The sequence below is a fragment of the Bizionia gelidisalsuginis genome, assembly GCF_008086185.1.
In the GTDB taxonomy this organism is placed as follows: domain Bacteria; phylum Bacteroidota; class Bacteroidia; order Flavobacteriales; family Flavobacteriaceae; genus Bizionia; species Bizionia saleffrena.
This window is the reverse complement of the sequence record NZ_VSKN01000003.1, coordinates 115,343-218,629: the sequence shown is the minus strand read 5'-3', so window position 1 is coordinate 218,629 and position 103,287 is coordinate 115,343. Positions and strand designations below refer to the sequence as shown.

Here is a 103,287-nt window from a genome sequence, read left to right as displayed (position 1 = left end):
GTTACTTCAATAATCTGATCGGCTGTAGCTGTATCTGTACCATCGGTAATGACATATGGGAAGATAACTGTTCCGTTAAAATCGGTATCTCCTGTAAAGGTTATAACACCGGTATCACTAACACTTACAGTACCGTTTAATACATTTATTGTTTGTGCTGTTCCTGGTGTTAATGGTATACCATTAATACTTACTATCGTTAAGATATCGCCATCTAAATCACTATCTAAATCTAATGGTGTTAAGGTTACTGTACCTTCTTCTGCAACACTGTAACTGTCGTCTACTGCTACTGGTGCATCATTTACTGCGGTTACTTCGATAATCTGGTTGGCTGTAGCTGTAGCTGTACCATCAGTAATGACATATCCAAAGGTCTCCGTACCATTGTAATTATCACTCGGTGTGAACGTAATAACACCTGCTGCATCTATATTCACTGTTCCATTTGGAGTCGTGATAACTTGCACTGTTCCTGGTGTTAATAATGTTCCATTTATAGAAACAATGCTTAAAATATCACCATCAATATCACTATCTAAATCTAATGGTGTTAATATTACTGTACTTTCTTCTGAAACGGTATAATTATCGTCTACTGCTACTGGTGCATCATTTACTGGCGTTACCATAATGGTTACTGTTGCTGTTTCTGTGGTTGTACTTCCATCAGAATTTGTTACAGTTACAGTGTAATCAAACGTATCCGTTCCGTTAAAGTCTGCATCTGGTGTGTAGGTTATTGTTCCGTCAGGGTTAATAACTACAGTTCCATTTGCTGGAGCTGTTGCATCTGTTACTTCATAGTCCGTTCCGTAAACTCCTTGGAAGCCATCATTATCTAAGACATCTATAGTTACTGCTGTATCCTCATCCGTTGTTGCTATGTCGTCATTTGCATCATCGATTGGGTTAACCGTTACAGTTACTGTTGCTGTTTCCGTTGTTGTACTTCCATTAGAATTTGTTACAGTTACTGTGTAATCAAACGTATCCGTTCCGTTAAAGTCTGCATCTGGTGTGTACGTAATGGTTCCATCTGCCTCAATAGTAGTGGTTCCATTCGCTGAAATCGTTGTACTGGTAACTGTATAATCTGTACCATAGATTCCTGTGAACGTATCATTATCCAACACAACCGTAGTCACTGCTGTGTCTTCTGGTGTGGTATCGGTATCGGCTACAATATCTGCAACTGGAGCAACATCAATAATTTGATTTGCCGTTGCTGTTACGCCATTCACATCACTAATTACATAAGGAAATGTAACTTGTCCATTATAATCCGCGGCGGGAGTAAAAATTATTACACCTAAATTATCTATATCTACTAAACCATTAGGAACTGCTATTTGTTGCGCTATACCTGGAGTTAAAGCCACACCATTGATAGAATCTATGTTTATATCATCTCCATCTGGGTCACTGTCCCCGGCTAACGGCAATAATTGAACAGTTGTATCTTCATCTATTGAATAATTATCTGTGATAGCTACTGGAGCCTGATTAGTTCCTACAATAGTTATATTGACGGTCGCGGTAGCACAAACATCTGGATTAGGGTCTGTATTACAAACGTTATAAATTACCGTTACTATGTCACCTATTGTTTCGAGTGCTCCCGAAGTATAAATTAAATTTCCCGTATTTTCATCAAACTGAATAATTCCAGTAGCGGTACCAGTGCCAGTATCTAAAATTGCTGTAGTTCCTATATTATTAGCTTCTAAATTTGTTAAGAAATCATCGTTGTCTAAAATATTTATGGCAGTGGCAACCCCTAGAGTTGCTGTTCCATAATCATCTTGAGCTGTTGGAGAATTAGGAAATGGATCTGTTCCGTTTGGATTACCATCATCGTCATTATCGCATAAATCACTATATACAGCATCATTTGTAGCACTTCCATCTGAGTCTATTTGTGGAGAAGTTCCTGTTCCTGTACTTGTTGGCACACCAACTGCATCAACTGAACTATTTATTTGTCCGCTAGAATTAATATCAGTCAACGAAAAACCACCATCACCTTCTAACGCATCTGGACAACCATCATTATCACTATCCGTATCAAACTGATTTAAAACACCATCAAGGTCCGTATCATATCTATCATCAATTCCGTCGTTATTTGCATCAATAAAACTAGGAGTTGAAGGATCGAAGTAGTTTGGAGTTCCGTTTCCAGTGCTATCTCCAAATGGATCAGACAAACTAGCATCATATTCATCTGTATCTAAAATGCCATCATTATCATCATCTAAGTCACAATCTTCTGATACGCCATCATTATCTGGGTCTCCGTTATAATTAGGGTTTTCAATAGGTATAAATAGAGAAATTTCACCTCCAGCTTGTCCATTTTGAGATCCATTTCTAGCACCATCATTATGAACACCCCCATCACCTCCAGTACTATTTACGATAACATTTGCAGGAAGCGCAGCTTTTGAAAAAAGTAATACGCCACCTCCACCTCCTCCACCTGGTCCGTGTTGAACGTTAGTTATCAGATCTTCTCCATCTCCTCCATTTATATTTACCGTGAGATTGGATGTAAAGTTTTCCGCTTTCAAAATAACGGTTCCTCCTCCTCCCCCGCCAGAACCTCCATCGGCAGGACCGTTAGGCATAACAGCAGTAGGAGATAGTCCATCAGCTTCAATACCGTAGCCATTACCAATAATAGTTTCTGCAAAAAGTATTACAATCCCTCCTCCATTGGCAGCTGAAGAAAAATTACTTGTCGTTATAAAACCGGGACCACCAGCACCCCCTAAAAAGGCTTTATCCTGACTTAAATAAGGTGTCATAGACAAACCTCCAATCCCACCGGCATTATCTCCATTTACATTACACCACCTTTTTCCTCCTTCTCCACCTGCTCCAAAATTGGAACCTCCTCCTCCTCCAGAATCTCCTGAAACACCAGATCCACCTCCATTAGCTCTAGGCGCTCTTCCTCTGTTAGTAGTAGATACTGAAACCGCAATCCCTTCCCCTCTAATATATGAGGAGTTATTAGTGCTTGGCAATATAAATTGAGTAAGAGGATTGAGAGTACAGTTATCTGGAGTACCATTAACCGTCATTCTTAAACCCTTAAAACCTTTACCTCTAACATCGATATTCGCATTAAAGGTTATTTCATCTGCAGAAAGAACAACAACCCCACCAGTTCCTGTTGTTGTATCCCAATTTGGAGCAGTAAGCGTACCTGTTATATTTACTTCGTTGTAATTTGGTATTTTAACTATTTGAACTTTTCCAGAAAAATTATAAGATCTAACAAGAGGATATTTTAAAGTTATAGTAGTTCCTGAAACACTTTCTATTTCAAAAAATTCATAATTTCCTGCTTGGTTAATAGCTGTAATAGAACCTCCAGAACTTGAGTTAGTTATATCTAAATCTGCCCCCTTCATTTGTATTATTAACGCTTTATCATCAGCAAAAAAACTAGCACTATCACTTACAGTAATTGTATCGGTACAGTTAGCATCACAAGGATCGCAATTACCAGCGCTCATACTGGTTACCGATGCATAGGAATTAACGACACCAGAAATAGATGTCTGGCCGAAACCAGAGAAACTAAATGATATAAAAAATAATGCCAATAATGAATTACGGAATAAACAAATTATTGATCTTTGAGTAAAAAATTTCATAATAATTAGGGTATAAATATCTTATGTCTTAATTATTCAATAAAGAATAGAAATAAAATTAAAATGGAAATGGTAAAGTTACCTGGATAACTAAAAGTTTATAACGTGCGTTAATAGTGCTTATTAAAAACACATTTAAATGTAGGAATTAACCTTAAAGAAGGAAGAAACAAAGGATCTATTATTTGAAATAATATTCTCATATTATTACCTTCAATTTTCGATGTAAAATAATCGCTTAAGTAAATCAGGGATAAACCTAATTTAAACTCACGGATTACTTCGCTTCTCTGGAGTATGAAAACGGCGTCGTATGAAGTTTGAAATATATTGAAAAACAGGGCTTTTAGGGAGGTATTCAAAATAATGTTTTGCTATTAATAGTTTTTGTTGCTATAAAATTCTTGATCTTTAACAAAAAAAGTTAAAATTAAGTTAAAAAGAAAATATTATTCGATGAAATACTTATTTACACGTCAAAACGAGTGAATCGTGAATTAATTGACTCCGACTCAGAGAAATTTTCTATTCAGTTTTCATTATTATTTTTCTATAAACAGTATAAAATAATTTTAATCCCTATCCATTCAAAGAAATACAATGCAGTTTAGAGAATTCAGAATTACTGCATTATATTTGTGCAAATTTATGATTATGAAATTTCAAGACGAAATCAACAGACGACGAACCTTTGGTATTATTGCTCACCCCGATGCTGGTAAAACAACACTAACCGAAAAACTACTTTTATTTGGAGGGGCTATTAAAGAAGCTGGTGCAGTAAAAAGCAATAAAATAAAAAAAGGAGCGACGAGTGATTTTATGGAAATAGAACGTCAACGTGGAATTAGTGTGGCTACCTCTGTTTTAGCGTTTGAATATGACGGTATAAAAATAAATATTTTAGATACGCCAGGACACAAAGATTTCGCTGAGGATACCTTTAGAACACTAACCGCTGTAGACAGTGTTATCGTGGTGATTGATGTAGCCAAAGGTGTCGAGGAGCAAACTGAAAAATTAGTTGAAGTTTGCAGAATGCGAAACATACCAATGATTGTATTCGTTAATAAAATGGATCGTGAAGGTAAAGATGCGTTTGAATTACTTGATGAAATTGAACAAAAATTAAATTTAAAAGTCTCTCCTTTAAGTTTTCCTATCGGGATGGGATACGACTTTAAAGGCATCTATAATATTTGGGAGAATAATATTAATTTATTTAGTGGCGATAGCCGGAAAAATATTGAAGAAACGATTGAAATTTCTGATATAGATTCTTTAGAAATAAATAAATTGATCGGAGATTCGGCTGCGGAAACTCTTCGGGAAGAATTAGAATTAGTTCGCGGAATTTATCCAAAATTTGATAAGCAAGAGTACTTAGACGGCAATTTGCAACCCGTGTTTTTTGGATCGGCTTTAAATAGTTTTGGAATTCGTGAACTTTTAGATTGCTTCGTAGATATCGCCCCGAAACCAAGACCAAAGAAAAGTGAAGAGCGCTGGGTAGAACCTAACGAAGATAAATTTACTGGGTTTGTTTTTAAAATTCACGCCAATATGGATCCTAACCACAGAAACCGTTTGGCTTTTATTAAAATTGTTTCGGGTGAGTTTAAAAGAAACACCCCTTATTTGCATGTTAGACATAATAAAAAAGTAAAATTTTCTAGTCCAAATGCCTTTTTTGCCGAAAAGAAAGAAATTGTAGACATCTCATACCCCGGCGATATTGTGGGGTTACAAGACTCTGGGACGTTTAAAATTGGTGACACCTTAACGGAAGGGGAATACCTTAATTATAAAGGGGTACCAAGTTTTTCACCAGAACATTTTAGATATATTAATAATGCCGATCCTTTAAAATCTAAACAATTATATAAAGGAATCGACCAATTGATGGATGAAGGGGTTGCTCAATTATTTACTTTAGAATTAAACGGTAGAAAAGTAATTGGAACCGTTGGAGCGCTTCAATATGAGGTTATTCAATACCGATTAGAACACGAATATGGAGCGAAATGCACCTACGAAAATTTAAATGTATTTAAAGCGTGCTGGGTAGAACCTACAGATCCTAAAAATGAAGAATATAAAGAGTTTTTAAGAGTTAAACATCGCTATTTAGCAAAAGACAAAGACGATCAGTTAGTTTTCTTAGCCGATTCCTCATTTTCTTTACAAATGACCCAACAAAAATATCCAAGTATAAAATTCCATTATACGTCAGAATTTCAGTAAATTTTGATTTTAAGTGGTTTTAAGAAAGAATATATTACTTAACCACATAAGATTTTAAGACAGAACAGATACGCTGTTAAACGTGTTTTAAAATCGCTCTATTTTTCGTGATTATAACTCAAATTGAAATATTCAGTTTCAGAATAAAAAAAATAGTAAAAAAAAAGTCCTTTTGAATTTTCAAAAAGGACTTTTTTTCTTTTAAGCTTGACCCGTTGGTCCAAAATTTAGAGGAATTGGAGGCTGATCGTAATCTTTGATCTCACCGTGCGCTTTCTCGAAGCGTTGTACATTTTCACTTAACGCTTTAAGTAAACGTTTTGCATGCTGAGGAGTTAAAATAATTCTTGATTTCACCTTACTCTTTGGAGTTCCTGGCATTATACTTACAAAATCGACTACAAACTCTGAAACCGAATGATTGATGATTGCGAGGTTAGAATAAGTGCCTTCTGCAACTTTCTCATCTAACTCAATATTAATTTGCCCTTGTTTTGGTTTAGTGTCTTTATTATCTGCCATCGTAAACTTGTTTACGCTTCCACTTTAGAGGAAGTCTTATCATTAATAAAATTATTAAAATAAAAAAGTCCTGCATACTCTGCAGGACTTTTTTAATTATTTGAAGAACTATCCCAACCTGCGTTGGTATAAATTATACGCGTGCCATTCAAAACATATTTACCTCTTAAATGGTACGTTTTATCTAGTTATAATTAACTTCTTTTTTAGCTTGCATCATTTGGTCAAACTCTTCTTTAGATCCTACAATAATGTTTTCATACGTACGCATTCCTGTACCTGCTGGAATTCTATGTCCTACAATTACATTTTCTTTAAGACCTTCTAAGTGATCCACTTTACCTGCTACCGCCGCTTCGTTAAGAACTTTTGTAGTTTCTTGGAAAGAAGCTGCAGAGATAAATGATTTCGTTTGTAACGAAGCTCTTGTAATACCTTGTAATATAGGCGTTGCTGTTGCCGGCTGTGCATCTCTAGCTTCAACTAAAGCTTTGTCTTCGCGACGTAATAATGAATTCTCGTCTCTTAATTCGAAAGGCGTAATAATTTGCCCTTCTTTTAAGGTCGTAGAATCACCTGCATTTTCAACAACTTTTTTACCAAATATTTCGTCGTTTTCTTCAATAAAATCAGCTTTATGAACCAATTGATCTTCTAAGAAGATGGTATCTCCAGAGTCAATAATTCGAACTTTACGCATCATTTGTCTTACAACAACCTCAAAGTGCTTATCGTTAATTTTTACACCTTGTAATCTATACACTTCTTGCACCTCATTAACTAAGTACTGTTGTACCGCCGCTGGGCCTTTAATGTTTAAGATATCGTTTGGTGTAATAGAACCATCAGATAAAGGCATACCCGCTTTTACGAAATCATTTTCTTGTACAAGAATCTGACTTGATAACTTTACTAAGTATTTCTTAATATCCCCTAATTTAGATTCTATAATAATCTCACGATTACCTCTCTTAATTTTACCAAAAGATACAACACCATCTATTGCACTAACAACTGCTGGATTTGAAGGGTTACGTGCTTCGAATAATTCTGTTACACGTGGAAGACCTCCTGTAATATCTCCTGATTTTGCCGATCTACGTGGGATTTTAACTAAGATTTTACCAATCTTAACTTTTTCTCCATCGTCAATCATAATATGGGCACCCACTGGTAAATTGTATGAACGGAATGGATTTCCTTTACCGTCTTCAACAATTAGAGTTGGTATTAATTTTTTATTTCTAGATTCTGAAATTACTTTCTCTTGGAAACCAGTTTGTTCATCAATTTCCACTTGGTAAGTAATACCCTGTTCGATATTTTCATATCTCACTTTACCAGCAAATTCAGAAATAATTACACCGTTATATGGATCCCAAGAACAAACAACATCACCTGCTTTTAAAGCGTCTCCATTCTTAACTAAAATAGTAGAACCATAAGGAATGTTATTAGTACTTAATGTAATTCCTGTTTTCTTATCTACTAATTTAAGTTCTGATGTTCTAGAAATAACGATATCTATGTCATTACCGTCAGAATCTTGACCTTTTACAGTTTTTAATTCTTCGATTTCTGCTTTACCATCGTATTTAACAGCCAATTTATTTTCTTCCGAAATGTTACCTGCAATACCACCAACGTGGAATGTACGAAGTGTTAACTGTGTTCCTGGCTCTCCAATAGATTGTGCAGCCACAACACCTACGGCTTCACCTCGTTGCACCATCTTATTGGTTGCAAGGTTACGACCGTAACATTTAGCACAGATTCCTTTTTTGGCTTCACAACTTAACGGCGAACGTACTTCTACGCTATCCACTGGAGATTTTTCAATCTTACCAGCAATAATATCATCAATAAGTTCTCCTGCAGACACTAATAACTCATCTGTTAAAGGATTAAAAACATCATTAAGCGCTACACGACCAACAATACGTTCTTGTAATTTCTCAACAACTTCATCATTTTTCTTTAACGGCGTTACTTCTACACCTCTTAATGTACCACAGTCTACACTGTTTACAATTACATCTTGAGAGACATCTACTAAACGACGTGTTAAATATCCTGCATCGGCAGTTTTTAATGCGGTATCGGCAAGACCTTTACGCGCACCGTGCGTAGAAATAAAGTATTCTAAAATTGAAAGTCCTTCCTTAAAGTTAGATAAAATCGGATTTTCAATAATCTCTCCACCACCGGCGTTAGATTTTTTAGGTTTCGCCATTAATCCACGCATCCCTGTTAACTGACGAATCTGTTCTTTCGATCCACGGGCTCCAGAATCAAGCATCATATATACCGAGTTAAACCCTTGTTGGTCTTCTCGAATACGTTTCATAGATAGCTCTGTAAGTTCTGCATTTGTAGACGTCCAGATATCAATAACTTGGTTGTAACGTTCGTTATTGGTAATAAGTCCCATGTTGTAATTCACCATAATACCATCGACTTTCTCGTTGGCACCATCAATCATAGATTGTTTTTCTGGTGGAATAATAATATCTCCTAAACTAAATGAAAGGCCACCTTGGAATGCAAATTTGTATCCTAAAGTTTTAATTTCATCTAAGAAATCAGCCGTAGCTGGTACACCTGTTACTTTAAGTATTTCACCAATAATATCTCTTAATGATTTTTTGGTTAATACTTCGTTTATATATCCTGCTGCAGCTGGTACTGTTTCGTTAAAGAGTACACGTCCTACAGTGGTTTCAATAATTTGAAGTACTAATTCTCCTGCTTCGTTAAAGTCCTTTGTTCTTACTTTAATTTGCGCATTTAAATCTACACGTTGCTCGTTGTAAGCAATGTTTACTTCTTCAGCAGAGTAGAAAGTTAACCCCTCTCCTATTACTTTAACTTCAGGTGTAGACGTACGTAACTTGGTCATATAATATAAACCAAGTACCATATCCTGAGAAGGTACAGTTACTGGAGAACCATTTGCTGGATTTAAGATATTATGAGACGCCAACATTAATAGTTGACATTCTAAAATAGCTTCTGGTCCTAATGGTAAATGCACCGCCATTTGATCCCCATCGAAATCGGCATTAAAAGCTGTACACACTAATGGGTGTAATTGTATCGCTTTACCTTCAATAAGTTTTGGCTGGAAAGCCTGAATACCTAAACGGTGAAGCGTAGGAGCACGATTTAGTAATACTGGATGTCCTTTAAGAACGTTCTCCAAGATATCCCAAACTACAGGCTCTTTTTTGTCTATTATTTTCTTAGCTGATTTTACAGTTTTTACAATTCCTCTTTCGATTAATTTACGAATAATGAATGGTTTGTAAAGTTCGGCAGCCATATTTTTAGGAAGACCACATTCGAATAATCTTAATTCTGGTCCTACAACAATTACAGAACGTGCAGAATAATCAACACGCTTACCAAGTAAATTTTGACGGAAACGCCCTTGCTTACCTTTAAGTGAATCTGAAAGTGATTTTAATGGTCTGTTAGAATCTGTTTTTACAGCAGATGATTTACGCGTGTTATCTAACAATGAATCAACAGATTCTTGTAACATACGTTTTTCATTACGTAAAATAACCTCTGGTGCTTTTATTTCAACTAATCTTTTAAGTCGATTGTTTCTAATAATTACACGACGGTATAAATCATTTAAATCTGAAGTCGCAAAACGGCCACCATCTAAAGGCACTAAAGGTCTTAATTCTGGTGGAATAATTGGCACTACTTTCAAGATCATCCATTCCGGACGATTCTCTCTGTTTAAATTAGACTCACGTAATGCTTCAACTACTTGAAGACGTTTTAAAGCTTCAGTTTTACGCTGTTTAGACGTTTCTGTATTGGCTTTATGACGTAATTCGTAAGATAAAGTGTCTAAATCAATTCTTGATAATAATTCAATTAAACATTCAGCTCCCATTTTAGCGATAAACTTATTAGGGTCTGAATCTTCAAGGTAATTATTATCTTGAGGAAGAGTTTCCATAATATTTAGATACTCTTCTTCAGTTAAGAAATCCATTTTTTGTAATGGTTCTCCTTCGGCATTTTTAGCATTACCTGGTTGTATAACTACATAACGTTCGTAGTATATAATCATATCTAATTTCTTAGATGGTAACCCTAATAAATAACCTATTTTGTTAGGTAAAGAACGGAAATACCAGATATGAGCCACAGGCACAACTAAGTTGATGTGTCCTACTCTATCACGACGTACTTTCTTTTCTGTTACTTCTACACCACAACGGTCACAAACAATACCTTTGTAGCGAATTCTTTTATATTTACCACAAGCACATTCGTAGTCTTTTACAGGACCAAAAATACGCTCACAGAATAAACCATCTCTTTCTGGTTTATGTGTACGATAATTAATAGTTTCAGGTTTTAGAACTTCACCTCTAGACTCTGCTAAAATAGACTCTGGTGACGCTAAACCAATTGAGATTTTATTAAACCTCTGTACTGTATTCTTATCTTGTTTTCTTGCCATAATGCTGAATACTTTTGTTGTTTTATAGTTGAAGGTTGCACTTCAATCTAAAAGATTCCCGCTTCCGCGGGAATATCTATTATTCTTCTAATCTAATGTCTAATCCTAATCCTTTCAATTCGTGCATAAGTACGTTGAAAGATTCTGGTAATCCTGGATCTGGCATTGGCTCACCTTTTACGATTGCCTCGTAAGTTTTAGCTCTACCAACAACATCATCAGATTTTACTGTTAAGATTTCTCTTAGAGTACTCGATGCACCGTATGCCTCTAGTGCCCATACTTCCATCTCTCCAAAACGCTGACCACCAAATTGTGCTTTACCACCAAGAGGTTGTTGTGTAATTAATGAGTATGGTCCTATAGAACGTGCGTGCATTTTATCGTCCACCATATGCCCTAATTTCAGCATATAAATAACTCCAACAGTTGCAGGTTGGTCAAAACGTTGTCCTGTTCCTCCATCATATAAGTAGGTATGTCCGTATCTTGGAATTCCAGCTTTGTCTGTAAATTCGTTAATTTGATCGATTGTTGCACCATCAAAAATTGGTGTTGCAAACGTACGTCCTAAATCTTGACCGGCCCATCCTAATACAGTTTCATAAATTTGCCCAATGTTCATACGAGATGGTACACCAAGTGGATTTAATACGATGTCTACAGGAGTTCCATCTTCTAAGAAAGGCATATCTTCTTGACGAACGATACGCGCAACAATACCTTTGTTACCGTGACGTCCTGCCATTTTATCACCGACTTTAAGTTTACGTTTCTTAGCAACATATACTTTTGCAAGTTTAATGATACCTGCTGGTAATTCATCTCCTACCGAAATAGTAAACTTCTCACGACGTAGTGAACCTTGTAAGTCGTTCTCTTTTATTTTATAGTTGTGAATTAAATCAGCTATTAGTTTATTTGTGTGCTCATCTGTAGTCCAAGTACCACCTGTTAAGTGTGTATAATCGTCGACAGCATTTAACATTTTAAGGGTGAATTTCTTACCTTTTGGTAATACTTCTTCTCCTAAATCGTTAAAGATACCTTGAGAAGTTTTACCTCCTACAATAGTGAATAACTTATCGACTAATAAAGCCTGAAGTTCATCAAATTTTGTATTGTAAAGTTTCTCTAATTGAGAGATATCTTCTTTATCCTGAGCTCTCTTACGTTTATCTTTAACCGCACGAGCAAATAATTTTTTATTAATAACAACCCCATGTAATGAAGGAGATGCTTTTAATGAAGCATCTTTCACATCACCAGCTTTGTCACCAAAAATAGCACGTAATAGTTTTTCTTCTGGAGTTGGATCACTTTCACCTTTTGGCGTAATTTTTCCAATTAAGATATCTCCAGGTTTCACCTCTGCTCCAATACGAATCATTCCGTTTTCATCAAGGTCTTTAGTAGCCTCTTCAGAAACGTTAGGAATATCGTTTGTTAACTCTTCATTACCTAGTTTTGTATCTCTTACATCAAGAGAATACTCATCAATATGTATAGACGTAAAGATATCTTCACGCACCACTTTTTCTGAAATTACAATGGCATCCTCAAAATTATACCCTTTCCAAGGCATAAAGGCCACTTTCATATTTCGTCCTAAGGCAAGTTCTCCTTTTTCAGTCGCATACCCTTGAGATAATACTTGTCCTTTAGAAACTTTATCTCCTTTCTTAACAATTGCTTGTAAGTTAATAGAGGTTCCTTGGTTTGTTTTTCTAAACTTTACTAAGGGATAAGACTTCGTATCGCTCTCAAAACTAACTTTAGCTTCATCCTCGCTTCTTTCGTATTTGATAACGATTTCGTTAGCATCTACATATTGTACAACACCTGGTCCTTGTGCATTAATTAAAACACGAGAATCTGATGCTACTTTTCTTTCTAATCCGGTTCCAACAATTGGTGCCTGCGGACGTAATAATGGTACGGCCTGACGCATCATATTAGATCCCATCAATGCACGATTGGCATCATCATGTTCTAAGAAAGGAATTAAAGAAGCCGAAATTGACGAAATTTGGTTTGGTGCAACATCTGTATAATCAACCTTTGAAGGATCAATTACCGGAAAATCACCTTCCATTCGTGCAATAACTTTATCGTGAAGAATTTTACCGTTCTCATCAACTTTTACCGTTGCTTGAGCGATTAATTTCTCTTCCTCTTCTTCGGCACTTAAATATATAGGTTCGCTATTAATATCTACAACTCCATTTGTTACCTTACGGTATGGTGTTTCGATGAAACCCATCGAGTTTACCTTAGCAAATACAGATAGTGACGATATTAATCCAATGTTTGGTCCCTCAGGAGTTTCAATTGGACATAAACGACCATAGTGCGTATAGTGAACATCACGTACTTCGAATCCTGCTCTTTCTCTCGACAAACCTCCTGGTCCTAATGCTGATAAACGACGCTTGTGCGTAATTTCGGCTAAAGGATTCGTTTGATCCATAAATTGAGATAACTGGTTCGTACCAAAGAAGGAATTAATTACTGAAGATAAGGTCTTTGCATTAATTAAATCTATAGGTGTAAACACTTCGTTATCACGAACGTTCATACGCTCACGAATAGTACGCGCCATACGCGCTAAACCAACTCCAAATTGTTGAGATAATTGTTCTCCTACTGTACGTACACGACGGTTAGATAAATGATCAATATCATCAATCTCTGCTTTAGAGTTAATTAATTCGATTAAATATTTTATAATAGTAATGATATCAATTTTGGTAAGCACTTGCTTATCCATTCCAATATCCAACTGTAATTTTTTATTCATTCTATAACGTCCTACCTCTCCTAAAGAGTAACGTTGGTCACTAAAGAATAATTTATCTATAATACCACGTGCAGTCTCTTCATCTGGCGGCTCTGCATTACGTAGTTGACGGTAAATATGTTCAACAGCCTCTTTTTCTGAGTTTGTTGGATCTTTTTGAAGCGTGTTATGAATAATAGCGTAATCGCCTTGTTCTGCACTTTCTTTATGTAAAAGAATAGTTTTAACCCCTACTTCTAAAATTTCTTCGACGTTATCTTTATCTAAAACAGTATCACGGTCCAATACTATTTCATTTCTTTCGATAGATACAACTTCACCTGTATCCTCGTCTACGAAATCCTCATGCCATGTATTTAATACACGTGCAGCTAATTTGCGTCCTAAATATTTTTTAAGACCAGATTTTGAAACTTTAACTTCTTCAGCTAAATCAAAGATCTCTAAAATATCTTTATCACGTTCAAAGCCAATAGCTCTAAACAATGTTGTTACTGGTAATTTTTTCTTTCTATCAATGTACGCATACATCACTTGATTAATATCAGTAGCGAACTCAATCCAAGACCCTTTAAAAGGAATAACTCTTGCTGAATATAATTTTGTACCATTAGCATGGAAAGACTGACCAAAGAAAACACCTGGTGATCTGTGTAATTGAGATACAACCACACGCTCTGCACCGTTAATACAGAATGTACCTGAAGGTGTCATATAGGGTATAGTACCTAAGTATACATCTTGAACGATCGTTTCAAAATCTTCATGTTCAGGATCTGTACAATACAGTTTTAACCTTGCTTTAAGTGGAACGCTATAAGTAAGCCCACGCTCGATACATTCTTCTATGCTGTATCTTGGTGGATCTATGAAGTAATCTAAGAATTCTAATACGAATTGATTACGAGTGTCTGTTATTGGAAAGTTTTCTAGAAAGGTATTATAAAGCCCTTCATCACCTCTTTCTTCAGATTTTGTTTCTAACTGGAAAAAATCCTGGAAGGACTTTATTTGAATATCCATAAAATCTGGATACTCAGTTCTATTGATAATAGACGAGAAATTTAATCTTTCAGCTTGTGTTACTAACATCAATGGACGAAATTTTGATTAAAAAAAAATGTTTGTTTATAGCTCGCGGCTATATACGACAAATGGTCTAGGTCTGAGAGCACTGCCCTAGACCTAAACCTTTGTTAATTGTCTGTGTAAAGCTTACTTAAGCTCAACCTCTGCTCCTGCTTCTTCTAACTGAGCTTTTAATGCTTCAGCTTCGTCTTTAGAAACAGCTTCTTTAACTGGGCTTGGTGCATCGTCCACTAAACCTTTTGCTTCTTTTAAACCTAAACCAGTTAATTCTTTAACTAATTTTACAACAGCCAACTTAGCGCTACCTGCCGCTTTTAAAATAACATCAAATTCAGTCTGAGCTTCAGCAGCGTCTTCGCCACCTGCAGCTGGACCTGCCATTGTTACTGCAGCAGCAGCTGGTTCGATACCGTATTCATCTTTTAATATAGTTGCTAATTCGTTAACTTCTTTTACTGTAAGGTTAACTAATTGTTCTGCGAAATCTTTTAAATCTGCCATTTTTCTACCGTTTTAATAATTTTAATTTAATATATATTTGTATAAGTGCGTACTTATTTGACTATCCCTCTTTCTGAGATAATGTTTTAAGAATTCCAGAAAGTTTCTCTCCACTTGATTTAAGTGCAGAAACAACGTTCTGAGCTGGTGCTTGTAATGATCCTATGATATCACCAATTAATTCTTCTCTAGATTTAATATCGACTAAAGCGTCTAATTGGTCATCCCCAATATAAACTGTTTCTTCAATAAAAGCTCCTTTTAATAGAGGCTTATCTGATTTTTTTCTAAAAGCTTTAATAACCTTCGCTGGAGCGTTTCCAGTTTCAGAGTACATTACTGATGTATTTCCTTTTAAAGTTGCTGGTAAGTCTCCAAACTCTCTATCTGAAGCTTCCATTGCTTTTGAAAGTAGCGTATTTTTTACTACTGCTAATTTTATGTCTGCTTTAAAGCATGCACGACGTAAATTTGAAGTGCTTACTGCGTTTAACCCTGAGATATCCGCTAAATAAATGTTAGCGTTCTCTGCTAATTGTGCAGTTAATTCTTCAATTACTAGTGCTTTTTCTTCTCTTGTCATAATATAAAGTTTTAACTACTAACCAATTTTAGTGTCAACAGCGATACTTGGACTCATTGTGCTAGACATATAAATGCTCTTCACGTAGATTCCTTTTGCCGCAGTTGGTTTAAGTTTCATTAATGTTGTTAATAATTCGTTTGCATTTTCTTGAATCTTATCAGCACTAAAAGAAGCTTTACCGATTGCTGCGTGAACGATTCCTGTTTTATCAACTCTAAAATCAATCTTACCTGCTTTCACTTCAGTAACCGCTTTAGCTATATCCATAGTTACAGTACCCGTTTTAGGATTCGGCATTAAACCACGAGGTCCTAATACACGTCCTAAAGGTCCTAATTTACCCATAACACTTGGCATAGTAATAATTACATCTACATCTGTCCAACCATTTTTTATTTTATCAAGGTACTCGTCTAAACCAACGAAATCTGCTCCAGCTTCTTTAGCTTCTGCTTCTTTGTCTGGAGTAACTAATGCTAATACTTTCACATCTTTACCTGTTCCATGAGGAAGAGATACAACACCTCTTACCATTTGGTTAGCTTTTCTAGGATCTACTCCTAAACGTACAGCTAAGTCTACAGACGCATCAAATTTAGTGTTAGTAATTTCTTTTATTAAAACTGAAGCTTCAGTTAAAGAATATACTTTATCCTTTTCGATTTTAGCTACTGCTTCTTTTTGTTTCTTTGTTATTCTTGCCATTTTTTTAAAATCTTTTTAGGTTAATTAGGTGCTTGACCACCTTTAACAGTTATACCCATAGATCTCGCAGTTCCAGCAATCATTTTCATAGCCGATTCTATGTTAAATGCATTTAAATCGGGCATTTTATCTTCTGCTATAGTTTTTACTTGATCCCAAGATACCTTTGCAATTTTACGTGCATGTGGTTCACCTGATCCTTTTTTTTGTTTGGCCGCTTCTAATAATTGTACTGCAGCTGGAGGTGTTTTGATAACAAATTCAAACGATTTGTCTTTGTACACAGAAATAACAACCGGTAATATTTTACCAGATTTATCCTGGGTTCTAGCGTTAAATTGCTTACAGAACTCCATGATGTTAACTCCAGCAGCACCTAAAGCGGGTCCAACCGGTGGCGACGGATTCGCTGCACCTCCCCTTACTTGTAACTTAACTACTTTACTTAATTCTTTTGCCATTTTTAATAATTTAGTTCGGCATTAATCTATTTTTGGAAGCTTAGATTAATCCCATCTTTATTGTAACAATTATTATATTTTTTCAACTTGCATATAGCTTAATTCTAATGGTGTCTTTCTTCCAAAAATCTTCACCATCACTTCAAGCTTGCGTTTCTCTTCGTTTATGTTTTCAATAACACCATCAAATCCATTGAATGGCCCATCTATTACTTTTACAGTCTCTCCCTTTGTAAAAGGAATTGCAACGTGTGCATCTGTATCTACTGTCAATTCATCTACTTTACCTAACATTCTGTTTACTTCAGATTGTCGTAACGGTAATGGATCTCCTCCTTTTGTTGCCCCTAGGAAACCAATAACATTAGTTATAGACCTTATAATATGTGGAATTTCTCCTGATAAGTTGGCTTTTATCATAATGTAACCGCTAAAATACACCTTTTCTTTGGTTATTTTCTTACCGTTACGAATTTGAACAACATTCTCTGTAGGAACTAATACTTGCTCTACATAGTCTTGCTTTCCTAAACGAGCAATTTCATTCTCGATGTAGGTTTTTATTTTATGTTCTTGACCACTTACCGCTCTTACAACGTACCATTTTTTCTCTCCTACTTCAGCCATAAATACTTATCTTATCCGTTTATTACACTAAAATAAAAACTTACCACTTTGCTGAAAACAGAATCTACTCCCCATATTGCTAAAGAGAATATAATTGAAAATACAGCAACCAAAATAGTTAAGCTTTGAGCCTCAGACCAAGGAGTCCAAGTCACATTGTTTTTCAATTCGCCAAATGATTCTTTTACGTAATTTACTATTCCAGCCATTTTTAATCTATTTTTTAAAAGATAAATTTAAACGTTATCATTTTTAATTTGCACGGGTTGAGAGACTCGAACTCCCGACACCTGGTTTTGGAGACCAGTGCTCTACCAACTGAGCTAAACCCGTAGATAAAAGCTAAGGTGTCTTGATTACTTTAGACACCTTAACCTTATATTTTTGAGACTATTTTAGTCTAAAATTTCAGTTACCTGACCAGCTCCAACTGTTCTTCCTCCTTCACGTATAGCGAAACGAAGACCAACATTCATCGCAATTGCTTGAATTAACTCAACGTGAATAGTTAAGTTATCTCCAGGCATCACCATCTCAACTCCTTCTGGAAGTGAAATGTTTCCTGTTACATCCGTTGTACGAACATAAAATTGAGGACGGTAGTTAGTATGGAATGGAGTATGACGTCCACCTTCTTCTTTTTTAAGGATATAAACCTCAGCTTTAAATTTAGCGTGTGGTGTTACAGAACCTGGCTTACAGATTACCATTCCTCTAGAAATTTGAGATTTCTCAATCCCTCTTAATAAGATACCTGCATTATCTCCAGCCTCACCTCTATCTAATATTTGACGGAACATTTCGATACCTGTAATTGTAGAGGTTAACTTTGCAGCTCCCATACCAATTATTTCTACTGGATCTCCTGTTTTACCAATACCTGTTTCGATACGTCCTGTTGCTACAGTTCCACGACCTGTAATAGAGAATACATCCTCGATAGGCATTAAGAAAGGTTTATCAATCTCTCTTTCTGGCTCTTCAATCCAGTTATCAACCGCTTCCATTAATTCTAAAACAGTATCAACCCATTTTTGCTCACCGTTAAGTGCGCCTAGTGCAGATCCTGAAACAACAGGTCCGTTATCACCATCGTAATCATAGAAAGAAAGTAATTCTCTAACTTCCATGTCTACTAATTCTAAAAGTTCTTCATCATCAACCATATCCACCTTGTTTAAGAATACAACGATTCTTGGGATACCTACTTGACGACCTAATAAGATATGCTCACGAGTTTGTGGCATTGGACCATCTGTAGCCGCAACGACTAAGATAGCACCATCCATCTGTGCAGCACCTGTTACCATGTTCTTTACGTAATCCGCGTGACCTGGACAGTCAACGTGCGCATAGTGACGGTTTAGTGTTGCATATTCTACGTGAGATGTATTAATTGTAATACCTCTTTCTTTTTCTTCTGGTGCGTTATCAATTTGATCAAAAGATCTCGCTTCTGAATACCCTGCATCAGCTAATACTTTAGTAATAGCAGCAGTTAAAGTTGTTTTACCGTGATCTACGTGTCCAATTGTACCAATATTTAAGTGTGGTTTTGAACGATCGAAAGTTGCCTTTGCCATGTTTTAATAATTTAATCTTAGTTATATAATAATATTAGTGTTCTAATTTTTAATGCCTTTAAAATTTGAGCCAATGACGGGAATTGAACCCGTGGCCTCTTCCTTACCAAGGAAACGCTCTACCCCTGAGCTACACCGGCTAAATATTAGAGCGAGAGACCGGGTTCGAACCGGCGACATTCAGCTTGGAAGGCTGACGCTCTACCAACTGAGCTACTCTCGCAATTATTTAATTCCTTTTTAAACTTTAAAATTGTGGGGAGAGCAGGATTCGAACCTGCGAAGACGTAGTCAGCAGATTTACAGTCTGCCCTCGTTGGCCGCTTGAGTATCTCCCCAATTTTAAAACTTATCACTCTTTTAAAGAACGTTACAAATTGTAGTTTCCTACCTTTTGTTTTATTGAGCCGATGGAGGGACTCGAACCCACGACCTGCTGATTACAAATCAGCTGCTCTAGCCAGCTGAGCTACATCGGCTTTTTTACTCTTTTTCTACGTATAAAAAAAGTCCGCTATTTCTAACGGACTGCAAATGTATATATTTATTTATTTAATCAAAACATTTTTAGCAAATTTTTTATCATAATTATGCTCTTAATTTATCTTTTCGCTTTTTTAACTGTCTTTCTAACGATGCAACGCCAATATCTACACCTTCCTCAAAGGTTTTACATTGTTTTTTCACTATTAAACTATCTCCAGGTACACTTACTCTTGCTTCAAATATTTTATTTTCCTTATCACTCGTGTTTTCCACCTTTAAATAAACATCTGATTGGATGACCTTATCATAAAACAAATCTAACTTATTCATTTTTGTCTGAACGAAATCAAGTAACTTTTGATCTGCGTTAAAATTTACGGATTGTGTGTTCACCTTCATACTTTTAATTTTTTTTTAAATTAAACAATTAATGCGTGTTTACTTTTTACTCCTCGGGTGGGCGTTTGAATATACCTTTTTTAATTCAGAAATATTATTATTAAGATACACCTGTGTCGCAGCCAAACTTGCGTGTCCCAAAAGCTCTTTAACAGCATTTAAATTCGCTCCTTGAGTTAATAAGTGTGTCGCAAAGGAATGTCTTAAAATATGCGGACTCTTTTTTGCTTTCAAGGAGGCTTCACTAAAGTACTCATTAATTACTCTGTAAACAAGAGTTTCGTAGATTTTAACGCCCTTCTTTGTTAAAAATAAAGAGGACGAATCCTTAATGTTTTCAAGTACTTGACGTTGTTCAAGATACAAATGAAGGGTTAGTATTACACTTTCCAATAACGGAATATAGCGCTCCTTATTTTGCTTCCCTAATACCTTTACTGTTTTGTTAGAAAAATCGATACTAGACAAACGTAATTCTATCAACTCTATACGTCGCATTCCAGTGGAATAAAATAATTCTATAATTAACTTATTCCGAATACCCTCAAACGATTTACTATGACTAATACCATCTAAAACGGAATTTACTTCAGCTTCCGAAAAAGGGACTTGAATCTTTTTACTGGTTTTTAAGGCGTTGTGCTTTGCGAGAGGATTAACTTGGATATCTTCCACTTTTAAAAGAAATTTATAATACGATTGCAATGACGATATTTTTCGGTTTATACTCCGGTTGGAAATTTTAGTTTCTACCAACGCCACAATCCAAGATCTTATTTGCGAATAATTAACACCTGTTATACTCGTGTCATCATAATGCTTTTCAACAAACACTTGAAACGATTCGATATCTTTAGAATACGCAGTTACGGTGTGCTTGGAGTAGTGTTTCTCTAAAGTTAAATAATCTATAAAGGCTGGTAATGACATTTTTTTAACATTCGAATTATACTGACTTTTAAAGATACTACTTTTTTAAAAGAACCAGTCGCACTACAACAAAGCATTTTACTCAATTGGGGGTGAGGAAATAAAGTGTTACGGTTTATGTTTTTAGTGTGTTTTTTATACTTACTGTGACTTTATCAGGAATTATGGGCATAAAAGCTTAATACTTTAAATTTTCGTTTTTTTGTCCCTAAACATAAAAACGAAAAAATAGTACCAAAAATAAAAGTTATTTTTAAAACCTTCTTTGCACGTTTTTTCACTTTGTAAATCATAGCACGAAGCCACAAACTACTCTTTGAAAAGTGTTGAACGCTTCGTTAAATCTTTAATTAACTTCTCGTCTTCTTCGCTCTCTAACAACGTATTGTAGCTTTCCCAAAACGTTTTATTGTAGGGTTTAGCTGCAAAAATATCGGCGTCCCAAGGCTTGCTAAGTGCTTCGGTTATTTTTTCTTCATCTAAAATAATTTCAGAAAACAATAATTCTTGAACCGCATAATAAAAGCGCTCGTCGTTATTAGGCACTACTTCTGGTTCGTTTTTGTTATTCGCTTTTGCAATAGCACTTGTTGTTACTTTGGTCCCTACATTAACCAATTTTGGCGTTTCGTAAGAGACAAAATTGGGGTACATTCTATTTTCGTACTCGATATAGTTAATCACTAATTTATGATTTACTGTTGTGCCAAATAATGTCTTACTTCTGCTTCTTTGAGCCGCAGATTTCGCCACCAGATTATATTCTATACGCTTAATTGCGTAAGTATCGTAGTACACATACAATAATCCTTCTGCACTATAACCACCGTTATAAATCCCTTTTGTTTTTAAGTCGATAAGCTCTCGACCTTCAGAAATTTTGATTTTATAAATTTTTCTCCCCTCATCTACAAGAATCGTATCTAAATCGAAATGATGCGTTTCTAATATTTCTTTATTGAATAGACCTGCGGAAGTATTAGAGTTTCTAATAATGTTCAATTTGCCCTTAAATAACGTTTCTAAGCCATTTATTCTAGTGTCGTTCCACTTAATAGCTTTTATTAAATTTGAGGTCTTAATCGTATCGCGACGTAAATTTTTGTTTCTTAAGTTTAAGGATGGATTTTTATATTTTAAATACGCTGTATACGTTAATGTACTATCGATATCGCGGAGGTCATAACTTTTTCGAACTTGATCTACATTAATTTTTAAGTTTTTAGAAGTGGGCGATTGAAAGCTAGAATCGTAAAGTGTAATCGCGCTTTCTATGAGCCATTTAAACTCTTTTTTATTACGCTCTTTATGTCTTAAGAAGCCCTTTTGCATATAGGGCTTTTCGGGTAAGTTTTCTGGCAATTCTTCCAAGGATCGCAATACAATTTCGTTGCCTGTTTTTGGTCGTGGCGTCGTTACTAACTGTACTTCTTCTAGAGAAGCGATATCTTCTTCTAAATACACTTCTTTGGTATTATCGAAAAGAGAGACCGCCATTTTATAACTCTTATACCCAATAGAAGACACAACCAAAGTATCGTTAACGTGAGCTTTGGGCACTAACAAAACAAACTTCCCATCCGGGTTACTTACGGTCCCGATAGTCGTATTTTGTATATAAACGCTAGCGCTTTCCAAAGGCGCTAAAGTCATAAAATCGACAATCTTGTTTTTTAATTCTTTTTGTGAAAAGGCAGACAAACTAACAGCAAAAAAGAAGAGACTTAATAGGTACTTAGTGGTATTCGCTTTCATATAAAAAGATATAATTATAACTGATTTATTTATAAATACTAATTCCGATTTAAACCAAAAAATAGGATGACTGCCAAAATACGAACCTTTTGGCAAACACCCTATTTTATTTGTATTCCAACGTACTTTCATTAGCGAAATATGCGCTAACTAAAATCACTAATCTTCTTAGTGCTTAACTGTTGGCCTATACTCTTTCTTGTCAATTACCCTTTTTGCGAATGCAAAATCATTCTCGCAACGCGATAATTGCAATTAATGCTTAACTGCTGGCTTGTACTCTTTCTTGTCAATCACCATTTTTGCGATAATCTCTCTCAAGATTTCAGAGGTACCACCACCTATTGGTCCTAGACGGCTATCTCTTAATAAACGCGCCATTGGATAATCTTCCATATAACCGTAGCCACCTAACATCTGTAAACATTGGTAAATTACGTCATCAGACATTTTCGTAGAGCGCAATTTAGAAATCGTTGCTTCTTTAACCACATACTCGCCTTTATCTAAACGAGCGGCTACCGAATAATTAAATTCCTTACACACTTCCATATCTGCAAAACAATCTGCCATTGTATGGCGCAGCGCTTGAAACTTATTTATTGTTTGTCCGAATGCTTCACGTTCACTCATATACTGTACAGCGTATTCTAAAGCAAATTCTGCTCTTGAATGCGCATTTACTCCCATAATTAAACGCTCGAAAGCGAAATGTTGCATTATGTAAGGAAATCCCTTTCCCTCTTCACCCATTAAATGGCTTGCAGGAATCTCTACGTTATCGAAAGCAATTTCTCCAGTATCTGAAGCTCTCCAACCTAGTTTATCTAATTTTGTTGCCGAAACACCCTTTGTGTCTCTGTCTACAACAAACATACTAATCCCTTTATTCCCTAATTCTGGACTTGTTTTCGCAGCAACTACTATATAATCGCTGTACACACCATTAGTAATAAAAGTCTTAGAACCGTTTAATATGTAAGTATCTCCTTTTTTAACGGCTGTTGTACGCATTCCTGCCACATCACTACCTCCATAAGGTTCTGTAACAGCCATAGCACCAATCATTTCTCCGGTGATACTTTTAGCAAGATATTTTTCTTTTATCCCTTGTCCGCCTTCTGCATTTAAATGCGTCATTGCAAGGTAAGCGTGTGCCCACATTGCTGCTGCAAAACCACCAGAATTTATTTTCTGAAGTTCTTCTAAAAATATAACAGTATAAAAAAGATCTAAATCTAATCCGCCAAATTCTTCAGGATATGCGATTCCAAAAAACCCCATTTCACCAAACTTCTCCCAGATAAAACGTTCAATATGTCCTGTCTCCTCCCATTTGTTTATATGTGGCACCACTTCTTTCTTTAAGAATTCTTGTAAACTTTCTCTAAAAAGTTGATGCTCTTCGGTAAAGTACCTTTTATCCATAATATTCGATAGTTTGTTATAATCTAATTTATCGCCAAATATAACTTAATTATCTCAATTTTTTTAAGAGGAAAGTCCTTTACTTTTGTTAATTCTTCATAATTTTTAAACCCATTTCTTAGTATTCTCTGTTCTATAATATGAAAAGCTATTTCATAATCGATATACTTTATAGTCACTAATTCTTCACTAGTGGCGGTATTAAGGTTAACTCTATTTATTGTTTTAGGCGTTTTAACACTAAAGTTGTTTTTAATATTTTCGATAACCTCAGGAGACAAACCATAAATCTCTTGAAGCTCTATTAATGAGACAAAACCGACCTGCTTTGTTCTGTATTTAATAATACGTTCGGACAGCTTTTCGCCGACTCCATATACGTTTTGAAGCTGAAGTGCCGATGCGGTGTTTAGATCTTCTTTCTGCGCGTCTGTTTTAGGTGCATTACTGTAACGCGTTTTAAAATTAGTTTTAGACTTTGGTCGCGTCACCCATTCTGGGAATTTAAAATACGGTGCTATTTCAGCTAAAAGTGAATCGGAGACTTGAGTCACCTTCTGAAATTCTTTGTCGCTATTCACCCATTTATTTTGAGCTCTAAACGCTAATAACCGATCAATTTCTTCGAGTGTCATCCCTAAAGTATAGCCTTTATAATCTTGGATGTAATTAGGGTTAAAAGGGTATCTTTTGGGTTGTTTGTTCTGTATAGCTATTGCCTTTAAAGAATCCATTTCTTTATAAAATTGTTGTAATTCGATATCATTAACAAGGGATTCCGGAGTGGCGAAAAATTTAGGAATCACGAACCAATAGAAGCATTGCAAACCAAAGATGAGACATAGAAACAAAAAAATCCCATTTCGTTGTTTTTTGGAATAAACGAAATGGGATTTAAAAAAATTCATAGTGATGTTTTAATTTTTACCTACCTTTTTATACAATTGATTTGCTTTTAATTTCTTTAAATAGATAGCTAGATCTTCTTTTACCTCACCAGACATCATATACAGTCCAATAATGTTAGGGAAAGACATCGCAAGTATCATCATATCTGAAAAATCAAGAACAGCTCCTAAACTTACCGACGATCCAATAACTACAAACACTAAAAATAGCATTTTATAAATAAACTCAATTTTTTTGCTTTTTCCAAATAAATATGTCCACGCTCTCATTCCATAGTAAGACCAAGAGATCATTGTTGAGAAAGCGAATAAAAATACCGCTAAAGCTAAGACATAAGGAAACCAAGATATTTGGCTTCCGAAAGCATCAGATGTTAACTGCGCTCCTGCTAAACCTTCAACTTCGTGCATACCTGTAAAGATTAATACTAAGGCCGTTAATGTACACACGACTACTGTATCTATAAACGGTTCTAGTAACGCCACAAAACCTTCAGATGGTGGGTTATGTGTTTTTGCTGTACTGTGCGCAATTGCTGCGGAACCTACACCGGCTTCATTTGAAAACGCTGCACGCTGAAAACCTACCACTAAAACACCAACAACACCACCTTTTAAAGCAGACGGACTAAATGCACCATCGACGATAGCAGAAAATGCGGGTCCGATATTTTGAATATTCATTATAATAACCGCAAGCGCAGCTACAATATATAGAGAAGCCATTATTGGCACTACTTTACCCGTTACCTTGGCAATACTATTAATTCCACCAATAATTACAACACCGACTAGTAGTGCTGTTGCAATACCAAAGTAAAATCCGTGACCGGCAAGAACTGGAAATTGTCCTGACATTTGCTCGAAAGATTGATTGGCTTGAAACATATTACCACCACCAAAGGAAGCACCAACTGCTAAAACGGCAAACATTCCTGCTAGAACTTTACCAAGACCTTTCATATTTCGTTTTTCAAAACCGTGACGTAAATAGTTCATTGGTCCACCAAAGACTCTGCCGTCGGGAAGTATATCGCGATACTTGACACCTAAAGTACATTCTACAAATTTAGTAGACATACCTAATAATCCACAAACAATCATCCAAAATGTTGCTCCAGCGCCTCCTAAAGACACCGCCACTGCAACACCAGCAATATTAGCTAAACCAACAGTTCCAGAAACAGCAGTTGCCAAGGCCTGAAAATGCGTTACTTGCCCTGGTGCATCGGGGTCGTCATATTTACCACGAGCTAAATCGATAGCGTGCTTAAATCCACGAACATTGATGAAACCCATTCTAAGTGTAAAAAATAAAGCCCCGAATACTAACCAAATAACGATAAAAGATATTGGTTTTGTAAGCGGGTCTCCGTTGGGGTGTGTTAGTACAACAGGCTCATCGTATTTGACGATGGCGAAATAATGTGCACCTTGCTGAATAACGTGTTGTGCATTGTCGGAGTTATAAATAACTTCTCCTTCGCCTGTTTTATGTTGTAATTCTCCTTTACCTGAAGATTTAACTATTAGCTCTATCCCCGCTTGATCTGTAATAACAGCTATGGGCTCGCCTTTAATTACTTTCGCACCATCAGCTTTAAGCCATGTCTTAAGGGTATACTTGTTTTCTACATCGTTTGTCCAATCAGGTATTCCTATTTGTCTTTCATCGGCGTAGACCACAGGGTCATAAACTCCTACGGCGGCAAAGGGATCCCAAAAGAGCACAGAGCCCAAGGTACTAACGGCCGGCGTCATTAAACCATTAAAAACTTCTGTTATGGCTTCTGAATCTACTGTAAAAACAGCCGTTTGACTCTCGCCTTCGGCATCGGTTACAATAACAGTATAAGGAACACCTTCCGTAAGCCCGACTGCCGTATTAGACTTTAAAGAGGTGCTTTGTTGATTCCAACGGTATGTAAAAGGCGCGACTCCGCCTTCAACCGCTATATTAATAACACCATCGTTTATAGCCTTTGAAGGATTTAGAGTTTCGCCGACAATCTCAAAATCCTGTGCAACTATTATAAAGGGTATTATAATTAAAAAAAATGACAGAAGAAATTTCTTCATAATAAGATATATGTTAATTATTTGTTAGTAAAAGGTTAGCAATATGCAAAAAATTGGTGAGTATTTAAAGCATGCTAGTTAAAATAGTGTGATCTAATCTAAATTATATATTATATTTAATTTTTTAATTTGTTCAGGACGCCCTAAAACAATGACTTTAGAATTGGGCACTAATTTAGTTTCTGCCTCTGGGTTTACAACGTAATCCCCATTACTACCTTTAAAGCCAATAACAGAGCACCCCGTTTTATTTCTTAAATCTAAATCTTTAATAGTCTTTACGTTAGCCCTAACATTATACAGTTTGTTAACGTGAATTTCTTCGATATTAATATTAGATTCTCCTACAATTGAAAGGTTGTCTATAAACTCTATTAAATCTGGAACAACCACTAAAGATGCCATATGATCGCCTCCAATACGGTCGGGCAAAATAACATTATTGGCACCTGCTAATTTTAATTTTTTATAAGATGTTTCTTCAGAAGCGCGACTAATAATCGTCAGATTTTTATTTATTTGTCTAGCAGAAAGCACTACAAACAAATTATCTGCATCGCTGGGTAATGCCGAAATTAATGTGCTCGCTCTATCTACTCCTGCTTCTAAAAGTAACTCATCTTCATTAGCGTTACCTAAAACAAACAAAATATCTTCAGTTTGATGTTTATCGATAATTGCCTTGTCTTGTTCAATAATAACAAAAGATTTTTTATAATTTAATAACTTTTTAGCGGCTTGCTTTCCGTTTCGGCCATAACCACAAATAATAATGTGGTCGTTTAAACTATCAATTTTTTTCTGCATCTTCTTTTGTTTTAATTCTTCGAGATTTTTGCCACTTAAGATGTATTCGGTAATCACCGTTAAGGCATAACCGACTATAATAACACTAGATAATATAAGAAAAACTGTAAATATTTTTGAGGCATCGTCCAAAGGCTGTACCTCTCCAAATCCTACGGTAGTAATTGTAATTACCGTCATATATAAAGAGTCAATCCATGAAAACCCAGATATCATTCTAAAACCTAAAATACCACATAATAGCACTAAAGCAAGTAGTGTTAGCGCCGTATATATTTTGGTTCTAAAAAATAAAATAATGGAGTTTTGCATAAATTACAAATCGAAAACCGATGTTCGTTTAGAATAAATAAAATCTTTTATGCGTATCCAAAAGGCAAGAAAAAGATATAACGCAAAACCAAAACCTAAGGTTACAAAAGTAAGATACATAAAAGAAGTCCTTACCACCTTGGCCCGTATTCCAAATCTATCGGCAATACGCTGACAGACGTAATAGCCATGTTTTTGGAAAAACAATACTGGTTTATAAAAAATAGTCATAGCGCAATTTACTAAAAATTGTTACAGTCCACACATCAAATTATAAATACACTGTTAAATACTTGCGTTTAGCAGCGTATTTCCTACGGCACATTGTAAACATCTGTTCTTATCGCAATATTCTGTTTTTAGTTGTAAGACTGCTTGAGATTCTAAAGCAGATTTAGCGTCTAAATTTAAACTTCTAAACGTTTTAACAATAGTGTTTTTTTCTGCGGAAATACATCCAATTAGCGACAACAATTCTTCTTCAATAGGCTGTCCCGTATATTTTGAATAGCTAAATTTTAAAGGAATTATGGTATTGATTAACAACAAATCGATAAACGCTTTCGTGACTTTCTTTTTTACTTTTTTTGATGCTTTATTAAACGTGTAGTGGCTTTCCCAATAGTTTGAAGTCTCCACAGAAAATAAGTCGTAAAATTCTTTCAGCGTCTTGGCTTCAATTACTTTCGAAAACACGTTCTGATTTTTAAAATACACCTGCGCTAATTGCGATAACCGAATGGTTGGAAAGTTTGGTGGACGGAGTCTAAAAAACTGCAGCGCCACTACCGATTGTGTTTTCAATGCAAATTTTTGTTTTAAAAAAGCATATTCCTTAGTGAGCTCTAAAAAATAAGGATCTTGACAATCACCATCTAACAGTTGAGCTTGACCAAACAATAAAGCTTCTAAGCTAAGTACTTTGGATTGTTGTTTGCGTAACACCGAAAAATCGATAGAGTTGGCGAGACTATTAAACGCATCTCCGTTTACTTTAAGTCCGAAATTCTTACAAAGTAATTTAAATAATACCGCTTCCCAGTTATTCTTATTGTGTTTTAAAACCTCGGTAACAGCATTTGCTTTGCGCTCTAAACGTTCAATATACAAGCGCTCTAACCAATTATCGACAACGAAAGAAGACACCGATCCTAACTCTTTTTCGCAATTAATCCACTGTTGCGTTGTGTTAAAAATAGCTTTATAAGCAGCAACCGCATCTGTAGACACGTAATGTTTTAGCTCTAAAGTAGGTATTGCCGTGTTGTTTTTTCTAAAAATTTCGGCATCGTGCTCCCAAACCACATGAAGAATAACATTGTCGTAATTAGAATCGGTTTCGTGATGGTGCACATACCAATCGCTAGATTTTATATGAATTTCTACGTTTCCAGCCCATAACTGTCCCCCAATTTGAAGTTTAGCATTAAAAAAATCGGGTCCAGAATTAAGATTGTGCTCACCAACCGCACTAAGTAATACGGGTTGCTTATTACTGGTTAAAAGCGCATCGGTTTGAAACTTTTTATGTTTCCATATATAATGTAAGAAATCTTCTTGCATCTTACTAATTTAAGTAATTAGTTTTAAAAACTATAGAAAAAATTCTCATTGCGTATAAGCATAAAAAAAAGTATAGCTGTTAGGCCATACTTTTTTTTATATTAATACTGTCTAATTAAAAACAAAGTAACTTCTTTACAATAAGAAATTTCACTACTATTTGATAAGAAAATTACTGTTTAGTAAATCATAGTTAAGAATAAAGTTAGAATTAAGTCTTGGTTCTAGGTTCTACTCACAAAACGGTCTACTATCTTTTATCGATCAGTAAGGATTTATGATTTTCTAAGTAAACCGACTATTCGATATATCCCATTTCTCGCATCCAATCGTCATTAAACATTTTCCCTACATAACGGCTACCGTGATCGTGAAATAAAACCACTACCACATCGTCCTTTGTAAAATGCTCTTTAAGTTGCAACACCCCTTTTATAGCTGCACCTGCACTGTTACCTAGAAACATCCCTTCTTCTTTGGCTAAGCGTTGTGTGTAAACAGCCGCATCCTTATCGGTTACTTTAGTAAAACCGTCGATAATTGAAAAGTCAACATTTTTTGGCAAAATATCTTCGCCTATACCCTCGGTTACGTAAGGATAGATTTCGTTTTCATCGAAAACACCAGTTTCGTGATATTTTTTAAAGACAGAACCATATGTATCTACGCCCCAAATTTTAATATTTGGGTTTTGTTCTTTTAAATATTTACCAACGCCCGAAATTGTTCCTCCAGTTCCAACACCAACCACGAAGTGTGTGATTTTACCATCGGTTTGTTTCCAAATTTCTGGCCCTGTACTTTCGTAATGTGCCTTTGTATTACTTGGGTTGTCGTATTGATTAACATACCAAGAATTTGGTGTTTCTTCTCCTAATCGTTTAGATACTGAATAGTACGAACGCGGATCGTCTGGGTCTACAGCCGTGGGGCAAACCACAACTTCTGCACCTACCGCTTTAAGCATATCTACTTTTTCTTTAGATTGCTTATCGGCCATTACAAAAATACATTTGTAGCCTTTTACAATAGCTGCTAAGGCTAGTCCCATTCCGGTATTTCCAGACGTGCCTTCTATAATTGTTCCACCGGGTTTTAAACGGCCGTCGACTTCTGCGTCGGCTATCATCTGTACCGCCATACGGTCTTTTACCGAGTTTCCAGGGTTAAAGGTTTCGTATTTTGAAAGTACCAAACACGGTAAATCTTTGGTTAGTGTATTGATCTTTACTAATGGGGTATTACCAATAGTTTCTAGTATATTTTTTGCGTATTCCATAGTCTTTTTTTACTGCGGCAAAAGTAAAGAATTCTTAGCTATTTTGCTAAATATAGGCTGATAAATGCGTTAGGGATGGAGCTATTGTTGGAGCTCTCCCGGTTTTTTATTGGGAAGCGACTAGCGAGAGCCCGACCTTTAGGTAACGCCCAAAACCTGCTATGCGAACCGAATGGCTTTTACGGGTGAAATTTTTGTGATAATATAAGACGGAATTAAAAGCATTGCCATACACAGAATGAAGGTGCCTAAATTAAGCGTTATTATATAACCCAAATTGAGATACACCGGCACAGAACTTACGTAATACGTTTCGGGATCTAAAGGAAATAAATTGAAGTGTTTTTGAGCAAACAACAACGATAAGCCTATAAGATTTCCCCAAAATAAACCGACAACGATAAGGTAAGTAGCGTTGTAAAGAAATATTTTGCGAACGCTAAGATTACTACTTCCTAAGGCCTTTAAAATACCGATAATTTGGGTACGCTCTAAAATAAGAACCAACAAAGCAGTGATCATATTGATGCCGGCTACAAGAATCATAATACCTATAATACCATAAATATTCTTTTCGAAAATACTAATCCATTCGAAAATAGTATAAAATCTATCGGATACTTTCTCGGTTTTTAATGTCGACGGAATCGCTTGGTAAATGGCTTCGTCCTTTTTATCTAATTGATCGAAATCGTCTATAAAGACTTCAAAATTACCCACCTGGTTGTTTTCCCATTGGTTTAGGCGCTGTAGGTGCTTAATATCGCCGATAACATATAACTCATCGAAATCTTTAAAGCCCGAATTATAAATACCAACAATGTTATAACTAATTATGCTTGGCGGCTTGTTTTGGTCGTCTTTTAAAAAGTAAGTACTAATTTTATCGCCCACACTTAAGTGTAAGCGTTTGGCTAAATAACGCGATACTAAAAGCTCTTCGTTACGTTTTCCAGTAAAGTCGGGCAACTGGCCTTCTACTAAATAGTCTTTAAAATAGGTCCAATCATAATCGGCGCCCACACCTTTTACCATTACGTATTCGTACGCTTCTTCTTTTCGAATAACGCCCGATTTTGTTGCCACGCCCTGCACGTGCTTAATGCCGCTTACCGAAGTAAACTCTGGATAAAACGCTTGATCATTACTAATTGGTCTTATGCTTTCTTGCGAATTATTAGTATCGTAATTAGAGATAATGGTATGCCCATTAAAAGCAATTACTTTTTCTCTAATTTTCTGCTCTAAACCCATACCGGTGGCGATCGCGATAAGCATAACAATAATACCTAATGCAATTGCAACGATACCAATTTTTATTATTGGTGCCGATATACTACTTTTATACGTTTTAGAGTCTATGAAACGTTTAGCTATAAAATATTCGAAATTCAAATTATAATTATGGAATTAACTTTGTTCAAAAATACTGTTTTATTATTTCTTTTTTTAGGGTTTTCTTGCGGAAGTGAGTCGAACGCAAATACGCGTCCCAAAAAAGAGAGAATTACTACATCTCCAACGACTAAAACTGATAAAACACCAAAGTGTAGTGTGGGTGCCAACCAAACCGAACGCTATTTACCACTTCTTAACGGTAAACGTGTGGCTATTGTGGCCAACCAAACCTCGGTTATTTTTAAAAATGAAGCGGAAACAAATTACACGCATTTAGTAGATTCGTTACTCCATTTAAACATAGAGGTTACAAAAGTATTTGCTCCCGAGCACGGTTTTCGTGGTACAGCTGATGCTGGAGAGGTAGTAAAAGATGGTATCGATACTAAAACAGGTTTACCTATTGTCTCGCTTTACGGAAAAAATAAAAAACCTAGTCCCGGACAATTGCAGGGTATTGACATCGTAATTTTTGATATTCAGGATGTAGGCGCCCGTTTTTACACGTATATTTCTTCATTACATTATGTTATGGAGGCGTGTGCGGAGCAAGATATTCCTGTACTTATTTTAGATAGACCGAATCCTAATGGTCATTATATCGACGGCCCTATTTTAGAACCTCAGCACCAAAGCTTTGTGGGAATGCACCCCATTCCGGTGGTTCACGGATTGACGATTGGCGAATATGCTAAAATGATTAATGGAGAGCAGTGGTTACACAATAACGCGCACTGCGAGTTATCAGTTATTCCTGTTAAAAACTATAATCGCAAAGTGCCGTATAGCTTACCTATTAAACCGTCGCCCAATTTACCTAACGATAAATCTATAAATCTTTACCCTAGTTTATGTTTCTTTGAAGGTACTAATGTAAGTGCTGGTCGTGGTACGGATTTACAATTCCAAATTTATGGGTCGCCGTATTTATCGAACACTACTTTTGAATTTAAACCAAAACCCAATGCCGGTGCGAAATACCCTAAATATGAAAACAAAGTTTGCTACGGTTATAATTTAACGACGGAAAAACCGCTAGATCATTTAAATTTAAGCTATCTCATAAACGCTTATAAGACTACCAAAAACAAATCTGAATTTTTTATTAGCAATGGTTTTTTTACAAAATTAGCGGGCACAAAAAAGCTACAACAACAAATTGAAGCCGGTTTAACTGAAGCAGAAATAAAAGCGTCCTGGAAAAGTGGCTTAGAAGATTTTGAAACGTTAAGGAAGCATTATTTTATATATAACTAATCATATTTTTTACCGTTAGGTCTCACGCTGCGCTCGCGGAACTCCTCGCGGGTTTCCATTTCGCGATCAAGGTTCCTTTTTACGGTAATACTATATTCAATCTTCTCCTCTGGCTTATTTTTGTGAGCGTTCTGATTAGGCAATTCTATGGGAGATTTATCCTTAGATGGCTTCCGGGTGCCAGCAGCTCGCGTTGTCGGTTTTTCTAAGTTATTTAATTGATTTGCTTTTGAGGGTTTGAAAGGCTCTATTCCTTTAGATTTTAATTCGGACGCAGATAAACTGGCTCTTAAGATGCTTTTCTCTAAATCTAAATCGAAATCTTCGGGTTTAGCTAGTGGGAGTAGGCGATTAAAACCAAGCACAATAATTTTTGGTCCATTATAAACTGCAATGGTATAACGGCCTTCTTCGAAATGATATAAGGGGATGCGCACTACTTTTGAAACAACATCAATAGTTCTCGTTTCTTTAAGATTATGACTTAAAAAGCGCACACGTAAAATTTGCTGGTCACTTTTTAATAAGAGCGTATCTAAATGCGGACTAAGCTCTTGTTTAAGGTCTAAATTATTGTCATTTTTATTTTTATCTATAACCGTATACACCCCATCTTGAGAATACCCAAAGACACTTATCAAGAATGATAAGAAAAGTACAGATATCGTTTTGCCCTTTTTCATTATTTAAAAAATAATATCAATTAAATTTGTTGCTGAAGATTCAACACATTTTAGGGCCGCAAAAGTATAGTATCTAAAGGATATTATGCGTTTACAAAATCTTAAATTAAGTTAAAGTTGTCGAGAACCTTAGTAAAAGCGAGAAAACACCCATTTAATTGGCCACTATGCGCTGCTAAGAAAGCACTTTCAATTAATCACTGTAGTTTCAACGTACATTACGCGATTTTATTTTTAAGAGCATCACTCTACGACTTGCTTCTAACGGGAACTTTATAGTCGGCCACAGGAAGCCTGTATTTTTGAAAGGGCTGTTTTAATAAGTACTTTAAACTGGCATTACCAGCGGCATTTGGAAACGTATCGATACCGTAAACAATCTGCTCGCGGTCTCGTTCCATATAGGTACCAAAAAGCCTATCCCAAATGGAAAAAATATTACCGTAGTTAGAATCGGTATAAGGCAGTTTATAATGATGGTGTACTTTATGCATATCTGGAGAGATAAACACGTAACTTAATATTTTATCTACTGTTTTAGGCATTTTTATATTGGCGTGCGTAAACTGAGTCGCTACAAGCGATAGAGACTGATATAAAAACACAATAGCAATGGGGGTACCGATTATAAATACTCCAGAAAGCGTAAAAGCAAACCGTATCACACTTTCTAAAGGATGATGCCTATTAGCCGTTGTTGTATCGACATTATGATCGGAATGATGCACCAAATGAATCCTCCATAACGGTTCTACTTTATGCTCGACATAATGCGCCACGTAAGCACCCATAAAATCTAATAATAAAACGCCTAGCATAGCGTATAGCCACAGTGGCATTTCCGGCAACCAATTTATTAGTCCGAAGTTATTCAGCGTCACCCAATCGGCTGTTTTTAGCAATAAAAAAGCCAATGTAAAATTAACAATTACTGTGGTAAGCGTAAAAAACAAATTAGGCCACGCGTGTTTCCACTTTTTGTACTTGAATTTAAAAAGCGGCAAAGCGCCTTCTAATAGCCAAAATAAAGTAATACCTCCAACCAAGAGAACACTTCTATGAAGCGTAGGTATACTTTCGAAATAATTAATTAAAGACTCCATTCTGCGTGCTACGTTTTAAAAAAATGTGCTGCTTTTTTTAAATTGTTTTCTGATATTTGCGCCCTTAACTTTGTTGCTTCCTTGATGTTGTCAGTATCTTTATAGGCTATGTAATATAGAAAATTATAAAAATTAATATTTTTCGTATTAAGATTCTTCTTATTTATCCTCTCAAGTTGTTTTAAGGCTTTTTTAGATTTATCAAGAATTAGATTTTTTTGAATGTTGTATAATTCCATTTTCTGTGTAAAGAAATGTTTATCACTAATTTCACTCTCCTTTAAAGACTTCTCTGCTTCTTTAAAATAAGCCGCTGAAACTTCTAGAAAATCAGATCTTAAATCCGCATCTAAATACATAGAATAATCCTGATATTTGTAAGCTAATCTAAAGGTATTGGCAAAATTTTCTTTTGTGTAATAATTAATGAGATCTTGGGTTAAAAACGCTGTGCTTAAAGCATATTTAGTCAATAATTTTATGACGTCACTTTTACTCTTGTAACTCATTTGCTGATAAATTACTTTCCCATTTCCATCCATTATAAAAATATAAGGAATACCCTTAACGCTATATTTAGCAGCTAAAGCTCTATTAGTATCTAAATCTATTTTAACAGAAACATAGTTTTGCATTAATATTTTAACGTCATCCTTACGCCAAGATTCTGCATCCATTCGTTTGCATGGTCCGCACCAAGACGCCCAGAAATCAACTAAAACTAACTTATTTGTTCCTAAAGCTATTTTCTTAGCGTCTTCTAAAGAGCTTAACCAATTATCAGCCTTTACAATAGTTGTGGATAATACAGTAATAAGTAAAATTATGACAGCTTTTTTCATCAGTCGGTTTTTTAATAGTTACTAAATATAATGAATTTTATATTTATAATTAAAAGCCGCCTTATTTTAAAACTTTATTCGCGCTTTCATAGCCTCTACAATATTATAGGCAGCAGGGCATATCGCTACATTTTTAAGCGTAATGTTTGAAATTTGTTGAAATTTTTTACGATCGGTATGTGGGAACTCCCGACACGCTTTTGGTCGCACCTCGTAAATAGAACAATAATTATCTGCCCCCAAGAATGTACAAGGTACAGACTGCAACACATAATCATTATCTTCATCAACCCGCAGAAACTGATCAACAAACTGCTGTGTTTTCATTTTAAAATGCTTCGCTATACGGTCTACATCTTTGTCGGTAAATAGTGGCCCAGTTGTTTTACAACAGTTTGCACACTCTAAACAGTCGGTACGCTGAAACTCTTTGTCGTGGAGTTCCTGCATAATATAATCTAATTGTTTGGGCGGCTTTTTTTTTAGCTTTGTAAAAAACGCGGTGTCCTCCTTATGCTTATCTTTGGCCAACTTTGGCAGATTATTAATTTCGTCTTGCATTGTACAAAAGTATAAAAGAGATTTCCGTTTTAGAGGGAAATGAAACACATTTTTTAAATGAAAGACCTTTTCGGTACCGCATTATTAGATTATCAGAATAATAATTATACAGAAGATATTATTACCTCAACCAGTATCTCTGAAGAAGACACACTTCCTATCCCCTATTTATTTAGAAGTTTTGACGCTATGCCATTTATAGAACAGGAGGCGCTATCATTGGTAAAAGGCGCTATTTTGGATGTAGGCGCTGGCGCTGGAAACCATAGTTTATACTTACAAAATAATGGTTTTACAGTTAAAGCTATAGACAGCTCTAAAGGCGCAATTCGTGTCTGTGAATTACGAGGCGTTAACCACTTCGCGCATATTGCCTTATTAGAAGAAACCGAAACTTTCGATACTATTTTACTGTTAATGAATGGTACCGGAATTTTTCAAACGTTTCAAAATATCCCAAAATATCTGAAGCATTTAAAAAGCTTACTAAATCCAGGAGGCCAGATTTTAATAGATTCTAGCGACATCACCTATATGTTTGAAGACGAAGACGGGGGTTTTTGGCAAGATTTACACCAAGGCTACCACGGAGAAGTCGATTATTTTTTAAGCTATAAAGACGAAGAAGAAGTCCCTATGAAATGGCTCTATCTCGATTTCTCGTCGCTACACATCGCCGCTGCATCTGCAGGTTTATATTGCGAAATGGTACACGAAGGTGAGCATTTTGATTATTTAGCGCGGTTGTGGGGGTAAATTCTAACCTTAAAACGAATATCCCTTTTCAGAAAGCACTTCTGCTACTTGATTTGATGTATTGTTAATCCATATTTTTGCCAATCGTCTTAACGAAGCGCTCATTTCTCTTTGAGTATTTTGAATTTTTTTACCAGTAGCACTATTATAAAAGCGATCTAAATACGCCTTATCTTTCTTTGAAAGCGATCTATTTTGCAACATATTACGTCCTGCTTTTGAAGTATACAACTCATTCATCAACTCTAAATCCTGCAGCGTAAAATGTTCTTTATAGGCGCGCGATAACATCGTTGCTAGTCCGTTCTTAGCATACTCTTTTTCTTTTTCTACTATTTTCCACACAGAATCGGGGATGTTATTCGCTTGAAATTCGGTTTTAAAATCTAAAAACATAGCGTCTAAAACAGTATCGTAATACGCTAGTGTGCCATTATTTTCTATACATACTTTTACCGCAACGACATAGCCGTCTTCTTGGGCAACGGCCGACGTTAGCAACGAAAAACTCAATAACAAAGCATACAATAGTTTCATAGTTTTATATTTAATTCATCAAATTTAGCTGTATTTCATTTACTGTTTCACACCATTAATAAAGGTTTGTAGTACTGTTATTTCTGGTATGTTTTCCTCAGCAATGGTCATTATATCTGCATCTAATATAATAAAATCGGCATACTTACCGACTTCAATACTTCCCTTTTCTTCATCTTCAAAATTAGAATAGGCCGCCCAAAGTGTCATTCCTTTTAAAGTTTCTTCTCGGGTTAGTGCATTTTCTTTCTGAAAACCATTGTCTGGATAGTTATCGGTATCTTTTCTCGCTACCGCAGCGTAAAAAGTTAATAACGGACTCACCTGCTCTATCGGAAAATCGGTTCCTAAGGCTATTTTACCGCTAGCCTCTAAGAGTTCTTGATACGCATAAGCACCACGAACACGCTCTGAACCTAATCGGTCTTCAGCCCAATACATATCGCTTGTAGCGTGTGTAGGTTGCACCGATGGAATAATATTTTCATTTTTAAAATACTCAAAATCATTATCCGTAATAATTTGCGCATGTTCTACTCTCCAACGTCTATTTGTTTTATTTTGAAGTGTTTTCTCATACGTTTGTAGCACAAACCGATTTGCAGAATCGCCAATAGCATGCGTATTCATTTGGTAACCTGCTTTTTCTATTTTAACCGCTAAAGCTTCAAATTCAGAAGTTCCAATAACCATATTTCCAAAATGATTGTGTTGATCGCTATACGGTGCTTTTAGCGTTGCTCCACGCGAACCCAATGCTCCGTCGGCATAGACTTTCACCGATTGTACATTTAAACGCGGTGTCTTGATTTTGCCTTGGGTGAGGTAATAATCTAAATTCTCTTTGGTATTACTCACCATCGCATACACGCGCATTTGTAAATCGCCCGTTTGTTGTAAACTATCTATTAATTCTATAACGGATTGGTCCAAACCAGCATCGGAAACGCTTGTTAAACCTAATGCGGTGCAATATTTTTGAGCATCTAACACCCCTTCTATTTGCTGTTTCCTGGTCGCTTTTGGAAACGTAGCATATACTATTTCCATAGGGTTATCAATTAAAACTCCCGTGAGTTCTCCGTTCTCTTTTAATATTTCTCCGCCAGTTGCTTTTGTTTCTAAGGTTATATTCGATATATCTAAAGCCGCTTGATTGCACAGCAGCGCGTGACCATCGATACGTGTTAATGCTACGGGAGTATTAGGAAACAAACTATCTAATTCTTTTTTGGTTGGGTATTCTTTTATTTCCCAATCGTTTTGATCCCAACCACGACCAGAAATATAAGGTGAGTTGTTTTCTTTTTGAAAAGTTTTAACACGCTCAATAACGGCGTCGAAACTAGTGGTCCCCACTAAATTGACTTTTTGTAAATTCATTCCTAAGCCATAAAAATGACAATGTGCATCGATAAACCCCGGGACTATGGTTTGGTTCTCCGCATTTATTACTTCTTTGGCCGTGTATCTATTTTTTATAGATGCCTCAGTGCCAACAGCGATAAATTTACCATCGGTAATAGCAAAGGCTTCTTGCGTGTCGAAAGCCTCGTTTACAGTATACACTTTAGCGTTTAAGACAATGGTGTCAACTTCTGTTTTGTTATTTCGACACGCAGATAATGTCAGCAGTACTATAAGGAAAAAGTAGTTTTTCATAATTAAGTTGCAGATGTAATAGTGTAATTTAATGATTATGGTAAATGTACGCATAAAAAAAGCCTCAAATTGAGGCTTTTTCTATTTATGTATATTGATTTGAATAGATTACAAATCGAATTTGTAAGTTGCTCCTGCTAAAACTTGAATACCTTGAACCGGCGTGTTTTGCCATTTTTGGTACGTCTCGCCTACTAAATTATTTCCTTTAGCAAACACCGATAAGCGATCGTTAATATGGTACCCAACGTTCGCATTAATATCGAAGTAACTATCTAAATCGACAACAGTCGTCAATGGAGTGATTAAATTTGGTGCAGTATATAAATCTTTACGCTCCCCGACAAAAAATAAATTTGCGCCTGCAAACCATTGGTCAGTAATTTGATAATCGGTTAAAACAGATACTTTAATTCCTGGTAAATTCCACGCTTCAGCTTCAGCATCGGTATTGTAAGCGAAATACTCTCCTTTTACTCCTAAAGTGAAGTTGCGATTTAAATCGACATTCAACCCTCCCGAAAAACTAAAAGTGTTTACATTGTCATAAACCACCCCAAAAGAGTTTCCGTAGGTATAATCTTCTTCAGTAGCTGTAATATCATTATTTATAATAAGTCCTTTATTTTTCTCGGCCTTATAATTTCCGCTAACAGTGTAACTCATTGTATTCGAAATCTTTCCTTTTACTCCTAAAAAGGCATCATATTGTTTATCGGTGGGCGCAATAAATAATGTTGGCGATACAAACGGATTTAAGTTCGCATAATCGTGGTAAGAATTCTGAATCAATCCGCCTTTAATTCCACCAAAAGCAATGACAATCTCATCCACAACACGATACGTCGCTTCTATATTTGGGTAAATATAAAATTTACTCTCACTCGCTTCTGTATTATTTAAAAGTGTTGCTGTGATGCCGATATCAAGTGTTAAATCGTCTTGTTTAAGTTGATAGGTTGGCGTAAAACCCACTTGAAAATTGCTATAATCGATAGCCGTATTTGTATAATAGTTTCTCTCGAAGCTTCCGCTTAAATAATCGAAATTTACTACCGTAGAAATAGCCTCATCAGCGACAGGTATAACGCCTCCTATTTTAGCTGTCACTCTGTTTTCACCCGACCCTTGGTTATCACCAAAACGTCTAAATAATACCGAAATATCATCGACATAAGACTCTTCAAAACGAATATCTCCAGTAATGTGTGCCGTGGTAAAATTGTGAGAAACATCTAAAGAATCAGCAGTGCTTTGCGTATATAAACCTTGTTGAATGCCATACCAGTTATAGTTTTGAAATTGAAAACCTCCACCAACATTCCAGCTTAAATCTCGACCCTTATTAGCATAATTAAGAGTCATTTTAGAATCCATAAAATTATCATCTAACAACACATCGTCAATACCACCACCCGAAGAATGATGCCCTACATAAGCGCTAATATTCTCATCGCGGCTTAACTCGTGATTTAAATATACTTCTCCTAAAACTGTCGTGTACGACCCGACTCCCAAAGTCGCATAATTATTGAATAATTTTACGCGTTTTGCTTTGTCTACAACAGCTGCTTTTCCTTTGGCAGGTGTAAACGTAGACGCTACGGGAAAAGAAAATATATTGTACTCAATCTTCTTTTTAGTTAAGGTCTCATCGTCGTCTAAAACCGGAGCTTCTTTTACTTTAAAAGCATCCGAAATAGTTGGCGTATACGGTTTAACCACGTCAATAACTCCCGGTCGCAACGTGTCTTGTTCGCGTTCTTGTGCAAATGCAAGCGATACCATCAATGATAAAGCGATGCTTAAAATTTGCTGTTTTTTATTAAACATATAGTTGTGTTTATTTTTTAATAATGGTGATTGAATTAAAGCCTTAGCTTTTTAATCTTCAGATTGTACTGAAGCATTAGTTTTTGCTTGTTCGGTTTTAATTTTGCTTAATTCCTCTTGTGCTTCGGCAACAACCTCTTTGTAGTCGGTGAAATTTTTAGTCACACTTTCTAAAATGTAGGTGGCTTGAAACGCATCGCCTAAAGCATTATAGTTTTTTGCCATAATAATTAAGCCTTTAGCACCATAAAATTTATAACCCGAATAGTCCTTCGCTAAACGTTGAATGACGGTATTACTAGCGTCGTGCTGTCCTGCCTCATTTTTAAAAAAGGCATTGTAATAAAGCGCTTCGGCAGCAGTTTCTCCCGTGGCTGTTAACGCTACTTTCTCGTAAGCCAATTGTGCTTTATTGCCGTTTCCTGTTTGCATTGCCGAGCGTGCAATAATAACATACGCATCACTTTTCACTTTATTATCCAAATTGGAATGCGCTAATACTTTCTCAGCATAATTTACAGCGTCATTATACTTTTTAAGCTGGTAATTGGCTTGCATTAAATTAGATTGTGCAAACACACTATTTTGAGGGAAATTCGCTTCAACATCTAGTCGTTTTAAAACGGGGATGGCTTCATTCCAATTTTTGGTGTCTAATATAATTTGCGATAAACGCAACAACGCTTCTTCAGTAAATTCGCTTTTAGGGGCATTTACAACATATTCAAAATGAGGTTTTGCGGTGTCTTTTAGATCCTTTTTAAAATACAGTTGCGCGGTGTAAAAATGGGCTTGTTTAGAGTGAAGGCCTTCTGGAAACTGATTAATATACAGATTAAACTGTTTAAGGGCATTGTTAGTATTGTTATCTAAAAACTGTTTTTCGGCCGCTTCGTAAGTTGCATTATCTAAATCGGCATCGGTTACTTGAACATAATCTAAAGTCTGAACCCAAGCTGCATAGTCGTTTACCTGACCTAGATCGATATAAATTAATCGCGCTGTCGATACTGCTTGATTCGCTTCTGGCGAACTAGGAAACTCACGTGCCACTTTTTTAAATTTCGTTAATGCTAACTCATTTCTATTGTCATTATAATACACTAATCCTTGACGTAAAAGTGCTTTCGATACAAACGCGCTGTTTTTATAATCTACACTTAAACGGTCGTAAACACCTAAAGCTTTGTCATTCTGATTATTTTTAACGTAAGCATTACCCAATGCATACATCGCATCGTCTCGTAATTTCGATTCTGGATATTTAGAAATAAAACGTACTAACTCCCCAATATTTTTGGCGTCTTCACCAATATACCCGTAACTAATCGCTTGTTGAAAAAAGGCATAATCGGCTTCAATTTTACCGACTTGAAGTGCGCTTTCATACGTTGAAATCGCTTCATTATAACGACTAGACACAAAATACGCATCTGCCAAACGTAGGTAGGCATCATTTAATCGCACCTCTTCTTTTTTATTAGACGTTACAAATTGATTGAACGTGTTTATCGCTTGCGGATAGTTCTTTAGTTTGAAATAGGTATAGGCTAAATTATAGTCTAAGTTTTCAAACTCTTCAGTTGCGGCTGCTAATGCTTGTTGCTGAAATTGTTTAAAACCAATTAGGGCATCCTCATAATTCGAAAGGTTATAATCGGTTTCCGCTTTCCAAAAGGTTGCTCTGGCTGTAAATTTTTCGTTTTGCTGCTCACCTAAAGACCCTTCGAACATTTTTAGCGCGTCTTGGTAATTGCTGTCATTATACAATTCTAAACCCCTATAAAATGCCACTTTTTGGTACGCCATTTTATACTCGAAACTGTTTTTGCCTTTTAATAATATTAAAGCTTCTTTGTAGTTTTTTGAAGTAATGTAGGAGTCGATTAATAAGGTTTCTATTTCGGCCGTGTAACCCGATTTCGGGTAGTTATTTAAATAATGCGTTAATACCTGCGGAACCGATTGGTACGGATTTCCTATTTCATAACTAATTTTAGCATAGTTTAACCACGCGTCTTCTTGAATTTTTAAGTCGTAATCCATTTGAGAGGCATTACGAAAGGCATTTAAAGCCTCTTGCTTTTTATTCAGATTTACATAACTTTCCCCTAAATGGTAGTAGGCATTTTGTGCCACACTATTATCGCCTCCAACAATTTTGTTAAATTCTGAAATGGCTTTATCGTAATCTTTCTGCTTGTAATACGCATAACCTAACTGGTAATAATCGGTATTGTTCCATTTTCCCTTTTTGCCTTTGTATGCATTTAAATACGGAATGGCCGCGTCGTACTGTTCTAAATTAAAATAACTCTCACCAATAATTTTAGACAATTCTGACGCTTCATTTCTATCACCCGTTCTTAATTGTTCTGTTGCCAATGCAATCGCTTTTTCAAACTTCCCTAATTTAAAGTTCAAATCGGCTTGATAATAAGACAGCTTTTCTTTGTATCGTTCTTGATCGCTCACCTGATCGAAATAGGCATTGGCCTCATGATAATCGTCTCCTTCATACGCCATAAACCCAATATAATACTTGGCCTGAGACCCATATTTTTGGGACGTTTGTACTTTACTTAAATATTTCTTTGCGTCTTTATAATTTTTAGTGGTAAACGAAGCGTACCCATTATTAAACTGAAACGTTTCACGATCGTCACGACTTAAAGCACTCTCATCTACTTTAGCATACCATTTTTGAGCGTAAGCATATTTTCCATTTTGAAAATAGTAATCGGCGACATCTACAAAAGCGGTATTACGTTTGGTACTGGTTGGAAAATCTTCGACAAACTCTTCGATTAAGGTATCGGCGTTTTGCTGATTTAATCGCACCGCGCAATTCGCGATATAATACGCACAATCTGACTTAATATTTAATTCGTCCGTATCTTTTTGAATGGTATTAAATACGGCTTGTGCAGCTAAATATTGCTGATTGTTGTACAATGTTAATGCCCGTTGATAATCGACCAAATCGTTGGTGTACGTCGCAGATTCCTGAGCAGAAACCTGAATACTAAACCCGATGGCTAATATGCTGTAGAAAATATGTTTTTTAGTCATTGACTATTTGGTTTTAAATTTAATTTCAAAGATAATTATATCTTAAAATGTTAACGTTAGAATTTTGTTATAATTATATCACTTATCATTAAAAATCAGGAAACCTTAATTCTGTCTCTATTCACTACAAAGGACGTAACAAAAAAAGTTCTCCTTTCATTTATCAGATAAACGACGGCGGATAGTTTAACACTATATTGTTTCAAATAATGTATTTACTTTTCATTTTTAAGCAATTATTGATTACTTTGTGCTCTTAATTTAAGAGGGGTTCCGATAACGGTTTTTCAGCTTAAAAAAATGAAATAAACACAATGCCTAATACAGTTTTAGAGTTTAAAGATGCGTCTATTTTTCAAGGTGACAGTCTTATTTTGTCCGATGTTAATGTAAAAATTAACAAAGGGGATTTTGTTTACCTCATTGGTAAAACAGGCTCTGGAAAAAGTAGTTTTATGAAAACACTCTATGCCGATATACCATTAAAAATTGGAGAAGGACAAATCGTCGATTTCAATTTAAAAACACTTAAAGAAAAAGACATTCCGTTTTTAAGACGTAAGCTTGGTGTGGTATTTCAAGATTTTAAATTACTTACCGATCGTACTGTAAACGATAACTTACTCTTTGTTTTAAAAGCTACGGGCTGGAAAGATAAAATGGAAATGGTAAATAAAGTTGAAAGCGTTTTAACTAAAGTAGGAATGAAAACGAGTGGTTTTAAATTCCCTCACGAACTTTCTGGTGGTGAGCAGCAACGTATTGCAATTGCTCGCGCTTTATTAAACGATCCGGAACTTATTTTAGCCGATGAGCCTACAGGGAATTTAGATCCGCAAACAAGTGTGGAAGTTATGGAAGTGTTGCAAGAAATTAATAAAAATGGCAACACCATATTAATGGCAACCCACGACTATGCATTGCTTTTAAAATACCCGAGTAAGACCTTAAAATGCGATGAAAATCAAGTGTTTGAAGTGGTACAAAGGAAAACGCAAGTTTAATGCATCGCCATTAAGTACAAAGAAGCATTTTCTTTTTCAATCAGGTTTATAACAACTCCCCCCTTCTCTTTTAGGTAGTTCAGAATATAATCTTCTTCGAGCGCTTTACTCGTTTTAGACTTATATTTATGAGAGAATACCAACCATACACGTCCTTTTAAAGTGGCTAATTGCTGATTATGTAAACTGAAATCTTTACGATTATTAGCGCCTAAAATTACTTTATTTTTAAAATTAACAACTCCTATTTGGCTGTAATACTCGTACGCATTTCTATTTCCTGAATAGATGTAAATATGCTCATTAACTTCAATATTATCAGTAACAAATTGATAGATAGGTCTTACGTGTTCTTTTTGATACGGCAGTTTAAACGATAGAATGACCACATAGATTAAAATAGGTAACGCGGCCACCGTTGCCACCACTTCTTTTTTATAGTGTTTAGCACCCTCACTATATAAGCGTCCTAAACCATAGCCCAATACAAGCACATATAATGGCACTTGATACACTAACAGCCGTGTTGAAAACGGATAAAGTTTAAGTGCCGATAATATAAGGTGAGTCGCGATAGGAACAAATATAAAAAACAATAAGGTGTAGGCTTTGTCTTTAAGTATAAAATAAAGCCCCATAAAAAAACTAATAGCAATCACCCCATATAAAACAAGTTGTGATGTACCTCCCAAAACGTAAGTAAAAATATGTTTTAATGTAAATAAACCCCAGCGCCAAAACTCATACGAAAACGGATTTGTCGGCATAAAGGCATCAGTCCAATACTTTTGCATTCCAGCTGTACTAGGATGATTATAAACAAACAAAATAAAATAAACACCAAAAGCAAACAGCCAAACAAAGCCCGGAATAAGTAATGTTTTAAGTGATTTTCGTTGAAAAAATAAGACATAAAGCCCGATGGTAAAAAGGACTATAACCGAAATATTAGATAAGAATATACAAAGAGCACCTACCAGACTTAAAGTGATTAATTTAGTTTTTTCGTCTTTATACGGCTTAAAAAAAAGATAATATAACAACAAAACAACCATAACATCAACACCGTATTGTTTCACTTCCGAGGCGTAAAAAATTAGCGTTGGAGACAGACAGAATAGTGCAGTGACAAACCAAATAACCACTCTGTTTGAGGTGAGCTGTCGCGCCACTTTAATCATTAAAATTACTGAAATAAAAAAACACACTAATGGAAATAACCGCAAACCATATTCGCTATTGCCCAAAATACTTGTAAAAAACTTGGTGATCCATAAATATAAAACAGGAGCCACTTGCACACTGTGCAAAGGATCAGTTAGCTCCAAATAATTTTTATCGATAATGTTTAAAGCCAGTTTAGCTTCATCAAGCCACAAACTTCGGTTAAAAGCATACTGAAAAACAGCTAATAGATATCCTATGGTAACCGTAATAACTATTTCAATAGGGTGCTTCATAATCTAAGGATTACTTCTTATAAATATGAGGGTTTTTACGAATGCCCTTTTTAAAGACTTTTCTAACTAGCATTCGCAAATTAGCATCAACATCCAAAACCAAATTAGTAAACGTTTGATGCGGCCGTCCTCTAAATTTTGTAATATGAAAGCTATCCGATGTTTTTAACGGTACATCACTAAAATAGTAGTTAGAGATGCAACAACGATGCGCTGCAACATTCACCTTAGTCACCGAATGCCAAGACGTTTGGTGCGTTGCCATTACGACCAATCTATTACATTTACTTTCTAAAACTAACGGCGCTTTTTTAGGGCCGTCGGGCCAAAGCTCTAAATGCCCGCCGTTTTCAGTTTTCCAATTGGGAGTGACATAATACAACAAGTTTAAAACACGCCATTTTTCGCGTTCAACATCGTGAGAATTATCTAAATGCGGATTCAAAAAATTATCTTTGGCCATTAAAGATAGACCCCCTGCGTAAAGTGAATCGTCTGGATACAGTTTTTCAATACCACAGATCTCCCCTATTAAGCTAACGATTTTCTCGTCTTGAAACGCATAAATTACTTTTTCTAATAACGGATGGTGCTTGTTCATTTGTGCCGAGACATGCTTGAATTCTTTTATAGATTTTAACACGCGCATTTCGGAAGGATCCGGAAAAACGCCATAGCATTGTTCCGCTAATTCTTGTGGCAATAGATTATCGACATAAAAAAAACCAATAGTTCCTTTTGTAGTATTAAACTGAACCGTTAATTCCTCCTTATTTTTAAGGATTTGGGTATATATTAAGTCTGATATTTTATGAATGTCCACGTCTAAACCTATTTAAATTCCTGTCTGCAATTTAACATTATATCTTCTAACTTAATGGATAAATTAGAGGCTATTTAAATTTAAAACTACACTTAAAAACAGTACTTTTAACACTTGTAATAACCTATGATTTCAATATTAATCCCTACATATAACTACAAGATTACCGAGCTTGTTAATAGCATACATAAACAACTCGAGCTTACTAATGTCCCTTTTGAAATTATAGTATTGGAAGACGGCAGTACGCAGCCTAACGTGGAGATATCGCCTTTAGATTACACTTCTATTTTACGCTTTAAAGAAAATAAGGGCCGTGTTAAAGCCCGACAGGTTTTAGCTCAAAAAGCAAAATTCGATTGGTTACTATTTTTGGATGCTGATGTGCTCCCAAAGAACTCCACTTTTATAGTTAATTATTTGGAGTGCCTTCCTAAAGATTACGATGCTGTTTTTGGTGGATTTTATTATTACAACACCCCACCCGAAACCTCTTTAATGCTACGTTGGAAATATGGCAAAACGAAAGAGCAAGTACCTGCTATAATAAGAAACAAAACGCCGTTTAAAATTATAATTTCTGCAAACTGCCTAATTAAAAAAGAAGTGTTTACTAAAATTAATACAGCTATGAACCAGAAAAAAGGTTACGGCTATGATAATTTTTTTGGCGCACTTTTAAAAGAAAACAACTGTAAAGTACTGCATTTAGATAATGAAGTGTACCATTTGGGAATTGAGGAAAGCACGCAGTATTTAAATAAAAATGAACACGCCGCTTTAACCCTTTTAAAACTAAAAAATGCAGGTAATATAGTAACGCACGACAACGATTTATTAAAACTTTTTATAAAAATAGAAGCAAATAACCTAATTGGTGTTGGCCGTTGGTTTTATAAACTGTTTGGAGCTTCTATGAAAAAACAACTTATAGGGAACAACCCAAATATCACTATTTTACAAGTGTACCGTATTAGTTATATGTGTTTTAAAGCCAGAAAAACTATCTAATTTTGTGCTCTAAAAACATATCGTAATCTCTAATATAATCGGTTTCTTCGTATTCGTTAGAAGCAAGAACCAAGCAAATCGCTCCCGAAGAGAAATTCTCTAATTCGCGCCAAATACCAGGCACGATTAACAGCCCCTTATTGGGTTTATTTAAGGTCACGGTTCTTTTAGATTCACCATCTTTTAAGACCACATCGAAACTACCACTAATAGGAATTAAAAATTCGTTACACGCCTTATGCGAATGACCGCCCCGATGAGCATCGCTTGGAACATCGTATAAATAATACACACGCTCTATTTTATAAGGCAATATATTCTTCTCAATAACCGATAAATTACCTCTTCTGTTTTCGTCTATTATTTTAGGAATCTCAATGATAGACACCGAATGAATAGTATTATTTTTCATAAATAAGTTCAATTTTTTTAAACACTTTCAATTAAAGCATTCCATTGTTTGGAGATGTTTTCAATTGAAAATTTTTCAACACTTTTCTTTGTATTTGCTTTACATAAGCGATACAGCGCTTCGTCTTCAACCATCCTATTTAATGCTGCTGCAAAAGCGGTAACGTTGTTATTCTCGACTAAGAGACCGTTGTACTCATCGCTTACAATTTCTTTGGGACCCGATTTACAATTTACCGATACCACTGGAGTTCCGGCTGCTAAAGACTCTAATAACACCATAGGAAATCCTTCATATCGACTCGTTAAGCACACCATTTTTGCATTCTCAACATAATATAAAGTATCGGTAACAAAAGGAATAAATGTAATATATTCTTTTAAGTTTAATTGTAGAACTAAATCCTTCAAATATTTCTCATCTTGCCCTGAGCCCAAAATTAAAAGCTTAACATTTTTACTTGCTAAACTCGAGACTTTATAGGCGTTTATAAGCAACGTGTAATTTTTAACGCCATCTACCAATCTTCCATAGGCTAAAATATAAGACGCAGGGATACTAGTAGGGCTCGAACTGTCTCTTTCAGGAAGCGCATTGTATATCTGCCCCACATTTTTAAAATGGAAAGCATCTTCAATTTTTTCTTTAATTTCTTTAGAGACCGCGACTATTTTAAAAGCCTTGCCATATAATATTTTAGAGATCACTTTGGATTTCGGGAAATAGGTCGTTAAATTATAACTTCCTACAATGTATATAACTTTTGATTTATTATAGATAAAATTAGAAATAATTAATTCTTTTAAACCACTTGGCCTTGACCGACCATCTATTATAACATCGAATTTTTGATCTCTTAAATAGTCTTTAAAAAGCATCAGCCGTTTAAAACGACCAATTAAAGAATTATCTTTATTTTTTAACGCGCCTAAATTTAATAAAGTGCCTTGATATGAATAGTCTATATGATTTAAAACACTAACAATATGAACGTTGTAACCTAGATTGAAAAGCATTTTTGATAAGTTAGCCGATGCCTTTTGGGCGCCGCCTTTTCCTAAGGAAGAAACAATGATACAAATCTTTTTTTTATTACTACAATTCATTTATTTTTATTGATCTTTCAACAAATATAGTGAATGAAAATCTTATTAATTGGAGAATATAACGCTTTACATTATACTTTAAAAGAAGGTCTAGAAGCTCTAGGTCATACCGCGCTGGTGGTTGGAAACGGCGATGGTTTTAAGAAAATTAAAGTGGATGTAAAATTTAATATGCGTTATAATTCGGGGCTCTTATTTTATATAAAACGTATTATTTATAAGCTTACAAAAACCGATATTACGTCGCGAGATATTGAACGCCAATTTAATACTTTTAAAAAAGAGTTTACCGATTACGATGTTGTTCAACTTATTAATGAAAGTCCTATAAAAGCGCATCCTAAAACAGAGACTAAACTATTACAGTTTATTTTCGATCATAATAAAAACGTCTTTTTATTATCGTGTGGTACCGATTATGTGAGTGTAAAATATGCGGATGAAAAGAAATTTAGATATTCAATTTTAACGCCTTATTTTGAGAAAAAAGGAACTAAAAAAGCGTTTTGGCACGCTTTAATGTACATTACCCCTCCTTATTACGCACTGCATCGATTTATTTATGGCAACATTAAAGGCGTTATAGCATCAGACTTAGATTACGATATCCCTTTAAATAATCACGATAAGTATTTAGGATTAATACCTAATCCCATAAATACGGATAGACTTAAATTTATACCCTTAGATGTCTCAGGTAAGATTGTAATTTTCCACGGTATTAATGATAATAATTATTATAAAAAAGGAAATGATATTTTTGAAGACGCTTTGAAAATAATACAAGAAAAATATGGCAATACTGTTAAAATCGTTACGGTAAGAAGTTTACCGTATCACGAATACATTAACACGTTTAATGACGCTCATATTCTTTTAGATCAAGTCTACGCCTACGACCAAGGTTTTAATGCTTTAGAAGCGATGGCAAAAGGAAAAGTCGTTTTTACAGGGGCAGAAAAAGAATGGTTAGAACTTTATGATTTAGAAGAGGACACTGTGGCAATTAACGCACTTCCTGATGCGCAACACATTGCCTCAAAATTAGAATGGCTTATTTTAAATCCGGAAAAGATTGTAGAAATTTCTAAAAACGCTAGAGCTTTTGTCGAAAAAGAACATCATTACGTTTCGGTTGCAGAACAATATGTAAACCAATGGGTATCGCATAGCGAAAGTTGACCTCTTATTTCACTTATAAATACTAAATTACAAAGGCCTCTTATGTATTAAAGAGCCTTCTATACGTCCGCTACTTGCTCCTGACTATTACCAAATAATGAGGTGCCAAAAATAAGTAACACGATACTATAATACAGAACATAAGTTACAAAATGTGCTATTGTTGCTCCTTTTACGCCATAATGGTCTATAAAATATAAACTAGAAAAATACAATACTCCAAGTGAAAAGGCTTCGGTTAATATATAGTGCCAAAACATTTTTTTAGCTATAAACTGATAGGAGATAACAAGTGCTAATACTTTAACAAAATCACCCAATAATTGCCATAAAAATAAATCTTCTACGGGTATAAATTCCTTTGTAAATAAAATCTGAACAATAAAATGTCGTAAGAAATAAATAATAATAAGTCCTAACCCGAAAATAGGCATTATGGTTTTATAGAAATGAAAAACTTCTTTTCGGAATCCCTTATCTGTGGTCACTTCAGAAAAACGTGGTAACACATAAAGTGTTAATAGCGAACCAATAAACATTAAATAATATTTAGAAATACGCGTAATAGCTTCCCACATACCGGCGTCTTCCAAACTCACAGTATCTATAATATACGTACGAATACTAAGCGCTACAAAAGGAATTAAAAGCGCTGAGAACAAAGCCATCCCGGAATAAGAACTTAATTGTTTTACAACTTGTAAGCTAAATCGGCGTAGCTTAAAATTAGAGAGATACCCCTTTTGTTTAAAAAGGGCGATAAGCGTAATTAAAAGAAGCAAAGCCTCTGTTGTCACTACTGCAATTAAGGCACCTTCCAATTGCCGTTGCCATATTAATAAAATGGTAATCGTAGCACCGAACACCTGACCTAAACCGTTAAGAAAGATGAGATGTTTAAACTTAGAAAGTCCATTTAAAATAGCAAAAACAAGCCTATTTAGTGCGTAAAACGGAAGTGCAATAGCAAATATTTTTATGATATATGCAAAATCGTAAAAGTCTTGAAAAATATGACTACTTAATAAATCCGCATTAAAATAACAGAGAAAAGACACTAAAAATGTAGAAATAAATCCCAAATAATAAACAGTAGATAACGTCTTAGTTAACGCTACAGCATTATTTTTAAACTGTGCGACATATTTTATAACACCATTATAAAGCCCCAAAATAGAAAAGCTTTGAGCTGCGGTTACAAAATTTCTTAAATTTCCAACTAACGCTAAACCTTCAGCCCCCAAAAAGATAGCGATAACTTTTGAGGTTAAAAATCCTGCTATAATTTTAATAACTACAGTAATAGAATTAAGCGATGCGATCTTAATTAAAACATTCGTGTTTAAATATTGAAGTATGTTTTTCAATTAAAAGTCATTTACGAGGTCTATTATTTTATCGACTTCACTGATTTGCAACACCGGACTTATTGGTAAACTAACACAATTTTGATGTATCTTTTCGGTGATAGGCAAAGACAATTCTTTGTAAGCTTTTAACGCGTTTTGGTGGTGTGGAGGAATAGGATAATGGACAGCTGTTTCCACGCCATTTTCTTTTAAATAGTTTATAAATGCTTCGCGATTTTGCACCAGAACGACAAACAAGTGAAACACGTGGTTTTTAGTGCCGCTATAGTAGGGCAGCGTCACTTTTTCATTGGCAATACGCTGTAAATACCGTTTGGCAACAGCACGCCTTTTATCATTATCGTCGTCTAAAATATTTAATTTTACTTTTAGAAACCGGGCTTGTATATCGTCTAACCGGTTATTAGTACCTAGTCGCTCATTTACATACTTAGAAGAAGTACCGTAATTACGTAATTGTTTAATAACGGTTGCTAGTTCTTCGTTTTTTGTGGTTACAGCACCAGCGTCTCCTAACGCTCCTAGGTTTTTACTAGGATAGAAGCTAAAAGCTGCTGCCGCGCCAAAATTACCCGCACGAATACCTTCATCATCTTCTGCTCCGTGCGCTTGTGCCGCATCTTCTATTAAAAGTAAATTATGTGTTTTACACAAATATTGTATGGCTTTCATATTACAAAGTTGCCCATATAAATGCACCGCTAAAATGGCTTTAGTTTTTGGTGTTATATGCGCCTCGATGGTCAAGGATTCTATATTAAAAGTTGCGCTATTTGGCTCTACAAACACAGGCTTTAATCCCGAATTAATAATAGCAATAATTGAGGCGATGTACGTATTGGCCGGCACCAAGACTTCATCCCCTTTTTGTAAAATACCGAGTTCTAAATAACCTTTAAAAATAAGTAATAACGCATCGAGACCATTACTAACACCTATAGCGTGCTTAGACCCACAATAGGCAGCAAAATCGGTTTCAAATTGCGAGACGCCTTCCCCTAAAACGTAATAACCAGAATTTAAAAACTGTGTAAATTGTTCTTGAAATAGCGTATCGAATCGCGCATTTATTTTGTGTAAGTCTAAAAATTTAATCATAATAAAACGGAATCTAAAAGTGTGTATTTACTGGTTTGTATACTATAAAAATCTTGAGTAATAGCACGCGCACCAAAGCCTTCTTTCCAATAAAGCAGTCCTGTATTTATATTTTTACCGGAATTCTCATTAGAAATACCAAAATCGAAATACCTTTTGTCTTTAAAAACCGTATCGATTAAGTGGCAATGTAAAAAGTCTAAACTTCCTAATTTATTATTATCTTGATTTCCTGAGATGTATTGTGAATGGGCCACGTGCTCGGTTTCAAAAATGGTAGTCCCTGCGACTAATTCGTCTTTATAATACACATTAAACTGACGAATAGCTTCAGGAAAATCGGACTTAAGTTGTTGAATTTCCTCGAGACTATGCACCGGTTTTGTAGCGTACTTATCTTTTAAATTCACTTCTAAAAGATCTTTCCAAAAGCCGCCTAGTTGCTGTTCTTCTTTTACTACCAGTCCCATCTTAAGTCCGCGTTTACAGCCTTCTTTCCTATCTTTAGACCGCTTAACCGCTTCTGAAAGTTGTAGTACCGATAGCACATCGCGACGCTCTAATTTTGCTTGCAGAATAAACATAAGGTAGTTGAGCTCATCGTTGGGTGAACTCGCATAAATATGGGGTAATAATTTTAAGCCTAAAGTGGTGATTTTGGCATCTGATAATTGTTTTAATACGGCTCTAAAAATAGCTAACACGTTATTAAATTTTAGCTTCTTATCAAATAGCAATCCGCCATACGTTAATCCTTGATGCGATATCACCGTATTACCGACTTTATTCGCAGGAAAAATAGCGACTAATTTTTCATTTTTAAATACCAATAGCGAAGCCTCTTTAAAGCGATCACTATGATACTCCATAAAATCACGATGAAATAAAAATGTGGCGTTCTTGGCTTCCGAAATAAAAGTATTCCAAAGTTGCTTGTGGACGGGTTGGTATGGTTGTACTGAAAAAATAGCGTTTAGAAATTAGATTTTTAAAAACTGAAAGTACTCATTTAATTATAAAAAGTGCGCTATTTTATTTGGAAAGCTTTTTAAAAACAACGGTTCCATTTTCGTCTATACTTTCATAAACACCAAAGGGCGATCCTTTCTCAATAACAAGATAGCTTTTATCCTCCTGTAGCGCATTTAAATAAGACTCATCTTCACTTAAATACGAAAACAATACTCTAAATATATTAACATTTGTTTTTAATCTATCGTCATAATCTGGCGCTTTATTGTCTGGCCACTTAACGGCAAACAGTGTTGTAAAAACTGATGTCACTAAGGAGCTATCTTCTTGTTTTGTTTTTGACTGGAATGTATAGTCCAATCCAACAAACCCGCCGTGATCCGCGGCTATTATTACAATAGCATTTTTATCGTTATCTTCAATAGTACGCACAATACTTTTCAACCAAACATTTGCTTTTTCCAAGGATTTTAAATAGCCTTCGCGCTCTTCATCTTTGCCTTTAGAATCAGATTTATAAGTAGAAATATGACTTGGCGACATCTGTTCTATAAAAAAGAAATTAGTAGTCGTCGCATTATTTTTTATTACTGAAGGCAATTCACTTTCAACATCTTTAACCACACCAAACCCTCTCGCCATAAAAGATAATTCACTATGACCGATATTACAATAGTCGTATCCTAATTTCGCTCTATTAACTAATAAATAAGATTTATGTAACATTAAAAAAGTCTTATAACCATTGTTTTTTAAGACCGTTAACACGGGATTACTCCCAACAATGGTTTTTCTAGAATTGTAGACTTCGTTGGCTCCTTTTTTTGGAGTGTTATAGTAATGATGCTTCATTGAAAACATAGAACTATTAGAACTTAATGTCGAATAATAGTTACTTCTAAAGCCCTCATATAATTTAAACCCACTGGTACTTAAGAATTGTTCAAACTCATTATTATTAAAATTATAAGGTGCTTTTCTTAATTCCGAAAAATTAGCATAGCCATCAGGTTGTATAACATATATATTTGGTTTCTTTTTAAACACAGCCTCTTCGATAGCATCTGGTTGTTTCGCCCAATCATCGGTATATGTAAGGTGTCTGTGCGCATCAGGAATAAGCTTAACAGCTACAAAAGCTGCTAATAGCAACTGTAGTACCACGGCCTTTTTTAAATGGTTATGCAAAATAAAACCCAGAATAAAGGCGATCACTAAAATGACGGCCAATAGTTTTAACTTCAAGCCTTCGGTACTTAACAGAATTAAAAAGCCTAGCCAAGAGAAGTTTAATATAGCTAAGAGATGACTGCCGTACTTTTTTAACCCGTTGATTTTATTAATAACAACGTAAGCCACATAAAACACCACCATTGGAAGTATTAAAAACAGACTTATAAAAAAAGCAAACTGACTCCATGAGTTGATAAGGGTGAAGTTTGCATTATAATAGTACAAAAGCGGATATAATCCTGAAGCAAATGCCGCTAAAAGAGGGTATTGTTTTTCACTGTCGATAAAGGCATAAAATAGTACTCTAATTGTATTCATCTTTACGTTTTAATAAGAATAACGTGCGCTTAGAACCTTCAATATTTTTTTGTTCTACAATAGTATAGTATGAACTATAACTCGCTATAAAATTATCTAGATTATAAAAATCAAAATAAGACTCAAACTCGCCTTTAGATTTTAATAGTCGTTGTACCCAAGAATCGTCGCGCTCCGGAAACTCGATAATGAGATGTTTTGAAAACGAAGCAAAAAAAGCTGCCGAATTTTTAAAAGGAACATTCCCCGATAAAGACATATGGTGAATTACTGCCAATGCCAATGTTACATCGGGTTTAAAAGCAGCAATACGCTCTATAAACGACTGCCTTTCTTGATTATTAAAACCGATAGCCGCAGAGGGATTTAAAACGTCTAAAACAAAGGGAGTAATGTAAGTTTCTTTGTTTTTCTTTATTTGCTTATAATTAAAATCTACAGCATTATTATCTATATCACATACCAAAGCGTGTTGCAAAGTTGCGGCAATACGTCTTACAAAAGTACCGTCGTTGCCCCCAACATCTATTAATGTTTTAGTATTAAGTGATGCTACCCATTGGTTTATAATCGTCGATTTTAAAACAAAAGCATCATCTGTATAATTGGTTTTATTATAATATTCTCCCCACTCTGAGGGTTCTTTAAGCTCCAGTTTTTTAATGTAGTTATATAGGCTTTCAATAATATTTAGTTGTCCTTTTTTAGACAACTCTGCAGCTTTCGCCTCACCCTTATAATCTTCATTATGCTTATCTTCAAACTTTGCTAACAAGTAAATGTTTGAATATAAAAACGGGTTGAGTTTAGTCTTAAATGGCAATAACGATGCGATTGTTTTTACAGGAATACCATCGAGAAAATTGTTTGACAATTTTAACATTTCCGAACCGTGAAAATGAGCTAATACCAAAGGCCCTAGAAAATGAGTTATAAACTGTTTATAGGCACGCCACGGGGTGTTTTCTTGATAAAAATCGAAGGACAATGTATCGATAAAAATCGCCTTTCCGTTGTGAAACGTAATATTGAAAGCCGAGGCATCCTTTAAAGAAAACTGATGTTCTAAGCAAAACTTCTGAAGCTTCAACGTTAATAATGCCGCTTCTTTATATTGATTAAAACACCACTCATAAGGATAAGTAATAAACGGAATATTTTCCGGCTGAATAATAATCTCATCGTCTGAAGCCGACAACTCTTTATGCATTACTAAAAGTTCGTTTTTAAAAAGGGTTTTAAAAAACCCCGAAGACTTCAGTTGCTTATATTGGTCGAAATAAACAGGATTAATAACGCGCTTAATAACGCCATTGTCGGTAAACACGTAACCCGAAGGATCTCTAAACGAAGACGAATGAATAGCTTTACTGGTCACTACCTGGTTTGTTTTCGGTCTCAGAATCGTCGACATTAATATCGTCAAACAAATCGTCCTCTTTTTTTGATAGCCCTAAAAGCAATTTAATTTTATACATCACGCTTTTAGAAAACAATATAATTCCAGCTACGGCCGCTATTGCAGCTTGAAGAATCATAGCTCCTAATCCTGGATCGAAATAAAGACTGTACATATAAGTGTTTTTTGTAAATATAGAAAATCTTAGCAGACTTTCTTAAAAAAGAACACTTAGAACACGCGCCTAAAAATTACTTCGCACGCAGTTTACTAAAAGGCTGTCGTACTTCTGGTCTAAAACTAAGGTCGTTTTAAAACAGCATAGTATAAATTAACTAAAAATATAGCGCCATTAGCAATAATTACTGGCAAACCCACGCGCAACGACGGTATTAAAAAACCATACACTACAAACAGGAAACAGCCCACCATATTAACGCGTCGTAGTTTTACCACATCTTTCAGTATAAACGATACTAAAACCATAATAGAGGCCAAATAACCAACATACTCTGTACCTGTAATACCAAATAACTCCATCGCATTTTAATTTAAGTTAATATAGCGAAAAACTTAATTCAAAATGGAATTGAAATTTACAGGTATAAAAAAAGAGGAACTCTGTAGTAGAGTTCCTCTTTTATATAGTTTAAAGCGCCTGTAAATTAAACAATCTTGTTACGTTTACGATCTGCTTCTTTTAACCAAATTTTACGAATACGTAAGTGGTTTGGTGTTACTTCAACATACTCATCTTTTTGAATGTATTCTAAAGCTTCTTCTAAAGAGAATTTAATTGCTGGTACAATTTTCGCTTTATCATCTGCTCCCGAAGAACGTACGTTACTCTGTTTTTTAGCTTTTGTAATATTTACAGCCATATCATCTTGACGAGAGTTCTCACCAATAACCTGACCTTCGTAAATATTTTCTCCTGGCTCTACAAAGAATTTACCTCTGTCTTGTAATTTATCGATAGAATAAGGAATCGCCGTTCCGTTTTCCATAGATACTAAAGATCCTGAAACACGTCCTGGAATACTTCCTTTTATCGGTTGGTATTCTTTATAACGGTGTGCCATAATAGCCTCACCCGCAGTTGCCGTTAATAATTGATTACGTAAACCAATAATACCACGAGATGGAATTAAGAATTCGCAAATCATTCTATCTCCTTTTGCTACCATACTTAACATTTCACCGCGACGCATAGTTACAAACTCTACCGCTCTACCCGAAACAGTTTCAGGAAGGTCAATAGTTAATTCCTCGATAGGTTCACATTTAACACCATCAATTTCTTTTATAATTACTTGTGGTTGCCCAATTTGTAATTCGTACCCTTCACGGCGCATCGTTTCGATTAATACCGATAAGTGTAATACCCCACGGCCATACACCATAAATTTATCGGCACTACCTGTTTCACCAAGTCTTAGTGCTAAGTTTTTTTCTAATTCTCTTTCTAAACGCTCTTTAATATGTCGAGACGTAACAAACTTTCCGTCTTTTCCAAAGAAAGGCGAATCGTTAATAGTAAATAACATACTCATTGTAGGCTCATCGATCGCAATCGATTTTAATCCCTCAGGATTTTCTATATCAGCAATAGTATCACCAATCTCAAAACCTTCAATACCTACAACCGCACAAATATCTCCTGTTTGCACACTGTCTACTCTTATACGACCTAACCCTTCAAAGATAAAAAGTTCTTTAACTCTAGTTTTCGCAATAGACCCATCACGTTTTACTAACGAAATTTGTTGTCCTTCTTCTAATTTTCCACGTTGTAATCTACCAATCGCTATACGACCTGTAAACGAAGAGAAATCTAGAGAAGTAATTAACATTTGCGTTGTACCCTCTTCAAATTTTGGAACCGGTACGTGCTCTACAACCATATCTAATAATGGTTCAACGTTAGTCGTTTCATTTCTCCAGTCGTCACTCATCCAGTTATTTTTAGCTGAACCATAAACTGCAGGGAAATCTAACTGCCACTCTTCTGCTCCTAATTCGAACATTAAGTCAAACACTTTTTCGTGTACCTCATCTGGAGTACAGTTTTCCTTATCTACTTTATTAATAACGACACAAGGTTTTAACCCTAAATCAATTGCTTTTTGTAGTACAAAACGCGTTTGTGGCATTGGCCCTTCAAAAGCATCTACTAATAAAACAACACCATCGGCCATATTTAAAACACGTTCAACTTCACCACCAAAATCGGCGTGACCAGGAGTATCGATAATATTAATTTTAGTATCTTTATAGATAACAGACACGTTTTTAGACGTAATCGTAATACCACGCTCTCGCTCGATATCGTTATTATCAAGAATTAAATCTCCTTTATTTTCGTTCTCACGAAACAGTTGACAGTGGTACATAATCTTGTCTACCAACGTTGTTTTCCCGTGATCTACGTGTGCAATAATTGCGATGTTTATAATCTTAGCCATATACTTGATGCTTTTTTTTAAGGCTGCAAAGTTAATTATAAAAAATGAATAAATAATACATTTTTTTTATTTATAGCATTCCCTCTTCTTTTATCAAAAAAAAGGACCGCGCTATTCGCTATATCTTTTTAATGCTTAATACTTTAAAGCATTAAAAAGGATGCCGCTACTATCGCTAATGCGCCGCTAAAAACGAGCCGTTTTCCGTCCTAAAAAAAAGTTTTCAGTACCATTACAAATAGTATCTTTGTATTATTATAAAAAAAGCTTATGACACTTCAAGAGATTCCAAAAATAAAACATACCACTAGTAATAACTTCTTTTTATTATGCGGTCCTTGCGCCATAGAAAGCGAAGAAATGGCCTATCGCATTGCTGAAAAAGTAGTAACTATTACCAACAAATTAGAAATCCCTTACATCTTTAAAGGCAGCTTTAAAAAAGCAAACCGTAGCCGTATAGATAGTTTTACGGGTATTGGAGACGAGAAGGCACTAGAAATTCTTAAAAAAGTTTCAGAAAAGTTCGATATCCCTACCGTTACCGATATTCACGAAATTAGCGATGCTGCCCTAGCTGCACAATATGTAGACGTATTACAAATTCCTGCGTTTTTAGTGCGACAAACAGATTTAGTTGTTGCGGCTGCAAAAACAGGCAAAGTGGTGAATCTTAAAAAAGGACAGTTTATGAGTCCGGAAGCAATGAAACACGCTGTACAAAAAGTAAAAGACGCAGGTAACGAGAAGGTATGGATTACCGACCGTGGCACTATGTTTGGCTACCAAGATATGATTGTCGACTTTAGAGGCATCCCTACGATGCGCGAGTATGCACCAACCATTCTAGACGTTACCCACTCGCTACAACAGCCTAACCAAAGTGCAGGTGTTACTGGTGGCCGACCAGATATGATAGAAACTATTGCCCGTGCCGGAATCGTTAATAATGTCGACGGCCTTTTTATAGAGACACATTTCGATCCTGCTAACGCAAAAAGTGATGGTGCTAATATGTTGCACTTGGATAATTTAGAACACTTATTGTCTAACTTAGTTGCTATTAGAAAAACGATAAATACATTATAATTCCCCATAGCCCTATATGAACAAATCTCTAGTTTCGGTTCTTACGTGTACCCTATTCGTAGTTCTTTTTAATTGTAAAAGCGATACAGCTACGCCTTCCGAAAACACGACGCAATCGGAAGTTAGCAATGATAAAACAAGCGATAGTGATCTTACAAAACCTATATCTACTTACTTTATTGGTTTTGGGTCAGATTCTATATGGACGCTAGATATTTCGAATCAGTTTATTTCATTCTCATCGGAAGACAGTGCTTTCGAGAATTTTAAAATTAAAATGCCAGCAATTATTCGTGCAGCAGATGCCAATATAAAACGCTACCAAGGCCCTACTGCTTTAGGTGATGTGGTAGTAACAATTGCTAAACAAGAAACCGAAGACCAGCAGTCTAAACCAAACTATAAAACAACGGTAGAGTTCACTAATAAAAAAGACAACACTTCAAAAACATTCGAAGGTTTTGGTAATTATGTTATGGACTACCGATTGAACGCCACTTGGATTTTGGAATCTATAGGCAACGTTGCTGTTTCTGTTTCCGATTTTAACGAGAAGCTTCCCTTCTTAATTATAGACACCGTAAACAAAACATATTCTGGCTTTAGCGGGTGCAATGGTTTGGGCGGTACTATTTTCTCGGAAAATGACCTTCTTCGTTTTAAACACGGGATGAGCACGCTAATGGCTTGCCCCGATAATAAAGAAAAGCTGTACCGTAAAAAATTACAAGCCTCGACACAGTATAAGGTTACCGATTCTCATTTGGAATTATCCAACCCAGAGGGCGCAACTGTTACATTTAAAAAAGCGGAGTAAACTGCCAATAGTTAGGGGTAAACGCGAGTAGCATTCGTGTGTATGGTTGTGTTTTTTTGCGACCATTAACTATTGCGCTAACACCGTCATTACTCTTTTTTCTATAGTTAGCCTCTCTGTACCCGTGGATCGTTTAGTCCGAAAGTATAATAACCAAAACCGAGGCCTAATGCGATTAAAAATTCGTTACTAAGTATTATTGTATACGTTGCCCAAAACTACGCCCCAGCGCACAAGCCTGACGCGTTCAAAAAAGAGTTGCTCTATATAAAATTCTCTCCTGTAAATGGAATAACGTGTCCAATAGCTCTATTTACTTAGTCAGAATATTTATCAATACCATAGAAAATACGTCTAAACACAAAAAACCACGTGACTACCACGTGGTTTTATATTTTATAGTTTAAAAAACTTACTCTTTACCGTCTACATAATCTTGCAGATACGCAAAACGTCGCGTTAATTTCCCATCGTTGGTAGTTATACGCGCTCGTTTTAAAATACCGCGTTCATCGTCATTAAAGAACGCGGGAATAACGTGTTCTAAAAAAGCTTCGCCAAACCCTTCGCTGGCATCTTTTGGTAATTCGCACGGCAAATTATCGACTGCCATTACGGTGATTGTATTTTTAGTACCGAAAGGGACTTCTTTTTCGTTTTTAGGATCGTAACCATAAAACGGATTAGCAATAGTAGAGGGTCGTAAAGTACACGCCACAGGCCCATCGATATCACAAGAAATATCGGCCACTAAATTAATACGAAACTCAGGATTTCTGGCATCTTCTCGGGTGAATAAAAACGGAGCACCGTCCCCATAAAAATGACCTGCTATAAACATATCGGTTTCTTCAGCGTACGGCATAAAATTACTTTCGTAACCGGCAGGATCTTTATAAAATTCGTACTTATCGCCTACTTTACCATCCGTACGTTTATTGTATTCCATAACATCGGCTAAGCAATAGACAGGCTCTGAAAACGGCGATGTTAAATACAGCGCGTCACCAACTTGCCTAATATTTAGGTGGTCTAATATCTCCCGTGCGCCTTTAGCGACTTTACCTGTTCCGGTAAGTACTATTTTTATGTTAGGAATAACAATTTTATCCAATTCGGCTTTTACAGCAGTAAGATCTTTTAGTGTTTCTACTTTTGGTAATGTAAATAGTTTATCTCTAAGTCCTAAAGCTCTAAACCCATTATAGGCACCAACGAGCCCAGCGTAACGCCCAAAACCAATAAGTCGCGATCCCGTTTGTCTTACAATGGTTTCATGATCGTATAATTCTATATTCTTTTCCAAAATAGCCTTTAAAAGCTCTCGGTTATAGGGTTGCTTTTTTATGGTGTGACTAAAAAAAAAGTATTTTTTATTGGGAATTAAAGCCGCGATAGGTACTTCTTTAACGCCAAATAGAATATCGGCGTCACTAATATCGTTAGAGATTGTAAAGCCCATTTTTTTATAGTCGGCATCTGGAAACACTCTAATATCTGAAGCTTCGATAACCACTTCGGCTTCAGGATAATTTTGTTGCACTATTTTTAATGCTTGAGGGGAGAACACTACCCGACGATCTGGGGGATTTTTGCGCTCTTTAATAATAGCAAACTTCATAGACAGTTCTTGGTTTTAAAGTTACGCCTGGTTTTAAGGCCTTGCTAAAATACTGTTAAATTAAATTGTTAACAACAATTTGTATTAGAAACCCACACAATTGTATAATTACTTTTTAAGTCCTGCGCACCATTACGGGTTACATAAACACCGTTGGGGTGTCGTTTTCGCTATGTAGCGTGGTGGTGACACCTTTTATTTATTTTATCGTAGTGGTAATAGCATACGGTTTTGCATTGCCTTGAGCGTAGCCTGTGCGCCAAATATTATAGTAGCGGTGATACTTTTATTACTATTTTACGTCTACGTTTTATGGTTTTAAAACACTATCGTTTTATTTATTATAATATTTTCATAAAAGGACAGGGTTTTGTTGTTAACTCTTTAAATTGTATTAGCTTTGTAGTCCTTGAAATTTGTTATCAGGTTTCTTGGTTGGCGCGTTAGGGATTGCAGCGACATCCTTTTGATTTTTTTTGGCAAAAGATATAGCGGAAAGCCCGACACTATGAAGCTAAAGCGAAATAGAGTAACGCACTAAAAAAAGTATCTTTAATTGGGGTCGACTGGTTTTGACAGCGAGATTAATTAAACGGTAAGCACGTCGTGTAATGATTTTGAAACACGTAAAAGGCTAAGTCAACTTTTTAAACGGCGAGAATAACTACGCTTTAGCTGCCTAATCCGAATTATAGTAGGATTAAGCCTCGGTACACTAGGTGTACGAGCTTTATGTCTCCGGAAAGCCTTGATTGACGGCGTTCCATTTGAGACATCGTAAATGTCAAGATAGATTAGGTGCCGCTTTGTCGCATAATTGAAACTAAAGAAGATAAGTTGTAAGTGGGTTTTCTTTAACCAGCTTGCGAACGAAAATTCAAGAAAAGAATAAACGTGTAGAAAACTCTTTGGTGACTTGTTTGGACGAGAGTTCGATTCTCTCCGACTCCACTTAAAACCCTGTAAATCAATGATTTACAGGGTTTCTTTTTTAAAGGTAACAAATTGGGTGACAATAGAATTGAATCATTCCAAAATATAGTGTTCAGGCAACAATAGGTATATTTGTTTTAAGATGATTTCAAATTGTATTTTTACGTGAGCAATCACAAGTCAATAATATTATTCTTGCATATCCACTTTGTTGTGAATTGATTTCAAATTGTATTTTTACGTGAGCAATCACAAGAAAAGGATTATACAGGACACCACCCAACTCGTTGTGAATTGATTTCAAATTGTATTTTTACGTGAGCAATCACAAGTAAAGTGCGATAACCTCTATACTAGGTTCGGTTGTGAATTGATTTCAAATTGTATTTTTACGTGAGCAATCACAAGAATATAGGTTCACAAGTAAACCCTCGAACGGTTGTGAATTGATTTCAAATTGTATTTTTACGTGAGCAATCACAAGGCAAGCAGGAGAATTTTAATCCTCAATACTGTTGTGAATTGATTTCAAATTGTATTTTTACGTGAGCAATCACAAGGCAGATTTAAAGAGTATACTTTACAGACTGTTGTGAATTGATTTCAAATTGTATTTTTACGTGAGCAATCACAAGTTTTTTAAATGCATTAATGGTATCAGGAACGTTGTGAATTGATTTCAAATTGTATTTTTACGTGAGCAATCACAAGGTTTTTGGCAACCTAAAGGCAACCTATATAGTTGTGAATTGATTTCAAATTGTATTTTTACGTGAGCAATCACAAGAATAAACTGTAGCTTTTGCAATCGATACCTGTTGTGAATTGATTTCAAATTGTATTTTTACGTGAGCAATCACAAGCTTGTTGCTGAAAATGCGGTCGGAATTGCTGTTGTGAATTGATTTCAAATTGTATTTTTACGTGAGCAATCACAAGGTTCAAGCGCAAAACAACACTTTAAACGCTGTTGTGAATTGATTTCAAATTGTATTTTTACGTGAGCAATCACAAGATACGATGGATGGGAATTAACATTTACCGTGTTGTGAATTGATTTCAAATTGTATTTTTACGTGAGCAATCACAAGACGATTAAAGGTATTGAGTTCGGTATGACGGTTGTGAATTGATTTCAAATTGTATTTTTACGTGAGCAATCACAAGTTTGTGCTTATTTACGGCTATTATTTTTATGTTGTGAATTGATTTCAAATTGTATTTTTACGTGAGCAATCACAAGCGTGTTCAGTTAATGACCGGTATAAAGTATGTTGTGAATTGATTTCAAATTGTATTTTTACGTGAGCAATCACAAGTAAATCTTTTTAATTATGGCAGCAAACCATGTTGTGAATTGATTTCAAATTGTATTTTTACGTGAGCAATCACAAGTTTTATAGATAATTCATTTGCAGGTCAACTGTTGTGAATTGATTTCAAATTGTATTTTTACGTGAGCAATCACAAGCTTTAACCACAACGCCATCAATTGTATATTGTTGTGAATTGATTTCAAATTGTATTTTTACGTGAGCAATCACAAGGTGTAGTAGAAATAGACACTATATAAAATTGTTGTGAATTGATTTCAAATTGTATTTTTACGTGAGCAATCACAAGTTGTAGTTTTTCTCGCTAGATATTGGAACAGTTGTGAATTGATTTCAAATTGTATTTTTACGTGAGCAATCACAAGAAGCTTTAGATTCGTCTAATGCAACAAGTTGTTGTGAATTGATTTCAAATTGTATTTTTACGTGAGCAATCACAAGAATTTTTAAGGACGTGTTTAACGGTTTGTAGTTGTGAATTGATTTCAAATTGTATTTTTACGTGAGCAATCACAAGTGTTTGAGTGAACTACTGCACCAATTGTAAGTTGTGAATTGATTTCAAATTGTATTTTTACGTGAGCAATCACAAGTTTGTTTTTAATTAAGTGTTGCTTCACCGGGTTGTGAATTGATTTCAAATTGTATTTTTACGTGAGCAATCACAAGATGCTATCTTAGATAATAGAGAAGACACATGTTGTGAATTGATTTCAAATTGTATTTTTACGTGAGCAATCACAAGTTTTTGTAAATAATCAATGTCATTTTCTAAAGTTGTGAATTGATTTCAAATTGTATTTTTACGTGAGCAATCACAAGGAAGACCCGCAGAAAGCTATTAAAGATTTTGTTGTGAATTGATTTCAAATTGTATTTTTACGTGAGCAATCACAAGTATACTTTTTTTGCCGTCATCATTTTTTGGGTTGTGAATTGATTTCAAATTGTATTTTTACGTGAGCAATCACAAGGTCAATCCCTAAGACTCTATATAGATAAAGGCTTGGGGATTGTTTTTTTGAAATTAAAAAAGCTCTAATTGCTGTGTTGTATTCGGCAAATCTGTCTGTTTTTTTCCGTGAAACAATTCCATACTTCCAAATTGTTTGTCGGTAACACATAAAATACCAACTTTACCATGTTTGGGTAGCGTATTTTTAACACGTTTAATATGTACGTTCGCATTTTCTCTACTTGGGCAATTACGCAAGTATATTGAAAACTGAAACATATCAAAACCATCTTTTATCAAATTTTTTCTAAATCCGCTAGCAGCTTTGCGTTCTATTTTAGTTTCGGTAGGTAAATCAAAAAACACTAATACCCACATAATTCTATATGCATTAAATCTATTGTTAGACATCTTTTTAATCTAATTCAGGATATTTTATACTCCGTAATTCTCCTGCATAACATTTATATAGAGATGCAGTAGTAGTGGTTACAGCGACCATTAGAGGGCGCTGCATACCATCTATTAAAACATCCTGAGTCGCAATGCCCAATAAATAGGCTTTTACATCTTTAGTTAATTCATTGGTTTTACCATTATTATTCACATAATTCACAACCATTTTATCTACAAAGGGGCGATAAGGTTCCATCACATCGTCTGCCAAACAATATGGGTTGTATTTATTTTTATGAAAAAGGCCTAAAACAGGCAATAAACCGGAACTCACCAATGCTCTAGCTACAATACTTCGCAATATGGCATAACCAAAATTCAGCAAATTATTTGGGCCCTGACCAAAACGATGGCGTTGAAATTCTGGAAATAGATATTTCCAATAATGTTGTGCTGCCTTAGCCTCTGTATTGGTACTATCGCCACTTTTTGTCTGCTCCCAATACGTTTCCATAGGCTCAGCAACGCGATTGTATAAATTAAGTAAGGCTTCCTGATTTTTAATTTTTTGTATAATGGTTTGTTTCCATAATTGCTTTTTAAGTGGCTCACTGGCTTCTAATTGGTGTTTTAGCCGTTCGGAATGCTCTGTATGGCCATACAGAGGCAAGGTCACCCCAAAAGGTAAGTGATGACTATCGCAGGTAATTACCGCAATACAATGAGATTGTAATTGATTAAGCAATTGCGTACTCAGTGTAATTTGATAATGGTCTAAAACCAACAAGGCCATATCTTCGATAGCGACAGTCCCTTTTTCTGAGCCATTAGGGTCTTGCACCAAAAGCTGTTGGTCTTTAAGTTTTAAATAGGAGGGAGTGCCAATGTAAATGGTGCGTTTTATCATCGTTAGTGAATTACGTTAATAATATTTCCAAGCCTATCTATTTTTAATTTCCAACAATGTTCTTTAATCCTCTTAGGTTTAGATAGGTCTGTTGTAACCTCTAGTTTATTTAAACTTCCGAATTCACCAATTTTAGTTTTTGAATCATAACTCTTAATTAATGAAGCGACATTTGAATTAATAAAATGACATTTGCTACCAGTACTACTCACCATTTTATATATCCTATTCGTTTGATTAATTAATAGATTATTTACATCAAACAAAGTCGGGTTATTTAATTCTTCATCACTTGGGATGTATACCAAATCATTGGGTGAAAGGGTAAATAAGAACGTTCCTTTAGTGGCATCTGTAGGTACAGCTGTTTGCTCTTCTTTAGGCAGATGCGCTACTTGTTTTTGATGTTCTAACGCAATATTAAATGGTATTGTTTCATATACTCGTTTTTGTTGGTCTTCATTCCAATAAATGGAAAAAAACAAGTTTGTTCCTTTGGCAGCTTCTACCATTTTTTTACTTTTAGGACTAGCTTTATTTTCTGATATAGAGAATTTACTACCCTCTTCATAAAGTCTAACTTTATAAATCGGTTGGTGTTTTTTTCCATTATTTAATTCAATAATGTTTTTATTTAGTTGTTCTAATCCATCAGTATTAAAAGCTAAATCGAATGTCTCTTTGTCCTTTTCGTCAAGATAATTTAAAAGATGATTGTTTAAAATTTGTTGAATTCCACTATCAGTAATGGCGTCTAATTGCTTACGAGTAAATTTCTCTGATAACGCAACTCGTGTCGCTGTGGCATTTTTTGTGTATTCAAAAACTTTAATTTTAGTTACAGGACTGCTGTCTATTGTTATAGGGTTATCTTTTAAATGTTTTTTTATCAACTTTAAATCACATTTATAAGTAGTTGCATTTTTTTTAACTTGTTTTTTAATTTCTTTATCTACAATTAAATGCCAATCCAATAAATAATTTGAAATATTGGTTAGTCCTTTTTTAATACGTTTTACTGTTACTTGTCCTGAAACGGTATCTTTATGCATTGGTTTGCGAACAGCCCAACTATCTCCCTTAACTTGACGTATAAAATCTTTTTTAGGTTTGCCATCCTTACCTAGTCTTAAGTTGCCGTTTTCATCATTATAGCTTTGGTATTTATTTGTTGTTTTATTAATAACGCGCAAATTTTGTTTGAAACTCACAATCGTATATTCTATAGCCTTTTTACAATCCACGGAAAAATTATTCCAGGGCATTTTAAAATGTTTGGTATAATGACCATTTTTATTAACTATTAATAAGCGATCTCTTAAACCATAATTTTTACGTTCTGTATTTAATGATGTTAAATAGTTTATGTGCTCTTTTGTACAACAAGCTATAACTAAAGCATCTAAAGTATGATGTCTATGATCTATTCTTTTTTTATTGAAACCTCTTGAAATGGCTTCAGGTACTTGCACTCTAAACGTATTTATTTTCTTATCGAAGCTCCCAAAATCTTCTGAGTTGGTCATCTCGTTTAAACGCTTAAAACGTGGCGTAATAATTTCATTCCATTTGTCATTTAAGCCCCAATCGTGCTTAAGTTTAGAAGTAATAATTCCAGTAACAGGAACAATATTTTTAGACATAGCCTCTTGCTCCTTGTCCTCTCTAACAATATTACTTAACAACCCTTTAATTAATTTACTAATGTACCTACTGTCGTTTAATTGTCTATTTATAAAGCCTTCGGGAATATCTTCACTTAAAAGATTTTTAAGTTTGGTTCTATTCTTTTTAAAATAGTGCTGACATTGTCTTTCATACACCTCTAACTCTAAAACTTTAATGCCATTAACAATACTTCCCCCTTTTTCTGCAATATATTCATAAGCCGTTTTATTACTCTTATCTTCATTAATATCACTCTCACAAATAACCTTATTACTTAAAGAATTGTCGAAATATCTTGATTGGGGTATAATGTGTTCTATTTGATAAGCAGTAGTAAATAAGTCACTCAATGGAATTACAATTCCTGTATAAGGTGAAACATAGCCTTGTTCCAACCAAAGCTTGTATTTGTTTATCTCAGATGGCGTCGGATTACTATTTTTTCTAATTTTTAAAATATCATCCTCACTAATCGCAGCGTATGAAACATCTGGATTATGTGAAACCCCCTCATCATATATTTTTAATATCTCCTGTTGACTTGGAGAATACGGTTTAATGTTTTTTACACCATCGGTCATCAACTCTTTAAGAACACCTTTAATACGTTGATTGTTATTTTCGTTTTGAGTATTCCTTTTAGATATTTCTTCCCTTTTTCCAGCAGGATTTTTCATTTCTCTACCCAGTTCAATATGAATTTCATCAAAATAATTAGATTCGCTATTTCCATGGTATTCCCAGATATCTCGAACTGTACGTAACGTTTCTGTAACCACCTGTTCTACAATAGGGTTTCGTAAACTATGCTGCTTAAAATGATTTAAAAAAGTAACGATATCATCAGGCTTTTTCCATTGAGTAATAGCACTACTTTCAGAATGTCTTTCATAAACAAGATAACAAGCTTGGTAGGTATTTAAACCCGCCAAATGATTTTTACCTTCTAAATGAATAAAACTTTTTAATAATTGTTTTGGTATTACATCATCTACAATAGTCTTTAATAAGTTGTTTTCATCTTTTTTAAATACATTTTCATCGTAGTTAATAGACGTTAATCTATCTTTAATATCGATTATTTTATCTAACACAGTAACAGGCACGTTACTTTCATTCCAAAACTCCCCCAAGCGCATTAAAGGCAATAGTTTTTTTATTGCCTTTGAAGAGTAAGCCCCATAATCGCTTTTAAAAGGAGGATGTTTTTTAAAATTGGCAACAAAAGACTCTTTATCAATGTTTTGATTTATCGCAAAACTCTCTAAAGCTTTTTCATATTCGTTTTTATCTGTAACCGAATAAATAATATGCCATAACTTAAATTCTATTTCAGAAGTTAGAAATTCTTCTACCTTTAAATTTTTAACTTTTTTTAAACGATTGCTAAAATTAACTCGTGTTTCATTACCTGGATATTTTTTATCTTCAACATAATTCCATCGGTAATTTTCTTTTTCAGATTTTAAAATTAGTTTCTGAGAAATTAAATGCTCGATAATAGACTTTTGTTCTAGCTCTTTTTTAGTATTTAAATATTGAAATAAGGCAGCCCAGTCATTTTCTGAAGTCAGTAATGTGTCAGTAACATCAACGTCTAGTTGAATCTTTTCATCGACAGTCGTTTTTTTGATTAAGATTTTTAAATTGTGTAAAAATTGCCAAAGGCGAAATTCTTGAAATAATGGATGAGATTTTGCAATCGTTTTTAAGGGTTGCTTTTCTTTAGTAACAGCTCCAGTTTTGTTGTTTACTTTTTTAAAAGCCCTAATTTCGTATTGACAGTTAGCTATCTCTGATTTTTTACTTTTTAGGGGTCTTTGGTAAAAAATAATGTCCTGTGTAAATAAATAATTAAAATCCTTATTGATGATATTATTAGCGTGTGCCTCATTTCTTGGATATAACTCAGAAACACATTTTAAAATATTTTCTTTACCAATTATTGTATTTATATCAATTTCGGGATGGTGTTTAATTTGCTCTGTTATAATTTTCTCAAATTCCTCGCGGTAAAATTTTCTTTCTATAGTTTTAACTAAACTACCTCTTATTTTTTGAGTTGGGTTTTTTAGTAGTGTTTCATAAATAAACTCTCCAACAGTTTTGTTAGCTGCACGTATGTCTTGCTCTGTTTTTGATTTTATAGCAATCCAATCGTGTTCAGAGTCTACTTTTTTAAAACTCCTTTTAAACACTCCTTCTTTATCTATTTTAGGATTCCCTTCTGCATCTAATGCTGTAGTTACTATAAACTCTTTTGTTTTATTCTCCCACTCTATAGTATCTACAATTTGGCGATCATAAAGCCAGTCATTTTCAAATATTACGTTATAAAGCACTTTCCCTTTAACTTTTTCTCCAGAATTTATAATCTCTTTTACTTTTAATACTTTAAATTCTTTAAGTTTAGTTTTATCATCGGTACCATCATCTTCTCCCCGTAACTGATAATATCCTCGTTTTTGATTAAAATTTAAAATAAGCCAAGAAAGTTCTTCTTTGGTAATTTTATGAGACAAGGCCTTTTTTCTAAGGTAATAAAGAGTCCAATCGTATGGTATTTTAGTTTCTTTACCGTTATTTTTCAAATAAAACAATTGTGGGTTATCTTTTTTAAAATCCTCAATCATTTCATTGAAAGCGTCTTTAAATAAAAACTCATACCCCCCTTTAGCATTAAAGTTATAATTAAGTTTTACCTCTGTACTTTCTTTAAATTGACCTAATTTATTTTGAAAGTCGATAGCATCGTCATAATGACGTGGTAAAAGGTTTAACTGATGCAAAACTCTATGCAAGCGTTCTCTTCTTAATTTATTTCTTTGAGTTAATCTTCTTACGCTTCTATAGCTCGTACGTTCAGCTGTTTGTGAAATAGATACCCCAGAATCAAATTTACCCAACACATCTTGACTCATTGGTATTATCCTAGTTCCTACGGCTTTTATTTCACCTGTTTCTTTTTTTAAATTCTTTTCAATCAGTGCCCAACCAATAGAATTGGTTCCTAGATCTAATCCAAGTATTTTTTTCATAAAAATTTTAAGTCGTTTTTTTAACCTTAAGGAAAAGGTTCGTAGGTTATTTTAAATTTAGTAGCGATTTTCTTACTTAAATAAAACTAGGCTTTTTATTTGGTTATATACCAATATTTTACTTAAATTAGCAGAACAATTTGAAATCAATTCACAATAAGGATTATTCCGTTGTGAAAACATTTAAGTTCGCCTCTCGACTTTAACTGGGAGGCTTTTTTATGTAATACTTTTAAGTTTTTACTAATAATTATTTAAATAAAGGACACTTCTCTAAAACTTTCTGCATCAGCTATTATTTCTTCTAAGATTAAAATAAGAGCATTAAATATCATATCTCCCTAGTTCCACATTTCCCATTAGAACTAGCTTACAAAGACGCACTAATTATTTCAGTATAAATAAAGGATCTCCTTCGCGTTACTCACGCATCTATCCATTTCACTTCATCTATAGTGGTAGAGCATAAATTAAACACCATAAAAAGCCACCCCACTCACTATTAAGCAGCTCTATACAGAAATTTATAAAACTTTAGGATTTGTTTTTTATACAATAACCTAGAAAATATTTTTTCAAGGAATTACAAGGCAGTTTACAACAGAAAAAACTTTTCAGAATTTTAAGTGTAAAATAGACCAATCTAATTTTCTACAATCTTGGTTTAACTTTAAACAAAATTAATTGGAATAAATAGTAGAAAATCAATTAAAATGGAAAAGCCTGCGAAAAATCGAATAGACGACTACAATCAGTCTATTACCAGTACGCCGCTCACACCACTACACTACCCTTTTGGTAATCTTTGTGCGTTGCAATGGTTTGGTTGCTTACCCGAATAAATAGGCCTCTGTATACCGTTTCTGCTTGGTCTATCCTGAGCGAAGTCGAAGGGTCTGTACCGACTTTTGTCGTCTCGCTTTCTTCAGAGGTAACTTCACAATTGCCGCCCTTGCCACTTACTAATGCTTCTAGGCGTTACCCCAGCGCATAAGGGACTTGCAACCCTCTAGTCTAATTACTTACTCTGCAGTAAGTTAAAGATGCCCATACTGGGTACTCATACGGTGTTTGAAATCATAGCACCCTAAGGAATGCTACGCTTCATATACTAAACTATGTGCCTTAACGAATATTAACTTAGACAACAGCTTCCCTTCTCTTATTCAACTTTGCATATTGAAATTATAAAATAAATGATAAAATACATATTTATTTCTAACCGATTGTTTAGTTTTGTGTTGTATTATAGAAACAATGGCAAGAAAAAAAGAATATAACGAAGATGAAGTAGTTGAAAAAGCAATGAACCTTTTTTGGAGAAATGGCTACGAAACAACCTCTATGCAAATGCTCGAAAAAGAAATGGGTATTAACAAATTTTCTATATATGCTAGTTTTGGAAATAAACAAGGACTTTTTCTTGAAAGCCTAAAATACTACAAGATTAAAGCAAGTGCTTCACTTGAAAAATTTAAAAATGCAGAAAATGGAGTGGAAGCTATTAAACAATTTTTTAATGATTCAGTTAATCCTGAATACAAAGAAAACAACCAAAAAGGTTGCTTCGTAACCAATACATATAACGCGTTTTCTGAAAGTGAAGATTTAATAATAAAAGAACAAATGGCTGCTTTTATGACTAATCTAAAAGCCTTATTCATTGCAAAGTTAGCAATGGATTCTAAAAAGGATAAAGATACCGTATTGAAACAAGCTAATTATTTATTGTTGGCAAAGCACGGTTTAGCTGCTGCTGCTAGAGTAAATACTCAAAAAGAGATTAAAGACTATATTGAAATGGTATTTAAAAACGTATAAAAAAAATTACACAATATCTAAACGATTATTTAGATAAAACATTTAAGAAAGTATTAACAGAACTAATCGGTAAAAATGAAAACAACTATTCTAACAAGCATCATTTTAAGTTGCATATTCTTATCATGCAAAAATGATAAGACAACAAATCAAGAAGAGGAAACTGCTATAACATTTAAAAACAAAGGGCACGAACTGGTTTATAAAATGGTACAGGAAGTAGGAAACTACACTAGTCTTTACAACAAAAAAGATGTAGTCTACACCTACACATACCAAACTCCAGATACTAAAGCTGATATTTCGACAGAGAAATACATTTTTGATGGAGAGTTATCTTATGGAAACTATAAACAACATGAGAGAACATTGCCTCAACTTGAAGGAGTAATAGAACAAGGGTTTGACGGAAATGAGTTTTGGATAAAACACAACGGTAAAATAATTACAGATAAAACCGCTTTAAAAAGGGTTGCTTTTAATAGACCTACCAATTTTTATTGGTTTACTATGATGCAAAAATTATTGGATCCGGGATTAAATTATGAACATCTTGGAGAAGAAACAATAGATAATAAAACCTATGATTTAGTAAAAATCACGTTTAACACTATTAATGAAAAGCCTACTGACATCTACCATCTTTACATCAATAAAGAAACATTATTAGTCGATCAATTTCTTTTTACTGTTGCTGACTTTGGAAAAATGGAAATTCCAAATTTAATGAAGCTTGAGTATGAAGAAATAGAAGGTATGTTATTACCAACAAAACGGAAGTACAAAAAATCTACTTGGAATGCCGCTGTAGATAGTACTGAATGGATCAAGGTAACTTGGTCGGATATTAAATTCAATAATGGATTAACAAAAGAAGATTTTAAAAAAGAGAGCGGTATGCAAAACAATAACAGAACATCCCTTAAATCAAAATTGGATGAAAAGAAAGAAAATTTTGAACTTAAAGCAGATGACAATAAAAAAAGAGCCTATAAAGAAGGTCAAGAGTCTGTTGAGAAAAGTGGAATCGTTAGCTCAGCAAAACAAGTAGGTGAAAAAGCTCCAAATTTCACGCTAAATAATGCACTGGGACAGCCTGTAGAACTGAATAATTATTTAAAAAAAGGTAATGTAGTTTTGACTTGGTATAGAGGTGGTTGGTGCCCATATTGTAATATCACATTACACGAATTACAACAAGAATTACCAAACTTTAAAGCAAATGGGGCTACATTAATTGCCTTAACACCAGAATTACCTGACAAATCAATTAGTACAGCAGAAAAACATGATTTAGAATTTGAAGTTCTAAGTGACCTTGGGAATAAAATTGCCAAGGAATATGGAATCGTATTTAAACTCACAGATGAAGTTGCAGAAATGTACAATAAATCATTTGATATGAACGGCTACAATGGTGACAAATCAAATGAGCTACCTTTAGCAGCAACATACATCATAAACAAAAGTGGAGAAATTATTTATGCTTTTTTAGATGCCGATTACCGCAACAGAGCAGAGCCTTCAGAAATAACTGCTTTTCTCAAGAAAAATTAGTGAAATTAATGAAGTGGAGACTGGCTACAATCGAGTAGACGACTGTAAATAAAATAATTACTAGTACACCGCTCACACCACCGCACTACGCTTTTGGTATGTTTTGTGCGGTGCAATGGCGTGCTTGCTTACCCGAATAAATAGGCCTCTGTATACGGTTTCTGCTTAGTCTATCCTGAGCGAAGTCGAAGGGATCAGTACCGAGTGTTGTAGTCTCTCTTCCTTCAGAGCTACTTCACAGTTACCGCCCTTGCCACTTACTAATGCTTCTAGGCGTTACCCCAGCGCATAAGGGACTTGCGTTTAATTACTTACTCTGCAGTAAGTTAAAGATGCCCATACTGGGCACACACCGTCTAAACTTTATTACTGCTTTTAGCTCACTTGGGAAATTCCTCTGGAATTTCGACGTTCGTGTTTAATTTACTAAATTCACTACTTAAACAACACAACAAAACTTATACATCAACGTTAGCTTTAATGCGGGAAAAATAACAGTATTTAAAGAACTGTTATTAATTAAACCCCATTCTCTTTAAACTCATTCCTCTGACCAATAACAAAATGTCCTATTTATAAATTATGCCTTATGAGTAAAAGTTTACTTGAGTATTTATTAAATAGATTAATTTATTGACTTACGTCAAATAGTTTGGCTTGAAACAATATTAGTTTTGCTAATCTAAAAATTAAAAATAATTAAAAATGGAATTAGCAGAATTAGATACGATACAATCGACTAGTACCGAAAGTCAGGAACAGTTAGAAAAAGCATTAATACATCTTCGAAATGGAAATGGAGTTATCTTAATTGATGATAAAGACAGAGAAAATGAAGGTGATTTGGTATTCTCGGCTCATAACATGACCAATAATCACATGGCACTTATGATTAGAAAATGTAGTGGTATTGTTTGCCTTTGTTTAACAAATGAAAAAGCCGATTCTCTTGATTTGCCTTATATGGTAAAGGAGAACACAAGTAGTTATCAAACTCCATTCACTGTGACAATAGAAGCAAAAGATGGTGTGACTACAGGGGTTTCTGCCAAGGATAGATTGACAACCATTCAAGCTGCGAGCAATGAAAAAGCTAAAAGTAGTGATTTGGCAAAACCAGGTCATATATTTCCATTGAGAGCTAATGACAAAGGTGTTCTAGGAAGAAAAGGCCATACAGAAGGTAGTATAGATTTAATGAAACTAGCAGGCTTACAACCAGAAGCAGTACTGTGCGAATTAATGAATGATGACGGAACAATGGCAAAAACGGATACAATCATAGAATTTGCAAAGACATATAATTTAATGGTCTTATCAATACAGGATATTATCCATTATCGAAAATTTGTTAGAGACTATAAATAAATGACAAATAATATCGAACTCACTAATTTCATAAAAAAGAATATTACTATTGAAGATGAAGATTTGAAAATCGTGTTGTCTTATTTTAAAACAATAAAAAAAAGTAAAAATGAGATTTTACTTTCTACTGGAAAAATTAGTCAGGTTAGTTATTTCGTAAAAAAAGGTTGTCTAAGATTATTTTTCATAGATGATAATGGTAAAGACGTTACCCGTTATATTGCATTTGAAAATCAATTTGCTACAGAACTGGTTAGTTTTATAACTAATGAACCTGCCCAAGAAACAATTCAAGTTATTGAAAATAGCGAACTTCTTTACATTAGTCACGATGACTTTAGGCATCTTATGCAAATTATTCCCAAATGGAAGGATTTTTATAATATATATTTAGAAAAAGCCTATGTAAATAATTCAAAGAGATTAATGTCTTTTACTACTTTAAATGCTTCAGAAAGATATAATCAGTTATTTAAAATAAACCCAAATATTGTTAAACGGTTACCAAACAAAATAGTAGCTTCTTATATAAATATATCACAAGAAACATTAAGTAGAATAAAATCTAAAATCTGACAATAAAATATAAAAGTTATAAAATATGAAATACGCATTATTACTCGGATTATTCGTACTACAATTCACGGGTTATTCACAATCGCATGCTGAAACCTCCAATTCTGAAAAAGCTAATGACAAGATGTTGCTAACAATCTTCCTTAAACATGATCAAAGCTTGACTTTGAATGAGGTTGAAGAGATAAGAATGGATCAAGGGTTTTATGAAAATCTTCCTCCAGAAGGTGTTTCTGTAGTTAATTGGTTTGTGGTTATGGGACTTGGCCAAGTGGCTATATTAGAACTTCCTGCTTCAAAATTATCAGCTGTAAATTTAGAAATTGAAAGAACTGCATGGAAGGCTTTTACAACAGAAATGTATGCAACTTACAATTTGTATCCTATTATAGAACATAAGTTAAAAAATAAGGCAAAGGTAGTGCTTGATTCCAAACCCAGCTCTGAAAAAGCTAATGACAAGTTGTTATTAACCATCTTTCTTAAACATGATCAAAGCATGAATTTAAATGAGATTGAAAAAATTAAAACCGATCAAGGGTTTTATGAAAATCTTCCACCAGAAGGTACTTCTGTAGTTAATTGGTTTGTAGTTATGGGGCTTGGTCAAGTAGTTGTATTAGAACTTCCTGCGTCAAAACTATCCGCTGTAAATTTGGCAATTGAAAGAACCGCATGGAAAGCTTTTACTACAGAAATTTATCCTACCTACAACCTATACCCAATCATAGAAAATAAATTAAAAAATAAGTCAAAAGTAAATTACTAGAATTTTAATGATAATCAGCAGTCAAACAAACTTAATATAAGCTTTGGGTTACACAGTATAAAAACAAAAGTAATTATGGCGATTTACGCAATTGGAGATATACATGGCAGTATAAACGCATTAAAAACTATTTTTCAACATGGTTTGATAAAGGAAGATGATAAAGTAGTTTTTCTTGGAGATTACGTTGATAAGGGAGCTGATAGCAAAGGTGTTATTGATTGGTTAATTGAAAAAAGTAAAACATTCGACTTCAAATTTATTCTTGGCAATCATGAAATAATGATGACACGTGCCAAATCTTCAACTGAAATATTTGAGTATTGGCTAGAAGATTATGGAGGATCACTTACATTAAACTCATATAAAATTGGTGATAACCAAAATTGGATGAATCAGATAGATAAATCGCATTGGAACTTTATTAATTCTTGCTTGCCCTATTTAGAAATTGGAGAATTTATATTCGTACATGCAGGACTTGAAGAAAACAAGCGTTTAGAGGAACAGAATGAGCATGATTTATTTTTCAAGAAATTTGAAGCACCTCTAATATATGATCCAATAAAAACTGTGATTTGCGGACATACTGCTCGAAAAAACGGAAAAATAGCAAATTTTAAACATACCATTTGCATAGATACTTATGCACACGGAGGTATGTGGTTAACATGTTTGAATGTTGAAACAGGCGAATTTTTAAAAGCAAATAACAAAGGACAAATAGAAAAAGGAAAATTAAAAAGAATGCACTTTGTCCCTTAAATTGAATTTAGCTAGTTTACGGAAATGTTCACTCAAACTCTTAATAAAAAGGAAAATTACTCCATCGAAATTTTGAGCAAGTTTGCGGAAATTTAAAAAAAGAATTTGATTATAATCTAAAAGACACTCAAAGCTAACTTAAGATGTATATAAAAATAAAAAAATAGGCGAAATAGTGCTAAATCCAAGGCTTGTGGCTCGTATCAAACTTTGTACTTAACCGAAAGTTTTGTGCTTGCAAATCGCCTACTTTTCATATACTAACCGTTAGCGGTTATTGAAAAACAAACATCCTACATAATATGAAATAGATAAAAAAGGCAACGTGAACTGTTCAACCTCAATTAAAAGTTCATATTAATAGTCTGGACTCAAAAAAAAAGTATAACGAAAAAATTAAAAGTATTTATTATGAGTAAATTAAAAATTATAGCTACAATTATTGTTAAACCCGAATTTAAGGAAGATGTCTTAAATATGCTACAAACCGTTACTGATGCCACACGAAAAGAGGAAGGTAATATCTCGTATATATTGCATCAAGATATTAATAACAGCTCAAAGATCATAATTTTGGAAGAATGGAAATCTCAGGAAGCGATCGACTTTCATAATCAAACAGAGCATTTTGTAATATTAAAGACCGAACTTGGAAAAAAGGCCGATAGTTTAACGATAGATATAATAACGGAGTCTTATTAAATTTAAAATTTTATACAAAATGAAACGTTCAATTTTAATAGTACTGTGTTTTGCAGTATCTTTTTTAGCAAACGCACAATCAAATTCTAAACTGTACACGTACAAGCAGTTTGGTAACAAGTATGTTGTAAGTATTCAAAACCATGCTGAGATTACAAAAGCAATCACTGCGTTTGTTGAAGAACATAATATAAAAGCAGGAACAATTTCAGGTCTTGGTGCTGTAAGTGAAGCTACTTTACGATTTTTTGATCCAGCGACTAAAGAATTTGTAGATAAAACTTTCACCGAACAAATGGAAATCACCAACTTAACAGGCAATATATCTCAACAAAATGATAACCACTACATACACATGCATGTAACACTTGGACGTAACGATTACACGGCATTAGCGGGACACTTGCTTACAGCCAAAATTAATGGAGCTGGAGAATTTGTTATAGAAAGTTTTGATGGAACCGTTAATCGCTATTATGATGAGAACATTGGTCTAAACTTGTACAATTTTTAGAAGCATAAAAAAGAAGACAGGTAATAAACATAGACAAATTGCTGCATTCATAGCCTTGGGAAATGTACAACTTCAATTAAAATTTCATATAAATGCAGGAATGAATATCGGACTAACAAAAGAAAATATTACGTTATTAATGACTGTGTATTCAGGAAAAAACAACAAACCGTTAATCGAGTAGACGGCTCCTCTCCTAAATAGGAACGGAGTGCGCCTCTCACACCACCATACGTACGGGTCTCGTATACCGTTTCTGCTTGGTCTATCCTGAGCGAAGTCGAAGGGATCAGTACCGAGTGTTGTAGTCTCTCTTCCTTCAGAGCTACTTCACAGTTACCGCCCTTGCCACTTACTAATGCTTCTAGGCGTTACCCCAGCGCATAAGGGCCTTGCAACCCTCTAGTTTAATTACTTACTCTGCAGTAAGTTAAAGATGCCCATACTGGGCACACACCATATATAAAAAATTACATAGTTTTAGCCTACTTACGAAAATCCTAGCAGATCTTCTATTCAGTTTTCCTTTACTAATTTAGTTGCTAGCTAACACAACTAAACGTTCACAACTCGTTGGTTTTAATTTAAATCAATCCCTTTTACGCAAACTTAATCAGACGTATTTGCATCATTAAAAACTTTAAAGACTACATATAAGTATACTTTTACATTAATTTACATACTTATATGTATAAATATCTTAGCAAATGAGAATCAAGAAAAAATTACGCCTACAACAGCTGGTCCAAAAATGGGTTAATTTTAAGGTTAAGGGAATTAGAAAGAATACTTCAAGTTTCAGCTTAAGTCCTCGTTAATAATTATCAACTTGTAAAAAAATTAATAAAGTAATCTTTAAAAACAAACCTCGCCAGAAGATATGTCATCTAAAAATAATGGGATATGCTTAGGTCTACACTCCCCAACTTATGTTAGATAAAACAGTTTTAACCATAGGAATTTTAGCGCATGTAGATGCAGGGAAGACCTCAATTACCGAGTGTCTGCTGCACCATTCAGGGACAACTAAATCTCTGGGTAGTGTCGATAAAGGTTCAGCCATTACTGATGGTTTAACTATGGAAAAAAGTAGAGGGATTTCCATCAAAGCGTCATCCGTTAATTTCTCTTGGGAGGATAGTTTAGTCCAGTTGGTAGATACCCCAGGGCATATTGATTTTTCCGCTGAAGTTGATCGATCTCTTTCGATATTGGATGGTGTAATACTAGTGGTTTCTGCCAAGGAAGGCGTTCAAGCCCATACCCTTAACCTTTGGGAGAGCTTAATCGAGCGAAAACTACCTGTTATCATTTTCTTTAATAAAATAGATAGGGCTGGCGTAGATGTAGAACACGTTTTTTTAGATTTTCAAAAAGACTTAGGCGCTAAGCTTTTCGCTTTGAATTATCCGGATGTATCTAATATAGATAATCCCAAATTGTTATCGTTTACAAATTGTAGTAATCATACAGACTCAAAGATCCTTGAAAAATCACTGGAGAATCTAGCAGAATGCGACGAGACTTTTCTCGCGCAATATCTGGAAGGAGAAACCTCTGATTTGGGACAAGTTTTAAAGAAAGGAAAACAAAATATAAAAACTGGAGGACTTTATGGTGCGCTTTTCGGTAGTGCCAAATTAGGCCTAGGCATAGAGGAATTATTAAACAGTATTTTAACGTTCATCCCCCAACCTAAAAGCGACTACTCAACTGCCGCTGCAAAAGTTTTTAAAGTAACCTTCCATGAAAAAAAAGGAAAGTTAGCCTACCTAAAAGTGTATGGAGGCACGCTAAAAAGCAAAGACGTCATTCGATCTCAACGGCTGGATAAAGGGATTAAAATAAATCAGATTTTTAAAACAATCCTTGGCGATTTAGTCCAATGTTCTGAATTACATCATGGAGAGATAGGCGTTGTTACCACTTCTGATAGTATACTTTCTGGGGATATTTTAGGTTCTGAAAACCTAAATGATCACTATTCGAAAATTAGTAAGGCTGTACTAGGCGTGCAAGTGATAGCAAAGGACGTAAAAAAGTATCAAAAATTGGGGGAAGCTTTAGAGATCCTTAATATTGAAGATCCGATATTAGATTTTAAATGGTTTAAGGAAGAAAAAGAGTTTCACTTAAAAATTTTGGGGCCTATTCAAACTGAGGTTCTGAAAGAAAATTTAATACAAAGATGGGCGATTGAAGCAGAATTCCAAAAACCCAAAGTAATTTATAAAGAAACGCCCTCTAAGTCAGCAGAAGGCTATGTGCGTTACTGGATGCCTAAGCCATGCTGGGCCATTATGACATTCTTGATAGAACCAGCACCACTGGGTAGTGGCATTTCATTTACTTCGAACGTAAGAACGAGTGACATAAGCAACAAGTATATTAATGAGGTCAAGCGAGCCATTCCTTGGTCTCTGAGACAAGGCATTCTTGGTTATGAAGTCACTGATTTATCCATTACCCTTATAGCAGGAACGGAACACACCGTTCATTCAAACCCCGGCGATTTTTTATTAGCGACACCAATGGGCGTGCTCAAAGCATTAGAAAATGCCGGAACAGATCTTTTAGAACCCATGTATGCCTTTGAAATAAAAGCCAGTCAGGATTTGTTAGGGCCCATTTCTAGCGATTTAAACCAAATGAATGCGCAGATAGATGCTCCTGTTTTCGATAATGATTTTTTTATCTTACGTGGCAGAGTTTCAGTCGCTGCTGCCATGAGTTATTCTATAAAATTTAATGCTACGACCTCTGGGAAAGGCCGTCTTAAACTAGTGCTGGATGGCTATAAAAAAACCAGTATTACTGAAGACAAAATAAGGAGCTACAAAGGCGTTTCACCTCTAGATGAATCTCAATGGATACTACACATGCGGGGCGCCTTTAAAGCAGATGACCGGAAATCTAAATAAAAATGCTTGCTGATTTCCCCTTGTGCTAATTGCTTTGGTAATAGACCATAATCTAAAGTAAAATCAGTAGCATCTCTATGTAACCTGCAGTTAAGTAAATCGTAACCTAGAGCTAATCTATAATCTCCCAAAGGGTTTCTAATAAAGAACAGTTTGAGAAATTGGCGTCGCCAATAGAGAACAAATAATTAAAAAATATGAATTTAAATAATGTAATAAATTCGATAGTGTAAGTTCGTGTATACTCCTCAAGTAAATTAATACTTTTCACGTCATTTTAGCAGCCAAACTACAAAAAAACGCTAAACTTTTATGAGATAGAGACCTATGCGGTGACTACTATAAACAACCTCTTCCATCCCCTTATAGACACCAAAAAGTTCCAATTATTATCGTTGTCTCCGTCTCCAAAAAACAAAACCACAACAGAGTTATAAACCGTAGGTTACGGTTGTATTTTTCAATCCTTTGGTTGTCCTATTTTTTTATTTTTAGGAATATTAAACGGCTATTTAATTATCTAGTTTACTATTAGTCGCACGAAAAAAAGAATATTTTTAGAGCTTCATTTTCTATATTTTACTTCTTGCATAGTGATAGAAAATAACGTAAACATTAAAAAAAGGCACCCCACCGCATTCACTATTATGTAGCACTGTGCAAAATTTGTAAAACTTTATGATTTATTTTGTTTAACAATATTTCCAAATAGTTAAACATTTTGTATCTTTATAGAATAACCTAGAAAAGATTTTTTCAAGGAAAAATAAATTTAATAGAAATTATGTTCGGATTATTCAAAAAGAAATCAGAGAAAGAAAAGTTGCAATTACAGTATGAAAAACTTTTAAAGGAAGCCCATACCCTATCGACGTCTAATAGAAAGATGAGCGATCAAAAAACGTTTGAAGCGGAAGAGGTTATAAAACAACTTGAAAAACTGAGCTAAGATAATACTAGGACTATGGTAAAAGATACAAAACCAGATAATGTCGTTTTTAATACAGAAACGCAAAAGTATGATGCGTCACTGCGGCCTTATGCCACTTCTGTTGGCGCTCCAGTAATTACTACGACAGATACGATGGCCTGGAAAAACAGAAGTATTAATAAAATAAACCATAAGGTAAAAGGAAAATATACAGAGCTTAAAGCTGAGTATGATAAAATGATGCAAGAGTTTGAATACAATACGCTTATTTTTAATGCAAAATTCACTTTTGAACCCATTATCGGGCATATATACCATTTATATAAAAGAGACAATGGAGAGTCCTTTCTTTCCATTATAGCACCAGAGCAATGCCACTTTAATCCAATAGGTAGTTTTTATTTGAATGCAGACCTAATTTGGGAAAAAATATAACGGAAGTATGGCTACAGACAAAGAACATTTTACAGAAAGAGAATTAGACCGCATTATAGAAATGGCTTGGGAAGACAGGACCCCTTTTGAGGCGATTTTATATCAGTTTGAATTACCAGAGAAAGAGGTCATTAAAGTAATGCGCCGCCAGCTTAAAACATCGCGTTTTAAACGGTGGAGGAAAAGAGTGAACAGCGGTGTTAGTCAGAAACATTTAAAGAAACGAAATTCAGATATTACGCGCTTTAAATGCTCCCGTCAAAGCGCTATCTCTGGTAATAAAATAAGTAAGCGTTAAATGGACTGGTGTCATCGCGAAAATGTTCTTTTCCCGACCGGTTATACCGAGATTATTGAGCGTGTTCGCGCTATCGATCCGGTTAAATATGGTGCAACACGTAATTACATCAACGGTTCGGTTACTTACCTCTCCCCTTATATTTCTAGAGGTATTGTTTCTACGAAATTTATTCTTTCTCAAATTTTAAATAGAGGGTATAAACCCGCTCAAATAGAGAAATTTATTCAAGAATTAGCCTGGAGAGATTATTGGCAACAGGTGTGGATTTCAAAAGGGAACGCCATTAATTATGACTTGAAACACGAGCAAAAACCGGTTTCAAACACTTCCATTGCAAAAGTAATTGTGGAGGCGAATATGGGCATTGAAGCTATTGATAATGCCCTTTATACATTTTACAAAACAGGCTATTTACACAATCACCTTAGAATGTACATCGCTTCAATCGCTTGTAATATTGGGCAAAGTCATTGGAAAGTTCCCGCACAATGGATGTATTATCATTTATTGGATGCCGATTGGGCAAGCAACGCATTAAGTTGGCAATGGGTGGCTGGCACAAATGCGAATAAAAAATATGTTGCCAATCAAGATAATATTAATAAATATTGCTTCACCCAACAAAAACACACCTTTCTAGATGTACCGTATGATGCTTTTAGTAGCTTAGAAATTCCTGAAATTTTAAAAAACACTTCGGAAGTAGAATTAAAAACACCTTTGCCAAAACAGAAAATTATTGTTATTGATGAGGCGCTTCCCACCTGTATATATAATTTTTACAATCTAGACCCACTTTGGAAAAAAGAGCGTTTAGCAAATAGAATTTTAATATTAGAGCCTTCACATTTTGAAGAATATCCTATATCTCAAAATACAATAGATTTCATCATTACATTTTCCGAAGAAAACATCGCCAATATTCAAATTTACATCGGTGAATTTAATACTCTTATTACGACGTATAACTTCGGAAACATTTTCTATAAAGAACATCCTTTAAACAAGCATTACAAAGGTATAGAAGAACCTAGAGAATGGTTATTTAATGTGGAGGGCTATTATCCTTCCTTCTTTGCTTTTTGGAAACAATGTAAAAAACAACTAACGTATTGAAAAACCACGCTATAAATATTGTGTGGTTAAAACGCGACATCCGCTCGCAAGACCACGAGCCGCTATTAAAGGCGGAGCAAGCTGGTATTCCGTACCGTATTATTTACATCTTTGAACCCTCACTTATTGAATACCCAGATACTAGCCCTCGGCATTTGCAATTTATATACCACTCTATTAGCGCTTTAAACCAAACATTAGCACCGTTTAAGAGAAGTGTAGCGATTTTTTATGGAGAAGCTATAGACATCTTTGAATTTTTAAAAGCAACGTTCGCTATTACAAATATTTTTAGTTTTCGTGAAAGTGGAACTCAAAGCACCTGGCAACGCGATAAAAAAGTGAGTTTATTTTGTAAAGCGCATACTATTATTTGGCAAGAATCGCAACGAGATGGTATTTTACGAGGGATTAAAAATAGAAACGATTGGAGCAAACAATGGCACGCTACAATGCAGCATTCGGTAATAGAAAACCACTTTTCAGTATTTGAGCAAGAACCGCTTGAACATCCCTTTTTATTACCAGAAAAATTAGAAGCGCAGTTAGCAGACTACCCGAAACACTATCAACCCGCTGGCGAACAGAATGCGTGGCGCTATTTAAAATCATTTACAGATAAAAGAGGAATTAACTACCAAAAACACATTTCAAAGCCTACCGAAAGCAGAATGGGATGCAGTAGGCTGTCACCTTATCTAGCTTGGGGAAATTTGAGTATAAAACAAGCGTTTCAATATATTGGAACACACCCTAACGGCACAAAAAATAGCAGGGCTTTTTCGGCAATGCTTACCAGGTTGCATTGGCATTGTCATTTTATACAAAAATTTGAAGTGGAATGTCGTTACGAAACCCATTGCATCAATAAAGGATATGAACTCTTACCACACAAAAAAAACGACGTTTTTATTAAAGCTTGGAAAACAGGCACTACAGGGTACCCTTTAATCGATGCGTGTATGCGTGCCGTGGAACAAACAGGTTGGATTAACTTTAGAATGCGCGCTATGGTCGTGTCGTTTTTAACCCTTAACTTAGATCAAGATTGGCGAGAGGGTGCCTATCATTTGGCACGACAGTTTTTAGACTATGAACCAGGTATTCATTATCCGCAGTTTCAAATGCAAGCAGGCACCACAGGTATTAACACCGTGCGTTTGTATAATCCTGTAAAAAACTCACAGGAGCACGACCCTAAGGGTACATTCATTAAAAAATGGATACCAGAACTCAAAAATGTGCCCCTTGCCTATATCCATGAACCTTGGAAAATGACCGCAATGGAACACGTTTTTTGCGGCATTACAATAGGGGAAGATTACCCCTTGCCTATTGTAGACCTCCAAGAAAGTGCCCGCATGGCTAGAGATAAAATTTGGGGTCATAGAAAACATCCCGCTGTCCAAAAAGAAAAGATACGTTTATTACAAATACATGTCAATACCAAGAGATGAAAAAACAACACCTTCCAGAAAAAACATGTGTGGTGTGTAAACGCCCATTTCTATGGCGTAAAAAATGGAAAAAGAATTGGAACGAAGTAAAATACTGTAGCGCGCGTTGCAGAAACAATAAATGAAACACATTAGTATAGTATTCCCACATCAGTTATTTGAGAGGTCTCCACTTTTTGAAGTGAATGCCCCTGTATATATCGTCGAAGACTATTTATTTTTTAAACAGTACCCTTTCCACAAACAAAAAATAGCCTTTCATAGAGCGACAATGAAACGGTATGCCGATTTTCTTCGGAAAGATAAAAATCTTAAAGTGTTCTATATTGAAGCTATCGCAGAAATTTCAGAGGTTAGACAGCTTATTCCTGAATTGAAACGTCTTGGTGTTGAACATATCCATTATATTGAACCCACCGATAACTGGCTTCAAAAAAGAATAGATAAAGGGTGTTTAGATAATAATATATCAGCCACCGTTTATAATTCACCTTTATTCTTAAACACCAAAGAGGACCTCGCTGATTTTTTTAAATCAGATAAATTGAAATACCACCAAAGCGCCTTTTACAAACAACAGCGGAAAAGACTGAATATTTTAATGGAAGCTAACGGCGATCCAACTGGTGGAAAATGGTCTTTTGATGCCGAGAATAGAAAAAAATATCCCGCTAAAAAAACACCTCCAGCTATTCAATTTCCAGAGGTTGATGAGTATTATGAAGAAGCAAAACAGTACGTTGCTAAAAACTTTTCAAATCATTTAGGAAGTCTTACAGAATATCCATTATATCCCACTAATTTTGAAACCACCAAGGCTTGGCTTAATCATTTTTTTGAGCAGCGTTTTATGGAGTTTGGCGTGTACGAAGACGCGATTGTTGCAGAACACTCTATACTACATCATAGCGTATTAACACCGATGCTTAATGTGGGTTTAATAACCCCTAAAGAAATTATAGAAGCGTGCTTATTATATGCTGAAGAGAATACCATCCCCATTAATTCTACTGAAGGTTTTGTACGTCAAATAATAGGATGGCGGGAGTTTATAAGAGGTATTTATGATGCTAGAGGAAGTGACGCGCGTACTACTAATTTTTGGAAATTTAAAAAGAAAATACCACCTTCGTTTTATAACGGAACGACAGGTATTGTGCCTATTGATGTCACCATAAAAAAAGTGTTGCGCACCGGTTATTGTCATCACATTGAGCGTTTAATGGTACTAGGTAATTTTATGATGCTATGCGAGTTTGATCCAGACGAGGTGTATAAATGGTTCATGGAACTTTTTATTGATGCGTACGATTGGGTAATGGTTGGTAATATTTACGGAATGAGTCAATTTGCAGATGGCGGATTGATGGCTTCGAAACCTTATATAAGTGGTAGTAATTACGTGATGAAAATGAGTAACTACAAAAAGGGCGAGTGGCAAGCGACTTGGGATGGCCTTTTTTGGCGATTTATGCATACCCATCGCGATTTCTTTTTGTCGAATCCACGATTAGGAATGCTAGTGAGACTGTTTGATAAAATGCCCGTCGAGACACAGCAAAAGCACCTTGAGAAGGGAGCCTTTTATTTACAAACTTTAGAATGATAAAATTAATTAAAACAACACACACACAATGAATATATTACATATCACTGTATTTATATCCAGTAGCGCCTTTTTATTTTATGGCACTAATTGCTTAGTGTCTAAGAAAATGAAGGCCGAATTTATTAGGTTCGGTCTTGAAAAACAAAGAGTAGCCACAGGATACTTTCAATTATTAGGGGCTTTAGGTCTCGTTTTCGGGTATTTCTTTTCGCCTAATTTGGTGTTTATAGCCTCAGTAGGTTTAACGCTTTTAATGCTTTCGGGATTTGCTGTAAGACTAAAAATAAAAGATAGTCTTTTAGAATCATTACCCTCCCTGCTTTTTGCACTTATTAATCTGTACATCTGTATTAAATATTACGATAAACTTTCCTTCATATAAATTTTAAAAGAAAGCTATAAATAAGCACATAATTAAAAATAATGCGGCAGGAAAGGACTTAAATAAGGGGTCTTTTATTTTTAGGTGCATAGCCACAGAGCCTAATAAAAGAGCTGCCAAACCTAAAGCTGCTGGTTGTTTTAGAACAGGATACCATATCGCAACAATTAGTAAAATTGCTAGCGTTACTTTTATAAAACCAACAATATAACATACCATGGCCGATAAGCCGTATACCTTAAACTCCTCCATTATTGTTGTCGCATTTCCGCCGCGCCATCGTGTTGCTTTTTTACTTTGTAAAAGCCATACATTTAAAAGGCTAATTCCTACAATAACTTGGAAAGCAATAACTAAATAATTCATATTTCTAATTGATTGGTTAATTTAAACTAAGAACAATAAAACATGTTTCATTATTTATTATGGAACATCGTACATTATTCAAAGCTAGTCGGTAATAAATTTGTTATTTTAAATTTACACTATTTTATTCTGCAAGCGACTATTTTATTATACTTAAAGATAATAAAAGCATCTATAGCCTTTTTTATTTTGGATTCCTGCGTAACAAAGCTACAAAATTGTTTAACGAATAACAATAAATGTTAAACAAAATTACGATCGCACTACTATCCACACTACCAAATCAACGTTTAAAGTTCTTAATATAAGTATATTGTGAAGCCTAAGCAATACTTTATCTACACTACATTTATCAAAAAATTAGGCCGCTGGGACGTAGCCGCTTGTGTACAAAAAAATAAAGTAAGGTAAACCTATAGCTCTTAATTATGTGTTTTACGCCCCGTGAATTACGATAACAGAAATAATAGTAGGTAGTTGTCGTCTATAAGAGAGCGTTGAGGTATAATCAACTATAATTTTTGTTACTTTTACAGTGGACGCATTAAAGCCTCTTTACGTCTATTAAACACACTTTTAGAAAGCGTGTCCTTTGTCACTAAATAATAAATAGCATGAATAAAGAAGATTATAAAATACACATTATTGGGGCTGGAGTTAGCGGACTCATAGCTGCCAAAGTTTTGAATGATCATGGTTATAGTTGTGTTATTATTGAGGCGACAGACCGTGTTGGCGGAAGAGTTAAAACGGATAATGTAAAGGGCTACCGCTTAGATCATGGTTTCCAAGTATTGTTAACGGCCTACCCGGCTGCTCAAAAACATCTCGATTTTGAAACGTTAGATCTACAGAATATACTACCTGGCGCTTCCATTTTTAAAAATAATAAACAAAAAATAATAGGTGATCCTTTAAGAGATTGGTCTTTTCTATTACCTACCCTTTTTTCTGGAATAGGAAACTTTTCCGATAAACTTAAAATACTGGCGCTTAATACTAAACTCAAGAAAAAAACATTAGTCGATATATTTGCTAGCGAAGAACAATCTACTGTATCCTATTTAACGGATTTAGGTTTCTCAAATGAAATGATTACAGATTTCTTTAAACCTTTTTTCGGCGGTATTTTTCTTGAAACGGCACTTGAAACGTCAAGTAGAATGTTCGAATTTATTTATAAAATGTTTGGTGAGGGGTATGCCGCTTTACCGAAAGCGGGAATGGAAGCAATTCCGATACAATTAGCGCAAAACCTAAAAAACACGACGTTCAAATTCAATACAACAGTCGCATCCCTTACAGAAAAAGAAATATTGCTTACTGATAATACAAAACTAGACAGCCATTTTACTATAATTGCCACGGAGGCGCGCCCTTTCATTTCCGATTTAAAAAGTAATTTAACCGAATGGACCTCTTGCGATACCTTATATTTTGAAACGCAAAGCAGAGTCATAAAAAGGCCATTAATTGGACTTATCCCTAAAAAGGGAGCACTAATAAATAATATATTTTACCCTACAAGTCTACAAAGCACGATAACTCCGGGTAAAGAGTTGCTCTCGGTAACGGTAACAAATAATCAAAACCTGTCTAACAACGTACTCATAGAAAGCGTAAAAAGGGAATTAATGACACTTTGCGGTATGGATTCTTTAACGTTTTTAAAACTTTACAATATCCCAAAGGCATTACCAAAATTAACCGATTTAAAGTACGAGATGTCACCCTCTGAAACGCGATTAACCCGTAGTTTATATCTTGCCGGAGACACACAGTTAAACGGGTCCTTAAATGCTGCCATAATTTCTGGTGAAAGAGCTGCACTTGCAGTTATAAAAGAGGTTTCTAATGCGATTGAGAAGGAAAATATTGTGACGTCATAATGGTAAACGACGGACACTGTCTTTAAAGTTATGGTGAAATGTCAAGAATTATGGTATAGTCCTACTAAACAACACTCTATTGAGACGTATTTAAAAATTAGAAATGCTGAGGTATTAGAAAATTTAATTCTTTCACGCCTAGAATGAGAACACATTTTTAAACGCGATTGGGGACCTCAACGCGCAACTAATTGGTATGATTGTCTAGAAAATGTCTTATAAAAAAAAATACTAACTCTAGATATTTTGAGTCACAACAAAACATAGGTAGTGTGTATGAGAATATTATTGAAAAATTTCACAAAAATATTCTGCAACAGAATTAGTTCAATACGGTAGTAAAGCTGTTTTTAAGACTACTTAATTCATTAGTCTCTTAGCTTATTTAAATTCCCGGATCGGGTCTTCCTTTTAACCGAATTTCAATTCTTTTTTTCTTAACGGTTAAGCGCTTCATAGCATCCATTAAGGATGTCTCTTTAGTCTTCTTGTAAATCTCGTTGATTGCTAAAATAAGCCGTTTCGCCTCTCTTGAAGCTACCACTCTATCACTCGTAGACATATGACTCATTTTGGCATTTTCAAAGATTGTTGCTTCTTCTAAAATATCCATCATTATATTTTGTTTAAATATGCTCAAATGTAATTAAACATCAAATAATTAACAAATTTCAGGTATTGGTTATGAATACTTTAACAACTCTAAAAAAATTAACGTCCGTCAGCATCTCTTATAAAAGTTAAAAACGTATTGAGAAAGAGTGAATTCTGGAGTGCTAAATAGCAACGTAACTATTAGAATTATAAGACTTTTAAATAAATTAAAAGCCCACTAATTCGGCCTTAAAAAATAGGTTAAAACCTGATAATCAGAACACTATATTTATTTTAAATAGTCATTATATAGGTGTGTATTCATTAAAATATATAGAAAACCGGTATTAGATTAAGAAGTATCTTAATTATTCTTGAAGCTAACTGAACGCAACATCATTATAAAATTACTTAAATCTTAACTATTGATACCCTAACGCGCATTGCCCTTAAAATTTAAAACGGCCTACCAAATGCGCAATATAAAAATGAATAGCACATCTAATTCGCTTAAATGCTATAGATCGAAGATTTTAATGACTTATAATGTAACGCTATTTTTAATTTCGAATCAATGACAATATTCTATGATTCATTGTCATTTCACCATTATCAACTTTCCATCTTATTTCTATGGATTCTCCTGCGATTGCAGTCAGCATAACTTGGAGAGATACTATTGAACTATTGCTAGTAATTGCTCTACTAGAATTTGCTACTTCTATACCATTCTGATAAATACTATAAATAGCAGTAGCAGCATTTGATTCATTTGTTGTTGTTGTATTTTCAGTATAGACATGCCCGTTAATACCTGCAAAACCTGAGACATCACCGTCTGCAGCTCCTACATCTCCATTCACTACTGATATACCCGCATTAGAAACAGCGCCATTAGAACTAAATATCACAAATGTCGAAAGTTCTCGTAAATCTATAAAAGAAACACCTACTGGTGCGTTAAGTGTGGCAGAATCCATAACTATTGCTCCTGTGGTCGAGAACATCCTTCCTTCGAGCTCAGCATTAGACTCCATAGTAATCGCTCCAGGATGAGCTATCAAGTTTCCTTTCATTATAGAATTTTCACCAATGGTTATAGCTCCTTCAGCTACCCAAAATATATTATTGGAGTTTGCTCCATTAATTAAATTTAAAGTTGCAGAATCTCCTATTGTAAGAGCTCCACTACCCCTAATAATAAATATGGCATTTGGATCACCACCTCCATCTAACGTTAGACTTCCTGAAATCGAATGTGCCCCTGCAACGTCATAAACACCAGGGTTCAAAGTCTCGTTTCCAAAAGTAACACCGTGATTATCTGCATTTGGGTATGCTAGTAGATCATCGTAGACAGTACTCAAATCATCAACACCTTGAGACAAACTAAATACCTTATGAGACATTTGGCCATTAAAGAAAACCATATAAGTACCAGAATTAGGAGATATCGTCATACCTGGTACTAAAAAATCTTCTGTGGACGTGGTGCTAATAACCCCAACTTCAGTAACTGATTCAATCATTGAGGCAGGGCTTACCTTATTTTTTATACCTACCCAATGTGGTGCTTCGGGTGTCCCTGTATTTAATTGACCGTCATTCAACGTCGTATTATAAATCATTAAACCTGCGGCAGGTTGTTCAATTGAATTTCTTTGATTCGTGGTTAACCGCGGCATTAAAAAGCCTTTACTGTTTGAAGAAACATCTAAAATAGAAGAGGTATCTGGTGTTATCGTGTTGATACCAACTTGAGCGCTAAGACTACTTGAAACTAATAATAATAGAAGTATCAATAGGCTTTTAAAAATAATTTGCATGTATTTGTGTTTTTATTTAATTAAGGTCGCTCATCACTATTCTTCACTAAAAAAAAGCATCTATATAAGATGCAGTATTCTTTACTAAATAGCCTATTAAGCCAATAAAAAATTGAGAGTCCTATTTTAATAGGTAATAAAGCTGTCGTTTAACAAGTACCAATCAGTTGGATGATATGTTTTAACAGTGTAGTTCAGAACTTCTAATAAAAACTAAAACCTTATATTCTGAATAAGTAGTCTATTTTTAGATAATGGCATCCATTGCACGCATTATTTGTGATAGACTGCTAACTGTATTCCGATAAAAGGCATAATAAATAAGACGTACGAAAACAGCACAGTAATCCGGAATGAGGTTTAGACCAAAAGATGGTCTCGTTTTCTATGAAGAACTAAAAAATTAAATAAATTATGCCGCCAAACTAACAAGAAAGAAGTTATGTTTTTAAGACTCTTTTATATTGAATACTTTTAAAATTTGGTATAATTAAAAATTAAATAAGTTACTGATTAGATCGCGGTAAAAAACCGACTTATTTACAGAGTTTGCACGTTTTAAGACCGCTTAGAGTCACTAATACTAATTCACCTTAGTGCAGACAGCTTATTGCACTGTATAAAGATTGTCACAATTATGATATAATTTTATCGGCTGAAATAATTCAGCCCTTAAATAATTAATTCTAGTAATACGACACGCGATTTAATTTTTTATTAAATTTTTTATGGAGTCTTTAGTTATAAAGCAATAAGCCTTTATAATCACGCCTTCCTAAGCTTTTGATATCTATTAATCTTAAAGCGGGCATAATATGTAGACACACTACTTTTAATTGGTATTATACCCGCTTCTCAAATGGCTCAAGTACTTCATAACACTTATCATCTTTCTTTTAAACCTCTTAAAGAAGCGATTAACTATAATGAGTAATGTTTATAAAAGCCTTTTATTTTCCACTGCTTAGTTTTTACATCCTTTTTTGTTACAAGTAACCGTGTTTTTAACAGTGCCCCAATGGTCTAACTGTTCTTTAGTATTTATACCACATGCTGTAGTTTCTCCTTTTCGTCCTTTATGGACTTCCCCTGATGGGATATGCATTAAAGCCATTATTTTTTTTATAAAGTTGAATAGCCCAAAATTACGACTATATAAAAACAAAGCCTTACGGGAATCCGCAAGGCCTTGAATTGAATTTTAAAATTATTGATAATTGCGTGATTTTAATCCAAAAATTCAAAATTGTATTAAATATTAATTAGCAAACAGACGTTGGTTGTAAGTCTGTTTTGGGTAAACCACTAATCGATAAGGCAAATTTAAAACCATTTGAACTACCATCCTTACGGAAAACCGTAATCACAAAAAAAAGAGGCTCACATTTCTGCTTGCCTCTTAACATTTCCCTCAAAATGTATAAATTAATAACACACAATAGTAAGTAAACGTTTACTGTGTGTTTTACGGTATTCCGTAAAGCGGCTTTATATTAAGCCTAAATCTTTAACTATAGCTATTAAATGTATCGCATTATTAGCTTTAAACTGCACGCGAAGTTTATTCAATCGTTTTTCGATAGAGCTTAAACTGCACGGCGAAAAATTTTCTTTTTTTAAAGCCGCACTTATATCGTCTTGAGACAATCCCTCAGATAATAACTGTATTAAATGAATATCGAAATCGTCTAGTTCTAAATTGGCCTTAGGGCTTAAAGCCTGTTCAATTTGTGGAGACAAATAACAGTCGCCGTTAAATACAGTATGTATGGCGTTCTCAATTTCTATTAAACCGCGCCTGCCTTTACATACATAGGCGTTCGCCTTGTAGTCATTCATTAAAAGCCGTACGCGTTGTAAGCGGTCTTCTACCGAATACACAATAATTTTTAAATAAGGGTACTCCTTCCTTAAAGCCTGTATTAATTCCGATCCCGAATTAAATCTTTGCGACCTGTGGTCTACAATAAAAGATAAATCTGTTATTAATAAATCGAAAGGGGCATCGTCTAATACCGCTTTTTTTATTTTTAAAAAGGCATCGTCACAATACTGCACCTGATGCACGTTTTTTATACCTAAATTATCTAAGACACTTAAAACGCCTTGATTAATACTTCCTAAATCGTCCGAAATTAAAACTTTATTAAACATACTTTAAATTATAATCTTTGCTTTAAACCCATTATTCTCTTCAGATTCAAAAGTAATTGTTCCATTTATAGTTTGAATACGGTTTTCCGCATTTTGCAGTCCATTTTGCTTTTTTATTTTGCAACCCACTCCATTATCACTGTAATTTATTTCTATTTTCTTATCTTTTTGATTGAAAATAAGCAACACTAAAGAGGCTTGACTATGTTTTTTCATGTTAGTCATTAACTCTTGGAGCACCCTATAGGCAGTCATCTTCTTTTCTTCTGAAACCGATTGCCACCGCACCGCTGAAACACCTCTAGTAATAACATTTACTGTAGCACTTTTATAGGTTAATAGCAAATCAGATAATAATTCGTCAAAATAGAGACCGAAGTCTATCGTGCTATTTTCTTTAGAAATATCTCTCGTTTTATTATAAATATGCTCCAAATCGTCTAAAACAGTTTCATTAATACGCGATTTATCTTGAAGTTTAGTCATAATTTGATACACATCGTTTGCCACTTCATCATGCACTTTTTTAGAAATACGCGTTTCGGTGATGTAAACTTGTTGCAACTTATCTTTGGTGTTTTTCGTTTTCATTATAAAAAATAAAGAAAGCCCTAACACAAAAACAAGAACGGCAATAAATTGGAACACTTGCTTCTCGTTTTTCTCTTTTTCCGATTGCAATTCACTTTTGCTGACATTGTATTTTAATAAGGCAAATTTATTCTGACTGGATCGTTTTATATCTTCTAAGCTGTCGTTTAAGTGCATATACTCATTAGCAATGCCGTAATCTCCAACGCGCAACCTCAATTTTGTGGCGTCTAATTTATAGGTTAAACTATTAGTTAATGCCGCCACATTATAGGCTTTTAAAGCTAATTTTGTAGCTTGTGCCGAATCGTTTATACTAAGATAGTAGGTGGCTAAGCTTTTATAACTAGGGTATAAACTAAAGACGTTTTCACTGCGCTTCCTTATGTCTAAAGCTTTCTTAAAATAAGTAAAAGATTCCGTTTTTTTGAGTTGGTGTTTTATAACTCCTAAATTATCTAACACGCGCGCTATTTCTAAGGAATCGTCTACACGCACAAACAAACCAACCGCTTTTTCTAGAGTATTCTCGGCTTCCTTAAATTGATTTTGGTGTTTTAAAACAATAGCAATATTATTGTAAGCCACTAAACTATCTAAAGAACTATTAGCCAAAGCCAATGCTTTATAATATTTTTTAAAAGCTTGATTGTAAAGCTGTTTTTCTTTATAGACCTGTCCTAACTGATTATAAAAAAATTTTCTAAACCAGCTATTATACGCGCTTATTTCTTGCGTATCCAATAAAGCTAAGCCTTTAACACAGGTGGCTTCACTAGCATCATAAAAACCTATTTTAAAATCCAGTTCTGCAAGAATACACAAATCGTAAACCATAGCACGTACATCATCATTTGCTTTAGCAATCGCAAAATGTTTACTAAAGAACCGGTACGCTTTAGGCAAACTCTGTTCCGATTGTCCAACCTCTATACTTTTAGTGTAATACGTTAAACTGTCTACCGACTGTTGCCCAAATCCCGATTTAAAAACTAGTAGAACACTAATAAATAAAAAAAAGAGGAATGATTTTTTAAATGATTTCATTCCTCAAAAATAACAACTATTTTTAGTTTAATGCCTTTATAATGCTTTTCCTTCAATTGGTGGTGGCGGTGGCGGAAGATCTAAACCGCCATCCTCTCCACAACAGCCATCCGTTTGCTGAATAGTAGTGCCGTCGTCCTTTAAATGTTGCGGTGTACACGAAAATAATGAGCCCGTAAGTAGAACTGTCAATAAGATACTATATCTTTTTTTCATCTTTTATAAAATTTAAATTTGAACAATAATGTGGCTGTCCGAGGTTTGAAATCGGATACAGAGCTGCTTAGCAACTCGCAATAATTGTGTAGAGACGTCTCTCGTTTTTGGGAAGAATGAAGCGCAGAAATAAAACCGTATTATTACTTCCCAAATCGTAATACCATTTTATTGTGCCACTTCATTTTAGAATTGATATATTTCGCAAATCATTTTACAATAGCGCTAAGAATCAACCCTGTGGCAAATAAATGTAGATTTTAAAAAGTGATGTGGAAACCCTATGGAAAAGCCTCGGAAAAGACAAGGAAAAAAATTTCTGTAAAAATTTAAATAAGGAAAACAGATAAAAATTAAGTATAAAAGATGCACAAAAAGTTACTAAAAGAGGCGTTCGAAAAAGCAAAAAAAGAAGAAGGTTTAATCAAGAAAACTCATATTGCAGAATTCTTATCAGATTATATTACTGAAAATTCTGGAGAGCCGTATGGTGAGAAAATAATACGCATTCACTACAACAATGCCATTGCGATTACTAACGAAAAGGTAGTATTAAAGCAGTTTGCTGTTATTTGTTTATGTACCTATTTAGGGCACGATGATTTTAATGGTTACAAGAAAAAAAGTGAGGTAAAAACGCGTGTACCAAATCGTAGCTTTTTGGCTAAGCATAAAATAAAAGCACTTTCAATTGCCATTCTAGCTTTACTTCTAATTGTATTCAGCGCGCTAACTATTAATACTCAAAAATGGATGGTCTGGGAAAACGACCGGTTTACCGAAGTTGAATTTAACACAGAAAAATACCGTTTAAACCAACTTAAACTATATAAAGAGGATAGAATACTTTCTTTTAGAAAAGTAACATTGCATTGCGATTCAATTTTCTTTAATGCGAATAAGAGTGTAAGATTCTGGTATGGAAAGAATACCAATAAAGGGATAGACTTTTTTACGGCTGTAGGCTTACACCCTAAAACAGGCAAAACACTAAAACCCATTACACCATATATGATTAAAAAATATATTTGTAATTAACAAAGCAAGACTAAAAAGGCCCCTCGTAAAACAACAGTAAAAAAGTACTATACCTTAGTTTTAATCACCTCCGGGTTTAATTTTAGACTGATTTGACCCTAATAACTCATTTGGAAAAACGCCGCCCTTACACCATGCTCCCATTAACATAAACTGCGGTACAACAATAAATAGCGCCCCACACAGCATACCGATCCTCCTCTCAATTCATACGTAATATTAATAATTATAACACTAAAGCACATTTACGATTTTTTACAATAAATTACATTTAAGTTATCTTATATTGCGCGCCGAATTGAGATTTTATAGATACGAAGTTATGCATGGTTTAAAAGCATTTATTAAAGCGAACCAAATAAAGGCTCCGTTTTTAGTAGCTAACATTAAAACAGTTAAACCTTACAACTGGTCATACTGAAGTATTATAGGGGTAAGAATAAGTTCTAGCGCTTTTAAAAACAAGACCTTATGCCAAAAACTTTTTAGAATGAGGAAAACCGTAAGTTATTATGCGTGATATTAATTTTATTTGTGTTATTGTAACTAATCCAAAAATAATGAAACCTGAAATGAGAGGTATTAAAACACACGTAATATGCGGCTAACTATCATTCCACCAAGTTTAGCAAATTGCTAATAACAATTAAAATTGCTAACTGTAAACCCTCAATGTTTTAAACATAAACACAGAATATTATGGAAGAAAAAGAAATTTGGAAAGGCAGCCCGTCACAATGGACTAACTTTGGGACCTATGTAATATGTCTTCTATTCAGTTGGTTAATTATTCCTATTTTTATAGCAATATGGAGATTTCTTGTCGTTAAAACTTGGGAAATTGAAATTACAGAGCAAAGATTAATAGTAGAAAAAGGAGTATTATCTAAGTCTACTGAAGAACTAGAACTCTATCGTGTAAAGGATATTCGTCTCGATCAACCTTTCTTTTTGCGACTTGTCGGTCTCTCTAACATAACGCTTGTAACATCAGACCGAAGCCATTCAGTTGTGAGAATTCCTGCTATTTCCGAAGGGAAAAACCTGAGAGAAAAACTTAGAATTGCAGTGGAGGAAAGAAGAGATAAAAAACGCGTTCGAGAAACGGACTTCGAATAAAGCACTTTATAAAGTAGCTGAGTAATGAAGTAGATCGCTCCGTTAGTGATTAGCCAAAGGTTACCGAGCCCTACCGTAACAATAAAGTGTCGTGTTTAGCTAAATAGAAACTATTTACTTCTCACAATTAAAATTGCATTAACAAAAAAAACACCTCCTTAATCTTATCCGTTTCACTTACCGTCGTTATAACATTTTATGGCAATTCAACTAAAAACAAAAAATCATTTCGGCTAACTTATAAACCCTACAAAAAGCCTATTTAAAACCCTTTACTAATCTTTTGTTAAAGCTTGTGCACACGGCAACAAAACGTCTTGTAACACTTTTAAAACAAATGTAATTACTGTATATTGTCGCACTACGTAAAGTTGAAAATTATGGAAGACAATAAAATGCTAAATTATATTAAAGAAGTAGTAATAAACAGACCAACGGGCTGGTTGAGTACAACAACCCATCGACTAGATATTTTTGATGAAAAACGGGCTAAAACGCAATTCTTAGAGCAGTTTGAAACCTTGTATAACGACAATAATTTTGAAGCATCGGCACTCAATGAATTACCTACTGCTTACGATTATATTCGATTAGGTCATCCGCTATCCTGTGTATTAGAATGGGGAATTGCTAAACTGCACCGTTTAGACCCAAATAATGTTATCAGTTTTTCGTCAAAGACGATACCTGTTTTGGCTATTCTAAGAAAAAATTTACTAGAAAATAAAAACACCCAAATCGTTTATACTGGTGAATTACCCACTTTTTTTGATGCCGAAATAATAAAGACTATTTATGGTTATAATTTTGAGTTGAAGAATGTAGAAAATCCAGAAGCCATCTCTGCCTTTAACGGTAGCACTATCTTTATTTCACAACAAGATAAAATAGGCACTATTGCTCTAAACCCTATGATTGACTTTATAATCAATCTTCATGATCACCTTGGAAGTGTTTTAGTCGTTAATGGTGAACAGAACGAAAGTTATGTGGCAGATATTCAGCACGTGCGACGAAGAGAAACCATTGCAATGACGCCAGCAAATGCCCTTTCTGCCTTACAGTTGCTAATAGAACAATCTTCTTTTAAACCTGAAATAAGTAATATCGTGGCCAATAAAGCGGCTGTCTTAAATGCAATTGCAACCATTACTGGCACACCTTTAAAACCCTTAGTTGCTTCTTGTGGTCTATCTATTCAATATGCAATTATGATGGGACTAGTGCATGATGCACTAGAAAACCACAAAGGAAAAGAGATTAAATTTATTGTACCTCCTAATTGTTATGGGGGAACAAATGACCAAGCAAGACGCGTTGCAGCGTGCCTCGATAATGTTGAGGTAGTAGATTTACCAGTGGATGGTGATAACGAAATGGTTAAAAGTATTGATACCATTTTAGCTAAAATAGCCAACGACGATGCGGTCCCTTATATTATCGCTGAAATTCCAACAAACCCTAGAGTTGAAGTTCCAGATCTTATAAATTTAAAAGTCGTTTTAAGTAAAGAGCGTAAAACAGCATCTGGTGAAACAGCTATCGATCCCGTATTTATATTAGACCAAACATTTTGTCCTAACGTGCACTTTTTAGGTGAAGGTGAAATACTCTCAACAATGAGAACCCTTTCTTATGCTAGTGGATCGAAATTTCCAAGTGGTGGAAAATGTACTGCGGGTTACGTTGT

Annotated in this window: 82 protein-coding genes, 5 tRNA genes, 1 other RNA gene and 1 CRISPR repeat array (1 of these 89 running past the window's edge); of the genes, 30 read left to right on the top strand and 58 right to left on the bottom strand. The window is 34.7% G+C overall.

Annotated elements, in window-relative coordinates; translation table 11 throughout:
* Positions 1-3,668 (bottom strand): Ig-like domain-containing protein (locus tag ES677_RS04055; RefSeq protein ID WP_148380495.1); only part of this gene is annotated, 3,668 nt, incomplete at its 3' end.
* Between the two features lie 654 nt (positions 3,669-4,322).
* Between ES677_RS04055 and ES677_RS04050 the strand changes: the two genes are divergently transcribed.
* On the top strand, positions 4,323-5,912 hold the full coding sequence (locus tag ES677_RS04050) for a peptide chain release factor 3 (protein WP_148369749.1): 1,590 nt from the start codon (positions 4,323-4,325) through the stop codon (positions 5,910-5,912).
* Positions 5,913-6,113: 201 nt separating this feature from the next.
* On the opposite strand, the gene ES677_RS04045 is transcribed toward ES677_RS04050, so the two are convergent.
* The 26 genes from ES677_RS04045 to ES677_RS03920 all read right to left on the bottom strand — a co-directional run bounded on the left by ES677_RS04045 (position 6,114) and on the right by ES677_RS03920 (position 32,613).
* Positions 6,114-6,434 (bottom strand): DUF3467 domain-containing protein, encoded by a 321-nt coding sequence (locus ES677_RS04045; protein ID WP_148369748.1) that lies wholly within the window; start codon positions 6,432-6,434, stop codon positions 6,114-6,116.
* Between the two features lie 184 nt (positions 6,435-6,618).
* The gene (rpoC, locus tag ES677_RS04040) at positions 6,619-10,920 is read right to left on the bottom strand and encodes a DNA-directed RNA polymerase subunit beta' (protein ID WP_148369747.1); all 4,302 of its coding nucleotides are present in this window, start codon (positions 10,918-10,920) and stop codon (positions 6,619-6,621) included.
* A gap of 79 nt (positions 10,921-10,999) precedes the next feature.
* Positions 11,000-14,812 carry a DNA-directed RNA polymerase subunit beta gene (rpoB, locus tag ES677_RS04035; protein WP_148369759.1) on the bottom strand — a complete coding sequence of 1,271 codons (3,813 nt, stop codon included), beginning with the start codon at positions 14,810-14,812 and terminating at the stop codon, positions 11,000-11,002.
* A gap of 123 nt (positions 14,813-14,935) precedes the next feature.
* Positions 14,936-15,310 carry a 50S ribosomal protein L7/L12 gene (gene rplL, locus ES677_RS04030; RefSeq protein ID WP_148369746.1) on the bottom strand — a complete coding sequence of 125 codons (375 nt, stop codon included), beginning with the start codon at positions 15,308-15,310 and terminating at the stop codon, positions 14,936-14,938.
* A gap of 61 nt (positions 15,311-15,371) precedes the next feature.
* Complete coding sequence (gene rplJ, locus ES677_RS04025) at positions 15,372-15,893, bottom strand: 50S ribosomal protein L10 (protein WP_148369745.1); 522 nt, start codon at positions 15,891-15,893, stop codon at positions 15,372-15,374.
* An 18-nt stretch (positions 15,894-15,911) separates the two neighbouring features.
* Positions 15,912-16,601 carry a 50S ribosomal protein L1 gene (rplA, locus tag ES677_RS04020; RefSeq protein WP_148369744.1) on the bottom strand — a complete coding sequence of 230 codons (690 nt, stop codon included), beginning with the start codon at positions 16,599-16,601 and terminating at the stop codon, positions 15,912-15,914.
* Between the two features lie 20 nt (positions 16,602-16,621).
* Positions 16,622-17,062, bottom strand: coding sequence for a 50S ribosomal protein L11 (rplK, locus tag ES677_RS04015; protein ID WP_148369743.1), 441 nt, complete (start codon positions 17,060-17,062; stop codon positions 16,622-16,624).
* Between the two features lie 72 nt (positions 17,063-17,134).
* Positions 17,135-17,689 (bottom strand): transcription termination/antitermination protein NusG, encoded by a 555-nt coding sequence (gene nusG, locus ES677_RS04010; protein WP_148369742.1) that lies wholly within the window; start codon positions 17,687-17,689, stop codon positions 17,135-17,137.
* An 11-nt stretch (positions 17,690-17,700) separates the two neighbouring features.
* Complete coding sequence (gene secE / locus ES677_RS04005) at positions 17,701-17,898, bottom strand: preprotein translocase subunit SecE (protein WP_148369741.1); 198 nt, start codon at positions 17,896-17,898, stop codon at positions 17,701-17,703.
* A gap of 51 nt (positions 17,899-17,949) precedes the next feature.
* Positions 17,950-18,022: transfer RNA gene (locus ES677_RS04000), tRNA-Trp, on the bottom strand.
* A 62-nt stretch (positions 18,023-18,084) separates the two neighbouring features.
* The gene (tuf, locus tag ES677_RS03995) at positions 18,085-19,272 is read right to left on the bottom strand and encodes an elongation factor Tu (RefSeq protein ID WP_148369740.1); all 1,188 of its coding nucleotides are present in this window, start codon (positions 19,270-19,272) and stop codon (positions 18,085-18,087) included.
* 68 nt (positions 19,273-19,340) lie between these two features.
* Positions 19,341-19,412, bottom strand: a tRNA-Thr gene (locus ES677_RS03990).
* A 10-nt stretch (positions 19,413-19,422) separates the two neighbouring features.
* Positions 19,423-19,495 (bottom strand) — tRNA-Gly (locus tag ES677_RS03985).
* Positions 19,496-19,528: 33 nt separating this feature from the next.
* A tRNA-Tyr gene (locus ES677_RS03980) sits at positions 19,529-19,610 on the bottom strand.
* A 67-nt stretch (positions 19,611-19,677) separates the two neighbouring features.
* Positions 19,678-19,751 (bottom strand) — tRNA-Thr (locus tag ES677_RS03975).
* Between the two features lie 109 nt (positions 19,752-19,860).
* The gene (hpf, locus tag ES677_RS03970; RefSeq protein ID WP_148369739.1) at positions 19,861-20,157 is read right to left on the bottom strand and encodes a ribosome hibernation-promoting factor, HPF/YfiA family; all 297 of its coding nucleotides are present in this window, start codon (positions 20,155-20,157) and stop codon (positions 19,861-19,863) included.
* A 39-nt stretch (positions 20,158-20,196) separates the two neighbouring features.
* On the bottom strand, positions 20,197-21,087 hold the full coding sequence (locus tag ES677_RS03965; protein WP_148369738.1) for a tyrosine-type recombinase/integrase: 891 nt from the start codon (positions 21,085-21,087) through the stop codon (positions 20,197-20,199).
* Between the two features lie 309 nt (positions 21,088-21,396).
* A complete protein-coding gene (locus ES677_RS03960; protein WP_246124365.1) occupies positions 21,397-22,974 on the bottom strand; it encodes a carboxypeptidase-like regulatory domain-containing protein in 1,578 nt (525 codons plus the stop codon).
* Between the two features lie 123 nt (positions 22,975-23,097).
* Complete coding sequence (locus tag ES677_RS03955; RefSeq protein ID WP_148380494.1) at positions 23,098-24,270, bottom strand: acyl-CoA dehydrogenase family protein; 1,173 nt, start codon at positions 24,268-24,270, stop codon at positions 23,098-23,100.
* Between the two features lie 23 nt (positions 24,271-24,293).
* On the bottom strand, positions 24,294-25,004 hold the full coding sequence (locus ES677_RS03950; protein WP_246124363.1) for a ComEA family DNA-binding protein: 711 nt from the start codon (positions 25,002-25,004) through the stop codon (positions 24,294-24,296).
* Positions 25,005-25,187: 183 nt separating this feature from the next.
* On the bottom strand, positions 25,188-27,257 hold the full coding sequence (locus ES677_RS03945; RefSeq protein ID WP_148380493.1) for an alanine/glycine:cation symporter family protein: 2,070 nt from the start codon (positions 27,255-27,257) through the stop codon (positions 25,188-25,190).
* A 93-nt stretch (positions 27,258-27,350) separates the two neighbouring features.
* On the bottom strand, positions 27,351-28,376 hold the full coding sequence (locus tag ES677_RS03940; protein WP_148369734.1) for a potassium channel family protein: 1,026 nt from the start codon (positions 28,374-28,376) through the stop codon (positions 27,351-27,353).
* A 3-nt stretch (positions 28,377-28,379) separates the two neighbouring features.
* A complete protein-coding gene (locus ES677_RS15625) occupies positions 28,380-28,607 on the bottom strand; it encodes a PspC domain-containing protein (RefSeq protein ID WP_148369733.1) in 228 nt (75 codons plus the stop codon).
* A 54-nt stretch (positions 28,608-28,661) separates the two neighbouring features.
* A complete protein-coding gene (locus tag ES677_RS03930) occupies positions 28,662-29,939 on the bottom strand; it encodes a DUF2851 family protein (RefSeq protein WP_148369732.1) in 1,278 nt (425 codons plus the stop codon).
* A 298-nt stretch (positions 29,940-30,237) separates the two neighbouring features.
* Entirely contained in the window at positions 30,238-31,218 is a 981-nt protein-coding gene (locus ES677_RS03925) for a PLP-dependent cysteine synthase family protein (protein ID WP_148380492.1), read from the bottom strand.
* A gap of 159 nt (positions 31,219-31,377) precedes the next feature.
* Positions 31,378-32,613, bottom strand: a complete 1,236-nt coding sequence (locus ES677_RS03920; protein ID WP_148380491.1) for an ABC transporter permease — start codon at positions 32,611-32,613, stop codon at positions 31,378-31,380.
* Positions 32,614-32,622: 9 nt separating this feature from the next.
* Here ES677_RS03920 and ES677_RS03915 point away from each other — a divergent pair, with 9 nt between their 5' ends.
* Positions 32,623-33,873 carry an exo-beta-N-acetylmuramidase NamZ family protein gene (locus ES677_RS03915; protein WP_148380490.1) on the top strand — a complete coding sequence of 417 codons (1,251 nt, stop codon included), beginning with the start codon at positions 32,623-32,625 and terminating at the stop codon, positions 33,871-33,873.
* Here ES677_RS03915 and ES677_RS03910 read toward each other — a convergent pair.
* The 4 genes from ES677_RS03910 to ES677_RS03895 all read right to left on the bottom strand — a co-directional run bounded on the left by ES677_RS03910 (position 33,870) and on the right by ES677_RS03895 (position 37,062).
* Positions 33,870-34,556: a hypothetical protein gene (locus ES677_RS03910; protein WP_148369728.1), complete on the bottom strand. Its 687-nt coding sequence runs from the start codon at positions 34,554-34,556 to the stop codon at positions 33,870-33,872. The genes ES677_RS03915 and ES677_RS03910 overlap by 4 nt on opposite strands.
* A 248-nt stretch (positions 34,557-34,804) precedes the next feature.
* Positions 34,805-35,659, bottom strand: coding sequence for a sterol desaturase family protein (locus tag ES677_RS03905; protein ID WP_148380489.1), 855 nt, complete (start codon positions 35,657-35,659; stop codon positions 34,805-34,807).
* Between the two features lie 8 nt (positions 35,660-35,667).
* Entirely contained in the window at positions 35,668-36,501 is an 834-nt protein-coding gene (locus ES677_RS03900) for a thioredoxin family protein (RefSeq protein WP_148380488.1), read from the bottom strand.
* A gap of 66 nt (positions 36,502-36,567) precedes the next feature.
* Entirely contained in the window at positions 36,568-37,062 is a 495-nt protein-coding gene (locus tag ES677_RS03895; protein WP_148380487.1) for a YkgJ family cysteine cluster protein, read from the bottom strand.
* A gap of 57 nt (positions 37,063-37,119) precedes the next feature.
* Here ES677_RS03895 and ES677_RS03890 point away from each other — a divergent pair, with 57 nt between their 5' ends.
* A complete protein-coding gene (locus ES677_RS03890; RefSeq protein ID WP_148369724.1) occupies positions 37,120-37,818 on the top strand; it encodes a class I SAM-dependent methyltransferase in 699 nt (232 codons plus the stop codon).
* A gap of 9 nt (positions 37,819-37,827) precedes the next feature.
* Here the strand turns inward: ES677_RS03890 and ES677_RS03885 are convergent, their stop codons facing one another.
* From ES677_RS03885 to ES677_RS03870, 4 genes are all read right to left on the bottom strand, one after another.
* Positions 37,828-38,355, bottom strand: a complete 528-nt coding sequence (locus tag ES677_RS03885) for a DUF2059 domain-containing protein (protein WP_148369723.1) — start codon at positions 38,353-38,355, stop codon at positions 37,828-37,830.
* A 39-nt stretch (positions 38,356-38,394) separates the two neighbouring features.
* The gene (locus ES677_RS03880) at positions 38,395-40,017 is read right to left on the bottom strand and encodes an amidohydrolase (protein ID WP_148369722.1); all 1,623 of its coding nucleotides are present in this window, start codon (positions 40,015-40,017) and stop codon (positions 38,395-38,397) included.
* A gap of 108 nt (positions 40,018-40,125) precedes the next feature.
* The gene (locus tag ES677_RS03875) at positions 40,126-41,850 is read right to left on the bottom strand and encodes a TonB-dependent receptor (protein WP_148380486.1); all 1,725 of its coding nucleotides are present in this window, start codon (positions 41,848-41,850) and stop codon (positions 40,126-40,128) included.
* Positions 41,851-41,901: 51 nt separating this feature from the next.
* On the bottom strand, positions 41,902-44,922 hold the full coding sequence (locus tag ES677_RS03870; protein ID WP_148380485.1) for a tetratricopeptide repeat protein: 3,021 nt from the start codon (positions 44,920-44,922) through the stop codon (positions 41,902-41,904).
* Positions 44,923-45,236: 314 nt separating this feature from the next.
* On the opposite strand from ES677_RS03870, the gene ES677_RS03865 reads away from it, so the two are divergent.
* The gene (locus tag ES677_RS03865; protein WP_148369719.1) at positions 45,237-45,926 is read left to right on the top strand and encodes a cell division ATP-binding protein FtsE; all 690 of its coding nucleotides are present in this window, start codon (positions 45,237-45,239) and stop codon (positions 45,924-45,926) included.
* Here ES677_RS03865 and ES677_RS03860 read toward each other — a convergent pair.
* Positions 45,923-47,386 (bottom strand): glycosyltransferase family 39 protein, encoded by a 1,464-nt coding sequence (locus ES677_RS03860; protein WP_148380484.1) that lies wholly within the window; start codon positions 47,384-47,386, stop codon positions 45,923-45,925. The two genes, ES677_RS03865 and ES677_RS03860, sit on opposite strands and share 4 nt — an antisense overlap.
* A gap of 10 nt (positions 47,387-47,396) precedes the next feature.
* Positions 47,397-48,209 (bottom strand): 2OG-Fe(II) oxygenase, encoded by an 813-nt coding sequence (locus ES677_RS03855; protein ID WP_148369717.1) that lies wholly within the window; start codon positions 48,207-48,209, stop codon positions 47,397-47,399.
* 126 nt (positions 48,210-48,335) lie between these two features.
* Here ES677_RS03855 and ES677_RS03850 point away from each other — a divergent pair, with 126 nt between their 5' ends.
* Positions 48,336-49,220 (top strand): glycosyltransferase family 2 protein, encoded by an 885-nt coding sequence (locus ES677_RS03850; protein WP_148369716.1) that lies wholly within the window; start codon positions 48,336-48,338, stop codon positions 49,218-49,220.
* Here ES677_RS03850 and ES677_RS03845 read toward each other — a convergent pair.
* Together ES677_RS03845 and ES677_RS03840 are read right to left on the bottom strand one after the other, a co-directional pair.
* Positions 49,213-49,632, bottom strand: a complete 420-nt coding sequence (locus ES677_RS03845; protein WP_148369715.1) for a sugar 3,4-ketoisomerase — start codon at positions 49,630-49,632, stop codon at positions 49,213-49,215. The two genes, ES677_RS03850 and ES677_RS03845, sit on opposite strands and share 8 nt — an antisense overlap.
* Positions 49,633-49,649: 17 nt before the next feature.
* Positions 49,650-50,738 (bottom strand): glycosyltransferase, encoded by a 1,089-nt coding sequence (locus ES677_RS03840; RefSeq protein WP_148380483.1) that lies wholly within the window; start codon positions 50,736-50,738, stop codon positions 49,650-49,652.
* 33 nt (positions 50,739-50,771) lie between these two features.
* Here ES677_RS03840 and ES677_RS03835 point away from each other — a divergent pair, with 33 nt between their 5' ends.
* Positions 50,772-51,920 (top strand): glycosyltransferase family protein, encoded by a 1,149-nt coding sequence (locus tag ES677_RS03835; RefSeq protein ID WP_148380482.1) that lies wholly within the window; start codon positions 50,772-50,774, stop codon positions 51,918-51,920.
* 59 nt (positions 51,921-51,979) lie between these two features.
* On the opposite strand, the gene ES677_RS03830 is transcribed toward ES677_RS03835, so the two are convergent.
* From ES677_RS03830 to typA, 8 genes are all read right to left on the bottom strand, one after another.
* On the bottom strand, positions 51,980-53,287 hold the full coding sequence (locus tag ES677_RS03830) for an O-antigen translocase (RefSeq protein ID WP_148380481.1): 1,308 nt from the start codon (positions 53,285-53,287) through the stop codon (positions 51,980-51,982).
* Positions 53,288-54,388 carry a DegT/DnrJ/EryC1/StrS family aminotransferase gene (locus tag ES677_RS03825; protein WP_148380480.1) on the bottom strand — a complete coding sequence of 367 codons (1,101 nt, stop codon included), beginning with the start codon at positions 54,386-54,388 and terminating at the stop codon, positions 53,288-53,290. It abuts the gene before it with no gap.
* The gene (locus ES677_RS03820; protein WP_148380479.1) at positions 54,385-55,257 is read right to left on the bottom strand and encodes a GNAT family N-acetyltransferase; all 873 of its coding nucleotides are present in this window, start codon (positions 55,255-55,257) and stop codon (positions 54,385-54,387) included. Before ES677_RS03820 ends, ES677_RS03825 begins: the two co-directional genes overlap by 4 nt.
* 163 nt (positions 55,258-55,420) lie before the next feature.
* The gene (locus tag ES677_RS03815; RefSeq protein WP_148369709.1) at positions 55,421-56,911 is read right to left on the bottom strand and encodes a sulfatase-like hydrolase/transferase; all 1,491 of its coding nucleotides are present in this window, start codon (positions 56,909-56,911) and stop codon (positions 55,421-55,423) included.
* Positions 56,898-58,289: a class I SAM-dependent methyltransferase gene (locus tag ES677_RS03810; protein WP_148380478.1), complete on the bottom strand. Its 1,392-nt coding sequence runs from the start codon at positions 58,287-58,289 to the stop codon at positions 56,898-56,900. Before ES677_RS03810 ends, ES677_RS03815 begins: the two co-directional genes overlap by 14 nt.
* The gene (locus tag ES677_RS03805; RefSeq protein ID WP_148369707.1) at positions 58,279-58,485 is read right to left on the bottom strand and encodes a hypothetical protein; all 207 of its coding nucleotides are present in this window, start codon (positions 58,483-58,485) and stop codon (positions 58,279-58,281) included. Before ES677_RS03805 ends, ES677_RS03810 begins: the two co-directional genes overlap by 11 nt.
* 125 nt (positions 58,486-58,610) lie before the next feature.
* Positions 58,611-58,850, bottom strand: coding sequence for a uroporphyrinogen decarboxylase (locus ES677_RS03800; RefSeq protein ID WP_148369706.1), 240 nt, complete (start codon positions 58,848-58,850; stop codon positions 58,611-58,613).
* 125 nt (positions 58,851-58,975) lie between these two features.
* Entirely contained in the window at positions 58,976-60,775 is a 1,800-nt protein-coding gene (gene typA, locus ES677_RS03795; protein ID WP_148369705.1) for a translational GTPase TypA, read from the bottom strand.
* A 270-nt stretch (positions 60,776-61,045) separates the two neighbouring features.
* Here typA and kdsA point away from each other — a divergent pair, with 270 nt between their 5' ends.
* Both kdsA and ES677_RS03785 read left to right on the top strand, forming a co-directional pair.
* Positions 61,046-61,864, top strand: a complete 819-nt coding sequence (gene kdsA / locus ES677_RS03790; protein WP_148380477.1) for a 3-deoxy-8-phosphooctulonate synthase — start codon at positions 61,046-61,048, stop codon at positions 61,862-61,864.
* 16 nt (positions 61,865-61,880) lie between these two features.
* Positions 61,881-62,681: an META domain-containing protein gene (locus tag ES677_RS03785; RefSeq protein ID WP_148380476.1), complete on the top strand. Its 801-nt coding sequence runs from the start codon at positions 61,881-61,883 to the stop codon at positions 62,679-62,681.
* 412 nt (positions 62,682-63,093) lie between these two features.
* Here the strand turns inward: ES677_RS03785 and ES677_RS03780 are convergent, their stop codons facing one another.
* A complete protein-coding gene (locus tag ES677_RS03780) occupies positions 63,094-64,302 on the bottom strand; it encodes an NAD(P)-dependent oxidoreductase (protein ID WP_148369702.1) in 1,209 nt (402 codons plus the stop codon).
* Positions 64,303-64,860: 558 nt separating this feature from the next.
* Between ES677_RS03780 and ssrA the strand changes: the two genes are divergently transcribed.
* Positions 64,861-65,256: a transfer-messenger RNA gene (ssrA, locus tag ES677_RS03775) on the top strand.
* 113 nt (positions 65,257-65,369) lie between these two features.
* Positions 65,370-67,543: a CRISPR direct-repeat array (repeat unit 46 nt; unit sequence GTTGTGAATTGATTTCAAATTGTATTTTTACGTGAGCAATCACAAG).
* A gap of 53 nt (positions 67,544-67,596) precedes the next feature.
* On the opposite strand, the gene cas2 is transcribed toward ssrA, so the two are convergent.
* From cas2 to cas9, 3 genes are read right to left on the bottom strand one after another with little or no spacing between them, the layout of a single operon-like run.
* A complete protein-coding gene (cas2, locus tag ES677_RS03770) occupies positions 67,597-67,935 on the bottom strand; it encodes a CRISPR-associated endonuclease Cas2 (protein ID WP_148380475.1) in 339 nt (112 codons plus the stop codon).
* Positions 67,936-67,939: 4 nt separating this feature from the next.
* A complete protein-coding gene (gene cas1, locus ES677_RS03765; protein WP_148380474.1) occupies positions 67,940-68,827 on the bottom strand; it encodes a type II CRISPR-associated endonuclease Cas1 in 888 nt (295 codons plus the stop codon).
* Positions 68,828-68,829: 2 nt separating this feature from the next.
* A complete protein-coding gene (gene cas9, locus ES677_RS03760) occupies positions 68,830-73,533 on the bottom strand; it encodes a type II CRISPR RNA-guided endonuclease Cas9 (protein WP_148380473.1) in 4,704 nt (1,567 codons plus the stop codon).
* Between the two features lie 1,257 nt (positions 73,534-74,790).
* On the opposite strand from cas9, the gene ES677_RS03755 reads away from it, so the two are divergent.
* The 17 genes from ES677_RS03755 (at position 74,791) to ES677_RS03665 (ending at position 90,757) form a co-directional block, all read left to right on the top strand.
* Positions 74,791-75,354: a TetR/AcrR family transcriptional regulator gene (locus tag ES677_RS03755; RefSeq protein ID WP_148369694.1), complete on the top strand. Its 564-nt coding sequence runs from the start codon at positions 74,791-74,793 to the stop codon at positions 75,352-75,354.
* Positions 75,355-75,429: 75 nt separating this feature from the next.
* Positions 75,430-76,911 carry a peroxiredoxin-like family protein gene (locus ES677_RS15620; protein ID WP_246124361.1) on the top strand — a complete coding sequence of 494 codons (1,482 nt, stop codon included), beginning with the start codon at positions 75,430-75,432 and terminating at the stop codon, positions 76,909-76,911.
* Positions 76,912-77,616: 705 nt separating this feature from the next.
* Positions 77,617-78,279 carry a 3,4-dihydroxy-2-butanone-4-phosphate synthase gene (gene ribB, locus ES677_RS03740; protein ID WP_148369693.1) on the top strand — a complete coding sequence of 221 codons (663 nt, stop codon included), beginning with the start codon at positions 77,617-77,619 and terminating at the stop codon, positions 78,277-78,279.
* Entirely contained in the window at positions 78,280-78,855 is a 576-nt protein-coding gene (locus tag ES677_RS03735) for a Crp/Fnr family transcriptional regulator (RefSeq protein WP_148369692.1), read from the top strand. It begins immediately after the preceding gene.
* Positions 78,856-78,880: 25 nt separating this feature from the next.
* Positions 78,881-79,624 (top strand): hypothetical protein, encoded by a 744-nt coding sequence (locus tag ES677_RS15485; protein ID WP_211357859.1) that lies wholly within the window; start codon positions 78,881-78,883, stop codon positions 79,622-79,624.
* Between the two features lie 75 nt (positions 79,625-79,699).
* Positions 79,700-80,389 carry a metallophosphoesterase family protein gene (locus ES677_RS03720; RefSeq protein WP_148369691.1) on the top strand — a complete coding sequence of 230 codons (690 nt, stop codon included), beginning with the start codon at positions 79,700-79,702 and terminating at the stop codon, positions 80,387-80,389.
* 411 nt (positions 80,390-80,800) lie between these two features.
* Entirely contained in the window at positions 80,801-81,091 is a 291-nt protein-coding gene (locus ES677_RS03715) for a putative quinol monooxygenase (protein ID WP_148380472.1), read from the top strand.
* A gap of 19 nt (positions 81,092-81,110) precedes the next feature.
* Positions 81,111-81,605, top strand: a complete 495-nt coding sequence (locus ES677_RS03710; RefSeq protein ID WP_148369690.1) for a PPC domain-containing DNA-binding protein — start codon at positions 81,111-81,113, stop codon at positions 81,603-81,605.
* A 929-nt stretch (positions 81,606-82,534) separates the two neighbouring features.
* Positions 82,535-84,526, top strand: a complete 1,992-nt coding sequence (locus tag ES677_RS03705; RefSeq protein ID WP_148369689.1) for an elongation factor G — start codon at positions 82,535-82,537, stop codon at positions 84,524-84,526.
* A gap of 784 nt (positions 84,527-85,310) precedes the next feature.
* A complete protein-coding gene (locus tag ES677_RS03700) occupies positions 85,311-85,475 on the top strand; it encodes a Lacal_2735 family protein (protein ID WP_148369688.1) in 165 nt (54 codons plus the stop codon).
* 15 nt (positions 85,476-85,490) lie between these two features.
* The gene (locus ES677_RS03695; protein WP_148369687.1) at positions 85,491-85,892 is read left to right on the top strand and encodes a DUF2452 domain-containing protein; all 402 of its coding nucleotides are present in this window, start codon (positions 85,491-85,493) and stop codon (positions 85,890-85,892) included.
* Between the two features lie 7 nt (positions 85,893-85,899).
* Positions 85,900-86,190: a TIGR03643 family protein gene (locus tag ES677_RS03690; protein ID WP_148380471.1), complete on the top strand. Its 291-nt coding sequence runs from the start codon at positions 85,900-85,902 to the stop codon at positions 86,188-86,190.
* Complete coding sequence (locus tag ES677_RS03685; protein ID WP_148380470.1) at positions 86,191-87,309, top strand: FAD-binding domain-containing protein; 1,119 nt, start codon at positions 86,191-86,193, stop codon at positions 87,307-87,309. It begins immediately after the preceding gene.
* Positions 87,306-88,766: a cryptochrome/deoxyribodipyrimidine photo-lyase family protein gene (locus tag ES677_RS03680; protein WP_148369684.1), complete on the top strand. Its 1,461-nt coding sequence runs from the start codon at positions 87,306-87,308 to the stop codon at positions 88,764-88,766. The genes ES677_RS03685 and ES677_RS03680 overlap by 4 nt, the downstream gene beginning before the upstream one ends.
* Entirely contained in the window at positions 88,763-88,891 is a 129-nt protein-coding gene (locus ES677_RS03675) for a DUF2256 domain-containing protein (protein WP_148380469.1), read from the top strand. The genes ES677_RS03680 and ES677_RS03675 overlap by 4 nt, the downstream gene beginning before the upstream one ends.
* Positions 88,888-90,372 carry a cryptochrome/photolyase family protein gene (locus tag ES677_RS03670; protein WP_148380468.1) on the top strand — a complete coding sequence of 495 codons (1,485 nt, stop codon included), beginning with the start codon at positions 88,888-88,890 and terminating at the stop codon, positions 90,370-90,372. The genes ES677_RS03675 and ES677_RS03670 overlap by 4 nt, the downstream gene beginning before the upstream one ends.
* A gap of 28 nt (positions 90,373-90,400) precedes the next feature.
* On the top strand, positions 90,401-90,757 hold the full coding sequence (locus tag ES677_RS03665; protein WP_148369681.1) for a DoxX family protein: 357 nt from the start codon (positions 90,401-90,403) through the stop codon (positions 90,755-90,757).
* 3 nt (positions 90,758-90,760) lie between these two features.
* On the opposite strand, the gene ES677_RS03660 is transcribed toward ES677_RS03665, so the two are convergent.
* A complete protein-coding gene (locus ES677_RS03660) occupies positions 90,761-91,123 on the bottom strand; it encodes a DoxX family protein (protein ID WP_211357858.1) in 363 nt (120 codons plus the stop codon).
* A 614-nt stretch (positions 91,124-91,737) separates the two neighbouring features.
* Between ES677_RS03660 and ES677_RS03655 the strand changes: the two genes are divergently transcribed.
* Positions 91,738-93,012: an FAD-dependent oxidoreductase gene (locus ES677_RS03655; protein WP_148380466.1), complete on the top strand. Its 1,275-nt coding sequence runs from the start codon at positions 91,738-91,740 to the stop codon at positions 93,010-93,012.
* Between the two features lie 385 nt (positions 93,013-93,397).
* Here the strand turns inward: ES677_RS03655 and ES677_RS03650 are convergent, their stop codons facing one another.
* The 6 genes from ES677_RS03650 to ES677_RS03630 form a co-directional block, all read right to left on the bottom strand.
* The gene (locus ES677_RS03650; protein WP_148369754.1) at positions 93,398-93,625 is read right to left on the bottom strand and encodes a hypothetical protein; all 228 of its coding nucleotides are present in this window, start codon (positions 93,623-93,625) and stop codon (positions 93,398-93,400) included.
* A 541-nt stretch (positions 93,626-94,166) separates the two neighbouring features.
* On the bottom strand, positions 94,167-95,291 hold the full coding sequence (locus ES677_RS03645; protein ID WP_170235042.1) for an ice-binding family protein: 1,125 nt from the start codon (positions 95,289-95,291) through the stop codon (positions 94,167-94,169).
* Positions 95,292-96,396: 1,105 nt separating this feature from the next.
* Complete coding sequence (locus ES677_RS15255; protein ID WP_170235037.1) at positions 96,397-96,537, bottom strand: hypothetical protein; 141 nt, start codon at positions 96,535-96,537, stop codon at positions 96,397-96,399.
* Between the two features lie 383 nt (positions 96,538-96,920).
* Positions 96,921-97,586, bottom strand: a complete 666-nt coding sequence (locus tag ES677_RS03640) for a DNA-binding response regulator (RefSeq protein WP_148369677.1) — start codon at positions 97,584-97,586, stop codon at positions 96,921-96,923.
* A gap of 3 nt (positions 97,587-97,589) precedes the next feature.
* On the bottom strand, positions 97,590-99,224 hold the full coding sequence (locus ES677_RS03635) for an ATP-binding protein (protein WP_148369676.1): 1,635 nt from the start codon (positions 99,222-99,224) through the stop codon (positions 97,590-97,592).
* Positions 99,225-99,260: 36 nt separating this feature from the next.
* Positions 99,261-99,440, bottom strand: coding sequence for a hypothetical protein (locus tag ES677_RS03630; protein WP_148369675.1), 180 nt, complete (start codon positions 99,438-99,440; stop codon positions 99,261-99,263).
* A 366-nt stretch (positions 99,441-99,806) separates the two neighbouring features.
* Between ES677_RS03630 and ES677_RS03625 the strand changes: the two genes are divergently transcribed.
* The 3 genes from ES677_RS03625 to ES677_RS03615 form a co-directional block, all read left to right on the top strand.
* On the top strand, positions 99,807-100,478 hold the full coding sequence (locus tag ES677_RS03625) for a hypothetical protein (RefSeq protein WP_148380464.1): 672 nt from the start codon (positions 99,807-99,809) through the stop codon (positions 100,476-100,478).
* Between the two features lie 699 nt (positions 100,479-101,177).
* On the top strand, positions 101,178-101,597 hold the full coding sequence (locus ES677_RS03620) for a PH domain-containing protein (RefSeq protein WP_148369673.1): 420 nt from the start codon (positions 101,178-101,180) through the stop codon (positions 101,595-101,597).
* A 380-nt stretch (positions 101,598-101,977) separates the two neighbouring features.
* Positions 101,978-103,287 carry the 5' portion of a PLP-dependent aminotransferase family protein gene (locus ES677_RS03615; protein WP_148380463.1) on the top strand. The gene runs 535 nt beyond the window's last position, so 1,310 of the gene's 1,845 nt are visible here — the first part of the coding sequence; it begins with the start codon at positions 101,978-101,980; the stop codon falls past the right edge of the window.

Excerpts from the sequence above, each read along its gene's own strand:
- ES677_RS04050 (WP_148369749.1), top strand. The coding sequence starts at position 4,323 with ATGAAATTTCAAGACGAAATCAACAGACGACGAACCTTTGGTATTATT.
- ES677_RS04045 (WP_148369748.1), bottom strand. The coding sequence starts at position 6,434 with ATGGCAGATAATAAAGACACTAAACCAAAACAAGGGCAAATTAATATT.
- rpoC (WP_148369747.1), bottom strand. The coding sequence starts at position 10,920 with ATGGCAAGAAAACAAGATAAGAATACAGTACAGAGGTTTAATAAAATC.
- rpoB (WP_148369759.1), bottom strand. The coding sequence starts at position 14,812 with ATGTTAGTAACACAAGCTGAAAGATTAAATTTCTCGTCTATTATCAAT.
- rplL (WP_148369746.1), bottom strand. The coding sequence starts at position 15,310 with ATGGCAGATTTAAAAGATTTCGCAGAACAATTAGTTAACCTTACAGTA.
- rplJ (WP_148369745.1), bottom strand. The coding sequence starts at position 15,893 with ATGACAAGAGAAGAAAAAGCACTAGTAATTGAAGAATTAACTGCACAA.
- rplA (WP_148369744.1), bottom strand. The coding sequence starts at position 16,601 with ATGGCAAGAATAACAAAGAAACAAAAAGAAGCAGTAGCTAAAATCGAA.
- rplK (WP_148369743.1), bottom strand. The coding sequence starts at position 17,062 with ATGGCAAAAGAATTAAGTAAAGTAGTTAAGTTACAAGTAAGGGGAGGT.
- nusG (WP_148369742.1), bottom strand. The coding sequence starts at position 17,689 with ATGGCTGAAGTAGGAGAGAAAAAATGGTACGTTGTAAGAGCGGTAAGT.
- secE (WP_148369741.1), bottom strand. The coding sequence starts at position 17,898 with ATGGCTGGAATAGTAAATTACGTAAAAGAATCATTTGGCGAATTGAAA.
- tuf (WP_148369740.1), bottom strand. The coding sequence starts at position 19,272 with ATGGCAAAGGCAACTTTCGATCGTTCAAAACCACACTTAAATATTGGT.
- hpf (WP_148369739.1), bottom strand. The coding sequence starts at position 20,157 with ATGAAGGTGAACACACAATCCGTAAATTTTAACGCAGATCAAAAGTTA.
- ES677_RS03965 (WP_148369738.1), bottom strand. The coding sequence starts at position 21,087 with ATGTCATTACCAGCCTTTATAGATTATTTAACTTTAGAGAAACACTAC.
- ES677_RS03960 (WP_246124365.1), bottom strand. The coding sequence starts at position 22,974 with ATGAAAGTACGTTGGAATACAAATAAAATAGGGTGTTTGCCAAAAGGT.
- ES677_RS03955 (WP_148380494.1), bottom strand. The coding sequence starts at position 24,270 with ATGGATAAAAGGTACTTTACCGAAGAGCATCAACTTTTTAGAGAAAGT.
- ES677_RS03950 (WP_246124363.1), bottom strand. The coding sequence starts at position 25,004 with ATGGATTCTTTAAAGGCAATAGCTATACAGAACAAACAACCCAAAAGA.
- ES677_RS03945 (WP_148380493.1), bottom strand. The coding sequence starts at position 27,257 with ATGAAGAAATTTCTTCTGTCATTTTTTTTAATTATAATACCCTTTATA.
- ES677_RS03940 (WP_148369734.1), bottom strand. The coding sequence starts at position 28,376 with ATGCAAAACTCCATTATTTTATTTTTTAGAACCAAAATATATACGGCG.
- ES677_RS15625 (WP_148369733.1), bottom strand. The coding sequence starts at position 28,607 with ATGACTATTTTTTATAAACCAGTATTGTTTTTCCAAAAACATGGCTAT.
- ES677_RS03930 (WP_148369732.1), bottom strand. The coding sequence starts at position 29,939 with ATGCAAGAAGATTTCTTACATTATATATGGAAACATAAAAAGTTTCAA.
- ES677_RS03925 (WP_148380492.1), bottom strand. The coding sequence starts at position 31,218 with ATGGAATACGCAAAAAATATACTAGAAACTATTGGTAATACCCCATTA.
- ES677_RS03915 (WP_148380490.1), top strand. The coding sequence starts at position 32,623 with ATGGAATTAACTTTGTTCAAAAATACTGTTTTATTATTTCTTTTTTTA.
- ES677_RS03910 (WP_148369728.1), bottom strand. The coding sequence starts at position 34,556 with ATGAAAAAGGGCAAAACGATATCTGTACTTTTCTTATCATTCTTGATA.
- ES677_RS03905 (WP_148380489.1), bottom strand. The coding sequence starts at position 35,659 with ATGGAGTCTTTAATTAATTATTTCGAAAGTATACCTACGCTTCATAGA.
- ES677_RS03900 (WP_148380488.1), bottom strand. The coding sequence starts at position 36,501 with ATGAAAAAAGCTGTCATAATTTTACTTATTACTGTATTATCCACAACT.
- ES677_RS03895 (WP_148380487.1), bottom strand. The coding sequence starts at position 37,062 with ATGCAAGACGAAATTAATAATCTGCCAAAGTTGGCCAAAGATAAGCAT.
- ES677_RS03890 (WP_148369724.1), top strand. The coding sequence starts at position 37,120 with ATGAAAGACCTTTTCGGTACCGCATTATTAGATTATCAGAATAATAAT.
- ES677_RS03885 (WP_148369723.1), bottom strand. The coding sequence starts at position 38,355 with ATGAAACTATTGTATGCTTTGTTATTGAGTTTTTCGTTGCTAACGTCG.
- ES677_RS03880 (WP_148369722.1), bottom strand. The coding sequence starts at position 40,017 with ATGAAAAACTACTTTTTCCTTATAGTACTGCTGACATTATCTGCGTGT.
- ES677_RS03875 (WP_148380486.1), bottom strand. The coding sequence starts at position 41,850 with ATGTTTAATAAAAAACAGCAAATTTTAAGCATCGCTTTATCATTGATG.
- ES677_RS03870 (WP_148380485.1), bottom strand. The coding sequence starts at position 44,922 with ATGACTAAAAAACATATTTTCTACAGCATATTAGCCATCGGGTTTAGT.
- ES677_RS03865 (WP_148369719.1), top strand. The coding sequence starts at position 45,237 with ATGCCTAATACAGTTTTAGAGTTTAAAGATGCGTCTATTTTTCAAGGT.
- ES677_RS03860 (WP_148380484.1), bottom strand. The coding sequence starts at position 47,386 with ATGAAGCACCCTATTGAAATAGTTATTACGGTTACCATAGGATATCTA.
- ES677_RS03850 (WP_148369716.1), top strand. The coding sequence starts at position 48,336 with ATGATTTCAATATTAATCCCTACATATAACTACAAGATTACCGAGCTT.
- ES677_RS03845 (WP_148369715.1), bottom strand. The coding sequence starts at position 49,632 with ATGAAAAATAATACTATTCATTCGGTGTCTATCATTGAGATTCCTAAA.
- ES677_RS03840 (WP_148380483.1), bottom strand. The coding sequence starts at position 50,738 with ATGAATTGTAGTAATAAAAAAAAGATTTGTATCATTGTTTCTTCCTTA.
- ES677_RS03835 (WP_148380482.1), top strand. The coding sequence starts at position 50,772 with ATGAAAATCTTATTAATTGGAGAATATAACGCTTTACATTATACTTTA.
- ES677_RS03825 (WP_148380480.1), bottom strand. The coding sequence starts at position 54,388 with ATGATTAAATTTTTAGACTTACACAAAATAAATGCGCGATTCGATACG.
- ES677_RS03820 (WP_148380479.1), bottom strand. The coding sequence starts at position 55,257 with ATGGAGTATCATAGTGATCGCTTTAAAGAGGCTTCGCTATTGGTATTT.
- ES677_RS03815 (WP_148369709.1), bottom strand. The coding sequence starts at position 56,911 with ATGAATACAATTAGAGTACTATTTTATGCCTTTATCGACAGTGAAAAA.
- ES677_RS03805 (WP_148369707.1), bottom strand. The coding sequence starts at position 58,485 with ATGTACAGTCTTTATTTCGATCCAGGATTAGGAGCTATGATTCTTCAA.
- ES677_RS03800 (WP_148369706.1), bottom strand. The coding sequence starts at position 58,850 with ATGGAGTTATTTGGTATTACAGGTACAGAGTATGTTGGTTATTTGGCC.
- typA (WP_148369705.1), bottom strand. The coding sequence starts at position 60,775 with ATGGCTAAGATTATAAACATCGCAATTATTGCACACGTAGATCACGGG.
- kdsA (WP_148380477.1), top strand. The coding sequence starts at position 61,046 with ATGACACTTCAAGAGATTCCAAAAATAAAACATACCACTAGTAATAAC.
- ES677_RS03785 (WP_148380476.1), top strand. The coding sequence starts at position 61,881 with ATGAACAAATCTCTAGTTTCGGTTCTTACGTGTACCCTATTCGTAGTT.
- ES677_RS03780 (WP_148369702.1), bottom strand. The coding sequence starts at position 64,302 with ATGAAGTTTGCTATTATTAAAGAGCGCAAAAATCCCCCAGATCGTCGG.
- cas2 (WP_148380475.1), bottom strand. The coding sequence starts at position 67,935 with ATGTCTAACAATAGATTTAATGCATATAGAATTATGTGGGTATTAGTG.
- cas1 (WP_148380474.1), bottom strand. The coding sequence starts at position 68,827 with ATGATAAAACGCACCATTTACATTGGCACTCCCTCCTATTTAAAACTT.
- cas9 (WP_148380473.1), bottom strand. The coding sequence starts at position 73,533 with ATGAAAAAAATACTTGGATTAGATCTAGGAACCAATTCTATTGGTTGG.
- ES677_RS03755 (WP_148369694.1), top strand. The coding sequence starts at position 74,791 with ATGGCAAGAAAAAAAGAATATAACGAAGATGAAGTAGTTGAAAAAGCA.
- ES677_RS15620 (WP_246124361.1), top strand. The coding sequence starts at position 75,430 with ATGAAAACAACTATTCTAACAAGCATCATTTTAAGTTGCATATTCTTA.
- ribB (WP_148369693.1), top strand. The coding sequence starts at position 77,617 with ATGGAATTAGCAGAATTAGATACGATACAATCGACTAGTACCGAAAGT.
- ES677_RS03735 (WP_148369692.1), top strand. The coding sequence starts at position 78,280 with ATGACAAATAATATCGAACTCACTAATTTCATAAAAAAGAATATTACT.
- ES677_RS15485 (WP_211357859.1), top strand. The coding sequence starts at position 78,881 with ATGAAATACGCATTATTACTCGGATTATTCGTACTACAATTCACGGGT.
- ES677_RS03720 (WP_148369691.1), top strand. The coding sequence starts at position 79,700 with ATGGCGATTTACGCAATTGGAGATATACATGGCAGTATAAACGCATTA.
- ES677_RS03715 (WP_148380472.1), top strand. The coding sequence starts at position 80,801 with ATGAGTAAATTAAAAATTATAGCTACAATTATTGTTAAACCCGAATTT.
- ES677_RS03710 (WP_148369690.1), top strand. The coding sequence starts at position 81,111 with ATGAAACGTTCAATTTTAATAGTACTGTGTTTTGCAGTATCTTTTTTA.
- ES677_RS03705 (WP_148369689.1), top strand. The coding sequence starts at position 82,535 with ATGTTAGATAAAACAGTTTTAACCATAGGAATTTTAGCGCATGTAGAT.
- ES677_RS03700 (WP_148369688.1), top strand. The coding sequence starts at position 85,311 with ATGTTCGGATTATTCAAAAAGAAATCAGAGAAAGAAAAGTTGCAATTA.
- ES677_RS03695 (WP_148369687.1), top strand. The coding sequence starts at position 85,491 with ATGGTAAAAGATACAAAACCAGATAATGTCGTTTTTAATACAGAAACG.
- ES677_RS03690 (WP_148380471.1), top strand. The coding sequence starts at position 85,900 with ATGGCTACAGACAAAGAACATTTTACAGAAAGAGAATTAGACCGCATT.
- ES677_RS03685 (WP_148380470.1), top strand. The coding sequence starts at position 86,191 with ATGGACTGGTGTCATCGCGAAAATGTTCTTTTCCCGACCGGTTATACC.
- ES677_RS03675 (WP_148380469.1), top strand. The coding sequence starts at position 88,763 with ATGAAAAAACAACACCTTCCAGAAAAAACATGTGTGGTGTGTAAACGC.
- ES677_RS03670 (WP_148380468.1), top strand. The coding sequence starts at position 88,888 with ATGAAACACATTAGTATAGTATTCCCACATCAGTTATTTGAGAGGTCT.
- ES677_RS03665 (WP_148369681.1), top strand. The coding sequence starts at position 90,401 with ATGAATATATTACATATCACTGTATTTATATCCAGTAGCGCCTTTTTA.
- ES677_RS03660 (WP_211357858.1), bottom strand. The coding sequence starts at position 91,123 with ATGAATTATTTAGTTATTGCTTTCCAAGTTATTGTAGGAATTAGCCTT.
- ES677_RS03655 (WP_148380466.1), top strand. The coding sequence starts at position 91,738 with ATGAATAAAGAAGATTATAAAATACACATTATTGGGGCTGGAGTTAGC.
- ES677_RS03650 (WP_148369754.1), bottom strand. The coding sequence starts at position 93,625 with ATGGATATTTTAGAAGAAGCAACAATCTTTGAAAATGCCAAAATGAGT.
- ES677_RS03645 (WP_170235042.1), bottom strand. The coding sequence starts at position 95,291 with ATGCCGCGGTTAACCACGAATCAAAGAAATTCAATTGAACAACCTGCC.
- ES677_RS15255 (WP_170235037.1), bottom strand. The coding sequence starts at position 96,537 with ATGCATATCCCATCAGGGGAAGTCCATAAAGGACGAAAAGGAGAAACT.
- ES677_RS03640 (WP_148369677.1), bottom strand. The coding sequence starts at position 97,586 with ATGTTTAATAAAGTTTTAATTTCGGACGATTTAGGAAGTATTAATCAA.
- ES677_RS03635 (WP_148369676.1), bottom strand. The coding sequence starts at position 99,224 with ATGAAATCATTTAAAAAATCATTCCTCTTTTTTTTATTTATTAGTGTT.
- ES677_RS03630 (WP_148369675.1), bottom strand. The coding sequence starts at position 99,440 with ATGAAAAAAAGATATAGTATCTTATTGACAGTTCTACTTACGGGCTCA.
- ES677_RS03625 (WP_148380464.1), top strand. The coding sequence starts at position 99,807 with ATGCACAAAAAGTTACTAAAAGAGGCGTTCGAAAAAGCAAAAAAAGAA.
- ES677_RS03620 (WP_148369673.1), top strand. The coding sequence starts at position 101,178 with ATGGAAGAAAAAGAAATTTGGAAAGGCAGCCCGTCACAATGGACTAAC.